At 49.4% G+C, this 115,343-nt stretch carries 112 protein-coding genes, 1 pseudogene and 1 riboswitch (2 of these 114 cut by a window edge); of the genes and pseudogenes, 55 read left to right on the top strand and 58 right to left on the bottom strand.

Features of this window, described 5'->3' with window-relative positions; translation table 11 throughout:
* The 5 genes from CRN96_RS07365 to CRN96_RS07345 all read left to right on the top strand — a co-directional run.
* Positions 1 to 1,177, top strand: partial view of an ABC transporter substrate-binding protein gene (locus CRN96_RS07365; protein ID WP_097041042.1) — the 3' portion only. It extends 152 nt beyond the left edge of the window; the window shows 1,177 of its 1,329 coding nt (coding positions 153-1,329); the start codon falls outside the window, past its left edge; the stop codon is at positions 1,175 to 1,177.
* 8 nt (positions 1,178 to 1,185) lie between these two features.
* On the top strand, positions 1,186 to 2,073 hold the full coding sequence (locus tag CRN96_RS07360) for a carbohydrate ABC transporter permease (protein WP_097040683.1): 888 nt from the start codon (positions 1,186 to 1,188) through the stop codon (positions 2,071 to 2,073).
* Positions 2,074 to 2,093: 20 nt separating this feature from the next.
* The gene (locus CRN96_RS07355) at positions 2,094 to 2,918 is read left to right on the top strand and encodes a carbohydrate ABC transporter permease (RefSeq protein ID WP_245844585.1); all 825 of its coding nucleotides are present in this window, start codon (positions 2,094 to 2,096) and stop codon (positions 2,916 to 2,918) included.
* Between the two features lie 104 nt (positions 2,919 to 3,022).
* On the top strand, positions 3,023 to 3,505 hold the full coding sequence (locus CRN96_RS07350; RefSeq protein WP_097040679.1) for a CHAP domain-containing protein: 483 nt from the start codon (positions 3,023 to 3,025) through the stop codon (positions 3,503 to 3,505).
* Between the two features lie 31 nt (positions 3,506 to 3,536).
* Entirely contained in the window at positions 3,537 to 4,157 is a 621-nt protein-coding gene (locus tag CRN96_RS07345; RefSeq protein WP_342745139.1) for an FMN-binding negative transcriptional regulator, read from the top strand.
* A 288-nt stretch (positions 4,158 to 4,445) separates the two neighbouring features.
* Here CRN96_RS07345 and CRN96_RS07340 read toward each other — a convergent pair whose 3' ends face one another.
* The 5 genes from CRN96_RS07340 to CRN96_RS07320 all read right to left on the bottom strand — a co-directional run bounded on the left by CRN96_RS07340 (position 4,446) and on the right by CRN96_RS07320 (position 8,964).
* Complete coding sequence (locus CRN96_RS07340) at positions 4,446 to 5,114, bottom strand: hypothetical protein (protein WP_143544300.1); 669 nt, start codon at positions 5,112 to 5,114, stop codon at positions 4,446 to 4,448.
* Entirely contained in the window at positions 5,101 to 5,997 is an 897-nt protein-coding gene (locus tag CRN96_RS07335) for an ATP-binding cassette domain-containing protein (RefSeq protein ID WP_245844584.1), read from the bottom strand. Before CRN96_RS07335 ends, CRN96_RS07340 begins: the two co-directional genes overlap by 14 nt.
* Positions 5,984 to 6,367: a GntR family transcriptional regulator gene (locus CRN96_RS07330; protein ID WP_097040673.1), complete on the bottom strand. Its 384-nt coding sequence runs from the start codon at positions 6,365 to 6,367 to the stop codon at positions 5,984 to 5,986. The genes CRN96_RS07335 and CRN96_RS07330 overlap by 14 nt, the downstream gene beginning before the upstream one ends.
* A 123-nt stretch (positions 6,368 to 6,490) precedes the next feature.
* Complete coding sequence (locus CRN96_RS07325; protein ID WP_097040671.1) at positions 6,491 to 8,011, bottom strand: ABC transporter permease/substrate-binding protein; 1,521 nt, start codon at positions 8,009 to 8,011, stop codon at positions 6,491 to 6,493.
* Positions 8,008 to 8,964, bottom strand: coding sequence for an ABC transporter ATP-binding protein (locus tag CRN96_RS07320; RefSeq protein ID WP_097040669.1), 957 nt, complete (start codon positions 8,962 to 8,964; stop codon positions 8,008 to 8,010). The genes CRN96_RS07325 and CRN96_RS07320 overlap by 4 nt, the downstream gene beginning before the upstream one ends.
* 281 nt (positions 8,965 to 9,245) lie before the next feature.
* Between CRN96_RS07320 and fdhF the strand changes: the two genes are divergently transcribed.
* The 3 genes from fdhF to CRN96_RS07305 all read left to right on the top strand — a co-directional run bounded on the left by fdhF (position 9,246) and on the right by CRN96_RS07305 (position 13,724).
* Positions 9,246 to 12,209: a formate dehydrogenase subunit alpha gene (fdhF, locus tag CRN96_RS07315; RefSeq protein WP_097040667.1), complete on the top strand. Its 2,964-nt coding sequence runs from the start codon at positions 9,246 to 9,248 to the stop codon at positions 12,207 to 12,209.
* A complete protein-coding gene (locus CRN96_RS07310; RefSeq protein ID WP_097040665.1) occupies positions 12,209 to 12,883 on the top strand; it encodes a helical membrane plugin domain-containing protein in 675 nt (224 codons plus the stop codon). Before fdhF ends, CRN96_RS07310 begins: the two co-directional genes overlap by 1 nt.
* Before the next feature lie 133 nt (positions 12,884 to 13,016).
* On the top strand, positions 13,017 to 13,724 hold the full coding sequence (locus tag CRN96_RS07305; protein ID WP_097040663.1) for a ferredoxin reductase domain-containing protein: 708 nt from the start codon (positions 13,017 to 13,019) through the stop codon (positions 13,722 to 13,724).
* A gap of 471 nt (positions 13,725 to 14,195) precedes the next feature.
* Here CRN96_RS07305 and CRN96_RS07300 read toward each other — a convergent pair whose 3' ends face one another.
* The 4 genes from CRN96_RS07300 to CRN96_RS07285 all read right to left on the bottom strand — a co-directional run bounded on the left by CRN96_RS07300 (position 14,196) and on the right by CRN96_RS07285 (position 18,977).
* Positions 14,196 to 15,197, bottom strand: a complete 1,002-nt coding sequence (locus CRN96_RS07300; RefSeq protein WP_097040661.1) for an FUSC family protein — start codon at positions 15,195 to 15,197, stop codon at positions 14,196 to 14,198.
* A 111-nt stretch (positions 15,198 to 15,308) separates the two neighbouring features.
* Positions 15,309 to 16,049 carry an SDR family NAD(P)-dependent oxidoreductase gene (locus CRN96_RS07295; RefSeq protein ID WP_097040659.1) on the bottom strand — a complete coding sequence of 247 codons (741 nt, stop codon included), beginning with the start codon at positions 16,047 to 16,049 and terminating at the stop codon, positions 15,309 to 15,311.
* 44 nt (positions 16,050 to 16,093) lie between these two features.
* The gene (locus CRN96_RS07290) at positions 16,094 to 18,121 is read right to left on the bottom strand and encodes a heavy metal translocating P-type ATPase (RefSeq protein ID WP_097040658.1); all 2,028 of its coding nucleotides are present in this window, start codon (positions 18,119 to 18,121) and stop codon (positions 16,094 to 16,096) included.
* Positions 18,122 to 18,251: 130 nt separating this feature from the next.
* Positions 18,252 to 18,977, bottom strand: coding sequence for a type 1 glutamine amidotransferase (locus tag CRN96_RS07285; protein ID WP_097040656.1), 726 nt, complete (start codon positions 18,975 to 18,977; stop codon positions 18,252 to 18,254).
* A 276-nt stretch (positions 18,978 to 19,253) separates the two neighbouring features.
* Between CRN96_RS07285 and CRN96_RS07280 the strand changes: the two genes are divergently transcribed.
* Positions 19,254 to 21,035 carry an SLC13 family permease gene (locus CRN96_RS07280; protein ID WP_097040654.1) on the top strand — a complete coding sequence of 594 codons (1,782 nt, stop codon included), beginning with the start codon at positions 19,254 to 19,256 and terminating at the stop codon, positions 21,033 to 21,035.
* 27 nt (positions 21,036 to 21,062) lie between these two features.
* Here CRN96_RS07280 and arsC read toward each other — a convergent pair whose 3' ends face one another.
* The 3 genes from arsC to CRN96_RS07265 are packed head-to-tail and all read right to left on the bottom strand — an operon-like array spanning position 21,063 to position 23,083.
* A complete protein-coding gene (arsC, locus tag CRN96_RS07275) occupies positions 21,063 to 21,461 on the bottom strand; it encodes an arsenate reductase (thioredoxin) (RefSeq protein ID WP_097040652.1) in 399 nt (132 codons plus the stop codon).
* A gap of 15 nt (positions 21,462 to 21,476) precedes the next feature.
* Entirely contained in the window at positions 21,477 to 22,766 is a 1,290-nt protein-coding gene (gene arsB / locus CRN96_RS07270) for an arsenite efflux transporter membrane subunit ArsB (protein ID WP_097040651.1), read from the bottom strand.
* Positions 22,763 to 23,083, bottom strand: a complete 321-nt coding sequence (locus CRN96_RS07265) for an ArsR/SmtB family transcription factor (RefSeq protein WP_097040648.1) — start codon at positions 23,081 to 23,083, stop codon at positions 22,763 to 22,765. Before CRN96_RS07265 ends, arsB begins: the two co-directional genes overlap by 4 nt.
* 136 nt (positions 23,084 to 23,219) lie before the next feature.
* Between CRN96_RS07265 and CRN96_RS07260 the strand changes: the two genes are divergently transcribed.
* Positions 23,220 to 23,885 carry a type 1 glutamine amidotransferase domain-containing protein gene (locus CRN96_RS07260; RefSeq protein ID WP_097040647.1) on the top strand — a complete coding sequence of 222 codons (666 nt, stop codon included), beginning with the start codon at positions 23,220 to 23,222 and terminating at the stop codon, positions 23,883 to 23,885.
* Positions 23,886 to 24,006: 121 nt separating this feature from the next.
* Here the strand turns inward: CRN96_RS07260 and CRN96_RS07255 are convergent, their stop codons facing one another.
* On the bottom strand, positions 24,007 to 25,350 hold the full coding sequence (locus CRN96_RS07255; protein WP_097040645.1) for a M20/M25/M40 family metallo-hydrolase: 1,344 nt from the start codon (positions 25,348 to 25,350) through the stop codon (positions 24,007 to 24,009).
* Between the two features lie 119 nt (positions 25,351 to 25,469).
* Entirely contained in the window at positions 25,470 to 26,804 is a 1,335-nt protein-coding gene (gene glnA / locus CRN96_RS07250; protein ID WP_097040642.1) for a type I glutamate--ammonia ligase, read from the bottom strand.
* Positions 26,805 to 27,096: 292 nt separating this feature from the next.
* On the opposite strand from glnA, the gene CRN96_RS07245 reads away from it, so the two are divergent.
* Positions 27,097 to 28,110, top strand: coding sequence for a YeiH family protein (locus CRN96_RS07245; RefSeq protein WP_097040640.1), 1,014 nt, complete (start codon positions 27,097 to 27,099; stop codon positions 28,108 to 28,110).
* A gap of 282 nt (positions 28,111 to 28,392) precedes the next feature.
* Here CRN96_RS07245 and CRN96_RS07240 read toward each other — a convergent pair whose 3' ends face one another.
* From CRN96_RS07240 to CRN96_RS07205, 8 genes are all read right to left on the bottom strand, one after another.
* The gene (locus CRN96_RS07240) at positions 28,393 to 29,160 is read right to left on the bottom strand and encodes a putative hydro-lyase (protein ID WP_097040638.1); all 768 of its coding nucleotides are present in this window, start codon (positions 29,158 to 29,160) and stop codon (positions 28,393 to 28,395) included.
* 18 nt (positions 29,161 to 29,178) lie between these two features.
* Positions 29,179 to 30,393 carry an NRAMP family divalent metal transporter gene (locus tag CRN96_RS07235; protein ID WP_097040636.1) on the bottom strand — a complete coding sequence of 405 codons (1,215 nt, stop codon included), beginning with the start codon at positions 30,391 to 30,393 and terminating at the stop codon, positions 29,179 to 29,181.
* 30 nt (positions 30,394 to 30,423) lie between these two features.
* A complete protein-coding gene (locus CRN96_RS07230) occupies positions 30,424 to 31,182 on the bottom strand; it encodes a LamB/YcsF family protein (protein ID WP_097040634.1) in 759 nt (252 codons plus the stop codon).
* 10 nt (positions 31,183 to 31,192) lie between these two features.
* Positions 31,193 to 32,542 carry an acetyl-CoA carboxylase biotin carboxylase subunit gene (locus CRN96_RS07225; RefSeq protein WP_097040632.1) on the bottom strand — a complete coding sequence of 450 codons (1,350 nt, stop codon included), beginning with the start codon at positions 32,540 to 32,542 and terminating at the stop codon, positions 31,193 to 31,195.
* A 1-nt stretch (position 32,543) separates the two neighbouring features.
* A complete protein-coding gene (locus CRN96_RS07220; protein ID WP_097040630.1) occupies positions 32,544 to 32,978 on the bottom strand; it encodes an acetyl-CoA carboxylase biotin carboxyl carrier protein in 435 nt (144 codons plus the stop codon).
* Positions 32,979 to 32,982: 4 nt separating this feature from the next.
* Complete coding sequence (locus tag CRN96_RS07215; protein WP_097040628.1) at positions 32,983 to 33,972, bottom strand: 5-oxoprolinase subunit C family protein; 990 nt, start codon at positions 33,970 to 33,972, stop codon at positions 32,983 to 32,985.
* Complete coding sequence (gene pxpB / locus CRN96_RS07210) at positions 33,969 to 34,688, bottom strand: 5-oxoprolinase subunit PxpB (protein WP_097040626.1); 720 nt, start codon at positions 34,686 to 34,688, stop codon at positions 33,969 to 33,971. The genes CRN96_RS07215 and pxpB overlap by 4 nt, the downstream gene beginning before the upstream one ends.
* 97 nt (positions 34,689 to 34,785) lie before the next feature.
* Positions 34,786 to 35,706 (bottom strand): arsenic resistance protein, encoded by a 921-nt coding sequence (locus CRN96_RS07205; protein WP_097040624.1) that lies wholly within the window; start codon positions 35,704 to 35,706, stop codon positions 34,786 to 34,788.
* Between the two features lie 118 nt (positions 35,707 to 35,824).
* Between CRN96_RS07205 and CRN96_RS07200 the strand changes: the two genes are divergently transcribed.
* Together CRN96_RS07200 and CRN96_RS07195 are read left to right on the top strand one after the other, a co-directional pair.
* Complete coding sequence (locus tag CRN96_RS07200; RefSeq protein WP_097040623.1) at positions 35,825 to 36,490, top strand: pseudouridine synthase; 666 nt, start codon at positions 35,825 to 35,827, stop codon at positions 36,488 to 36,490.
* Positions 36,491 to 36,579: 89 nt separating this feature from the next.
* A complete protein-coding gene (locus CRN96_RS07195) occupies positions 36,580 to 37,257 on the top strand; it encodes an RluA family pseudouridine synthase (RefSeq protein ID WP_097040621.1) in 678 nt (225 codons plus the stop codon).
* A 12-nt stretch (positions 37,258 to 37,269) separates the two neighbouring features.
* Here the strand turns inward: CRN96_RS07195 and CRN96_RS07190 are convergent, their stop codons facing one another.
* Positions 37,270 to 38,175 (bottom strand): DMT family transporter, encoded by a 906-nt coding sequence (locus CRN96_RS07190; protein ID WP_097041038.1) that lies wholly within the window; start codon positions 38,173 to 38,175, stop codon positions 37,270 to 37,272.
* A gap of 8 nt (positions 38,176 to 38,183) precedes the next feature.
* The gene (locus CRN96_RS07185; protein WP_097040618.1) at positions 38,184 to 38,660 is read right to left on the bottom strand and encodes a nucleoside deaminase; all 477 of its coding nucleotides are present in this window, start codon (positions 38,658 to 38,660) and stop codon (positions 38,184 to 38,186) included.
* A 388-nt stretch (positions 38,661 to 39,048) separates the two neighbouring features.
* Here CRN96_RS07185 and CRN96_RS07180 point away from each other — a divergent pair, with 388 nt between their 5' ends.
* The 12 genes from CRN96_RS07180 to CRN96_RS07125 all read left to right on the top strand — a co-directional run bounded on the left by CRN96_RS07180 (position 39,049) and on the right by CRN96_RS07125 (position 52,042).
* Positions 39,049 to 40,401, top strand: coding sequence for an MmgE/PrpD family protein (locus CRN96_RS07180; RefSeq protein ID WP_097040617.1), 1,353 nt, complete (start codon positions 39,049 to 39,051; stop codon positions 40,399 to 40,401).
* 50 nt (positions 40,402 to 40,451) lie between these two features.
* Complete coding sequence (locus CRN96_RS07175) at positions 40,452 to 41,099, top strand: GntR family transcriptional regulator (protein ID WP_245844583.1); 648 nt, start codon at positions 40,452 to 40,454, stop codon at positions 41,097 to 41,099.
* Between the two features lie 110 nt (positions 41,100 to 41,209).
* Positions 41,210 to 42,052 (top strand): HpcH/HpaI aldolase/citrate lyase family protein, encoded by an 843-nt coding sequence (locus CRN96_RS07170; RefSeq protein ID WP_097040614.1) that lies wholly within the window; start codon positions 41,210 to 41,212, stop codon positions 42,050 to 42,052.
* Positions 42,053 to 42,079: 27 nt separating this feature from the next.
* The gene (locus CRN96_RS07165) at positions 42,080 to 43,228 is read left to right on the top strand and encodes a CaiB/BaiF CoA transferase family protein (protein WP_097040612.1); all 1,149 of its coding nucleotides are present in this window, start codon (positions 42,080 to 42,082) and stop codon (positions 43,226 to 43,228) included.
* A 25-nt stretch (positions 43,229 to 43,253) separates the two neighbouring features.
* Positions 43,254 to 43,775, top strand: coding sequence for a MaoC family dehydratase (locus CRN96_RS07160; protein WP_097040610.1), 522 nt, complete (start codon positions 43,254 to 43,256; stop codon positions 43,773 to 43,775).
* A 16-nt stretch (positions 43,776 to 43,791) separates the two neighbouring features.
* Positions 43,792 to 44,634 (top strand): fumarate hydratase, encoded by an 843-nt coding sequence (locus tag CRN96_RS07155; protein ID WP_097040608.1) that lies wholly within the window; start codon positions 43,792 to 43,794, stop codon positions 44,632 to 44,634.
* Between the two features lie 10 nt (positions 44,635 to 44,644).
* The gene (locus tag CRN96_RS07150; RefSeq protein WP_097040606.1) at positions 44,645 to 45,199 is read left to right on the top strand and encodes a Fe-S-containing hydro-lyase; all 555 of its coding nucleotides are present in this window, start codon (positions 44,645 to 44,647) and stop codon (positions 45,197 to 45,199) included.
* A gap of 32 nt (positions 45,200 to 45,231) precedes the next feature.
* Entirely contained in the window at positions 45,232 to 46,428 is a 1,197-nt protein-coding gene (locus CRN96_RS07145) for an acyl-CoA dehydrogenase family protein (RefSeq protein WP_097040604.1), read from the top strand.
* Positions 46,429 to 46,461: 33 nt separating this feature from the next.
* Positions 46,462 to 47,523: a TAXI family TRAP transporter solute-binding subunit gene (locus CRN96_RS07140; protein WP_097040601.1), complete on the top strand. Its 1,062-nt coding sequence runs from the start codon at positions 46,462 to 46,464 to the stop codon at positions 47,521 to 47,523.
* A gap of 84 nt (positions 47,524 to 47,607) precedes the next feature.
* Positions 47,608 to 49,680, top strand: coding sequence for a TRAP transporter permease (locus CRN96_RS07135; protein ID WP_245844582.1), 2,073 nt, complete (start codon positions 47,608 to 47,610; stop codon positions 49,678 to 49,680).
* A 72-nt stretch (positions 49,681 to 49,752) separates the two neighbouring features.
* Positions 49,753 to 51,177, top strand: coding sequence for an SLC13 family permease (locus CRN96_RS07130; protein ID WP_097040599.1), 1,425 nt, complete (start codon positions 49,753 to 49,755; stop codon positions 51,175 to 51,177).
* Positions 51,178 to 51,262: 85 nt separating this feature from the next.
* Positions 51,263 to 52,042, top strand: coding sequence for an IclR family transcriptional regulator domain-containing protein (locus tag CRN96_RS07125; RefSeq protein ID WP_097040597.1), 780 nt, complete (start codon positions 51,263 to 51,265; stop codon positions 52,040 to 52,042).
* Positions 52,043 to 52,083: 41 nt separating this feature from the next.
* Here the strand turns inward: CRN96_RS07125 and CRN96_RS07120 are convergent, their stop codons facing one another.
* From CRN96_RS07120 to CRN96_RS07090, 7 genes are all read right to left on the bottom strand, one after another.
* Complete coding sequence (locus CRN96_RS07120) at positions 52,084 to 53,286, bottom strand: thiolase family protein (RefSeq protein ID WP_097040595.1); 1,203 nt, start codon at positions 53,284 to 53,286, stop codon at positions 52,084 to 52,086.
* Positions 53,283 to 53,933, bottom strand: a complete 651-nt coding sequence (locus CRN96_RS07115) for a 3-oxoacid CoA-transferase subunit B (RefSeq protein WP_097040592.1) — start codon at positions 53,931 to 53,933, stop codon at positions 53,283 to 53,285. The genes CRN96_RS07120 and CRN96_RS07115 overlap by 4 nt, the downstream gene beginning before the upstream one ends.
* Positions 53,930 to 54,616, bottom strand: coding sequence for a CoA transferase subunit A (locus CRN96_RS07110; protein ID WP_097041033.1), 687 nt, complete (start codon positions 54,614 to 54,616; stop codon positions 53,930 to 53,932). Before CRN96_RS07110 ends, CRN96_RS07115 begins: the two co-directional genes overlap by 4 nt.
* Positions 54,617 to 54,622: 6 nt before the next feature.
* Positions 54,623 to 55,414 carry an alpha/beta fold hydrolase gene (locus tag CRN96_RS07105; protein WP_179647146.1) on the bottom strand — a complete coding sequence of 264 codons (792 nt, stop codon included), beginning with the start codon at positions 55,412 to 55,414 and terminating at the stop codon, positions 54,623 to 54,625.
* Positions 55,415 to 55,468: 54 nt separating this feature from the next.
* Positions 55,469 to 55,936 (bottom strand): DUF3237 domain-containing protein, encoded by a 468-nt coding sequence (locus CRN96_RS07100; RefSeq protein ID WP_097040587.1) that lies wholly within the window; start codon positions 55,934 to 55,936, stop codon positions 55,469 to 55,471.
* A 63-nt stretch (positions 55,937 to 55,999) separates the two neighbouring features.
* The gene (locus CRN96_RS07095) at positions 56,000 to 56,794 is read right to left on the bottom strand and encodes a dioxygenase family protein (protein ID WP_097040585.1); all 795 of its coding nucleotides are present in this window, start codon (positions 56,792 to 56,794) and stop codon (positions 56,000 to 56,002) included.
* Between the two features lie 59 nt (positions 56,795 to 56,853).
* Complete coding sequence (locus CRN96_RS07090; protein ID WP_245844581.1) at positions 56,854 to 57,975, bottom strand: muconate/chloromuconate family cycloisomerase; 1,122 nt, start codon at positions 57,973 to 57,975, stop codon at positions 56,854 to 56,856.
* Positions 57,976 to 58,334: 359 nt separating this feature from the next.
* On the opposite strand from CRN96_RS07090, the gene CRN96_RS07085 reads away from it, so the two are divergent.
* The 3 genes from CRN96_RS07085 (at position 58,335) to CRN96_RS07075 (ending at position 62,989) form a co-directional block, all read left to right on the top strand.
* A complete protein-coding gene (locus tag CRN96_RS07085) occupies positions 58,335 to 59,687 on the top strand; it encodes an alanine/glycine:cation symporter family protein (protein WP_097040583.1) in 1,353 nt (450 codons plus the stop codon).
* A 212-nt stretch (positions 59,688 to 59,899) separates the two neighbouring features.
* A complete protein-coding gene (locus CRN96_RS07080; protein WP_097040581.1) occupies positions 59,900 to 60,955 on the top strand; it encodes a TAXI family TRAP transporter solute-binding subunit in 1,056 nt (351 codons plus the stop codon).
* Between the two features lie 63 nt (positions 60,956 to 61,018).
* Complete coding sequence (locus tag CRN96_RS07075) at positions 61,019 to 62,989, top strand: TRAP transporter permease (protein ID WP_097040579.1); 1,971 nt, start codon at positions 61,019 to 61,021, stop codon at positions 62,987 to 62,989.
* Between the two features lie 78 nt (positions 62,990 to 63,067).
* Here CRN96_RS07075 and hisIE read toward each other — a convergent pair whose 3' ends face one another.
* The 9 genes from hisIE to CRN96_RS07030 are packed head-to-tail and all read right to left on the bottom strand — an operon-like array spanning position 63,068 to position 69,921.
* Entirely contained in the window at positions 63,068 to 63,691 is a 624-nt protein-coding gene (gene hisIE / locus CRN96_RS07070) for a bifunctional phosphoribosyl-AMP cyclohydrolase/phosphoribosyl-ATP diphosphatase HisIE (protein WP_179647145.1), read from the bottom strand.
* Positions 63,688 to 64,452 (bottom strand): imidazole glycerol phosphate synthase subunit HisF, encoded by a 765-nt coding sequence (hisF, locus tag CRN96_RS07065; protein WP_097040575.1) that lies wholly within the window; start codon positions 64,450 to 64,452, stop codon positions 63,688 to 63,690. Before hisF ends, hisIE begins: the two co-directional genes overlap by 4 nt.
* Complete coding sequence (gene hisA / locus CRN96_RS07060; protein WP_097040573.1) at positions 64,449 to 65,150, bottom strand: 1-(5-phosphoribosyl)-5-[(5-phosphoribosylamino)methylideneamino]imidazole-4-carboxamide isomerase; 702 nt, start codon at positions 65,148 to 65,150, stop codon at positions 64,449 to 64,451. The genes hisF and hisA overlap by 4 nt, the downstream gene beginning before the upstream one ends.
* Positions 65,147 to 65,725, bottom strand: coding sequence for an imidazole glycerol phosphate synthase subunit HisH (hisH, locus tag CRN96_RS07055; RefSeq protein WP_097040571.1), 579 nt, complete (start codon positions 65,723 to 65,725; stop codon positions 65,147 to 65,149). The genes hisA and hisH overlap by 4 nt, the downstream gene beginning before the upstream one ends.
* Complete coding sequence (gene hisB / locus CRN96_RS07050; RefSeq protein WP_097040569.1) at positions 65,722 to 66,300, bottom strand: imidazoleglycerol-phosphate dehydratase HisB; 579 nt, start codon at positions 66,298 to 66,300, stop codon at positions 65,722 to 65,724. Before hisB ends, hisH begins: the two co-directional genes overlap by 4 nt.
* Positions 66,293 to 67,279 (bottom strand): pyridoxal phosphate-dependent aminotransferase, encoded by a 987-nt coding sequence (locus CRN96_RS07045; RefSeq protein WP_097040567.1) that lies wholly within the window; start codon positions 67,277 to 67,279, stop codon positions 66,293 to 66,295. Before CRN96_RS07045 ends, hisB begins: the two co-directional genes overlap by 8 nt.
* 4 nt (positions 67,280 to 67,283) lie before the next feature.
* Positions 67,284 to 68,519 (bottom strand): histidinol dehydrogenase, encoded by a 1,236-nt coding sequence (hisD, locus tag CRN96_RS07040; protein ID WP_097040565.1) that lies wholly within the window; start codon positions 68,517 to 68,519, stop codon positions 67,284 to 67,286.
* Positions 68,519 to 69,121, bottom strand: coding sequence for an ATP phosphoribosyltransferase (gene hisG / locus CRN96_RS07035; protein WP_097040564.1), 603 nt, complete (start codon positions 69,119 to 69,121; stop codon positions 68,519 to 68,521). The genes hisD and hisG overlap by 1 nt, the downstream gene beginning before the upstream one ends.
* Positions 69,118 to 69,921, bottom strand: coding sequence for an ATP phosphoribosyltransferase regulatory subunit (locus CRN96_RS07030; RefSeq protein ID WP_097040562.1), 804 nt, complete (start codon positions 69,919 to 69,921; stop codon positions 69,118 to 69,120). Before CRN96_RS07030 ends, hisG begins: the two co-directional genes overlap by 4 nt.
* A gap of 161 nt (positions 69,922 to 70,082) precedes the next feature.
* On the opposite strand from CRN96_RS07030, the gene CRN96_RS07025 reads away from it, so the two are divergent.
* Together CRN96_RS07025 and CRN96_RS07020 are read left to right on the top strand one after the other, a co-directional pair.
* Complete coding sequence (locus CRN96_RS07025; RefSeq protein WP_097040560.1) at positions 70,083 to 70,370, top strand: YerC/YecD family TrpR-related protein; 288 nt, start codon at positions 70,083 to 70,085, stop codon at positions 70,368 to 70,370.
* A 73-nt stretch (positions 70,371 to 70,443) separates the two neighbouring features.
* On the top strand, positions 70,444 to 70,713 hold the full coding sequence (locus tag CRN96_RS07020) for a 4a-hydroxytetrahydrobiopterin dehydratase (RefSeq protein WP_097040559.1): 270 nt from the start codon (positions 70,444 to 70,446) through the stop codon (positions 70,711 to 70,713).
* A gap of 267 nt (positions 70,714 to 70,980) precedes the next feature.
* Here the strand turns inward: CRN96_RS07020 and CRN96_RS07015 are convergent, their stop codons facing one another.
* Together CRN96_RS07015 and CRN96_RS07010 are read right to left on the bottom strand one after the other, a co-directional pair.
* On the bottom strand, positions 70,981 to 72,153 hold the full coding sequence (locus CRN96_RS07015; RefSeq protein ID WP_097040557.1) for a M24 family metallopeptidase: 1,173 nt from the start codon (positions 72,151 to 72,153) through the stop codon (positions 70,981 to 70,983).
* Entirely contained in the window at positions 72,131 to 73,363 is a 1,233-nt protein-coding gene (locus CRN96_RS07010; protein WP_097040555.1) for a cystathionine gamma-synthase family protein, read from the bottom strand. Before CRN96_RS07010 ends, CRN96_RS07015 begins: the two co-directional genes overlap by 23 nt.
* Before the next feature lie 314 nt (positions 73,364 to 73,677).
* Between CRN96_RS07010 and CRN96_RS07005 the strand changes: the two are divergent.
* From CRN96_RS07005 to CRN96_RS06990, 4 genes and pseudogenes are all read left to right on the top strand, one after another.
* Positions 73,678 to 74,763: pseudogene (locus CRN96_RS07005) on the top strand (IS30 family transposase).
* A gap of 189 nt (positions 74,764 to 74,952) precedes the next feature.
* Positions 74,953 to 76,884: a fructose-1,6-bisphosphatase gene (locus tag CRN96_RS07000; RefSeq protein WP_425442531.1), complete on the top strand. Its 1,932-nt coding sequence runs from the start codon at positions 74,953 to 74,955 to the stop codon at positions 76,882 to 76,884.
* A 14-nt stretch (positions 76,885 to 76,898) separates the two neighbouring features.
* Positions 76,899 to 77,252 carry a DUF2200 domain-containing protein gene (locus tag CRN96_RS06995; protein WP_097040551.1) on the top strand — a complete coding sequence of 118 codons (354 nt, stop codon included), beginning with the start codon at positions 76,899 to 76,901 and terminating at the stop codon, positions 77,250 to 77,252.
* A gap of 69 nt (positions 77,253 to 77,321) precedes the next feature.
* Positions 77,322 to 78,809, top strand: a complete 1,488-nt coding sequence (locus CRN96_RS06990) for an NAD(P)H-hydrate dehydratase (RefSeq protein WP_097040549.1) — start codon at positions 77,322 to 77,324, stop codon at positions 78,807 to 78,809.
* Positions 78,810 to 79,042: 233 nt separating this feature from the next.
* Here CRN96_RS06990 and CRN96_RS06985 read toward each other — a convergent pair whose 3' ends face one another.
* Positions 79,043 to 79,834, bottom strand: a complete 792-nt coding sequence (locus tag CRN96_RS06985) for a CHAD domain-containing protein (RefSeq protein ID WP_097040548.1) — start codon at positions 79,832 to 79,834, stop codon at positions 79,043 to 79,045.
* Between the two features lie 151 nt (positions 79,835 to 79,985).
* A complete protein-coding gene (locus CRN96_RS06980) occupies positions 79,986 to 82,250 on the bottom strand; it encodes an ATP-binding cassette domain-containing protein (protein ID WP_097040546.1) in 2,265 nt (754 codons plus the stop codon).
* 123 nt (positions 82,251 to 82,373) lie between these two features.
* Here CRN96_RS06980 and CRN96_RS06975 point away from each other — a divergent pair, with 123 nt between their 5' ends.
* From CRN96_RS06975 to CRN96_RS06935, 9 genes are all read left to right on the top strand, one after another.
* On the top strand, positions 82,374 to 82,955 hold the full coding sequence (locus CRN96_RS06975; RefSeq protein ID WP_097040544.1) for a protein-L-isoaspartate(D-aspartate) O-methyltransferase: 582 nt from the start codon (positions 82,374 to 82,376) through the stop codon (positions 82,953 to 82,955).
* Positions 82,956 to 83,148: 193 nt separating this feature from the next.
* Positions 83,149 to 84,297, top strand: coding sequence for a hypothetical protein (locus CRN96_RS06970; RefSeq protein ID WP_097040542.1), 1,149 nt, complete (start codon positions 83,149 to 83,151; stop codon positions 84,295 to 84,297).
* Positions 84,298 to 84,314: 17 nt separating this feature from the next.
* The gene (locus CRN96_RS06965) at positions 84,315 to 85,541 is read left to right on the top strand and encodes a metal-dependent hydrolase family protein (RefSeq protein WP_097040540.1); all 1,227 of its coding nucleotides are present in this window, start codon (positions 84,315 to 84,317) and stop codon (positions 85,539 to 85,541) included.
* 182 nt (positions 85,542 to 85,723) lie between these two features.
* Positions 85,724 to 86,401 carry a DUF421 domain-containing protein gene (locus CRN96_RS06960; RefSeq protein ID WP_097040538.1) on the top strand — a complete coding sequence of 226 codons (678 nt, stop codon included), beginning with the start codon at positions 85,724 to 85,726 and terminating at the stop codon, positions 86,399 to 86,401.
* 111 nt (positions 86,402 to 86,512) lie between these two features.
* On the top strand, positions 86,513 to 87,694 hold the full coding sequence (locus tag CRN96_RS06955) for a diaminopropionate ammonia-lyase (RefSeq protein ID WP_179647143.1): 1,182 nt from the start codon (positions 86,513 to 86,515) through the stop codon (positions 87,692 to 87,694).
* A 14-nt stretch (positions 87,695 to 87,708) separates the two neighbouring features.
* Positions 87,709 to 88,821, top strand: a complete 1,113-nt coding sequence (locus tag CRN96_RS06950; protein ID WP_097040534.1) for a glycosyltransferase family 2 protein — start codon at positions 87,709 to 87,711, stop codon at positions 88,819 to 88,821.
* A gap of 82 nt (positions 88,822 to 88,903) precedes the next feature.
* Positions 88,904 to 88,947, top strand: a riboswitch (PreQ1 riboswitch).
* On the top strand, positions 88,947 to 89,411 hold the full coding sequence (locus CRN96_RS06945; protein WP_245844578.1) for a QueT transporter family protein: 465 nt from the start codon (positions 88,947 to 88,949) through the stop codon (positions 89,409 to 89,411). Its footprint overlaps the riboswitch before it by 1 nt.
* Positions 89,412 to 89,509: 98 nt before the next feature.
* The gene (locus CRN96_RS06940) at positions 89,510 to 89,983 is read left to right on the top strand and encodes a SprT-like domain-containing protein (protein WP_097040532.1); all 474 of its coding nucleotides are present in this window, start codon (positions 89,510 to 89,512) and stop codon (positions 89,981 to 89,983) included.
* 19 nt (positions 89,984 to 90,002) lie between these two features.
* On the top strand, positions 90,003 to 90,647 hold the full coding sequence (locus CRN96_RS06935; RefSeq protein WP_179647142.1) for a class I SAM-dependent methyltransferase: 645 nt from the start codon (positions 90,003 to 90,005) through the stop codon (positions 90,645 to 90,647).
* Between the two features lie 29 nt (positions 90,648 to 90,676).
* Here the strand turns inward: CRN96_RS06935 and CRN96_RS06930 are convergent, their stop codons facing one another.
* Entirely contained in the window at positions 90,677 to 90,952 is a 276-nt protein-coding gene (locus CRN96_RS06930; RefSeq protein ID WP_097040528.1) for a hypothetical protein, read from the bottom strand.
* Positions 90,953 to 91,155: 203 nt separating this feature from the next.
* Between CRN96_RS06930 and solA the strand changes: the two genes are divergently transcribed.
* Both solA and CRN96_RS06920 read left to right on the top strand, forming a co-directional pair.
* Entirely contained in the window at positions 91,156 to 92,349 is a 1,194-nt protein-coding gene (gene solA, locus CRN96_RS06925) for an N-methyl-L-tryptophan oxidase (RefSeq protein ID WP_342745141.1), read from the top strand.
* Between the two features lie 71 nt (positions 92,350 to 92,420).
* Complete coding sequence (locus tag CRN96_RS06920) at positions 92,421 to 93,368, top strand: ornithine cyclodeaminase family protein (protein ID WP_097040524.1); 948 nt, start codon at positions 92,421 to 92,423, stop codon at positions 93,366 to 93,368.
* 260 nt (positions 93,369 to 93,628) lie between these two features.
* Here the strand turns inward: CRN96_RS06920 and CRN96_RS06915 are convergent, their stop codons facing one another.
* The 3 genes from CRN96_RS06915 to CRN96_RS06905 form a co-directional block, all read right to left on the bottom strand.
* The gene (locus CRN96_RS06915; protein ID WP_097040522.1) at positions 93,629 to 94,372 is read right to left on the bottom strand and encodes a TspO/MBR family protein; all 744 of its coding nucleotides are present in this window, start codon (positions 94,370 to 94,372) and stop codon (positions 93,629 to 93,631) included.
* A 58-nt stretch (positions 94,373 to 94,430) separates the two neighbouring features.
* Positions 94,431 to 95,279, bottom strand: a complete 849-nt coding sequence (locus tag CRN96_RS06910) for an SDR family oxidoreductase (RefSeq protein ID WP_097040520.1) — start codon at positions 95,277 to 95,279, stop codon at positions 94,431 to 94,433.
* A 112-nt stretch (positions 95,280 to 95,391) separates the two neighbouring features.
* Positions 95,392 to 96,264, bottom strand: coding sequence for a LysR family transcriptional regulator (locus CRN96_RS06905; protein ID WP_097040518.1), 873 nt, complete (start codon positions 96,262 to 96,264; stop codon positions 95,392 to 95,394).
* Between the two features lie 94 nt (positions 96,265 to 96,358).
* On the opposite strand from CRN96_RS06905, the gene CRN96_RS06900 reads away from it, so the two are divergent.
* On the top strand, positions 96,359 to 96,997 hold the full coding sequence (locus tag CRN96_RS06900; protein ID WP_097040516.1) for an HD domain-containing protein: 639 nt from the start codon (positions 96,359 to 96,361) through the stop codon (positions 96,995 to 96,997).
* A gap of 51 nt (positions 96,998 to 97,048) precedes the next feature.
* Here the strand turns inward: CRN96_RS06900 and CRN96_RS06895 are convergent, their stop codons facing one another.
* Genes CRN96_RS06895 through fni form a run of 4 tightly spaced genes read right to left on the bottom strand, consistent with a single transcriptional unit; the run spans position 97,049 to position 102,008 of the window.
* Positions 97,049 to 98,536, bottom strand: coding sequence for a phytoene desaturase family protein (locus tag CRN96_RS06895; protein WP_097040514.1), 1,488 nt, complete (start codon positions 98,534 to 98,536; stop codon positions 97,049 to 97,051).
* Positions 98,537 to 98,549: 13 nt separating this feature from the next.
* Complete coding sequence (locus CRN96_RS06890) at positions 98,550 to 99,431, bottom strand: phytoene/squalene synthase family protein (RefSeq protein WP_097040512.1); 882 nt, start codon at positions 99,429 to 99,431, stop codon at positions 98,550 to 98,552.
* 4 nt (positions 99,432 to 99,435) lie between these two features.
* Entirely contained in the window at positions 99,436 to 100,944 is a 1,509-nt protein-coding gene (locus CRN96_RS06885; protein WP_097040509.1) for a phytoene desaturase family protein, read from the bottom strand.
* Positions 100,944 to 102,008 (bottom strand): type 2 isopentenyl-diphosphate Delta-isomerase, encoded by a 1,065-nt coding sequence (gene fni, locus CRN96_RS06880; protein ID WP_097040508.1) that lies wholly within the window; start codon positions 102,006 to 102,008, stop codon positions 100,944 to 100,946. Before fni ends, CRN96_RS06885 begins: the two co-directional genes overlap by 1 nt.
* Before the next feature lie 192 nt (positions 102,009 to 102,200).
* Between fni and CRN96_RS06875 the strand changes: the two genes are divergently transcribed.
* Entirely contained in the window at positions 102,201 to 102,653 is a 453-nt protein-coding gene (locus CRN96_RS06875; RefSeq protein ID WP_097041027.1) for a MarR family winged helix-turn-helix transcriptional regulator, read from the top strand.
* A 57-nt stretch (positions 102,654 to 102,710) separates the two neighbouring features.
* Here CRN96_RS06875 and CRN96_RS06870 read toward each other — a convergent pair whose 3' ends face one another.
* A complete protein-coding gene (locus CRN96_RS06870; protein ID WP_097040506.1) occupies positions 102,711 to 103,202 on the bottom strand; it encodes a dihydrofolate reductase in 492 nt (163 codons plus the stop codon).
* A 132-nt stretch (positions 103,203 to 103,334) separates the two neighbouring features.
* Positions 103,335 to 103,754: a pyridoxamine 5'-phosphate oxidase family protein gene (locus tag CRN96_RS06865; RefSeq protein ID WP_097040503.1), complete on the bottom strand. Its 420-nt coding sequence runs from the start codon at positions 103,752 to 103,754 to the stop codon at positions 103,335 to 103,337.
* Positions 103,755 to 104,360: 606 nt separating this feature from the next.
* On the opposite strand from CRN96_RS06865, the gene CRN96_RS13495 reads away from it, so the two are divergent.
* From CRN96_RS13495 to CRN96_RS06850, 3 genes are all read left to right on the top strand, one after another.
* Positions 104,361 to 104,756: a DUF3021 family protein gene (locus CRN96_RS13495; protein ID WP_097040501.1), complete on the top strand. Its 396-nt coding sequence runs from the start codon at positions 104,361 to 104,363 to the stop codon at positions 104,754 to 104,756.
* A gap of 35 nt (positions 104,757 to 104,791) precedes the next feature.
* The gene (locus CRN96_RS06855) at positions 104,792 to 105,484 is read left to right on the top strand and encodes a phosphatase PAP2 family protein (protein WP_097040500.1); all 693 of its coding nucleotides are present in this window, start codon (positions 104,792 to 104,794) and stop codon (positions 105,482 to 105,484) included.
* A gap of 93 nt (positions 105,485 to 105,577) precedes the next feature.
* Positions 105,578 to 106,363 carry an SDR family NAD(P)-dependent oxidoreductase gene (locus CRN96_RS06850; protein ID WP_097040497.1) on the top strand — a complete coding sequence of 262 codons (786 nt, stop codon included), beginning with the start codon at positions 105,578 to 105,580 and terminating at the stop codon, positions 106,361 to 106,363.
* A gap of 68 nt (positions 106,364 to 106,431) precedes the next feature.
* Here the strand turns inward: CRN96_RS06850 and CRN96_RS06845 are convergent, their stop codons facing one another.
* The 3 genes from CRN96_RS06845 to CRN96_RS06835 all read right to left on the bottom strand — a co-directional run bounded on the left by CRN96_RS06845 (position 106,432) and on the right by CRN96_RS06835 (position 109,248).
* Positions 106,432 to 107,583: an NADH-dependent flavin oxidoreductase gene (locus CRN96_RS06845; protein ID WP_097040495.1), complete on the bottom strand. Its 1,152-nt coding sequence runs from the start codon at positions 107,581 to 107,583 to the stop codon at positions 106,432 to 106,434.
* Positions 107,584 to 107,618: 35 nt separating this feature from the next.
* Positions 107,619 to 108,368: an IclR family transcriptional regulator gene (locus CRN96_RS06840; RefSeq protein WP_097040493.1), complete on the bottom strand. Its 750-nt coding sequence runs from the start codon at positions 108,366 to 108,368 to the stop codon at positions 107,619 to 107,621.
* A gap of 145 nt (positions 108,369 to 108,513) precedes the next feature.
* Positions 108,514 to 109,248 carry a glucose 1-dehydrogenase gene (locus CRN96_RS06835; protein ID WP_097040491.1) on the bottom strand — a complete coding sequence of 245 codons (735 nt, stop codon included), beginning with the start codon at positions 109,246 to 109,248 and terminating at the stop codon, positions 108,514 to 108,516.
* A 120-nt stretch (positions 109,249 to 109,368) separates the two neighbouring features.
* On the opposite strand from CRN96_RS06835, the gene CRN96_RS06830 reads away from it, so the two are divergent.
* Positions 109,369 to 109,995 carry a TetR/AcrR family transcriptional regulator gene (locus CRN96_RS06830; protein ID WP_097040489.1) on the top strand — a complete coding sequence of 209 codons (627 nt, stop codon included), beginning with the start codon at positions 109,369 to 109,371 and terminating at the stop codon, positions 109,993 to 109,995.
* A gap of 91 nt (positions 109,996 to 110,086) precedes the next feature.
* Here CRN96_RS06830 and CRN96_RS06825 read toward each other — a convergent pair whose 3' ends face one another.
* Positions 110,087 to 111,253, bottom strand: a complete 1,167-nt coding sequence (locus CRN96_RS06825; RefSeq protein WP_097040487.1) for a DUF1722 domain-containing protein — start codon at positions 111,251 to 111,253, stop codon at positions 110,087 to 110,089.
* Positions 111,254 to 111,436: 183 nt separating this feature from the next.
* Between CRN96_RS06825 and CRN96_RS06820 the strand changes: the two genes are divergently transcribed.
* From CRN96_RS06820 to CRN96_RS06805, 4 genes are all read left to right on the top strand, one after another.
* Entirely contained in the window at positions 111,437 to 111,667 is a 231-nt protein-coding gene (locus tag CRN96_RS06820) for a hypothetical protein (protein WP_097040485.1), read from the top strand.
* 2 nt (positions 111,668 to 111,669) lie between these two features.
* A complete protein-coding gene (locus CRN96_RS06815) occupies positions 111,670 to 113,181 on the top strand; it encodes a sodium:solute symporter family protein (RefSeq protein WP_245844576.1) in 1,512 nt (503 codons plus the stop codon).
* Between the two features lie 165 nt (positions 113,182 to 113,346).
* On the top strand, positions 113,347 to 114,348 hold the full coding sequence (locus tag CRN96_RS06810) for an MsnO8 family LLM class oxidoreductase (protein ID WP_097040483.1): 1,002 nt from the start codon (positions 113,347 to 113,349) through the stop codon (positions 114,346 to 114,348).
* Positions 114,345 to 115,343 carry the 5' portion of an LLM class flavin-dependent oxidoreductase gene (locus tag CRN96_RS06805; RefSeq protein WP_097040481.1) on the top strand. Its footprint extends 327 nt past the window's final position, so 999 of the gene's 1,326 nt are visible here — the first part of the coding sequence; it begins with the start codon at positions 114,345 to 114,347; its stop codon lies beyond the right edge, outside the window. The genes CRN96_RS06810 and CRN96_RS06805 overlap by 4 nt, the downstream gene beginning before the upstream one ends.

Here is a 115,343-nt window from a genome sequence, read left to right as displayed (position 1 = left end):
TTTCTGGGGCTCCGAACAGCGCAGACCGGTCATCGACCAGATCATTACAGACTTCAATGAATCCCAGGATGAAATTGAAGTGCGGCATACTTACACCCCGTGGGGGGACATCTGGACCAAAAACCTGGCGGCAATTGCTGCAGGAGATCCGCCTGACGTCATCATCAATGACATCATGACGGTCAAGCTGCGTGCAGAGGAAGGACAGATCGAACCCATCACTGAATACGTCGATGAAGAAGTCACCGGCCGTTTTTACGATCAGATGATGGATGCATCGACCCATGAAGATGAAGTTTATGCTTTACCTTTCAACACGGACACCCAGATCCTCTTCTATAATAAAGATCTCTTCGAGGAAGCTGGACTGGATCCGGAACAGCCGCCCGAGACATGGGAAGAGCTGGATGAATATGCCGGGCAGTTGGATGTACAAGAAGGGGACACTTATGAGCGCATTGGCTTCTATCCTCTGATCGGGGCGGGGACGGATGTCTGGATACTGAATGCCCTCGGTGAGAATTACTTGCAGGAAGACGGGGAAGTACTGGTGGATACAGAACCTGTACACGAAGCTTTCAACTGGATCCTCGACTCCCAGGAAAAATACGGACAGAGTCAAATCACAAGCGTCAACTCCCAGTTTGAAAATGCTCAACAGGACCCTTTCATGGCGGGAGATGTGGCAATGATGGTACAGAACGCCAACTACTATGTCCAGCTGCGTGACTTTACTGAAGATCTGAATTTCGGAGTCGCCCCGATTCCTGAACGTGAACCGGGCAACGGGAACACTTCCTGGGGCGGAGGATTCGTGGCTGAAGTCCCTATGGGTGCGAGCAACCCCGAAGCATCCTATGAATTCATCGAGTATCTGACCAACTACGATGCTCAGCTGTACTGGGCTGAACAAAACTTTGACCTGGTCGCCCATGAAGAAGCCGGTGTCAGTGCCACCGAAAGTGGAGAATTCACAGATGCCGGACGTGAAGTTTATACGCAGATGATTGAGAATATGGACAATACGCTGCTGACACCGCAGCCTGTCATCGCACCGGATTATGCGGGGACCGCCAATCCGATCTTTGAATCCATAGTGAGCGGCAACACTGATGTGGAAAGTGGTTTGGAAAATGCCCAGTCGGAACTGGAGCAGCTGGTTGAAGATAACCGGTAGGCCGTCCTATGAATAGAAAGAAGGAAAACTTATTCGGGTATATCTTCATTTCCCCCTGGATAATCGGGTTCCTGGCGCTCACCCTGGGCCCGCTTCTGTTCTCGCTGTACGGCAGCTTTACAAATTATAATGTTGTCTCCCGGATGGATTTCGTCGGCCTGGATAATTATCAGGAACTCTTTACAAACGATAATCTGTTCTGGGTATCGCTGTATAACACTTTTTACTTTGTCATATTCTCAGTGCCGCTGACGACGATTCTCGCCATACTGATTTCGACGATGATGAACCAGAATATTCCGGGCATGAGGGTCTTCAGGACGATTTACTACCTGCCGGCCATCCTGTCCGGGGTGGGGGTCTACCTGCTTTGGATGCAGCTTCTGGATCCATCGACAGGGCTGGTCAACCAGTTCCTGGCCCTGTTCGGCATAGATGGACCGAACTGGCTTTTCGATCCCGACTGGGCAAAGCCTTCACTGATCTTCATGAAACTGTGGAGTGCCGGAGGCAGCATGCTGCTTTATCTTGCCGCCATGCAGGGTATACCCAAAACCTTCTATGAAGCGGCACAGATTGATGGTGCTACAAGGGTGCAGATGTTCTTTAAGATTACATTACCGATGGTGTCACCGATCATTTTCTTTGATATCGTCACAAGTACGATCGGCTCCTTCCAGATTTTCCAGGAAGCTTATGTGATGAGTGCGGATAATGCCGGTGCACCGGAGAACTCGTTACTGTTCTTTAACTTATATATGTGGATCAGGGCGTTCAATCTCTTTGATATGGGTTATGCCATGGCAATGTCATGGATACTCTTTGTCATCGTCCTGCTGCTCACTCTTCTCAACTTCTGGTTGTCCAAGAGATGGGTCCACTATGAAGGAGATTGAATATGTACAACACTAAGAAGATGAAATTTTGGAAATCTGTCAATCTCGTCCTTTTGCTCGTCGGCGCCCTTTTCATGATTGCACCCCTCTTCTGGATGGTCTCGATATCTTTGAAATCATTGGAGGAGATATACCAGGGTGGCTTTAATTTCATTCCTGAAAATATACAGTTTTCAAACTATGCAGCAGTTTTTGAAATCATTCCGTTCTTCACTTATTTTGTAAACACTTCGATGATTACTGTACTTGTCGTGCTGGGTAATGTATTCGTCAATGCATTCATCGCTTACGGTTTTGCCAAAATCCAGTTCAAGGGGCGTGAGACACTATTCATCATCGTCCTCTCCACCATGATGCTGCCGGGGTTCATCACTTTGATCCCCCAGTATGTAATCTATGCGAACCTTGGACTGGTGAATACGTATTATCCTTTGGTGCTGCCTGCGTTTCTTGGAAGTGCGTTCAACATCTTCCTGCTGCGCCAGTTCTTCAAAGGTGTGCCCAACAGTATGATTGAAGCGGCTAAAATGGAAGGGGCAAACCATTTCTATATATTCTTCAAGATTGCACTCCCGATGGTCAAACCTGCACTGTTCACCGTGGCGATATTCTCATTCAACGGTGTATGGAATGACTTCCTCGGCCCGCTGCTGTACTTGAACGATGAATCGCTTTATACGCTGCAACTCGGTCTGCAGGTGTTCAAGGAGCAGAGCTCCACGCAGTGGCATTACCTGATGGCCGGGTCACTGATGGTTTTATTCCCTGTCATAGTACTGTTCTTCATATTCCAGAAGTACTTCATCACAGGTTCCAATATACTCGGACAGACGGAAGAAAAATAAACTGCAGCCCGCGGGCTGCAGTTTTTTGCCTGTTCATGCCGCTGAATGGAAATTGCCCAGTGAATATGATATAAACGGATTAATATTGTATGAACGGGTGAAATATGAAGAGATTAATATTTACATTGGTTGTCCTTCTGATGATCGGCGGTGTTTATTATGCCGACCGGCAGTCCGAAGAAGGATTGTGGGAAGATATCAAATATGTGGTTCTGCCCGACCCCATGGCAAGCAACACGTATGATGAAGGTGAGTGCACTTATCATGTTTTCGAACTTGTGAAGGGCGATGCCAACATGATTGAGAAAAGCTGGGGTGATGCCGAGCACTGGGCAAAGCGCGCGGAAGCGGACGGCTATACAGTGGACCGGGTTCCTGAAGAAGGCGCCATCTTACAGACTTCAAGAGGGGAGATAGGACACGTCGCCTATGTCACATCTGTCACTGAGGATTCCATTGAAATCAGTGAAATGAATTATTACGAGCCTTACGAAGTCACCGAAAGAACGGTAGAAGCGGAAAACATCAACGATTATCATTATATCCACCCCAAAGAGAACCCGCGCCCGAAAGATACTGTAAGCTGATCCGGCATGACGCATAAAATGAGATGGAGGCATGGATGAATTGTATATCCCAAAACACTTTAAAGTGGAAGATATAGAAGAAATAAAATCTTTCATCAACCAGCACGACTTTGGAACGATCATCACAATGGAAGACGGGAGACCTTTGGCCACCCATACTCCTATGATTCTGACTGAGGAAGACGGGGAGTGGACGATCACAGGACATATCTCGAAAGGCAATGCACAGTGGAAGACCTTCGAAGATCATGAAAATACGCTGATCATCTTCAAAGGCCCGGACGCCTACATCTCTTCCACATGGTATGAGGATGAAAACGTACCGACCTGGAATTACCAGTCGGTCCACCTCTACGGCCATTGCAGGCAGATGACCGAGACTGAGATGGAAGCCGATCTCATCAAGCTCCTCGATAAATACGAAGGTCACAATCCTGACGGGGCGACCTGGAACAATTTGTCCGAAGATACGCGTAAACAGATCAAGGGCATCGTTGGATTCAAAGTGAAGGTCGAAGAAGTTCAGGCCGCATACAAGATGAGCCAGAACAGGAAAGAAGACGATTACCAAAGCATCATCCATGAGCTGGGCGAACGCGATGAACTGATGGATGAGGAGATTTCCCGGGAAATGAAGCGGATCCGCCGTTAATGAATTGAAGAGCACACGAGTCTGATGTGAGATGCATAGCCATAGTTTTGTGATTCGTATATCTCTTAATAAGTGAGGGGGTTTATACGTTTCGAGGAGCTCAAATCGCATTAATCCCGATAAATCAACGACTTATACGATTACACGGCCTCAAATCGCATTACTCCCAGGAAATCGAGGACTTATACGAATATGCACCCTCAAATCGCATTACTCCCGGTAAATCAACAACTTATACGATTCAGAAAGCAGGAGGAGCCTTTTAGCTCCCCCTGCTTCTTTGAATCATCATATTTTTATCGCGATATCTTTGATGAAGTAACGGTTTACTATGATGAGGACGATGATTACTGCAATCACCGTTATAAGGATGCCCGCACCTTCTGCCAACCCGAGAGCATTGACCAGAAATGGGTCGAGAGCTTCGGAAAGGAAATTACATACGACAGTGATGACGATGGCCAGTGCCCCGAACCATCCATTCTTATAGAATCCGATGCCGATCAGTGACCCGGCTAAATATGCCAGATATACCTGCAACGCCACAGTGATCAAATTCATCACCGGATGCATATCCAGGTTATGCTGTATATTTTCCGTGCCCACAAATGGCAGGAGTCCGATGATCAAGCCGAGTACGATCATCGTAATCGTCAGTGCCACCGACATCATCGCACCGGAATAGATGTTTGCCTTATGAAACTGTTTTCTGGTCACTCCCAGTCCGATGGCCCATTTTATAAAGCCACCTCCGATGATGATTCCCATCACCAGCATGAATATCCTGTTTGAGTTGAGGCCTACCGACATATAGGAGAGGTTATCCAATTCCCCGGACCCGAATATTAGGAAAATCCCTATATAAATCACCGTAAATATTGGTATATACCAGAGTGCACCAATCAGACTGATGTACGACAAGTCCATTGTTCCATTTTTAACTCTATTGTTGTTCATGAGTGTGCTCCTTCCCGGATCTGTCTTCAGTCATGTTTATAAACAGATCCTGCATCCTCATCACCGAGTAGGTGAGGTTCATTTCTTCCATCAATGATGCATCCTCATCCGAGAGCCTGCCCAATATCGCAGCCGCTTTCGTCGGTCCGAGTGTCCTGGCTTTGACGACCCGCTTATCTTTTGAATACGCATCAATATCGGATGCATTTCCCGTCACCTGATAACCCCGCTCCAAAAATTCATCCACCGGTTCATCGACAAGCACTTTGCCGTGATGGATGATGATGACTTCATCAAACAGGTAGTCCATTTCAGAGACGATATGCGTCGACAGGACGATGATCCTGTTCTCCCTGTTTTTTGCGTTGAGCACCTGGCTGTAGAATTTTTCCCTGGAAGGTGCGTCCATGCCGTTCGTCACTTCGTCGAACAGTACGACCGGTGACATCGTCGCAAGTCCCAGGGACGCATCCACTGCAGCCTGCTGTCCCCTTGAGAGCTCCATCATCTGCTTTTTCAGATTGATATTGTATTCATCAAGGAGGGAGAGGGCATAATCGGTGTCAAAAGAAGATTTATATCTCTTAGATAACTTCAGGTAATCCTCAACCGTCGTCGATTCCTCACTGTAATCCTCCTGATGCAGAAAATCGACAAGGGGCATGATGTCCTCATTTTCATATGGATTTTCACCCGCCACGGTCAAAGTGCCGCTCGTCACTTTACGGTATGTGGCAATCAGCGAGAGCAGTGTCGTTTTGCCTGCACCGTTCCTGCCAAGAAGCCCGTAGATTTTCCCCGGCTCGAAAGTCAGATTGACATCCTGTAAAATGACTTCTTTCCTTATCCTCAAATCGACATCCCTGAATTCAACGTTCACCATTTCCATCCTCCTTTACCTCTTCAATCAGCTGATCCAAATCTTTTTCCGTCAGTCCGAGTTTCATCATTTCTTCTATCATCGGTTTGACGTACTCACCTTTGAACTTCTGTTTACGCTCCGTCAGCAGTGTATTTCTTGCATCTTCCGCCACAAACATGCCGACACCTCTCTTCTTATAAATTACGCCCTGGTCCACAAGCTGGTTGACCCCCTTCGCCACAGTCAGATGATTCACTTTGAAGAACTCGACCATTTCATTCGTTGAAGGGATCTTATCGTGATCATCCAATGTTTCATCAATGATCTGGTCGCTGATCCAATCTTTGATCTGTTCAAAAATCGGCTTCCTCTCATTCAATTTTCCATTCAAATCGGCCCCTCCTCACCACTACTATATACTTCTATATATAACTATATAACCATATATGTAATTTGTAAACCTTTATTTATAAAAAAATAAAAAACCTTCAATCAAGAAGGTTTTTTATCAAAATCACTCACTGATGAGTCCTGCTTCCAGCAGATAAGTTTCCGCCACTTCATAAGGATCTGCATCTTCGACGCTCACCTGGTAGTTCATCTGCTGCATCTCTTCATCGGTGATCTGTCCTCCCAGCCTGTTGAGCGGTTCTATGATTTCCGGATGTTCTTCCAAGAATGAAATCTTGAACATCGGGGCACCATTATAAGGCGGGAATACATTTTCATCATCTTCGAGTATGACCATCCCGAACTGTTCAAGCTCTGCATCCGTCGAGTAGGCATCGAGCAGGTCGATATCCCCTGACTCGATCGCCTGGTATCTGAGAGCCGGTTCCATCGTGCTGACATCGCCGAACTCAAGCCCGTACACTTCCTGGATGGCAGGGTAGCCGTCTTCTTCCCGGTCGTTGAACTCAAGCGTGAAGCCTGCACTGATTTCATCTTCTATAGCCTGCAGATCGCTGATTGTTTCAAGTCCGTGTTCTTCTGCAAATTCCTCTTTGACTGCGAGCGTATACGTATTATTGAAAGCCATCGGCTCAAGCAGTGTCATATCGTACTCCTCTTCGAGGCTCGTCCTGGCCTGTTCGTACACTTCCTCCTCCTCACGTGACTCGAGTTCTTCCCGGGTGATCTCTCCAAGCACCGTCCCGGTGAACTCCAGATAACCGTCGATATCATCAGACTGCAGTGCACTGAATACAAAAGTGGTTCTGCCTAAGCCGTCTTCCACATCAACGATGTGATCCGTCTCTTCCTCTATCAGGATTTTGTACATGTTCGTGATGATGGAAGGTTCCACACCGAGCTTACCTGCCACTGTGATGCTGTCTCCGCGTCCTGCAAGGAGCGGGGCTACAGCGATCAGCAGCAGCACGAGAAGGATCGAGCCGAGCGTGATGAGCATTTTTTTATAGGACAGTCTCTGCAGTATACGGAGCAATATATCAAAGAATATCGCAAGCAGGGCTGCCGGAATCGCCCCGATGATGATGAGCGACGCATTATTCCTGTCGATGCCGAGCAGTATCAAATCACCCAGTCCGCCGGCACCGATCAAGGCTGCAAGTGTCGCCGTCCCGATGATGAGCACCATCGCCGTCCTCACCCCGGCCATGATGATCGGCATCGCAAGAGGAAGCTCCACTTTAAAGAGGCGTCTCGCAGGTTTCATGCCGATCCCTTTCGCCGCTTCGACCAGGGAGTCATCGACTTCATCGATGCCTGTGTAAGTATTTCTGAGTATCGGCAGCAAAGCGTATATTACCAGGGCGATGATTGCAGGCAGTGTGCCGATGCCGAACAGCGGTATCATGAGCCCGAGCAGTGCAAGTGATGGTATCGTCTGCATCACTGCTGCGATATTGATCACCACTTCAGAAATTTTTTTGGTCTTTGTCAGCAATATGCCGAGCGGTATACCGATCACCGCTGCGATCAGTAATGCTATAAAAGAGAGCTGTATATGTTCTACGAAAGCGGCAAACAGGTCACCTCTCCTGGAATCCAGTGTCGAAAGCAGATGATTCATCGCACATCACCACTTTCATTTTTGGATAGATACTTGAACAGGTCCTGCCGGCTGAGCGGTTTAGGCCCATCTTCACCGGCGACGATGACCGTGTCATGAGTGCTGAAATATTTGAACAGGGTATTGATGTCCGTCTCCTGAACCACTTCAGGTGAGTCAGATGCAGGAACTTCATACAATGCCGGTAAGTTTTTCACGATATCCCCGGCAGTCGCCTGCTTCATCAAGTAACCGTCGACATCCCCGATGAAATCACGCACGAAATCATTTTTGGGACTGGTCAGGAATTCTTCCGGTGTCCCGATCTGCTCCACGCGCCCTTTATTGAGGAGGCAGATCCGGTCCCCCATTTTCAAAGCCTCTTGTATGTCATGGGTGACGAAAACCACTGTCTTTTTGATCTTCTTCTGCAGTTCAATCAGATCATCCTGAAGGCTTTCACGACTGATTGGATCCAGGGCGCTGAAAGGCTCATCCATCAGTATGACCGGCGGATCCGCAGCAAGTGCCCGCAGCACGCCGATGCGCTGCTTCTGGCCTCCAGAGAGTTCGCCCGGCAGACGGTTGCGGAATTTCCCAGGTTCAAGGTCCACCATTTCCAACAGTTCGTCGATGCGCGCATCGATCTCTTTATTTTTCCAGCCTTTCATTTCCGGCACCTGTGCAATATTTTCCTTGATCGTCATATGTGGAAACAGTGCAATCTGCTGGAGTACATAACCGATGTCCCAGCGCATTTCATAAAGCGGGAACTCACTGATCGGCTGCTCTTTGAAATATATGTAGCCCTCAGTGAGTGGTATGAGCCGGTTGATCATCTTAAGTGTGGTCGTCTTCCCGCATCCTGACGGACCGATGATCACAAAGAATTCTCCCTCTTCCACTTTGAAATTGACGTCCTCCACGGCGTAATCTTCCCCGTACTTTTTTGAGACATTTTTAAATTCAATCACTGTCCATCCCCTCCATCCACTTCTTTTAACTTAATCATTCTCTTAAAACCGGGCTTTCAAACAGCATCTACTCCGACTATACCGGATAAGAGAAGGTCATACCATAACCCACTGCCATGTCATTTATCTTAATTTTGGGATTAATTTAAAAGTTTACAGGGATTTCCCTCTTTTGGCCACATATTTTTTTCTGATACAATTATTCAAATAATCAAAATATGTTTCATATTACATCTATGGGGGAAGATGCATATCAAACTGTATGAAAGGGGTTTAATATTATGGCACAAGTCGGAACAGATACAGTGGAGATCACGTTGAACGGCATGGATGTCACTGCACCCAAACAGGCGAGCCTGCTGAAGTATCTTGAATCCAAAGATATCGACATACCCAGCTTATGTTACCATCCGAGTCTCGGCGCAATCGAAACGTGTGATACATGTATAGTGAAGGTCAACGGAGAGTTTGTACGTTCATGTTCAACGGAATTGAAAAACGGTGATGTTGTTGAAACTTACGGAAGTGAAGTGCACGAAGCCCAGCTGATCGCAATGGACCGGGTGATGGGCAACCATGAACTCTATTGTACGGTGTGTGACTTTAATAACGGCAACTGTGAGATACATAATACAGTCAAAGAAATGCGTATAGATCATCAGGAGTCGCCACACAGCCCGAAAGGCCATGAAATTCAGAGGAATGCTTTCTACCGCTACGATCCGGATCAGTGCATACTGTGTGGGCGCTGCGTTGAAGCATGCCAGGATCTGCAGGTCAATGAGACATTGCTGATCGACTGGACGCTTGAACGGCCGAAAGTCATCTGGGATCACGGCACGACAATCGATGAATCTTCATGCGTCAACTGCGGGCACTGTTCAACGGTATGTCCTTGCAATGCGATGATGGAAGTCGGAATGGAAGGGGAAGCCGGTTACCTGACGGGCCTCCTGAAGGATTCCTTCAGACCGGCCGTCAATGTCACCAAAGAAGTTGAAACAGGCTACAATTCCCTCATGGTCGTATCTGATGTGGAAGCTGAGATGCGGGAGGACCGCATCGAGAAGACCAAGACGGTATGTACCTACTGCGGTGTCGGATGTTCATTCGATGTATGGACGAAGGGCCGCGAGATATTGAAAGTCGAACCGCGGGAAGAGGCGCCTGCAAACGGCATCTCCACCTGTGTGAAGGGTAAATTCGGCTGGGATTTCGTCAACAGCGAAGAAAGGCTGACCAAACCCCTGATCCGGAAAGGCGACAGCTTCGTCGAATCGACATGGGAAGAGGCTCTGGACCTGATAGAGTCCAAGTTCAAAGATAAAATCAAGGAGAAAGGTCCGGATAAGCTCGCATTCATATCGTCATCAAAATGTACGAATGAAGAATCATATCTGATGCAGAAACTGGCCCGCAGCGTCGTCGGTACCAACAACATCGACAACTGTTCAAGATACTGCCAGTCCCCTGCGACGATGGGACTGTGGAGGACGGTCGGGCACGGCGGCGACTCGGGAAGCATCACGGATATTGCACAGTCTGAACTGGTGATTTCCATCGGCTCTAACACCGCAGAATCCCATCCGGTGCTTGCAACACGCGTGAAACGTGCCCAGAAGCTGCATGGACAGAAAGTGATCGTCAGCGATTTGCGCAGAAACGAACTGGCGGCAAGAGCCGACCTTTTCGTCCAGCCTAATCCGAGTACAGACCTGATTTGGCTGTCCGGCGTGACCAAATATATCATCGACCAGGGCTGGCATGATGAAAGATTCATCACAGAGCACGTCAATGATTTTGATGAATACTACAAGACAATTGAAAAATACACTTTGGACTACACTTCGGAAATGACCGGCATGTCCAAAGATGAACTGATTGAAATTGCAGAATCCATCCATAAGGCAAAAACGACATGTATCTTATGGGCGATGGGTGTGACACAGAAACAGGGCGGCAGTGATACGAGCACGGCAATTTCCAACCTGCTGCTCGCAACAGGAAACTACATGAAGCCGGGCGCAGGTGCATATCCGCTCCGCGGGCACAACAACGTCCAGGGCGCAAGTGACTTCGGCAGCATGCCGGACCGCTTCCCAGGTTATGAATTCGTGACCGATGACGAAGTGAGGGCCCGCTATGAAAAAGGATGGGGCACTGAGCTGCCGAAAGTACCGGGACTGAACAACCATGAAATGGTCGATTACATCCATGACGGCAACCTGGATATGCTCTACTTGAAAGGCGAGGAAATGGGCATCGTCGACTCGAACATCAACTATGTACAGGCAGCCTTTGAAAAGCTTGAATTCTTCGTCGTCCAGGATATCTTCTTCTCGAAAACATGTGAGTTTGCAGATGTCGTACTGCCCGCGAGCCCAAGCTTTGAGAAAGACGGCACTTTCGTTAATACGGAGCGCAGATTCCAGCGACTGTACCAGGTTTTTGAACCGCTTGAAGGCAGCAAGCCGGACTGGCAGATCATAATGGAAGTCGCCAATCGCCTCGGCGCAGGTTGGAATTATGAACACCCGGCCGAAATCATGGACGAGGCGGCATCACTCGCACCGCTGTTCGCAGGTGTCAGCTACGACCGCCTGGAAGGTTACGACAGCCTTCAGTGGCCGGTGAACGCCGACGGTACGGACACACCTTTACTGTTCACGGAAGGGTTCCCGTTCCCTGACGGCAAAGCACGGTTCTATCCGGTTGAATGGACCGAGCCTGTGGAGTTCGGCGAGGAATATGACATTCATGTCAACAACGGCCGCCTGCTCGAACATTTCCACGAAGGCAATATGACTTACAAATCTGAAGGCATCACGATGAAGACTCCGGAAGTGTTCCTTGAAGTGTCGCATGAGCTGGCCGAGGAACGCGGCATTGAAGACGGTTCATTCGTGCGTCTGACTTCACCTTACGGCAGCGTCAAAGTTAAGGCGCTCGTAACCGACCGTGTATACGGCAAACAGGTCTATCTGCCGATGAACGATTCGGGGGAAGGTGCAATCAACAAACTCACAAGCTCCTATGCAGATAAAGATACGGATACACCGGCGTATAAAGAGGCTTCAGCGAAGCTTGAAGTGCTCGGGGAGAAGGGCACGAGTCCACTGCCTAAAATCAACCACAGATACGGCAATCCACAGCCGCAGATCGGTGTCGGCGTCGAACAGAAATGGGCACGCGAGGACTACATCTTCCCTGGTGATCTGGTCAAAGAAAGAAGGTCGAAAAAATAATGGCGAAACAGACGAAAGTCATACACAAGATGAAAATCGACCCTGAAGTGCAGCACCAGCGTGATTTAAAGGAACTTGAAAACCTGCTCGTCGAAAACCGCGAGCTGCTTGAGAAACTCTTTGATATTTTAAATAAGCTTGAAGATCATGAAGTGTTGAATATGGTGAAGGGCGGACTCGCTGAAAGTGATGATATACTCTACAGGATACTGACCGCAGTCGAGTCGACCAGTGCCAGCAAATCCATCAAAAATGCTTTGCTGATGACCCAGCTGCTCGGCAGGATCAACATGTCTGAGCTCGAACCCGTCATATTGAAGCTGAACAACAGTGTGGAGATTGCTTCGGAATATGAATACAGGAACAGGGGCAAAGGCTGGTTCGGCCTCGTCAAAACAATTAGAGATCCCCAGTTCATTGAAGGTATCAATGTCCTCACCCAGTTCGTGAAAGGATTTGGGGAGAATGCGGACGATCTCAAGAAGAAGTTCAAAGTGGAGGACTCCATTTCCACGATGAGCGACAAAGCCGAGGGTTATGAGTTGGCCAAAGATGACTCGAAAGTCGATAACAAAAAGTCGGGATCATTCAAGAAGACCGCCGCAATCGCAGCAGGGACAGGTGTCCTTAGTGTTGCCGCGATCGCAGTTCCGGCTTTATTCTCAAAAAAATGAAGAGTATGAAAGACCATGGGCCGGCGGTCCATGGTCTTTCATTGTCATTACAGGACGGATTAATTGAGAATCGTTATCAGTTGGTGTATATTAGTGGATAATGAATATATTATTGACTGGGAGCATGAGATAAATGAAAATCTATTGGACGAAAATTGCTGATGTGATAGAAGAAACCCCGGAAACGAAGACGTATATACTGGAATGCCCTGAAGATTTCACATGGGAAGAAGGTGCCCACACCCACCTCGCACTGGAAGGGTTCAATGCTGGAGAACGGCCGAACAGGCATTTGATCCGTCATATGTCGATATGTACACTGCCGGGTGAAAAAGCCATCGGCATCACCACAAGGATCAGACCCCAGCGCTCTGAATTCAAGCAGCGTCTGAATGACCTGCCGATCGGCAGTCAAGTGGCTTTATTCAAGACACATTCCAACGTGCCGCTGAGAAGGGAAGAGAGACCTGTGTACCTGCTGTCATCAGGTGTCGGACTTGCGACTTTCAGGCCGCTTGTGCTGGATTTCTTCGATAATCCGGATAAAGTAACGAAAGTCCATTCAGTGAACATCGACTCTTCCAGGAATTATTTATATCCCGACCTCTTCGTGCCCGACGAGACGAAGCGGTTCCTATCTGAATTCCTCGACAACCGGATGGAGTACTATGACAGGGTCAGAAGACTCGCTGAAGATGAAGAAGGCCTGTTCTACATCGTCGGCAGTGATGAATTCCTCTCCGAAAATATCAGGATCCTCTGCAAAGCCGGGATAACGCCGGAGCAGATCATGCTTGATAAACATCCGGACAGGAAGCGGGCAATGATCGAATACTGTTAAAGAAAAGCCGTATCAGCTTAAGAAGAGCTGAGACGGCTTTTTTATGCTGCAACTTGCGCTTCTACGTCTGTATTTCGTGACCTCCGGCGCTGTTCAAGCTGAACCTTGCGATTCTACGTCTGGATTTCGCAACCTCCGGTGCTGTTCAGGCTGAACCTTGCGATTCTACGCCCAGATTCCGCAACCTTCGGCACTCTTCAGGCTGAACCTTGCGATTCTGCACCCGGATTTCGCAACTCCCAGCACTATTCAAGCTGAACCTTGCGATTCTGCACCCGGATTTCGCAACTCCCAGCACTATTCAAGCTGAACCTTACGATTCTGCACCCGGATTTCGCAACATCCGGCGCTGTTCAGGCTGAAACTTGTGATTTTACGCCCGGATTTCGCAACTTCCGGCGCTGTTCAGGCTGAAACTTGCGATTTTACGCCCGGATTTCGCAACTTCCGGCACTCTTCAGGTCAACCGGCCTACACAGAGGCCTCCTTTTTATTCGTAACTTCAGTCGTCCTGTCATGGTTGATCAACGTCCTGAATAGGATAATGATCTCATTGAGCACATGGGCTTTGAATATCTCATCCTCATCAAGTTCCAGTATACATTCATGCAGTTCTTCAAGTACGGGGTGTTCGATATCCATCCCGGACATGTCCTCTTTGATCAGGGGAAGGACTTTCTCCATCACTTCCTGCTCTTTTGGACTGAATTTCATTTTCAAATTGCGGGGGATATATATCAGGTTGCCGACATAGGTCAAATAGATTTTGATAAATTGGAGTTCTTTGCGGATGTCATTCAAGTGCCTCATACCTTCTTCATTCGAACGGTGATAGCTGTACTCATCGTGCTGGTACTGGAGCAGCTGCTCAGCTTCCGCCATGGTCTTCTGTATCTCCTTATATTTCTTATCCGATTTTGCGGATTGGAGCTTCCCGTCGGTCAATTCTTCCACGCGTTTGTGGAACAGCTGCTGGATGTCCTTTTTCGATGTCGTGGCGAGTCCCTTTATCCTGTCGATATATTCGGGCGGCAGGATGAGGTAGTTGATCACCGTACTTGTCGTGAGTCCGATCGTGGTCGTCGCAAGTCTTGTGAGGAAATGATATGCATACTCGTCCTGGATGGAGGGGATCATTGCGACAGCTGTAATCGCTGCGACCAGTACGCCGTCGTAAAGTTTCAGCCGGTATGTAATCCATATGGTCAGGGTGGCGGCAAGCGCATAGGTCAGAGCCGTCTCACCAAAGAAATAAAGGGACATCACGGCAATGAACGCACCGATCACTGATGCCGGAAATCGTACATAAGCTTTTTTCAAAGAGGCTTTGGCAGTCGGCTCGATTGTGACTATCGCTGTAATCACGGCGAATATGGGTGACAGGTTGAGCCACATGCATATCAAAGCGGTGATGAATGTCGAAATGCCTGTCTTGATGATCCTTTCGCCGAATATTTTTTTAAATGAAAACATTATACCGACTTCTTTCTATGTAATCTTCTGATGATTATACCAAATATTCCGCCTTTAATGAATTTCGACAAAAAAGACCGGGCAGAAGCCCGGTCATGTGCAGTACATAAATTATTGTGCAGTGACGCCGCCGTCAACGATGAGGCTGCTGCCTGTCATGAAGCTTGAATCATCGGATGCAAGGAAGAGGGCGGCTTTCGCCATTTCTTCAGATTCTCCCAGGCGCTTCATCGGAGTCATTTCCCTCAACGGCTCTTTCTGCTCTTCAGGTATGATCGGTGTATCTATGAAGCCCGGGCATAATGCATTGACACGGATGTTCTCCGCTGCATATTCGATGCCGAGTGATCTCGTCAAGTTCACAACGCCGCCTTTTGCCGCGTTATATGCAGCCGATCCCGCTGCACCGATCCATCCATACATTGAGGCCGTGTTGACGATGACACCGCCGTTCTCCTGCTCGCGCATCTGCTTGATTGCGTTCTGCGCAAATAGGAATACACCGTCAAGGTCGACGTTGACCGTCTTGCGGTATTCTTCATAAGTCACTTCGTGCGTCGGCTTCGATGCACCGATTCCGGCATTGTTGAACAATACATCCACCCGGCCGAATTTCTCGATCGTTTTTGCGAAAACATTTTTTGCATCTTCTTCGCTTGTCACATCAGCCTGGACGAATATCGCTTCGTAGCCTTTTCCTTCCAATTCAGACACGACTTCCTGGCCTTTCGACTCATCAAGGTCGACAAGTACCAGTTTGGCGCCTTCCTCTGCAAAAAGCTCGGCGGAAGCTTTGCCGATGCCTGAAATCCCGCCGGTGATCACTGTAACTTTATCCTGTAACTTTGCCATGAAATCTCTCCTTATGACTTTATTGTTTTCTCACATTCATCTTATCATGTCTCAGGTTCCATCCGGCCGGAAACGCTCACATCCCCCACGCCCTCACCGTGGATGCGGTCTTTGTAATTCAACAGTCTGAGGCCGTTCAGTATCACGAGGATCGTTGACCCTTCATGTCCAAGTACGCCGATCGGCAGGTTGATGACCTGGAGGATGTTTGCAAAAATCAAGAGTATTACGACGGACAGGGCAAAGACGATGTTGAAGACGATGATATTCTTCATCTTCCTCGACAGCCCGAGCGCAAAAGGTATCTGCTTCAAGTCATCCTGGACCAGCACGACATCCGCCGTCTCCATTGCGATATCGGTGCCGCTGCCCATTGCGAAGCCCACATCGGCAAGTGCGAGGGCGGGCGCATCATTGATGCCGTCGCCGACCATACCGACCGTGCCGTATTTTTCACGCAGCTCTTCGAGCCGTTCCGTCTTTTCATCAGGCATATGGTTCGCATGCACTTCTTTAATGCCCACCTTCGCAGCGATATGTTCAGCCGTTCGCAGGTTGTCGCCGCTGACCATGATGGTCTGGATTCCCATATTGTTCAACCGTTCGATTGCCATCCGGCTTTCCGGCTTAAGCCGATCTTCCAGTGAGTAGTAGGCAAGGACTTCTTCATTCCTTGAGACGAATATTACGGTGTTGCCCTGTTCTTCGAGCATTTCGGTCTTATTTGAAATGGCTGCACTGAGGCCGGCGTTTTCAGTCGCATATGTCCTCTTGCCGATTTTCCATACGTCACCATTGTGCGTGACTGCAAATCCTTTACCCGTAATATCGGCAATATCATCCACTTCTATCTTCTGCGTCTCTTCAAGATACCTCAGGATTGCACTTGCAATGGGATGTGTAGAGCCGAATTCAGCAGCTTTCACCACTTCATCCACCATGTTCCTCACATCTTCATTCACATAGGCGGCATCAACGACTTCAGGTTTCCCGACCGTCAGCGTCCCGGTCTTATCAAAAATGATCGCTTTCAGCTGATTGACGTTATCGATGGCCTGGCCGCCCTTGAACACCATGCCTTTTTTGGCGGCCCTGCTGATCGCGGAAAGTGTCGCAGGAGCCGCACTCGCGACAAGCGCACATGGGGAAGCGACCGTGAGGAGCACCATCCCCCTGTAGAATGACTCTTCCATCGACCAGCCGAGGAAAATGTAGACAGCCAGGATGAAGAGCGGCACACCGAGCAGTACCGCTTTGACGTAAGTATCCTCGATTCCCTCGATGAAACCCGCGGTCCTGGAAGGCTTGGACTGGGCTTCGTCCACAAGCCGGACGATCTTGGAGAATAAAGTATCCTCATCCTCGGCAGCCACCTCAATATCAATCAGCTCTCCCTCATTGATGGTGCCGCCGATCACTTCTGTGCCTCTGGCCTTCTCAACAGGCACGGATTCCCCGGTCACGCTCGCTTCGTTTATCACTCCGAAGTCCGCGGTCAGTGTACCGTCGATCGGTATCGTCGCCCCGCGGGGGACCTGGAGAATATCTCCTATTTTCAATTCTTTTGTCGGTACCACATCGATTCCCCCATCCGCATTGTATCTGCGGGCTTCCTCCGGGGTCAGATTCATCAGTTCGGATATTGCATTACGGCTTCTTTCCCGTGCCATGGCCTCCAGAGATCCGGCAAGGGAGAATATGAATATCAATAATGCAGCTTCCATCCAATAGCCGATCAAAGAGGCTCCGACAGCAGCAAGTATCATCAAGACGTCGACATTCAGATGCTTATCACGGAACAGCTCTATCAGTCCTGATTTCGCACTGTAGTACCCGCCGATCAGAAAGGCAAAGATGAAGGTGAGAGAAGCGGCAGTCTCCATATTGTTCCACGTGAAAATCAAGCCCAGGATGATTAAAATGCCGCTGAAGACCGTGTTCGTAAGTTCCCTGTGATTATTGGCCCACTTGAAAATATTGATTATGATCCCGCCTTTTATAAATGATGGCCATTCCCGATTCACTTCAAGCGTACCATATTTTTGTAATTTTATACCGGCTCTTTTTGACATTTTGAGCAATTCTGAATTATTGTATCTTGTGGATTCAAAAATCGGGCCCCTCCCCCCCGCTGATCGTCTTCTTTAAGACCAATAAAAAAAGCTGGATCCTCTCCGGAATCCAGCTCTTCTTCATTTTATATTAAACCTCATGTGCCTCGGGCACAGGCTGCTTGATCACAGCCTTGTAGTTTTCCATCAGGCTGTAGAGATACTCGCGTCCATCTTCAAATTTTTCATCATTGATGATTTGTTTTTCGGTCTGGACGAGCACTTCTTCATCCGGCTCATAAATCTGGTCCTTGGCTAAAAATTCTTCAATGCCCACCGGGGTGATTTCCGGGTGGAACTGCACTGCCAGGATATTGTCATTCACAACGAAGCCCTGGTTGTTGCAGTTTTGATTGTAATATACCTTTTCAGCACGCTCCGGAATGGAGAAGAAATCCTGATGGTGCTGGAAGAGGCGGATCTCCTCCGGCAGTCCTTTCAGCAACGGATGCTGTCTGGCTTCTTCCACCTCATATATGGTATGCCAGCCGATCTCCATATGTGCCATCCGCCGGACCTCGCCGCCGAGTGCCGTCGATAAAATTTGAGCACCCAAACAGATTGCCAGGATGCTCTGATTCTCATCAACAAGTTTCCTCAACCACTCTGCCTCTTCGGCTACAAAAGGGTAGTTATCAATTTCATATGCCGTCTGGCGTCCGCCCAGTACAACGAGCAGATCGAATGTTTCATCCACCGGCAGCGGTTCACCTTCATAAATTTTGGCAGTCTTCACTTCATAATCATTTTCATTTGCCCAGTCTTGGATATAACCCAGCGGTAAAAGCGGGTCATGCTGAATCACTTGTATGATCATTTAAATGCCTCCTTCTCTAATAGAACTCCTCCTTGAAAATAGCTCGAAATCATTTGATTCACGCTTGGTACGACACACTATAGTATAAATAGTAACCCCCGTCAATCGAATGAATCGGCTTCACCGCCTAAAAATCCACATATATAACTCATTAACTATTATGCCAGCTGTTAAACACTTAAAATGGATTCTGATTATTTTGAATAAAGATACTAGACGCCTGAATTCTGTGCTAAAATGTTCATATCAATCCATACTCATAAAGGGGGCGGATCCATGACTCTGGAAATGGTCTTTGTGGCCGCTATGATTGTGCTCATGCTTATCTCACTTCTCTTTGAAGTTGCAAGGGCGGATTTCCTTGTTTTTTTATTTCTTGTGATTTTCCTGCTCAGTGGTGTGATAACCACCGAACAGGCATTGAGCGGGTTTTCCAATGAGGGGATGCTGACTGTATTGCTGCTGTTCATCGTTGCAGGCGCGATACAAAAACACGGGATCATAGAGAATTTCATCTACAGGATACTCGGGGAGACCAAGTCGATGCGCGGCTCCATGGTGAAGCTGCTGCCGCCCATTTCACTTGTTTCAGCGTTCTTGAACAATACACCGATCGTCGTCACGCTGACACCGATACTCCGGAACTGGGCAAGGAACAATGGTTACGCCCCCTCCAAAGTATTGATCCCATTATCATATGCCACGATCCTGGGCGGTACGATCACACTGATTGGTACATCCACGAACCTGATTGTACACGGTCTCTTGATCAATGCAGGAGTGGAGGGCTTCTCATTCTTCACTTTGAGCGTCGTCGGCCTGCCCATAGCTATTGTCGGCCTAATTTACATTCTGACCATCGGATATAAACTATTGCCGGATAATTTAGGCGCGGAGGATACGATCAGGAAAGAAGCGAAGGAATTTCTGGCCGAGGCGAGGATCCAGGACAGTTTTGAACATATCGATGAGACGATCCTCACCGCCTCCAGAAACTCTTTTGAAGGTGTTTATATTATTGAAATCATCAGGGAAGATGGCGGGAGGGTGGAACCGGTTGGAGCCTCGACATACATCCGTAAAGGTGACCATATCATCTTCTCCGCTTCCCTCAACAGGATAGCGATCATTGAAAAGCTTAAGGGCATATCACTTGAAACCGGAACGGATAAAAGTCTTGATGTCCTGCAAAATGAAAACCATCATCTGGTGGAAGCGGTGATTTCACATAACTCGAGCCTGGTCGGCAAAACGATCAGGGACTCGGAGTTCAGATCCACACATGATGCGGGAGTCATTGCCGTCCACCGCAACAATCAGCGCATCAACAGCCGGGTCGGTGACATCATATTGAAGCCCGGGGACACCCTGCTGCTGCTCGCCGACGATGAATTCGTCCAACGCCATCAGCACTCCCAGGACTTTTATGTCGTATATACCGTCAATCCGCCGGAACAGCTTAAGCAGAATAACCTGAAAGGATTTTTGGCACTCGGACTTTTACTGGTCATGATCCTGTCGGTGACTTTAGGATTCCTGTCGATGTTCGAGGCCATGCTGATTGCGGTCATACTGCTCGTGGTCACACGCCTGATCAATTGGCGGGAGATACTCAATTACATTCAATTCGACGTCCTTCTATTGATTGCGAGCGCCTTCGCCATCGGGGCGGCAATGACCGCCTCAGGGCTCGCCCAATTCCTTGCGGAGAACATGCTGGCAATCGCACAGCCGCTCGGCATCATAGGCGTTGTTTTCATCATTTATATCGCTACAAACATATTCACAGAGCTCATCACCAACAGCGCCGCTGCAGTCTTGATGTTCCCGATCGCTTTTGAGATGGCGGACCAGCTCAATGTCGACTATATGGGCTTCATCGTGACGATTGCCGTCGCCGCTTCATGCAGTTTCATCACACCGATCGGTTACCAGACGAACCTGATCGTCTACGGGCCCGGTGGTTACAAATTCAGTGACTATATCAAAATCGGGGCGCCGCTCGTCCTGCTCACCATGGTCACGACATCCATCATCGTCTACATCGTCTGGTTTTAATGATCTGCAGCAAAAAAGGACTTTCTTTTAGAAAGTCCTTTTATATTCCCTGATCCTCCCGCCAATTTCATCCCGGACCCTCTGGAATTCCGTCCAGTCCCTGCCTGCCGGGTCATCGAACGGCCAGTGTTCTTTATTCACACCTTCAGGGATCACCGGGCAGTTGTCATCAGCGTCGCTGCACAATGTCACCACCAGATCCGAGCGCCTTAAAATGTCATTGTCTATCAGATCCGAAGTCTGGGTGGAGATGTCGATGCCCACTTCAGCCATCGCCTCGACCGCTTTCGGGTTCACCCCGTGCGTCTCTATCCCCGCGGAATAGACTTCAAAGTCCTCACCGAGTGTTTCCTTCCCCCAGCCTTCCGCCATCTGCGAGCGGCATGAATTGCCGGTACATATGAAATAAATCACTTTTTTATCCAATTACAGCACCTCCATTTAGATTAAGAGCAGCGTCAGGTAAAGTCCGAGCAATGTGAATATGAGTACAGGTATCGTGATGACGATGCCCACTTTGAAATAAACACCCCAGGGGATCTTCATGCCTTTCTGCGACAGCACATGCAGCCACAGGAGCGTCGCAAGTGATCCGATCGGTGTGATCTTCGGACCGAGATCCGCACCGACGATATTTGCATAGATCAATCCTTCTTTCATTATGCCGTCGACACCCGACTGTTCAATAGCGATGGCATCAATCATCACCGTCGGCATATTGTTCATGATGGATGAAAGGATCGCCGCTATGAAGCCCATTCCCATCACTGCAGCAAATAATCCCTGACCGGCCACATAAACCAGTACGTCAGCGAGGAGATCCGTGATCCCTGCATTCCTCAAACCGAAGACGACGATATACATGCCGAGTGAAAAGATGACGATATTCCACGGGGCACCTTTGATGACCGCTGTTGTATTCACCGCCTGCGATTTTCTTGCCAGGAGTAAAAAGACGATCGCGATTGCGCCTGCAATGAATGATACAGGCACCGCCACGAACTCACTCGCCAGATAGCCGGCAAGGAGTACCCCGAGAATCACCCAGGATATTCTGAACAGTTTCAAATCCTTGATCGCTTCAGACGGCTCTGCAAGCTGCCCTCCATCAAATTTCCTCGGTATGGAATTCCTGAAGTATATGAGCAGGACGATGATGCTTGCAGTGAGTGAGAAGATGTTCGGTATGAACATCCTGCTCAAATATTCCAGAAACCCGATGTCAAAGAAGTCCGCGGAGACGATGTTGACCAGGTTGCTCACGATCAAAGGCAGTGAAGTCGTATCCGCTATGAACCCGCTTGCCAGCACAAAGGGGAAGACCACCTTCTCCTCGAACTTCAGATTACGCACCATCGCGAGGACGATCGGGGTCAGGATCAGGGCAGCACCGTCATTGGCAAAGAACGCAGCAACCAGCGCCCCGAGTAAAGATATGTATACGAACATTTTAATGCCGTTGCCTTTGCTCGCCTTCACCATATGCCTGGCAGACCATTCAAAAAAGCCGATTTCATCGAGTATCAGTGAAATGATGATGACCGCGACAAATGTCAGCGTCGCATTCCATACGATGTCCGCAACTTCAATGACATCACTGAATGACACGACCCCGGTAATGATGGCAAGGACAGCACCGACTGTCGCCGTGATGCCGATGTCGAGCCCCCTCGGCTGCCAGATGATGAATATCAATGTGACGATGAATATCAGTACTGCAAGTATCGTCATGATGCACACTCACCTTTTTTCATGCTTCTGCACACACATTCCGTATTATCCTGTGCAATCAGGCCGAGGTAATCACCGGCCACCTTCAGCGTTTCACTGTTCAGTTCATACATCTTTTTATTGCCGTCTTTCCTGTAGGTGATCAGCTCATTATCAAACAGCACTTTCATATGATGGCTCAATGTCGGCTGCGAAAAATCGAAGTGCTCAAGCAGGTCGCATGCGCACAACTCCCCGCATGATAATAAGTCCAGTATTTCCAGACGATTTTCATCCGCAATCACTTTCAATATATTGCTCAATTCTTTATAAGTCATAGTGCCTCTCCTCCTAAGATAGATTAACATCTATATAGATAACCGTCTATATATTTTTCGGTGAAAAACAGATTTAATTGAAGATTATTACCACACGCTTTAGGGTAGATTAATGAAAAGGAGAGTGGTTATCAATATGAGTAAATCTGTACTTATAGTGGTTACTAGCCATGATACAATCGCAGGAGACAAGGACAAGCCGACAGGTTTATGGCTGTCCGAAGCAGCAGAGCCTTACATCGCTTTTCAGGGTGCCGGATTCAAAGTCGATATCGCTTCGACTAAAGGCGGCAGCGTCCCCATAGATCCGAATTCTGTCGACGATAACAGTGCACCGAGATTCAGTGAAGTGACGAGACTGCTTCAAAATACTGAGCGCATCAAAGATGTAGTTTATGAAAGATACGATGCAATATTCTTTGCAGGCGGACACGGGGCGATGTTCGACTTCCCGGGTGACCCGGATATACAGAACATCATCGCATATTACAAGGATGACGGCAGGATCATCAGCGCGGTGTGCCACGGCCCCGCGGCATTCGCCGATGCAAAGACGAAAGACGGTAAGTTCCTTGTGGACGGCATCAAGATTACAGGATTCACGAACGAAGAGGAAGAAGCGATGAATCTGACTGAAGAAATGCCGTTCTTATTGCAATCCAAACTGGCCTCGAATGGCGCCGGATTCGTCGAAGGCGCCCCGATGGAGGAAAATGTGGTCACAAGCGCGAATTTCGTGACCGGACAGAATCCCGCTTCAGCCCAGGGTGTTGCGGAAGCAGTGATCAATAGATTGAAGTAGGTTGAAGAAAGGGAGCATGGATGAATCCATGCTCCCTTTTTTATTGATTTTAATATGGGATGCAGCAATTCGGGCCGGGCGATGGACTGTTAAAATATCAGCCAACCGGTCCCACACTTCCTTACAACTCATTCAATGCATCAATCGCCATGCATGTGCTTGCGATACCGTTATAAAAGTTTTCAACAACGAGATTTTCATTCGGTGAATGGTTCGCCTCATCGGCATTGGCATACGGAACGACGACGGACGGGGCACCGAGGATCTTCGTCCAAACGGCATCCGGCAGGCTGCCGCCCATGCTTGGCTGGATATATGCCTTCTTCCCGAACCCTTTTTCAACCGCCCGGCGCAAAGGTTCTATGTACGGATGCTCCGCCGATGTCCGTGATGGGTGCATCATGCCGATGCGTTTCATCCTCACACCGGGTGCATGTTTTTCAACGTGCGCCTCCAGCAGTTCATATATCCTCTCCGGATTCTGATCCATGACGAGCCGCATATCCAATTTCAGTTTCGCAGTCGACGGGATGATCGTCTTCGCACCTTCGCCCCCGTAACCGCTCACCAATCCTGATATGTTCAAAACGGGTTCAAAGCAGAGTTTTTGGTAATATTCCTCCTTCGTCATTTCCAGGGAATCATCCCCGATTTCTTTCCTGATTTCCTCAAGATCGAAAGGCAGCTGCATCAGCAGCTCCTTTTCAAGGTCGGTCGGCGGCTTCACTTCATCATAAAAGCCGTCGATCAAAACCCGCCCATCCGCATCTTTCATCGTACCGAGCAGATGCACAAGTTCCCACACAGGATTGCGGGCGATGTTCCCTTTATTCCCGGAATGGTTGTCGAAGGCCGAACCCTCAGCGTTCAACTCCACATACAGCATGCCCCGCACACCAAGCAAAATGTAGGGATGCCCATTCGAGAGCATCGGTCCGTCCGAGGTGTAGACGAGGTCGGCCTTCAGCTTATCTTTATGTTTGTGAATAAAAGGCTCGAGGTTCCTGCTGCCGACCTCTTCCTCACCTTCGATGATGAATTTGATGTTGATCGGCGTATTGCCATGGGCTTCCATATATGTCCTGAAGGCAAGAATCTGCGCCATGAACTGCCCCTTATTGTCCCCGACGCCGCGGGCATAGATCCTCCCGTCACGGATCACCGGTTCAAACGGCTCCGAATCCCATTCTTCCACAGGATCCGGCGGCTGGACATCATAATGGCCGTAGATGAGCAAGGTCATGGCGTCTTCCGAAACGATATGTTCACCGTAAACGACCGGATGATGCGCGCCCTTAATGATCTCCACGTGGCCGACCCCCGCTTCCGACATCTTTTCCGCCACCAGTTCCGCGCACTCTTCAATTCCTTCGTTTTCAGCACTGATGCTTTTCTGCCTGATGACTTCAAAAAGTGATTCAAGATAATTCTCCCTGTTACGCTCGATGATTGATTTGTAATCCATGATATCCCCCTGATGAATAAACGTTATCTTATATCCCATACTAACATTTCCCTTAATGATGGAATATCAGAAAACAAAAAAGCAAACCTACATTCATGCAGGCTTGCTTTTCCTTTTCTCTAGTAGTTCCCCAAATACTCTTCAATTTCCCAATTGGTGACCTGAGCACTGTAGTCTTTCCATTCAAACGTCTTATTTTCGACGAAGTGGTCATATATGTGTTCACCAAGAGCGTCTTTGATCACTTCATCCTCCCTCAGTGCTTTCAATGCCGTATACAATGTGGTCGGGAGGTCTTCCACATCTTCAGCCTGACGTTCTTTCTGTGTCATTTCATAAATATTTTCATTGACCGGGGTGGTTAAATCCTTCTTCTGCCTGATGCCGTCGAGGCCTGCACCCAAAATCACTGCGGTCGCAAGATAAGGGTTTGCGGATGGGTCGAGGGACCTCACTTCAGCCCGTGTGCCCGCTCCGCGGCTTGACGGTATCCTTAAGAGCGGTGTCCGGTTGCGTCCGCTCCAGGCGATATACCTTGGCGCTTCGAATCCGGACGCGAGCCTCTTATAGGAGTTGACCAACGGGTTGCAGATTGCTGTATATCCCCTGGCATGATCCAGCAGTCCGGCCATGAAGCATCTCATCTCTTCGCTCAGGCCGAAGTCATCATTTTTATCATAGAATACATTTTCCCCGTCCCGGAATAAAGAGACATTGTAATGCATGCCGCTGCCCGGCTGTTTATATAAGGGTTTCGGCATGAATGTCGCATGCAGGTCATACTGCCTTGCGATCGTCTTCGCCACCAGCTTGAACGTCTGCAGGGCATCGCTCGCCTGGAGTGCATCCATATATTTGAAGCTGATTTCATGCTGACCGGGACCGACTTCATGGTGGCTCATTTCCACTTCAAATCCCATCTTATCAAGGGCCCTTGTAATCTCTCTTCTGCACCGGCCGCTCGTATCCGTGATGTCCAGGTCGAAATAACCGCTGTAATCATTCGGTTCGGTCGTGTAATCACGGTTTTTGTCCAATTTGAAGAAGAAGAATTCCGGCTCCGGACCAAGATGCATCTTATCATAGCCCATCTCTTCCATTTCCTTGATCATCCTCTTAAGATTGGATCTCGGGTCCCCTTCAAAAGGTTCACCGTCGATACCGTAGATGTCACAGATCAGACGCGCAGTCTTATCGATGCCGTCGGTCCATGGAAGGACCACCCACGTATCCAGATCCGGCTTCAAATACATGTCGGATTCCTCCACCCGCACAAAGCCTTCAATAGAAGAGCCGTCGAACATGATTTCACCGTCCATCGCCTTCTCCAGCTGGCTGACCGGCAGCTCCAGATTTTTTATGGCGCCCAACACATCCGTGAATTGCAGGCGGACGTACTGGATACCTTCCTCTTCAACACTTTTAAGAATATCCTCTCGTGAATATTCACCCATTGCGTCAAACACGCTCCTTAAAGTTCTTTTTATGAATACACATCATTTGAACAATACATATCCTTATAATTCAATATAACCTCGGTACAAACATTTAAACGTATATTCCAACATTATAGGGAAAATAAAAGATTAAATCATTTAAAACCGTGCCTTCAGTCAGATGAAATCCCAATTGCCGCAAAAGCCGCCTACGGGGATTTTTCCGGCCGGATTAAGGGCAGGCGCCCATCTGATGTGGTAAAATATAAAAATCTGCATCAATAAATATCAATCAGACGGGGGTGAAAATATGAATGGTTCAGAAAACGGGTTGAGCCCGGGATTAAAATGGGTTATCGGAATTGGCATCACATTCATCATGGCCATTGCCGGATATATTTTAGCCTTGATTCCGGGTTTCTCCCTTATAGGACCTCTCGGCAGTGCCATCATCGTCGCAATCGTCTACCGTCAGATTTTCGGGTTTCCTTATGCTTTCAACAGCGGCATCACTTTTTCATCGAAAAAACTGCTCCGCGTGGCCATCATACTCTACGGCCTGCGTCTGAACATCAACATCATCCTTGGTGAAGGTCTTGAGTTCCTGATCAAAGATACGATCATCATCGCATTTGCCGTCCTCGGAATGATCGCTCTCGCCCATTTATTCAAAGCCGATTTCAAACTCTCCCTGCTGCTCGGGGTGGGGACGGGCGTGTGCGGCGCAGCAGCCATCGCGGCAGTCGCGCCCATCATAAAAGCGAAGGACGAGGACACCGGCATCAGTGTCGGCATCATAGCGCTCATCGGCACGATTTTCTCGATCGGTTACATATTCATGCGCCCGATGCTCGACATTTCCAATACGGATTACGGCGCATGGGCAGGCATGAGCCTGCATGAACTGGCCCATGTGGCACTTGCTGCGGCGCCTGCTGGGAATAATGCACTCGCGATTGCACTGCTTGCCAAACTCGGCCGCGTCCTGCTCCTGATCCCGTTATGTTTCATCATCATCTATTTCGTAAGGCGTCATCAGAAAAAATCAGCACCGGACGGTGTCACTGTCCAGTTCCCATGGTTCCTGCTCGGGTTCATTTTGATGAGTATCATCAACACATACATAATCGGACCGGTGATCTTCATTCCTGAAGCGGTGATTGAAAATGTCTATGACTTGTCGACCTTCCTGCTGACGATGGCGATGGTCGGCCTCGGACTGAATGTGAGCCTGAAGGATCTGCGCACCAAGGCCTTCAGGCCGCTCATGGCGATGATCATCGTCTCCGTCGCTTTATCCGCACTCGCTTTTCTGATGATTTAATGATTTAAAGAGTGGCGCCTGCTTTGCAGGTGCCACATTTTTTGTATTCAGCGGCTTTTATCACCGGCCCGTCATTAATCCGATCACAGCCTGCGATTTCAGCCCTTCAGATCGGATTGTGGATCGAATTCCGATTTGGGGACCGATTATGGAAGCTTCAGATCGGTTAAGACGTCCATTTCCGATTTGCATTGCGATTTCAGCCGCTTCAGATCGTTTTCCGGATCAAATTCCGATCTCCACTCCGATTCTGCTTCCGTCAAATCGGAATGCCAATAAAAATCACGCCTTATACTCTTCATTGTTGATGTCCGTGATGAACATATGGCCCGGCAGGTGGGTGATCATGATGTCAGGCTTTGCATTCAACGCCACATTCTGCGGCGTCACCCCGCATGCCCAGAAGACGGGCACTTCATCTTCTGCGATATCGATGGCATCCCCGTAATCCGGATCCTCCATATTCGCGATGCCGATCTCCCCCGGGTTTCCCACATGCACAGGACCGCCGTGCATATCCGGGAACTGTTCCGTGATTGCGATGACATCATCGACATGTTCTTTTTTGAACGGCCGCATCGACACAACCGCCCGGCCATGGAACGCCCCGGCCGGTTCTGCAGGAATATCCGTTTTATACATCGCCACATTCCTGCCTTCCCTGATATGCTTGATGTCGATGCCGCTGTCCATGATCGCCTGTTCGAATGTGAAGCTGCAGCCGATCAGAAATGTCACGAAATCATCCTGCCAGTATGACTTCACCTCATCGACCGTCTCGATCAGATCCCCATACCGGTATATATTATATTTCGGCACATCCGTCCTGATATCCGAGCCCTTGGCATGGAGACTTTCATAGCGCCCGTCTTCAAGCACTTCCAGGATGGGCACCGCTTTTTTGTTCCTCATGGCGAACAGCAGGAAGTCGAAGGCGTATTTCCTGGGTAATACGACCAGGTTCGCCTGGACTTTATCCCCGGCTATGCCGGAAGTCGTACCCTGATGTTCACCGTTTCTGATACGTTCACGGATTTTTGATGCATCCATTTGATCACCTCATTTTAATTAACCTGTCCAAAGCTCTGCCAGACCGCCGAGGGACATGACACCGATGATCGCTGTTGCGAGCACCGCGATGACACCCCATATGATCATCCACATTGGATGATGGTAGTCGCCGACGATCTTCTTCCTCCTTGATGCCAGCAGCACGGCACCGAGCGAGAGCGGAAGGATCAGCCCGTTGAAGGCACCCGCCAGGATCAGCAGCGTGACTGGCCGCCCGATGAAGGTGAAGACCAGTGTGGAAAATACGATGAATATGACGATGACAGTGTTATTATGCTTGTCAAAAAAATCGTGGAAAGACCTTAGAAATGAAGCACTTGTGTACGCCGCACCGATTACGGAAGACAATGCCGCTGCGAGTAGTACAAGACCGAACACCTGCATGCCGATATCCCCGAGAGCAAACTGGAACACCGATGCCGGCGGGTTTTCCTCACTCAAGACCGCACCCTGCGAGAGTACACCGAGCACAGCAAGGAATAAAAGGACCCTCATGACGCCGGTCGTCAATATACCGTAGTTCGCCGCATGGCTGACGAATCTGATGTTTTCCTTACCTGTCATGCCCGCTTCAATCAATCTGTGCGCACCGGCGAAAGTGATATAGCCGCCGACCGTGCCGCCGACGATCGTCACGATCGGTATGAACATCGCAAGCGGCTCTTCAGGCACGAACGTCCTGTATACTGCTTCGCCGTACGGCGGACTCGACTGGATCATGACATAAGCCGTTATGATGATCATCAGCGCACCGAGTATCTGCGTCACGACATCCATGACGGTCCGGCCGTTCTTCACCAGGAAGATGAAGATCGCGAATGCACCGGCGATTGCTGCGCCAATGCGTGCATCCCAGCCAAAAATGGCATTGAAGCCGAGGCCCGCACCTGCAACATTTCCGATGTTGAAGGCAAGGCCCCCGAGCACGATGAAGAACGCGACCACGTAACCGAGGCCCGGTGCCACTTCGTTTGCAACTTCCTGACCGCGCTTGCCCGAAACACTGAGCACCCTCCATATATTCAACTGGGCGCCGATATCAATGATGATTGAAATGACGATCGCAAATGCGAAGCTTGCGAGAAACTGCTCGGTGAAAACCGTCGTCTGCGTCAGGAATGCCGGCCCGATCGCGGAAGTCGCCATAAGGAATATCGAACCGAACAGCAGCCTCCGCTGGGCGAGCGTGATTTTTGGTTTTTCTTTATCCATGCTTTTCTCCCCCTTGTTTTGAAAAGACAATTACATCGTTTCTATGGTAATGTCATTCTCCTCGAAAGCATTACGGATTTCCCTGATGAAATCGAGCGCATTCTCACCATCCCCGTGGACACAGATGCTGTCCGCCTGAATATCAATCATATTGTCATTGATGCTCTCAACCTTATTCTCCTTGATCATCTTCACGACACGTGCAACCGCTTCGTCCGTATCCGTGATCATCGCACCTTCCTTCCGCCTTGAGACGAGTGTGCCGTCATCTTCATACGCACGGTCTGCAAAAACTTCATGCCTGACTTCAAGACCCGCTTCCATCCCCGCCTTGACCAGGTTCTGGTTGCTGAGCCCCATCAGCTTCAGTTTCGGATCATACTCCTTAACCGCCTCAGCAATCGTCACTGCCAGATCATAATCCTGAAAAGTCGCGTTATACAGCGCTCCGTGGGGTTTGACATGGTTCATCTTCAAACCGTAAGTTTTTGCGATGCCTTCCAGTGCCCCGATCTGATAAAGCATGATGGCGCGCACTTCTTCCGCCGTCATATCCATGTAACGCCTGCCGAATCCCATCATGTCCGGGAATCCCGGGTGGGCACCGAGACCGGTGCTGCCGCTTTCCTTGATCATCTCAACCGTTTTGATCATCACGCTCGGATCACTCGCATGAAATCCGCACGCGACATTCGCAGATGATATCAAAGGAATGATCGATTCATCATTCCCGATCGTATAGTTGCCGTAGCTTTCCCCGAGGTCTGCGTTCAAATCCACTTTATACATGACCATCCTCCTAGTCTTCAATGATTTCATTACGCGTCAAAAACTTGATGTCCACCACATTGTCAATATAATCCGGATGCTGCATGAGGTAATACTGGAAGTCGAGGTTCGTCTTGAGGGGACCGATGACCGTCTCTTCGAGCACATGGGTCATTTTATTGATCGCCTCTGCCCTGTCGTCTCCGCTCACGATCACTTTTGCGATCATGGAGTCGTAATTCGGCGGAATATGATAGCCCGGATATACTGCCGTATCGACACGGACGTTCCGTCCGAGCCCAAAATGAAGTGTATCCACCGGTCCGGGGGAGGGCATGAAGTTCTTCTCCGGATCTTCAGCATTGATGCGCGTCTCGATCGCAAAGCCGGTGATCGCGATATCTTCCTGTGTCACATTCAATTCGTTGAATAAAGCCACTTCCACCTGGAGGCGGACGATGTCGACCCCCGTAATCGTTTCCGTGACGGTGTGCTCCACCTGGATGCGGGTATTCATCTCTATGAAATGAAATGCATCCTCTTCCTCCACATAAAGGTATTCGACGGTGCCGGCGCCGCCGTACTCGAGTTTTGCTATCGCATCCCGCGTCGTTTTCGTGATGTATTTGCGTGATTCCTCAGAGAGTATCTGTGCTGGGGCTTCTTCAATCAGCTTCTGGTTATTCCGTTGGATCGAGCAGTCCCTTTCGTAGAGGTGCACGGCATCACCTTTGCCGTCGCCGACGACCTGCACTTCGATATGCCTTGCTTTCGGTATATAGCGCTCCACGTAGATCCTGTCATCATCAAATGCATTTTTCGCTTCTTTCTTCGCTTCCTTGAAGCTTTTCTCAAGCGATGACTCATCATGGACGAAACGCATGCCTTTCCCGCCGCCCCCGGAAACCGCCTTGATGACGACGGGGTAATCGATTGTCTCGATGACTTCCTTCACCTCATCAAGCGTCTCCACCGGGCCGTCGCTCCCGGGTATGACTGGCACTCCCGCTTCTTTCATCGTCGAACGTGCTTCAGCCTTATCACCCATCTTCTGCATCATTTCAGAAGTCGGACCGATGAAGATGATGTCCTGTTCCTCACAGCGCCTCGCGAACTCCGGCGTTTCCGAGAGGAAGCCGTACCCCGGATGGATTGCATCCGCACCGCTGATTCCCGCGGCGGCGAGTATGCTGTCTATGTTCAAATAACTCTCACTGCTCTTCGCAGGGCCGATGCAGTATGCCTCATCCGCGAGCGCCGCATGGAGGCTGTCCTTATCTGCAGTGGAGTAGACGGCGACGCTCGCTATGCCCAGCTCCTTCAAAGTCCTGATGATCCTCACGGCGATTTCACCGCGGTTTGCAATCAACACCTTCTTCATGTCATTCACCCTCTTTGCGAAGTGTCATCAGCACCTGGTCGAATTCGACGGCATCGCCATTTTCGACGAGTATTTCTTCAATCACGCCCGAGTGGTCGGTGGTGACATCGTTGAACACTTTCATCGCTTCTATGATGCCGATCTGGTCGCCGGCCTCCACACTGTCCCCGGCATTCACGAAATTCTCATCGGAACCTTCCTCCTTCTGGAGATAAAAGGTGCCGACCTGGGGTGCCTTGATTTCCGTGAGGCCGGAAGCGGATGATGCCTCTTCAGCAGCGCCCCCGTCTTCCCGGCCTGCTGCGGGCGGTGCGCCGGACTGGATGACTTCACTTTTCTCGATATGAATCTTCACATCGCCTTCTTCGACTTTGAGCTTCGTCAGTTCCTCTTCCTTGAACAGTTTTACAAGCTCCTTGATTTTATCGATATCCATATTCTCATACTCCCATCAGCTTCGTTATTTTTAAAGCGGTGCGCCGTCTGACCGAAGTGAAGTCGGTGAGGGGCTCGAAATATTCATCTGACCCGATGCGCTCCAGTTCTTTTTTATATTCTTCTGCTGCCTCGTCCACATCGATTTCCTTGAAGATGATTTTCTCCCCCGGCGGCTTCTGCACCAGTTTCGGAATATCCGCCAGTGCAACGGTCGCAATGCGTGCATACCCGCCGGCCGTCTGCCGGTCGTTCAAAAGGATGATCGGCTGTCCGTTTTTGGGTACCTGGATGCTGCCGAGCTGCGTCGGCTCGCTGAGCACATCATGCCCGTCCTCTGCGGCAAGCTCCGGTCCGCTGAGCCGGAAACCCATCCGGTCGCTGTCCTTCGTGATCTCATATTCGGAATTGAAGAGCTGGTCCCGGGCATCATCCCCGAAGCGCCCATACTGCTGGCCCGGGATGATGCGGATGACGTCATCTTCTTCGAAAGGCTTTATCTTCTTCATATCATTTTGGAACTCACCACCAACTGTCCGGAGGACATCGCCCGCTTTCAGCGTGCGCCCTTTGAAGCCGCCGATGGCGCTCCTCGTATGCGTGGAGCGGCTGCCGAGCACTTCCGGCACATCAAACCCGCCCGCAGCGCCGAGGTAGATTCTTGCACCACTCTGGCATTTACCGATCTTAAGCATCTCGCCCCGCATGATACGGATGGGCATCCCGCTGCCGTAAGATACATCATCCACCATGATTTCCGCTTCGGCGCCGGCTGTTGCGATGACCGTCTCCTTCAGGACTTCAAGCGTCGCCCCGTAGAGCGTCATTTCCAGCACTGCCGCATTTTCATCATTCCCGAGCAGTTTATTGACCAGTTTATGCGCCCTGTAGTCCATCGCCCCGGAAGGGGAGAAGCCGTATGCCTGATAACCGGTCCGCCCGGCATCCTGCACTGTGGAAAACAGCCCCGGATCCACTACTTTGAAAGTCATCATTCCGCCTCCCTCCTTGTGATATTGACCTCGTATTCACCATCTGCCACCTGCTGTTCAATCGCTTTGTACTCATCTTCATCAATCGGCTTGAAAATGATCCGGTCGCCGGCTTCATAGAGGATGCTCGGCTCCCGCCCTTCATCGAATAAAGGGACCGGTGTGCGGCCGAGCAGGTTCCACCCGCCGGGCGATGTGAAAGGATACATGCCGGTCTGCTTGCCGCCGATCCCGACGGATCCTGCCGGAATGCTCGTCCGCGGATTATCCAGGCGCGCCTTGAACAGTTTTTCATCCAGTCCCCCGAGGTAGGGGAAGCCCGGCATGAAACCGAGCATATACACCAGATATTCGGTGCCGCTGTGCATTTCGATGACTTCCTCAGGCGACAGCCCGTCCTCTTTGAACCTTTCGAGATCCGGTCCGAACGCCCCGCCGTAGCATACCGGGATTTCGATGAGCTTATATTCGAAAGGCTGGCCTTCCAGAGCTTCCAAATCGATTTCCTTAAACAATGCCTCGAGTTCTTCACCCCGGACCTTGAATATATCGAAGTAGATGATCAGGCTGGTATACGAGATGACGATTTCCGTGACGCCTTCGATTCCGCGGCTTTCAAGTTCATTTTTCAGGTTAACAAGCGTTTTATTGACCATCTCGCTGATCTCGTCCCCGATGTAGACGGTGACGGCGTTTTCAGAGTACCTTTTTATATCCATAGTATCCCCACCTTTTAAACATCATATTTTGATAATTTCATTTTATCATATTATTCAGTCTAGTCGGCAGGGTCCCGGGAATGAAAAATAACCGGACTCATGTCCGGTTATCCTTAAACGTCATTATTTTGGCTGTGAGGGCGAGTACGGGGATTTCGATGAGCGGCCCGATGATGAGGGCGAGCGTGATGACGGGCATATCATCGAACACCACCACCGCAATCGCCAGTGCCAGCGGTGAGTTCCTTGCCATCGTCGTCATGACGAGGCTTACCGTATCGCGGTAGTTGAATCTGAATATCCTTGCAGCAAAGTTCCCGATGAAGAAATTGATGAGGAAAAAGAGGAGGATCGGGATCAGAATCAACTGCAGCACATCCAGATTGCCGAAGAGGATATCCCTTTCAGATGCAAATATTGAAAACACCGCAAGACTTAAGACAACCGGGTTCAGCGAAGACAGCCGTTGCAGGTATTGCCCGGGAAATATCAGCTTCACCGCCATCGCAACGGTGAGCGGGATGACGAGTGTCAGGATCATCGAGAATATGACATCCGGGGAGACCCATTCGAATACGCCGAAAAATAAATAGATGTAGACAGGCAGTAAAATGATCTGCAGTATGAAGTTCACCGGCAGGATCGTGGTGGAGAGCGCAGTGTTCCCCCGGGCAAGGTTCGTGAATATGATGTACCAGTCCGTGCACGGTGTGACCAGCAGCATGAAAAGCCCCAGCCAGAGGACGGGGTGGTCGGATAAAAACATATTACCGAGCACATAGGCGAGCACCGGGGTCCATAGGAAATTGATCCCAAGTGAAATGAAGTTGAATTTATAATTTTTCACCGATGCCGGGATATCCCTGAACGGGACATCGAGGAAAATCAGGAATAAAAGCAGCATCAGCAGCGGTACAACCAAGACCGACGCGATATCCGCCGTCGGTCCGTGCTGTCCCGCGAACAGTCCAAGAACCATCATGATCAGTATGAGTATGGGTGATAAACGGTCCAGCATTCTTATTCATCCTTAAATATTTGATGGTGATTCACGTCTCCCATGTTAGATTAAGCACAAAATGGGGAATTGATTTAATATTGATATAAAAGAAGTGAAGAGTAAAGGAGACTGCATTATGGATATCAACGTTTTATACGAAGACGAACATCTGCTGGTCATTGAGAAACCCGCCATCATCCCTTCATATAAAAGGGGTGATGAAGGTGAGGAATTGATGAGGTCGATTAAAGAGTATAATCAGGACGGTGCGGAGGTGTACCCCGAGTCCGACGAAATCCTGGACACACCGATCGGCGGTGCCGCCGTTTTCGCCAAGACTGCCGAGGCCGCCTCACTGTTTTCAAGTGACGGTGAAAAAAGCAAAGTCGGAAGGCATTACAGGGCAATCGTGCGTGGACAGATGCCTAAAAAGGCGGACACCCTGACCAACCACCTCGTCCAGAATGAAGAGAATAATTTATACATCATCACCGACGGGGAGGAGGCAGACGCGGTGAAAAGCGTCCTCCATTATGAAGTCATCGACCGCGATGAGGAGAACGACCTGACATTGATGGACATCCAGATGGACAAAGGTTATTCATCCCTCATCAGGGTCCAGCTTGCCAATCTCGGCAATACAATCCACGGTGATACGGACCACGGCCAGCACTATAATAAAATAGGCCAGCCGGTCGCACTCTGGTCCCATTCGGTCACTTTCAAGCATCCTGAAAAGGATGAGACCGTGACTGCTGAATCCACGCCGCCAAGCGAGAAGCCCTGGAATCATTTTTATTAAAAGCGGAGGAACTCCCTTTTCATCTTCCATATAAACCGTTTGATGGTATAATCGGATGTTATTGATGATGTAAAGAAGGAGAATCACCCGTGAATATTAATGTATTATATGAGGATAATCACCTGCTGATAGTGGAGAAGCCCGTCAATATCCCGGTGCAGGAAGATTCTTCAGGCGATCATGACCTTTTGAACATGTTGAAGGAGTATATAAAGAGAAATGAAAACAAGCCCGGGAATGTTTATCTCGGGCTTGTTCACCGTCTGGACCGCCCGGTCGGCGGGGCGATCGTCTTCGCCAAAACTTCCAAAGCCGCATCCAGATTATCCGATCAGCTGAGACGGAATAAAATCATAAGGAAATATAAAGCCGTCGTACGCGGCAGGATGCAGGCCCCTGAAAAGACGCTGACCGACCATCTGCTGAAGGACCGGAAGAAAAACCAGGTCAGTGTCGTAAAGGCAGGCGTAAAAGATGCCAAAAAAGCCATCCTGCACTATAAGCTCGTGGGCCGCGACGAAAGCAGTGACTTAAGCCTGCTTGAGATCGAACTCGAGACCGGCCGCTCCCACCAGATCCGGGTGCAGCTGGCCAATGCCGGAAATGTGCTCTTCGGTGACCAGAAATACGGCCGGGGACGCAACAAGGCAGGCCAGCAAATCGCATTGTGGGCACACATCCTTGAAGTCAAGCATCCCACAAAAGATGAGATGATATCCGTGGAATGTCCGCCGCCGGATGCGCACCCGTGGAACATTTTCCTTTAAGCAACGTCCCGATCATTCATCCTGTTTCTTCAGGGAGAGCAAAGTGATCAGCACCAGTATCAAAAACATGCCGACGAGCTGCCAGCTTTGAAACACCACGTTCATCACGATGACGCTGGCAACGATTGCTGCGAGCGGTTCTATGGTGCCGAACAAAGTCGTCTCCTTAGCCGAGATATATTCGAGGCTTTTAATAAAGAACCAGAAGGCGATCGCCGTGCCGGCAAAGATTCCGAAAAGCAGGACGGCGATGGTCGCCATATCCATCCTCCCGGCCCCGACCTCCCATACAGGATGGATAAAGTTCATCACACCGCCGGCAATGATCATCGCCCATCCCACGACGAGCACCGAAGGGAAGCGGCGGAGCAGGGCGCCTGCATAAATCGTGTAAAAAGCGAGCGAGAATCCGGAAATCACTCCCCACACCACAGCAGGCAGCGGCACGGACAGGTTTTCAAACGACCCGTTCGTCAGCAGCAGGAAAGTGCCCGTAAGTGTCAAAAATATCGCCAGCGCATCAAATGCGTTCACGCGTTCCTGCCCCTTAATCAAATACCATATGATGATGTAGACAGGCGCAAGGTACTGGAGCAGTGTCGCGATTGCTGCATTGCCGTAGTCAATTGACGCCATATAGGAATACTGGACGAGCAGCATGCCGAATATGCTGAAGATGATGAGCCGCATGACGGTCGACTTCTCCCTGAAAATGCTGAAGACGGGAATATCCTTCGACATGAAGCGGTGCACCGCCACTAAAAATATCCCGCTCGCAAGCAGCCTTGCGGTGACGTACCAATCGATGTCTATACCTTTATTCGTGAAGAGCCAGTCCGAGGCCACACCCCCGACACCCCAGAAGAATGCCCCCGTCACTGCAAGTATGATGCCTTTCTGCCTATTGGTCAGAATCATTTCCCGGCTCATCTGCCGTGATATTCATACTGCAGTTTTTTCACTTCTCCGGATAATTCAGGCTCCGGTCCATCGACCTGCACATCCCTCAACACTTCCGTGATGGCCAGGCCTCTCAGCATGCCGTCTTCAATCCCCATATCCTTCTTCCATTCTTTCAGCTGTTCACCGGAACTCGCGTAGACGATCCGGCCGAGCCCCGCAAGACCGTGGGCCGAGGCACACATCGAACAGTGCTCCCCCGATGTGTAGACGACAGCGTCTCTCCTGTCTTCTTCCGGCAGATGGGCGATAGCCCATTTTGCGATTTCAAATTCGGGGTGCCGGGTGTTGTCCCCATCCGCATCCCGGTTGTGATCTTCGAATAAAACCTCCCCGTCCTTTGAAACGAGCACCGAGCCGAAAGGCGAGTTCCCTTTTTCCAGTGCCTCCCGGGCAAGTTCCACACACCTTCTTAAGTATCTTCTGTCTTTTTCAGTGATCATTGATATCCCCCTTACACAGTTTAGTCATACTATACCAAATTTGAGATGGACACCTCATCACCTTTATCTGCCATTCGACGTGGCCATAATCCGAGCAATATCCAGTTTTGAGGTTATTTGCTCGTTTTACAAGGGACTAATCCGAGCATAACCCGATTTCGAGCCCACTTGCTCGTTTTTTACAGTGATAATCCGAGCATAGCCCGGTTTTGAAGTGACTTGCTCGTTTTACAAGGGTCTACTCCGAGCATCATCCGATTTCAGAGCCACTTGCTCGTTTCACGGGAGGTGGCATCAGCTCTTAATTCACAGATTCTTCTGAAATCGTTTGCCTTTGGCTATTGTATCCAATATAATAGGGGCAACAATCATAAGGAGGTTGGATGTAGTGTCTTTAAGTAAACAACTGGCTGAATATGTCGTCTCGTTGAAGTATGACGATATCCCTGAAGACGTGGTGGAATTTACGAAACTGTGCATATTGGATTATTTCAGCTCCGCAATCGCCGGGAAAGATATGCCGCCGATCCAGAAGATCGAGGAAATGGTCGAAGTGCTTGGAGGAAATGAACAGGCCTCCCTGATCAACGGCGGAAAATCCTCCGTGGCGAACGCTGCATTATTGAACGGTGCCTCAAGCCACATCGTCGAACAGGATGATATCCATAAAAGTTCAATCATCCATGCTGCCACCGTCGTCATACCTGCAGCCCTTGCAGTTGCTGAATGGAAGAAGCTCGACGGAAAAGATTTGATCACAGCGGTCGTTGCGGGATATGAAGTGTGTTTCCGGATCGGTGAGGCCGTTTCCCCGTCGCATTACTACTATTGGCATAATACGGCGACCTGCGGAACTTTCGGTTCGGCTGCAGCAGTCGCAAAACTATTGGATCTTTCTGTGGAACAGATTGTCCATGCACTCGGCAGTGCCGGCACCCAGGCTGCAGGCTTATGGGAGTTCATCGAAGATGGTGCCATGTCGAAGCAGCTCCATCCCGGAAAAGCTGCCATGAACGGTGTGATTGCTGCCATGCTTGCAGAAAAGGATTTCACCGGTGCATCAAAAATCCTGGAGGGCAGGCGCGGTTTCTTCGAAGCCATGAGCTATGAGTATGATGCATCAAAAATCACCGCAGGTCTCGGCAGTGAATTCAAGATCATGGAGAATTCTTTCAAGATCCATGCATCATGCAGGCATACACATCATGCAATGGACCTCGTATCGGACCTCGCAAAGCAGCAGGACCTGGATCCCGATGCCGTGGACAAAATCGAAGTCGGCACCTATCAGGTCGCCATCAACATCACCGATGACGAGGACCCGCAGACGATCTATCAGGGCAAATTCAGCCTGCAGTACTGCACGGCGCTTGCGCTCGTCAAACAGAGCGGCAGCCTCGACACTTTCACCGAAGAAAACCTTTGGGATGAAACCGTCAGGGAATTGATGCAGAAAGTCGAAGTGTACGTCGATGATGATGTTGATGCTGCATATCCGGAAAAATGGGGCGCCAACGTCAAAGTCCATCTGACAAACGGGGAAACGGTCGAATTGTCCACCGAATATCCAAAAGGAGACCCTGAAAATAATGTCTCCCCGGATGAACTGTATGACAAGTTCATGGTGCTCGCCAAGGGCATTGATGAGAGCCGGGCGGAAGAGGTGGCTGAAAACATCATGACCCTTGAAGATATCAGCGACTTGAGCATGCTTTTCCCTCATAATATGGCGGTGAAGTAGTATAATGCCCATAGATCTTTTGTATATGAGCAGAGTAAAGGATGATTAGCATGAAATTGAAGAGTGTTACAAGGGAAGTACTCCCTAACTCGGTAACGACCATATTGAGGCAGGCAATCTTAAAAGGAGACCTGAAGCCGGAAGAAAGGCTCGTCCAGGCGGATATTGCCGAACAGCTGGGTGTCAGCAGGATGCCTGTCAGGGAAGCTCTGAAAACTTTGGAGCTTGAAGGGCTGGTGACCCTGGAGCCGCATAAGGGGGCGATCGTGAATTCTTTGACGATCGAAGACATCGATGAAATATACGAACTGCGCACGATACTCGAGCCTTTCACTCTCGAGCGCAGCATACCGAACCTCGGATCTGAGGATTTGACCGAGCTTGAGAGCCTCCATGAGACGATGCTTGAAACGACGGAGATCGAAACTTATGTGGACTTGAACAACCGGTTTCATAATCTCTCGCTGTCAGGGTCGAAGAGCAAGAGGCTCCACGGACTGATGGCCAGAGTTTCACACGGCATCGCAAAGGACACACCTTATGTCATCCCGGATCAGATTGAGAAATCAAATGAGGAACACGCGAGAATCCTGAGTGCAATCAAAGCGAATGATATAGAAGATGCATGTGCGGAATATGCTTCTCATATCAAGAGGACCCACGAAGACTTGATTCCACTTTTGAACCTTGATAAGTAAAAATTATATAAATTCTAAAAATTCTGTTTACAAACAAACGGAATTCTTTTACACTGAGATTGTATCCAATCTACAATATCCTGAATTGAGAAGGGTTTAGGTGAAGATATATGGACAAAAGCTGGTTTTTCATACCGGGCAGCAAAGATAAATTCCTGGCCAAGTCAACAGAGCTGAAGGCCGATATCATCATATTCGACCTGGAAGACAGTGTGGTCCAGGCAGAGAAGGCGGCAGCCAGGGAAAAAATCAGGCCATGGTTGAACAACCCCGATATCCATTCAAAAAAGTATGTGAGAGTGAACGAAGTTCACAGCATTTATTTCATTGATGATGTGAGGGAACTGGCCGGTGAGGACTTGGATGGCATCATCCTGCCGAAGGCCGCTGAATCCGATGATATAAAAATATTGGATTATCTGCTCACCACATTTGAAAAACAAAATAATTTGAAGACAAATGATATTAAAATCGTACCTTTGATAGAAACCGGCAAAGGCATGATGAATGCCATGGAGATCGCTTCATCATCACCAAGGGTGGAAGCGATGGCATTCGGTGCCGAAGATTATATGCTCGATGTCAGCATACCGGGTGACGGCAATCAGGCACTACTTCATGCACGGTCGACACTTGTTGCTGCATCGAGTGCTGCAGGCATCAGCCAGCCGGTCGATTCCGTGTTCACCGACTTTAAAGACGCGGAAGGCTTGAGGGAAGCATCCGCTGTAAGCCGGGCGCTCGGTTTCCAGGGCCGTCTCGTCATCCACCCGAAACAGATCGAGGCAGTCAACGAAGTCTATGCGCCGACACCATCGGAAGTCGAAGAAGCTGAAAAGATCATCGATGCCTTTGAATCCTCTTCAAATGATGGTGAAGGTGCCATCGAAGTGGAAGGTAAGATGATCGACCCGCCTGTTTACGAGCGGGCAAAAAATTTATTAAAAATGTAAGCGGTTTATTTATATAGGAGGAATTCAATGTTACCACTGGAAGGTGTTACAGTCGTCTCTTTGGAACAGGCCATCGCCGTCCCTTTTGCGACACGGCAGCTCGCAGATCTCGGTGCGAGGGTGATCAAAGTTGAAAGGCCGGGCGTCGGGGATTTTGCGAGAGGTTATGACACGACGGTCAACGGCATGTCGAGCCATTTCGTATGGACGAACCGTTCCAAGGAATCCATCACTTTAAATCTTAAAGACGAAGATGATAAGGAAGTCCTTTCCAAACTGCTTGAAAAGGCGGATGTATTCGTACAAAACCTGGCGCCCGGTGCGATTGAACGCATGGGTTTCGTGCCTGAGGAAATGGTTGAAAAACATCCGGAATTGATCGTCTGCAGTTTATCAGGCTACGGCAAGGGCGGTCCCTATGAACAGAAGAAGGCCTACGATCTGCTGGTCCAGTGCGAAGCCGGCCTCGTATCGGTCACAGGCACTGAAGACGAACCGTCCAAAGCAGGTATATCCATTGCGGATATCGCTGCAGGAATGTATGCATATACAGGCATACTCACCGCGCTGATGAACCGCATGAAGACCGGCAGAGGCACAGTGCTTGAAGTCTCAATGCTCGAAGCGCTCGGTGAGTGGATGGGCTACCCGGCATATTACGCACAATACGGCGGCAAGGAACCCGACCGCACAGGCGCGAGCCATTCCACCATCTACCCTTACGGGCCGTTTGAGTGCGGTGACGGCAAAACCGTCTTCATCGGACTTCAGAATGAAAGGGAATGGGCACAATTCTGCAGGGAAGTGCTGAATGATGAATCACTCGCTCAGGATGACCGCTTCAATGCGAATTACCTGCGTTCCGAAAACAGGAAAGAGCTCAAGGCCATCATAGAAGAAGCATTTTCAGAACTGACCTCGGATGTCGTGATCGAGAGGGTCGAGGAAGCTAAAATCGCGAATGCCAGATTGAATACCATGAAAGATTTCTTCAATCATCCACAACTGAAGGCAAGAGACCGCTGGAGGGAGATCGGCACACCGGGAGGCAATATCGCATCACTGCTCCCGCCGGTGACTTCAAAGGACTTCGACCCTGTGATGAAGGATGTACCGGCCCTCGGCGAACATACAGAGAAGATACTTGAAGAATTGGGCGTATCATCGAAACCTTAAATCAAAACAATCAGGAGGCATTTCAATGAGTGTACAGGAAGGCTGGACAGGCCGTTACTATGAAGATTTCAAGGAAGGGGACATCTACCCGCATCCGCTGGGGAGAACGGTGACGAAAACCGACAATATATACATGACACTTTTGACGCAGAACACAAACCCGATCCACTTTGATGATTACTACTCGGAAAAGACGGAGTTCGGCAAGCCGCTCGTCGATTCGACATTCACGCTTGCCCTGGTCACGGGCCAGTCCGTCACCGACATTTCACAAAATGCCATGGCGAACCTCGGCTGGGACAACATCAAGCTTCCCAAACCGGTATTTGAAGGGGATACGATTTATTCATATTCGGAAGTGACCGGGCTGCGCGAATCAAAATCCCGGCCGAATGTCGGCATCGTCAATGTAAAGACATACGGTTACAACCAGCGCGCGGAGGTGGTCATCTCCTTCGACAGGACGATGATGGTCTATAAGAAGTCACATGCACCGAACCAGCAGAACGAATTACTGGAAGAAGTGCTCAAACAGCAAAAACAGTAATGATGGAGGCAGGTTTATGAAAGTGATCCAGTATACGGAAATCGTCGATGAAGTTTCGAGGATCTGCCAGGAAGCGAACTTCGACCTCGGTGAAGACGTCGTCAACGCCTTTAAGGAATCCGTGAAAACCGAAACTTCCGCAGCAGGCAAAAGCATCCTGAATCAGCTGATCGAGAATGCGGACATCGCCACTTCAAACCGCGTGCCGATGTGCCAGGATACAGGAGTATCCGTGTTCCTCGTAAAACTCGGCCAGGACTGCCATATCACCGGCGGCAGACTTGAGGATGCAATCAATGAAGGCGTGAGGAAAGGCTATGATGAGGGGTATTTGAGGTATTCGATCGTGGATGATCCGATTACACGCAAGAACACCGGTGACAATACACCGGCAGTCATCCATATCGAACTGGTCGAAGGCGACACCCTCGACGTCCAGATGTCCGCCAAAGGCGGCGGGGCGGAAAATATGAGCGCGATGAAGATGCTCACGCCCTCGGCAGGATTGGACGGGGTGAAGGATTTCATCATGACGACGGTTAAGGAAGCCGGGCCGAATGCATGCCCGCCGCTGGTCGTCGGGATAGGCATCGGCGGCAACTTTGAAGTGGCCCCTTATCTTGCGAAAAAGTCGTTGTTCAGGCCTGTAGGCGAAAGGCATCCGGATGAGGACATCGCGGCGCTCGAAATGGAACTGCATGAAGCCGTCAACCAGCTCGGCATCGGCCCGCAGGGGCTCGGCGGTGACACCACCGCACTGGACATCAAAGTGGAGACCGCCCCCTGCCATATTGCAGCCCTTCCTGTTGCAGTCAACTTGAACTGCCACGCAAGCCGGCACAAACATTTCGTCATTTAAGGAGGTCCTTATGTCCGAGAAACGCATCAGAGTACCTTTTGAACCCGGTGCTGCCGAAAGCCTGAAGAGCGGCGACACGGTCCTGCTCTCCGGTACGATCTATACGGCAAGGGATGCAGCACATAAACGCATGACCGAACAGCTGGAAAACGGTGAGGAACTGCCGGTCGACCTGGAGGGCCAGGTGATATATTACGTCGGCCCGACACCGGCGAGGCCGGGCGAAGTCATCGGTTCTGCGGGACCGACGACGAGCAGCCGGATGGATGCCTATACACCGGCGCTCCTCTCACACGGTCTGAAAGGGATGATCGGGAAAGGTTACCGCAACCGGGATGTCATCGATGCCATTCAGGAGAACAATGCGGTGTATATGGTGGCAATCGGCGGGACCGGTGCACTGCTCGCCCGGAAGATCACCGCTTCAACCCTGGTCGCTTACGAGGATCTCGGCACCGAAGCCATCCGCAGACTGGAGGTCGAGGATTTTCCCTGCATCGTGATCAATGACAGTGCAGGAAATGATTTTTATGAAAGTTCACAGCAGTCTTTCAGCAACGATTGACTAATATGAATATCAGGAGGAATTTGATAACGATGAGCGATTTATTACAATCGGAAACAATCACACTCAGTGAGGAAGAACGTCTGCAGCTGCGCAAGGAAGTCCGGGAGCTGTGCGAGAAATTCGGCAATGAATACTGGAGAGAACTGGACCCGGACAGGAAATACCCGCAGGAATTCGTCGATGCACTGACTGAAGCAGGGTATTTATCGGTGCTGATCCCGAAAGAATATGGCGGCAAGGGCTACGGCCTGACGGAGGCGACCATCATCCTGGAGGAGATACATAGGGCGGGTGGCCATGCGGCGGCCTGCCATGCACAGATGTATACGATGGGGTCTCTTCTGAGGCATGGGAGCAGGGAACAGAAGGAGAAATACTTACCCGGCATCGCAAGCGGTGAAATCCGGATGCAGGCTTTCTCCATAACGGAACCCGAAGCAGGTTCGAACACCACGGCGATCGAGACTTTTGCCGAGAAGACGGATGACGGCTATGTCATCAACGGCCATAAGAACTGGACAAGCCGCATCAAGCAGTCGGATCTCCTCCTTCTCCTGGCCAGAACCACACCGCTTGAGGAAGTTGATAAGAAATCAAGGGGGATGACTTTATTCCTGGTGGATCTCAGGGAAATCAGGCAGAATCAGCCGAATGCACTGGAAGTCGAATCAGTCAGGACGATGTTCAACTACGCCACCAATAAAATCTGGTATAAAAACATGAAAGTGCCTGAAGACAGTGTCATAGGCGAAGTCGGCAGCGGCTTCAAATATGTCCTGGACGGCATGAATGCCGAAAGGATACTCCTTGCTTCTGAAAGCATCGGTGACGGCTACTTCTTCATCGACCATGCGGTCGAGTATGCGAGTGAAAGGGAAGTCTTCAACAGGAAGATCGGACAGAACCAGGGTGTCCAGTTCCCGATCGCAAGGGCCTACGCCTCCATCAAGGCTGCCGATGCCTTAAGATATAAAGCTGCAGAGAAATTCGACACCGGCGAAAATTGCGGCGAGGAAGCCAACACCGCCAAGCTGATCTCCAGCGAGGCAAGCTGGGAAGCGGCGAACGTCGCCATGAACACGTACGGTGGGAACGGCTTCGTCGATCAGTATGACATCGAACGCAAGTTCAGGGAAACAAGGATGTACCAGGTCGCACCTGTGAATAATAATATGATTCTTTCGTACATCGGACAGCATGTACTCGGCATGCCTAGATCATACTAGGTACATGCAAATAAAAACAAAGGGGAGTTAAATATGAAAAAGTTTTGGTTATTGCTCAGCACGATGATTATTGCGGTCGTTCTGGCAGCCTGCGGCAACGGAGGTACGGACGAAGGCACGGAAGGCAACGGTGAAGGCGAAGCGGAAGCTGATTTTGAAGAGAACGACTATCCATCTACTGTAACCGTCGGCACAGCTTCGCAGGGCGGTACTTATTACATCTGGGGCGGCGGCCTCTCAACATTGCTTGAGGAACACCTCGACATTTCTTCAAACATTGAAGTGACAGGCGGTCCGGTGCATAACATCCAATTGCTGGATGCAGATGACGTTCAGCTCGGGATGGTCACTGAAGGCCCGCTGTATGAAGGTTACACGGGCGAAGGTGAATGGGCGGAGCAGGAATATAATGATATCCGCGTAATTTTCCCGATGTATGATACACCATTCAACTGGTTCTCATTGTCCTCAACAGGTGCTGAAAACCTCGAAGACCACGAAGGCGAACGCGTTGGAATCGGTCCTGCAGGCGGCACACCGGGCACTTACAACCCGATAATCTATGATATCCTCGGCATCGAAACAGGTGACCAGGTCGCTGCCGGTGCAAGTGACATGGTTTCACAGATGCTTGACGGCCAGCTGGATCACATCGGCTTCTCTGCAGGTCTTCCGATTTCAGCGGTTGTAGAAGCTGAAACACAGGCGGACATCAACATTTACGGCCTGACAGAAGAGCAGCGTACAACAGTGATGGAAGAACTGCCATACTTCCAGGAATTCACCATCCCGGGCGGTACTTATGATTCAATGGACGAAGATATTGAAACCGTTTCCCAGTTCAACTACGGTGTAGTTCAAAAAGAGGCGAACTCTGATTTCGTCTATGACCTTGTGAAAGCGTACCATGAAAACATCGATCAGATGATCGACACCCATAACTCGGCTTCAGAGGCGGAAGATCCTGAAGTCATCACAAATAACACAGATTATCCGATGCATCCGGGAGCCATCCGCTACTATGAGGAAATCGGCGTAGAACTTGCTGATGAAGTTTATCCTGAAGAGTGGAGCGACGAGGAAGACAGTGAATAGTACCATTTTTATATGCTGACTCTGTTCATTGATACAGCCGGTTGACACCGGCTGTATTAATGCAGGGATGAGGGGGGAAAGCGCTTGAACAGAAATACTCATGATGATGACAGAAAAAAAGTGGATGGCAATAAAGGCCACAGACCGGAAGATCAGCCTGACTATAAGGATGAACTTTCCATTGAATCAGAACTGGATGAAGAAGGTAAACTGGATACGGAAATTGTTGAAGATGCGCTGGAAAAGTCTGAGGACACCAGGAATCTTTCAGGATGGAAAAGATACCTCTTCATGGGGATTGCCGTTTTCGGCGCCCTTTATCACTTGTATATCCTGAATTTCAACCCTATAGACCCCTGGGTGTTCAGAAGCACACATATCGTGTTCGGCACGGTACTGACCCTGATGTTCTATAAGGGATGGAAGACGGAGTCCAATCGTATTCCTATAGTGGACTGGATACTGATAGCAGCTGCAATATTCATCGGATACTACATAGCGGAAAATCTGACGACGCTGGTATTCCGTTTTGGGGTCACACCGACCACACTGGATGTCATTGTAGCGACAGTGGGTGTACTGCTGGTTTTGGAGATCACGAGAAGGACAAGCGGATGGACACTGCCGATACTTGCAGGTGTATTCATCGCGTATTCCTTCCTGGGGCCTTATATGCCAGGCATCTTCAATCACAACGGGTATTCCTTTGAAAGGTTCATCACTTACATTTATGGTCTTGACGGGGTGTTCGGGGTGACGACGGATGTATCCTCCAGATACATCATCCTCTTCATCATATTCGGGGCATTCCTCCAAATGTCCGGTGTGGGCCAGTACTTCATTGATGTGGCCTTCAGGCTGGCAGGATGGATGCGCGGCGGCCCGGCCAAAGTCGCCATATTCGCTTCTGCCCTGATGGGTTCGATCAACGGCACTTCGGCAGGGAACGTCGTTGCCACCGGGTCGTTGACCATACCATTGATGAAGAAGACCGGCTACCGGCCGCGGTTCGCCGCTGCCACGGAAGCGACCGCATCGACAGGCGGGCAGCTGCTGCCGCCGATCATGGGTGCAGGTGCCTTCCTCATGGCGGAAATCACCGGCATACCATATTCCGAAATCATCATTGCAGCAATCATACCGGCACTGTTATACTTCGTCTCCGTTTATTTCATGGTCGATTTCCAGGCTTTGAAGGAAGACTTGAGAGGCGTGCCGCGCCATCTGCTGCCCAACATCAAAGATCTGGTAAAGAAGGTATACCTCTTCATCCCGATCATCGTACTGGTCTACCTTCTGGTGGCCGGATATAGTATAGTGTTCGCCGGTACAGCCGGCATCATCCTGTGTTTCGTCTTGAGTCTTTTCACCAAAGAGACGCGCATGGGACTCATGAAAGTGCTTGAAGCGCTGGAACTGGGTATGAAAAATGCATTGCAGCTCATCGCAATCGTCGCGACTGCCGGCATCATCGTCGGGGTCATCGCCCTGACCGGTGTGGGGCAGAGATTCAGCACAATGCTCTTGACGATCGCAGATAACAATCTGCTGATCGCCCTGATTTTTGCGATGCTGTTATCCATCCTTCTCGGCATGGGGATGCCGACGACGGCCGCATATGCGGTGGCGGCGTCTGTAGTTGCCCCGGGCCTTGTCAGGATGGGGATGGAGCCGCTTCTTGCGCACATGTTCGTATTCTACTATGCTGTCCTGTCGGCCATCACGCCGCCTGTTGCGCTCGCGGCATTTGCCGCAGCCGGGATCACCGGCACCGATCCGATGAAGACCGCCGTGGAAGCGTTCAAAATCGGCCTGGCTGCATTCATAGTCCCTTTCATGATGTTCTACAGCCCGGAGCTTCTGCTCCTGAGTGACGACACACTTGCAATCGTCCTTGCGGTCATTACCGCATTGGTCGGTGTTTATTTCCTGGCAGCAGCAGTGCAGGGGTGGTTCTTCAAGAAAAGGACCGCATGGTATACGAGGATCCTTCTGCTTGGCATCGCCCTCCTGCTGATGATGGCGGACCTCACGACCGACGGGATCGCCATTGGGCTCATCATCGCTGCGGCACTGATCCAAAGGTTCGTAAATAAGGATCAGCCGCACCAAAAAGAGCTTTCAGCCAATAACGGGGATAATTTCAATACAACTTGATGCGTTTAGGGAAATACAGCATATTAATGCTGTATTTCTTTACATATTCATACACTAATGGAGTGGGGCCATATGACAAATAAAGAGAAGCATACACCCGGCCTGCGCCGGGTCATCATATTTGCAGCGGCGACCGTCTTGTTCATCGCGGTGCTGATCCTGCTCCCGGAAGGGGTCGGCTGGTCTGAGCGGGCCACTATTTCAATCATGCTCTACGGCCTGATACTGTGGGCTTTCGCACCGATCCCGATCGGCCTCACCTCGATGATGGTGCTCGTGCTGCTGATGCTCCTCAGACCGGTTGAAATCGAGACTGTACTGAGCGGCTTTGCTTCCCCTGCAGTTTTTCTGATCATCGGCGGCATGATGATCGCAATCGGGGTGAACCACACCAACCTGATCAGAAGGATGACATACTCCCTCCTCGCGACAATGGGGTCCAGTGCAAAGGGCATCTACATCGGGGTGGGCCTGCTCAATCAGATCCAGGCGTTCTTCATCCCAGCCACCGCCGTCAGGGCTTCACTGATGATGCCTGTGCTTGACGGCATCATCAAGGAGGCGGACATAAAGAAGGAATCGAATTTCAATAAACTGCTCTACATCAGTACGGCATTCGGCATCAGCATCAGCGGGGTGGCCGTGCTCACCGCGGCGATCGGCAACATATTGACGATCGAGCTGCTGAGGCTGTATGCGGGTGTGTCGATTTCCTATCTTGAATGGTTCATATATACTGCACCGATCTGGATTGTGCTGGTGGTCGTCATCATGTTCATCCTCTGGAAGATGTATACGCCTGAAGAAGAATCGTTCCATGCACTTCAACAGGAAATGAAGAAGAAGAATGAAGAAATCGGCAGGCTCGGCAGTGATGAGATAAAGTGCATACTCATACTGGCACTCACCATCCTCATCTGGCTGACCGAATCATGGCACGGCTATCATCCGACTTTCGGTGCCCTGTTTGCTGTTGTGCTCATGGCTCTGCCCATCGTGGGTTTCATTGAATGGCAGAAGATGCTTAAGATCAATTTCGGCATCGTCCTCTTGATTGGTGCGACGTTATCCCTCGGCTATTCGCTGATAGAATCCGGGGCGATCGACCTGCTCGAATGGCTCGTCTCCCCGCAAATCATCGTGGAAGTCTTCAGCAATCCATGGCTCGCAATCCCGATAACGGTGATCGTTTCCCATATATATCATCTCGGGGTCACCAACGTATCGACAGCGGTCATCACGCTGCTCCCGGTGCTGATCAGCCTGTCCGTACAGTCGGGACAGGATCCCGTCGTCATTTCCGTCCTGTCCGCCATCACACTGCTGCTCGGCTTCATACTGGTCGTCGAGACGATGCCGAATGTCGTGGTCCACAGCACAGGGAGAGTGGAGCAGCAGGACTTCCTGCTGCCCGGCCTGGTCTCCACCGTGGCGAGCATCATCATAATTACGGGGGTGGCATATCTCTACTGGCCGTTGATCGGTTTTTGGCCGTGACGGATAGATATCGGAAGCGCCCATAAGTCAGCCATGTTATAATATTAGTACAGACTTCTAATTATCGTACAAATGGGGAATTATTATGACTCAAGAAATTAATCGTGCCGATCACCTCCAGACACTCGAAAAAGGGCTTAAAGTGATCGAAGCATTCGACGGGCGTGACCATTTGACCATTTCGACGGCAGCGGCCCTCACTGATATTTCCAGGCCGACCGCACGACGCGTACTGATCACGCTGGTCAATCTGGGGTATGCACAGATGCTGGACAACCGTTTTTATTTAACACCTAAAGTACTGTCACTCGGTTATTCATATATGACGGCAAGGGACAGCTGGGAGATCACGACGACCCTCCTCCGTGAACTTTCGAAGAAGACCAATGAATCAAGCTCCATCGCCAAATTGGTCGGGGAGGAGATCGTCTATATCGGCCGTGTCCCTGCCAATAAGATCATGAAGATCTCCCTGAATATCGGGACACATCTGCCTGCATATGCCACCTCAATGGGGAAGCTGCTGCTTGCCCAAAAAAGCGGGGAAGAATTGTCCGAGTACTTTGCTACAGCTGACTTGAAGCCACTCACGCCTTATACGGTGTATAAGGAAGCCGATTTGAGGAAAGAATTCGAGGAAATCCGCAGAAGGGGCTGGGCAATCAGTGAAGACCAGCTCGAAATCGGGCTGATGTCCATCGCGGCACCGATCCGCAATATGCGCGGGGAGATCATTGCGGCCATCAACTGCTCGACCAACTCATCACAGACTACACGCGAGGAAGTTGAAGAGACCTACCTGGAACCACTCCTGGAAACAGCCGACCTGATCAGCCGCAATACTGAAATAGAACTGCCATTTTAACCAGCAAAAAGCTGATCGGAAACCCGATCAGCTTTTTTAATTTACTCTATATTATCCACCATCAATGAAATACCCTGGCCGACACCGATGCACATTGTCGCAAGACCCGTTTTTGTGCCTCTCTGCTTCATTTCATATATCAGATCGGTCAGTATTCGGGCACCGCTTGCACCGAGCGGGTGCCCGAAGCTGATGGCCCCGCCGTTGACGTTCACTATTTCCCTGTCGATGCCGAGCTGGTTGATGCACTCGATGGACTGGGACGCGAATGCTTCATTCAGTTCGACAAGTCCGATGTCAGAAATCGTGCGCCCCGTCTTTTCGAGCAGCTTTTTAGTCGAATCGATGGGACCGAGCCCCATCACTGCAGGTTCCACCCCTGCCGTTGCAGAGAATGTATATTTGACCAATGGTGTAAGTCCCATCTCCTCCGCCTTTTCCCTGCTCATGACAAGAAGTGCACTGGCGCCGTCATTCACACCGGATGCGTTGCCTGCAGTCACTGTGCCGTCGGGGAAGATGGAACGCAGCTGTGAGAGTTTTTCGAGCGTCGTTTCAGGTCTTGGATGCTCATCCTTGTCAACGATCGTTTCATTCCCTTTACGGTCGGTGATCGTTACAGGCACCATCTGTTCCCTGAAACGGTCCGCTTCCACAGCAGCTTTGGCACGCTGCTGGCTTTCATAGGCGAACTCATCCTGCTCTTCCCTTGTTATGCCGTATCTTTTTGCGACGTTTTCAGCAGTCTGCGGCATGGAATCAATACCATGTTCACTTTCTATCTTCGGATTTGGAAACCTCCATCCTATCGTCGTATCGACGAGCTCCATATTGCCCCTGGGGAATTCCTTCTCAGGCTTCAGCATGACGAAAGGTGCCCTTGACATGCTTTCAGTCCCGCCCGCAATTGCGATATCGATCTCGCCTGTGATGATCGACCGGGCCGCCATCGAAACAGCATCAAGACTTGATCCGCACAACCTGTTCACTGTCGTTCCCGACACGCTCTCGGGGAGGTCGGCGATCAGCGCCGACATGCGTGCAACGTTCCTGTTCTCTTCACCAGCGCCGTTCGCATTACCGAATATCACTTCGTCGATTTGATTGACATCGAGGCCCGGGTTCCTTTCAACGAGCGCTTTTATGACGATGGCGCCCAGATCATCGGGCCTCACCGACTTCAGTGCACCTTTGTACCTTCCTATCGGTGTTCTCACTGCATCCACTATTACAACTTCCGTCATTGTCCGACACTCCTCTTCAGTGCTTCCGACACTGTATAATCCGCTTCTGTTTTTTCTGCGACCTCTTCCAATGTTGTCTCGCCCATCAATTCGATCAGTTCGAATCCATCGCCTTTCCTTTCAAAAACTGCAAGGTCTGTGATGATCATATCCACCGGCCTTGTCGAAGTGATCGGGAAGGTGCACTCTTTTAAGAATTTCGGGGAGCCGTCCTTTGCAGTATGGTTCGTTGTGATGATGACCTTTTTCGCCCCGACGAGCAGATCCATCGCGCCGCCGACACCGATGATGTCCTTGCCAGGGATCGCCCAGTTCGCAACACGCCCTGATTCATCCACCTGAAGCACACCGAGTATCGCAACGTCGACATGGGCACCGCGGATCATCCCAAAAGAGTCGGCACTGTGGAAATAACTTGCACCCACCGCTTCACCGACCGGCTGTTTGCCGGCATTGACGATATTCGGATCGATGTCTTCCTCTGCTACAGAAGTGACGCCAAGCAGGCCGTTCTCTGTATGCAGGTAGTACTTTTCCTTATCCAGGTAATTTGCAACGAGGGTAGGGATGCCGATGCCGAGGTTGATCACCGAATACTCATCAAGCGCTTCGGCGGCACGCTCTGCTATCATATCTTTTACACTCATTTCTGAACCACACCTTCCTTGGTCAAAATTTGCTCTGCCAATACGATTTTATCGACATATATGTGCTGGGTCGCAATCTCTTCCGGATTCAATTCGCCAACTTCAACAATCTCATCCACTTCCGCCACTACATACTTCCCGGCAGTCGCCATCATCGGATTGAAATTCCTGGCGGTCTTGTAATATACGAGGTTGCCGAGCTTGTCCGCCTTATGTGCACGCACTAAGGAAACATCGGATTTTAAAGCTTTTTCGAATACATATTCCTCACCGTCGATGTCTTTGGTCTCCTTGCCCTCGGCGAGATCGGTGCCGACACTCGTCTTCGTGAAGAAGCCGCCGATGCCTGCACCGCCTGCCCGTATCGCTTCACCAAGTGTACCCTGCGGCAGCAGCTGGAGTTCCAGTTTCCCCGCGTTGTACCATTTGGCGACTTCCCTGTTACTTGTAAAATAGGAACCGACCGCTTTTTTCAATTTACCCTGGTCCAGTAATATACCGAGGCCCTTTCCTGCTTCGCCGACGTTATTACTCACGACTGTCAGTTCTTTGACATCGATCTTTGTCAGTTCATCTATCAAAGATAGAGGTGCACCGATCAGACCGAACCCGCCGACCATCAGTGTGTCGCCATCCTTGACCGGTTGAAGAGCAGATTTTATATCAGTGATTTTCGATTTCATCTTCATTTACTCCTCATCTAAAAATTTTTCTATTTTCTCGTTCAAATCTTCCTGTTTGTTGAACACTATTTCGTAATGATTGATATGTTTCACCGTTGAATCTATATCTTTAATGGTTGCAAGCATCTTATCATAGCCTTCCCTGCTGAACAGCGCCGTATCATCTTTGATCGGGCCGGTGCATATAATGAGGTATGCAGGCACCTGGACTTTTTTGTATGCCTCCTCATAAGGGAAGTCATAAAAGCTTTCAAAATCCTGCTTGGTCAGGCCGTAATCGGACTTATGGGTCACTTTGCCTTCTGCCTGCGTGATTTCATGGTCGATCACCCGGTCCATGACTTCGCTCCATTCAACCCCCATTGCACCGTATGAATGTTTCATCATCTCCAAATATTCATCCCTGGATTCAAATGTTTTCTCAAGTCTCCCCAGTGACGGCAGTACAAGTCCGCTCGTGTTTTCATCCGCTTCACCGCCGCCGTCCAGGAGGACGACCTTTTTGACTTTCGAACTCCGGCCTGCGACATCTATGGCAATGTATCCGCCCATGGAATAGCCTGCCAGTATGACATTGTCATAACCGAGCGACTCCATCATCTCCAAAAGATCCTCACTGTGCTGGCTGATATCCGTGGGATCCTTCTGCTTCGTACTGTCACCGCGGCCGCTCAAATCATAGCTAAGCGTATTGTATTTATCTTTAAAATGGTTTTGAAAATGGTGCATCTGCAGATAATTGCCGGTCAGACCATGTATAAAGATCAATAGAACATCGCTCTCCGGATGTTCTGTCATATTGATATTCATTGATTTATCCCCAATGGAGATCTGCTTCATGATTTCCCACTCCTATTCGACTGTATAAATGGAATAACTGACGCCTTCCGGCATACGGATGCCGTTCGAGACGAATATTCTGTTATTCAGCCAGTGATATTTCTCGCTTCCGGTTTCAAACACAGGGTTCGTCCTGAAGTAGTATTCATCCGGGTCGACCTCTTCTCCCTGGTCGAGCCGGTTCAGCACGGAACGGTCGCCGGTCCTGATTCCTCTGTATGTCATCAGGATGATTTCCCCATCATCCGTCTCCAGTGTGATCCGTACATCCTGGATGATTGTGCCGTCTTCACGCACCGTGATCCAGTCATCCCCGCCGGGAAGGACTTCAGCGTTGAAATATTTACCTTCGAACTTACCTCCGGTCACCTGTATGATCCTCCGGTTGCCGACCGGTGTCTTCTTCGGCAGGTGCGGTTTTGCTACGGATAACTCCATATGGCCCAGCAATGATAATTTTGGTTCCGGTAATTCCCTCACGATTCATTCCTCCAATGATTGGTTCAAATATGAAACGGGCATGTCTCCATGCCCGGGTTTTAATCAATTTTCTTTGCGAAGTACGAATTCCAGATGTGATTCTTTATAGTCGCCTTTGTCCACAGGGTCTGTAATGAGTTCATCGCGCACACCTTGTGCGACGTCTGTTTCCATCCACTCATCACCTTCGAAGAATACCTGGGTGATCAAAGTCTCATGACCTTCCGATTTGAACATGATATGAAGATGCGCAGGCCTCATCGGATGCTGGTCCATGTAACCGAGGAATTCGCCCGTCGGTCCCTGGTCTGGAATGGAATATGGCACAGGAATGAACGTCTTCACCGTGAATCTTCCTTCGTCGTCCGTGATGAAGCGTCCACGCAGGTTGAAGTCCGGTGCATCTGAGTCGAAGTTCGAGTATTTGGCTGATGCATCGTTCTGCCAGAAATCGACTTCAGCGTTCTTCAGGATTTCGCCGTCGACGTTCTTCACAGTACCACTGAAATAGAATAATTCTCCTTCTTCATCTTCACGCTGCGTCAGTTCAACAACGCCGTTTTCATCCGGCTCAAGGAACGGTGCATTTTCGACATAATACGGTCCAAGCAGGGAAGGCTGGGTGCCCGGAAGTTCGGTGTACATCGCCTGCAGTACATGTGTCTCCAAAAATACATCCGCATATAATGGGAGTTCTCCTGATCGGCCCAGACGATCGGCCCAGTTTACGAAGTTCGTATATTCCTCATGGTTCAATTTCGCTTCTTCGAAAAATTCCTGCATATGCTTGATGAAAAGATCGAACACCTCTTCAACACGCTCATTTTTAGTTGTCGGTAATTGATGGTTTACAGTCATATTCCACACTCCATTTAAAATTTTTATATATCTGCCGCAATGCGGTCAGTTATTATTGATCATCGTCTCTTATAATGTTCCAGCTTCTCGTAATCCAATGTGTTTCCAAAACCGATATCATCCGGTATTTGTATCTCGAAGTTTTCCACTTTGATATCTTCCAGAGTCAGCTTGTCCTTATATAGAAGCGGACCGAAGATTTCTGTTCCGAACTTGAATTCGGATATCGTTGAGTACACGCTTGCAGCAATGGCGTTGCCCACAGTCGATTCAATCATGGTTCCCCCGTAGAGTCCGAATCCCGCCGCCTCGGCAATACCGGCAATCTTCTTTGTTTCAAGGATGCCGCCGTGTTTCGCCGGCTTCAACGCGACTGCGTCTCCTGCTCTTTCTTTGATGATTCGATATGTATCATGTAAAGACGTCGCTGCTTCATCCGCCAGTATGGAAACACCAAACCTCTCAGTGAGTCTTTTCATGCCTTCATAATTCCATGTCGGCAGCGGCTGCTCGATCATTGAGACACCCATCTCTTCCAGCGCCCTGATCTGCTTAAGGGCGGTATATTCATCCCAGGCCTGGTTGATGTCCACAGTAACCCTGGACTCGTCCCCGACAGCTTTGATGATTTCACCCACATGTCTGACATTCGCATCAGGATCGCCATGACCGATCTTCAACTTGAAAATATTATGCCTTTTAGCATGCAGCATCTCCTTCGCCTCTTCGATATCCTGGCCTGTATCTCCACTTGCCAGGGTCCAGGCGAGCGGGAGTGAGTCATGGATTTTACCGCCGAAGAGTTTATAGGCCGGGATTTCACGCTGTTTGGCAGCTAAATCAATCAATGCCGTCTCAACGAGTGACTTCGCAAAAAGATTGCCCCGCACATGCTTTGCCACCGTCGTCATGATTTTATTGAACTGGATGGGGGTCTGATCAATCAGATGAGGCGTGATGTACTTATCCACATTCGCCTTGATGGCTTCAACAGTACTGTCGCCATACGAAGCGCCCCCGATCGTTGCGACCTCCGATACGCCGGTCCTGCCCGACTTATCCTTGATGATCGCAATTACAATCGCCTGTGTCGTGATCGTCGTCATCGCGAGCTGGTGCGGCCTGATCACCGGAAGATCCACAATATAAGTATCGACCTTATCGATGAAGATGTTATCCACTTCAAGCACCTCCTTGTACGATATTCGTACTAAGATATGTTATTCGAACACAATTCCAGTATATTCTCTTGTGAAAGCGTTGTCAATGAATTATTTGAAAATTTTTATAATGAAAATTTACTCTTTATTTGATATGTCTCGAATATGAAATTTATGTATCAAACTGATTCATATGAATTAGACGGTGTAAAGTTTCTCCAACTCGCCATGAAAATTCTTTAGATTTATTCATGAAACTAATTTACAAATAGTATCTTAATACACTAATGGATCTGTTTTTATTGTTTTCATAATATTGACATTATTTTATCGGTAATATATTTTTGAGTAGATACATAATAAAGGGGAGGTATTATATTATGGGAGAGTGGTTTGCAGATATTACGGCCGAGCTCAGCGGTTTTGTCTGGGGACTCCCACTGATCATCTTTTTAGTGGGTACAGGTTTATTTTTGACCATCAGGCTTTCTTTTTTCTCTTTCCGCATGCTGCCGCATTCTTTGAAGATGCTGTTTACAAAGCAGGATGACAAAAGTGAAGGAGATATTTCACATTTCCAGGCGGTTATGACGGCGCTTGCTGCAACCGTCGGTACGGGGAACGTGGTCGGTGTGGCCACCGCGGTGGTTATCGGCGGACCGGGTGCAGTATTCTGGATGTGGATGACGGCACTGGTCGGTATGGCAACCAAGTATGCTGAAGGTATACTTGGTGTCAAATACAGACAGGTGAACTCGAAAGGGGAGATGTCCGGCGGACCGATGTACTATCTGGAACACGGTCTCGGACAGAAATGGCTTGGTGTACTCTTTGCATTCTTCGCAGTATTCGCAGCAATTTTTGGCATTGGTAATATGATTCAGGCAAATGCCGCCTCGGGTGTTGCGCTTGATGTATTCAATGTGCCGACATGGCTTACAGGTGTAATCATGGCAGCCCTTATCGGACTTGTACTGCTGGGCGGCATCAGGAGCATCGGCCGGACAGCCGGTGTACTCGTACCATTCATGATCGTCTTCTATCTGGTGGCTGGTCTTGCCATCATGGTTTTGAATCTGGATCTCATTCCTGCGGCAGTCGGACTGATCTTCACAGATGCCTTTACAGGCAACGCTGTCGCCGGCGGGGCACTCGGCACCGTCATACGTATGGGTGTCGCGCGCGGTCTTTTCTCAAACGAAGCTGGTCTTGGAACAGGCGGTATCGCGGCAGCTGCTGCGAGAACCGACGTTCCTGCACGCCAGGCACTGATTTCAATGACACAGGTCTTTATCGATACCATCATCGTGTGTTCGATTACAGGTATCACGCTTGTTATGGCTGATATGTATACTTCAGGCACGGAAGGTGCAGCATTGACCGCACAGTCATTTGAACTGTTCCTGCCTGGCTTAGGTAACTATGTAGTCGCCATCACTTTGCTGACATTCATCTTCTCGACAATCCTCGGATGGGGATACTTCGGGGAAAAATGTTTCACCTACCTTGTCGGTTCCAGACTTACAATGGTATACAGGGTCATCTTCGTACTTGCAATCATTCCAGGTGCAACGATGTCTCTTGAAACCGTATGGAACCTTGGCGATATCTTCAACGCACTGATGGCAGTGCCGAACTTGATCGGGCTGATTGCCTTGTCAGGTGTCGTTGCTGCTGAAACAAAAATCTTCATAGATATAAGGAAGAGAGAAAAAGAGCAGGGGATAGGATAGGAGTATTTAAACAGACTGTCTGTAACGAGTGGAAATCTCAAAGATTTCCACTCGTTATTTTTATTTCCTTAAGAATAACATCGTCAATACCACCTGACGGTTTGAATTTTCAAAAAAGTTCTTGACAACGCTTTCATATATAAAGTATTATAAAGCACATGATGTACGTATAAAATAACTATGTACGATTAACGTACAAGGAGGGACTAATTATGAAGAAACATTTATTGTTGATATTTACTTTAGCTTTCGTTCTGGTATTAGGCGCATGTAATGGAAATAACGAAGAAGAAGCTGGTGATGCTTCAAGCGAGGCAGAGGCAGAAACAGGTGAAGATACAGGTATTGAAAGTGAGAGCAGCGCCGCTGAAAGTGCAGAGATGCCGGCTGACATTGGTTTTGCTTCAGCAACTGTAGGCGGTTTTTGGAACACCTTATCCGGCGCAATGAGTGAAGATTTGCAGACAGTATTTCCAGAATCTTCAACTACAATAGTAGAAGGTGGATCCATTTCCAATATGATGGGTATGGATGAAGGAACATATGTAATCGGTTTCGCCAATGCTCCAAACGTAACGGAAGCTTATGAAGGCGCCGGAGATTTCCCGCACCCTGTTGAAGATGTCAGCTTACTTGCCACTTTATATCCCAACAGTTTACATATCGTAGTGAGAGAAGACTCAGACATCCATAGTGTCGAAGATCTGGCTGGTAAAACGGTCAGCCCTGGAATTAGCGGTTACAGTGCAGAAATTACATTCCAGGAAGTACTTGACGGATATGGCATGAGCTATGATGATTTGGGTGGAATAGAATATACTGGTACTTCTGAAGCGGGAGATCTGCTCAGGGACAATCATATTGATGCTATTGTGAGCCTGTTGGCCGCACCTGTGTCCACGGTACAGGAATTGGATACGACATTGGGTGTGAGACTGATTCCTGTAGATGAGGAAGTTGTCGAAAGCCTGATGGAGTCAAACCCTGGTTACCTCGATTACTCCATCAGCCAGGATGTTTATCCGAACATCGAAGAAGATGTTCCGACAATAGCAGCATACACTGTCCTGATGGCAAGTGAAGAACATGTTGATGAAGATGCAGCTTACGAAATAACAAAAATGATATTTGAAAACAAAGAGAAGTACGCCACCTTATCATCAGTATTGGATGATCTTGACGAAGAATTCTCAGTGGAAAATGCAACAAGTGAATTTCATCCCGGTGCAAAAAGATATTATGAAGAACAAGGCTTAGAATTAAACTAACACTTTTATGAGAACACAATAATTGAATTATTGTGTTCTCATTAATATTAAGGAGGTTCCACTATGACTAAAAGTGATGCTGAAAAACTTGCTGAATTGGAACAACAGCAAAAGCTCGGTGAAGAAGAAGAAGGACTGTTGAATGAAAAAAACAGGGATTTAAGAGGACTAATTGGAAGTATTGTCACCATCATTGCTGTGGCCATGTCTGTCTTTCATCTCTATACAGCAATGTTTGGAGTCTTTGAGTCAATCATTCAAAGGGGGACCCACCTGGGCTTTGCCTTATTGTTATCATTTGCCATATATAAGCCGTCAAAAAAGATACAGCAATCCAGAATCCCCTGGTACGACATACTTGCTATGATATTGGTTGTTATCTCTTTCTCCTATTACAGCTTAAACGGAACTGAGATATCATCGAGATTTTCCTATGTTATGCCCCTGACCACCTGGGAGCTCATTGTAGGTGTTATCAGTCTTGTTCTTGTTCTCGAGGCCACAAGACGTGTAGTCGGGAATGCTTTAGTTATTATAATGATTGCTTTTCTGCTGTATGGTTTTTACGGCCACTTGCTGCCAGGTGCCCTTTCGCATAGGGAATTCAATCTGATGTGGATCATGGATCATTTGTTCTACACCACCACAGGGGTATTCAGTACACCACTCGGTGTATCGGCCACTTTTATCTTCTTATTTATTTTATTTGGTAAGTTTCTTGAAATTTCCGGGGCGGGTCAATTTTTTATAAACTTATCTCTAGCTGCAATGGGGAAATATCGCGGCGGACCTGCTAAAACAGCAATTATTGGAAGCTCGATATTAGGCACAATTTCAGGTAGTGCAGTTGCCAATACAGTCACTACAGGTGCATTCACCATCCCTTTGATGAAAAAAACAGGTTATAAAAAAGATTTTGCAGGGGGCGTTGAAGCTGTGGCTTCCACCGGTGGACAAATCGTTCCGCCTATAATGGGTGCAGCTGCTTTCATCATTGCTTCATATCTCGGCATACCTTATATCGAAATAGTTTATGCCGCAATAATTCCTGCTTTACTTTATTATATATGTCTCTATGTGCAAGTTGACTTAAGGGCCAAACGCAATAATTTGAAAGGGCTGAAAAAAGAAGAACTCCCTAACCTTTGGGCTGTATTGAAAATGGGATTCCTTTTCTTTGTACCCCTCTTTGTCATCATTTATATGCTGGTCTCCGGCTTCTCTCCAATGAGGGCAGGTTTATTCGCCATATTGGCCACCATAGTCATTGCAATGTTGAAAGGTGCAACAAGGTTTTCATTTAAGCAATTCGTGCAGGCGCTCGATTTAGGGGCCAGGGCATCTTTGGAGACGGCCGTCGCCTGTGCTGCAGCCGGTGTTATCATTGGTATAATCGGCTTGACAGGCATCGGATTGAAATTCAGTGGGATCATCCTTGATATCGCAGGTGGCAGCCTGTTGGTGACTTTACTTCTTACGATGGTCGTCTCAATCATTTTGGGAATGGGCTTACCTACTGTCGCAGCATATATCGTTCAGGTTCCATTGACGATTCCAGCATTGATTGAACTGGGAGTAGAACCGATAGCAGCTCATTTATTCATATTCTATTTTGCGATCATCTCGAATATTACACCACCGGTTGCATTGGCAGCATTTGCAGCAGCTGGGATTGCCGGCTCGGAGCCCATGAAAACAGGCTTAACTGCGATTCGGCTGGGGATTGCTGCATTCATCGTGCCTTACATGTTCATCTATGGTCCTGAGTTATTACTGATCGGGGGTACAGTCGACATAATACTTGCTGTAATTACAGCAGTCATCGGCATCATGGGTATTGGTGCAGCTACTGAAGGCTGGTTATTGAAAAAGGTCACCATATTCGAAAGGATTTTATTGATTGCGGGGTCACTATGTATGGTCCATCCAAACTTTGTGACTGATTTGGCCGGCCTGGTAATATTAGTAAGCGTTTATCTCATACAAAAGGTGAGCCTTGCTAAAAATCCTGAGCTGAAAAATAATCTCAGTTGATGTGTGATCTTTGAGAGCTAAATTGATTTAAATATATTTGAAAGAGCAGCCGGGCAAAATTGCCCGGCTGCTTATTTTTCACCATTCTTCTATATCTTCCCGCACTTTATATGACAGGATCTCTCCATGACGCTCTTTCAGGTTGTCTTCGACTTCCTTTAAAGACACACCCTGGTGCTGAAGCATGACGAAGAGGTGGTACATCAGGTCACTCGTTTCATCGATGATCTCTTTTTTATCATCATTTTTTGCACCGATGACGATCTCCGTCATTTCCTCACCGCATTTTTTGAGTATCTTATCCAGTCCTTCATCGGTCAGATATTTGGTGTATGAGCCTTCCTCAGGATGCTGGATTTTATTTTCAACGATTTTTTCAAGGCTCTGCAGTGTGAAATGGTCGTCGCCGAAGCAGCTCTGTGTACCCAGGTGGCATGTCGGTCCATGGGGTTCGACCTGGATGAGCAGTGCATCGTCATCGCAGTCGAGGGCCATGTCCTTCACCACTTGGATATGTCCACTCGTTTCTCCTTTTTTCCATAAGCGTCCTTTGCTTCTGGAGTAGAACCACACGACTTTCTCTTCAACAGTCTTCTCATAGGCTTCTTCATTCATGAAGCCGTTCATCAGCACCTGCCCGGTCCGCCAGTCCTGGAGTATGACGGAAAGCAGGCCGCCTCCCTTATCGAAATCGGGTCTCATGACAATCTCACCTCGATTCCTTCCTGGTCAAGCGTCTCTTTAAGGTCGTTGATGCCGACTTCCTGGTTGTGGAAAATGGATGCGGCAAGTCCTGCGGAAATATCCGTTTCCTTGAAGAGTTCAACGAAATGGTTGATATTCCCCGCGCCGCCGCTTGCGATGATCGGGATGTCGACGAGTCCGACTGCTTCTTTCAAGAATTTGATATCGAACCCTTCTTTTACACCGTCATGGTCCATGCTTGTGATCAGCAGTTCCCCGGCGCCGAGGTCCGCCGTCCGCTTCACCCAGTCGAAAGCTTTGATGTCCGTACTTTTACTGCCGCCGTGCGTGTGGACATAGTAATCCCCGCGCGCTTCGTCGTATTTCACGTCGATCGCAACACAGATGCACTGGCTGCCGAAGGTGTCCGCCGCTTCCCTGATGAGGTCGGGGTTGTTGATCGCCGCCGAGTTGATGCTGACTTTGTCCGCACCGGCGTTCAGAAGCTGGCGTATATCATTGACGCTTTTGATGCCGCCGCCGATGGTCAGCGGTATGAACAGTTCCTTTGCGGTTTCACGTATCACATCGAGCATGAGGTCATGTCCGTCCTGTGTCTTCGATATATCAAGGAACACCAGCTCATCCGCATTTTCGGCATTGTAGCGTTTGGCGAGTTCGACCGGGCTGCCGACATCCCGGAGGCCCACGAAGTTCACACCTTTGACGACGCGCCCGTCTTTTACATCGAGGCACGGTATGATCCTTTTCTTAATCATTTGATCCCCTCCCAGAACGCATCGTTATGGCTCGCTTTTCCGACGATCGCATTTTCAATGCCCACGGATTCTAGTCTTTCGAGGTCCGCCTTATCACGGACGCCGCCGCTTGCGATGACGGTATGCCTTGTCAGGTCATTGATCCTCTTCGTATTTTCAAAGTTCGGCCCCTGGTTCATGCCGTCCTTGTTGATGTCCGTATAGATGATGCCTGCAAGCGCGAGGTCCTCCACCTGTTCAAGGTAGTCATCAATCGTGATGTTGCTGTTCTCGGTCCAGCCATTGACGTATATATCATTTTCCTTCGCATCCACTCCGACGAAGACCCTGTCTGGATAACGGTCGACGACGTCCTTCAGCCATTCGTTATCCATGATCGCCCGTGTACCGAGTATGAAGTAGTCGATGCCGATTTCATCATAAATTTCGATAGTTTCCATGTTCCTTAAGCCGCCGCCGATCTGCAGCGGCCGGTCGGTCAGGCTTTTCAGCTTTTTGATGATTGTGGTCTCCAGCGCATTCTGCTTCAATGCGCCCATCAGATCCACGATATGGATCCTTGCAACCTGTTCAAAAGTCGAATAAAACTGCACCGCTTCTTCCGGTGTCCGCTTCATCGCCGTCTTCTGTTCATAGTCGCCCTGGGTGAGGCGCACGTTCTGACCGTCTATAATATCCACTGCCGGGATAATGTTCATAGAAATCCTCCTTTGATTGCCGTTCTTAATATATCGAGACCCGCCTCGCCCGATTTCTCGGGGTGGAACTGGATGCCGATGATGCTGCCGTGCTGTGCCACGGCCGGTATGTCGATGCCGTATTCAGCTGTTGCGATGATGTCCGGCGATCCGGTGACCATGAAGCTGTGTATGAAATAAACATCTTTTTGATCGAGCGGGGCGGATTTACTGTCCAAAGTGTTCCAGCCTAGGTGCGGCACGGGATGGCCCGCATCGATCCGCTCCACGGTGCCTCTCAAAAGTCCGAGCCCTCCCGCGTCACCTTCTGTGCTGTGTTCAAACAGCAGCTGCATGCCGAGGCAGATGCCGATCATGGGCTTCTCCCGTGCAAGTGTGATCAGATCTTCCTTGATGCCGAGCCTTTCGATCGTCTTCATCGCTTCACCGAAGTGGCCGACGCCGGGCAGGATGATTGTATCGCAGGACATGAGATCTTCTTTCCTGCTGGATAATATATAATCTTCATCGAATTTTTCCAGGGCATTTTTGATGTTTTGGATATTTCCCAGGGAATAATCGACGATGCCTATCATTCAATGACACCCTTTGAAGAAGGGACGCCTGAAGCACTTTCCTGCAGTGCCGCTTTCAAACTGCGGGCGAAAGCTTTGAATATCGCCTCGATTTCATGGTGCGTATTGCCGCCTTTAAGCAGGTCTACATGAAGTGTCATGCGGCTGTTCATGCTGACGGCATTGAAGAATTCCATCACGAGCTCCGTATCAAAACCGCCGACTGTTTCCCGTGAAAACTCTGCCTGGAAATTCATATGCGGCCGGCCGGATAAATCAAGGACGACGCGTGCCAGTGATTCATCCATCGGTATATACGTCGTGCCGTATCTCTGGTAAGAAGCTTTATCGACATAGAGCTCCCTGATCAGCTGGCCGATGATGATGCCGACATCTTCGACGGTATGGTGGTCGTCCACTTCGATGTCACCATCCGCTTCAATCTGGAAATACAACTCGGAATGGAAAGAGAGCAGGGTCAGCATATGATCGAAGAAACCGACTTTTGTTGAAATTTTGGATTCCTTGAAGGATCTCTCATCATCCAATACGACTTTTACTTTTGTTTCTTTTGTGTTCCGTTCTTTTTCATACATGTTGTTTGCTCCATTCTGTAATTAATTCATTCAGACGGTCGTAGTCTTCATGTTTGATGATGGAATATCTGACGACGTCCTTCAGTGATTCATCGTTGTACATCCTGCATCTGTAGCCGTTCTCCATCAGGTGGCTGCCGAGCGCCACTGCATTCTCCCCGTATGTGAAGACGAAGTTCGTATAGGATTCCACGACATTTACTATACCGCTGACTTTATTGAAGGCCGCTTCGAGCATTTCCTTCGATTTCTTCTGATAATTGATGAAATCGGCAAGCTGCGCTTTATCTTCAAAGATTTTGGATGCCATATTCAGTGACAGTGAATTGACGGGGTAGGGGTGGTTGATGCGCGTCACTTTCCTGAAGGTTTCCCCTTCCGCAATCACGATGCCGACCCGGAGGCCTGCCACACCGTACATCTTGCTCAAAGTCCGGATGATCAGGACGTGCTCACCCTGCGGCTTATCAAAATCCGGACCGAACTCTGCATACGCTTCATCGATGATGAGATAGCCGCCTGCGCGCTTCATCGCCGCCGACAGCTTTTCAAGCGCCTCATATGTAAAGAGCTGGCCTGTCGGATTGTGCGGCATGGATATCAGGAATAAGGAAGGCTTCTCCTCATCTATCCTGTGGACGACCTCATCAAAATCAAAACGGTAATCCGCATCGCATGGCACCGTAGTGAACTTTGCATCGATCTGTTCTGCGTATTCCTTATACATCACAAAATCCGGGGCGACGGTCATGACGCCGTTCTTTCCGAGGGTCATGATCGCCTTCTGGATCCACTCATCCGAGCCGTTCGCGACTTCGATAGTGTCCGGGCTTATATTGTAATGGTCCGCATACAACTGTTTGAAGCGGTCGATCTCCGCACTTGGATACTCATTAATTTTTGTGTTGGATATTACCTCCATCATCGCTGCTTCCGACAATGGTGAAATTGGACTCGTATTCCTGTCCATGATGATCATGAAATCACTCCGTTCTTATTTTCAATGACTGATAATGTGCATCAAGTGCTTCCCGTTTCGCCACGGTCATCGCAGGTCCTGCGATTTCACCGAACGTCTCCTTCTCAAGCGAAATCACCGCATGGCTCGTCAGGAAATCGTTGACGTTCAACCCGTGGCTGAAACGTCCTGTGCGGTCCGTCGGGAGGACGTGTGAAGGTCCTGCCGCATAATCTCCGATCGCTTCAGGTGAATGGGGACCTTCAAAAACCGCCCCTGCGTATTTGATGTTCCGGATGATCATGCCGGAATCCTTATGCTGCACGGAAACATGCTCCGGTGCGATGTAATTGACGAGGTCGATCAGTGCCTCCCTTGAATCCACAACCGCAAAATGGTTGTTTTCAACGGACGCCCTGATGATTTCTGCACGTGGCTGCGCATCCATCATTTCAGTGATCCTGCTTTCAATACGGTCGATGATTCCGGCGTCTTCGCTGAGCAGGAAAGTGCGCGCGTTCGCATCATGCTCCGCCTGTGCAAAGATGTCGTAGACGATTGAATCGACATCCACCTCTTCATCGACATAGAGGAGGATCTCGCTCGGTCCGGCAATCATATCGATGCCGGTCTGTCCGAAGAGCAGCCTTTTGGCAAGCGCCACATAATAGTTGCCCGGCCCGACGATTTTATCGACCTTCGGTATCGTCTCGGTGCCGTAGGCGAGGGCGGCGACGGCCTGTGCACCGCCGACCGTGTAGACGTTTTCCACACCGCATAAGTAAAGGGCTGCAAAAGTGATGTTGTTGTCTTCAAACGTCGGTGTCACCACATGGATTTCATCCACCCCTGCTGCAAGTGCCGGCACGACCGTCATCAGGACGCTTGAAGGGTAGAGCGCCCGGCCGCCGGGCACATAGACCCCGACTTTCTCGATCGGATGGTAGACGTATTTGAATTCCCCGTCGTCCTGATCGGAATATTTTATCGTCGCCTGGTAGTCTTCAATCCGCTTTTTGATCAATTCAAGTGCCTGCTTCTCTTCATCCGGCAGCGACTCGAAACTTTTCTTAAGGTTTTCGGCGGACACTTTGAAGTCATTCAGAGCGATGCCATCAAACCGTTCCGTGTAGTCTTTCAGCGCCTGGTCTTTATTCCGCTTCACATCTTCTATGATTTTGATGACGTCGGCCATACCCTCAAAACTCTGATCCTGGACATATTTCTCTTCAAACACTTTCCTGAATTCCAAAGCATCCATCAGAACACCCCGATTTCCGTTAAAAATTTATAAATTTCGTCTTCTTTCGTATAGAAGGTCCTTTTATTGGCGATCAGGCGTGCATGGATCTCGAGGATCTTCTCATACTCAATCAGGCCGTTATCCTTCAACGTGTTCCCTGTCTGGACGATGTCGACGATGCCGTCGGTCAGCCCGAGCAGCGGTGCCAGCTCGACGGAACCGTTGAGATGTACGAGTGAGACATCCATCTTCTTTTCCCGGAAATATTTCGAGGCGACATTCGTATACTTCGTGGCGATTGTCCTGAGCTCCCCCTGATCGGGGAGGCCGGCCACGGAGAAATGGCAGTCTCCGAAAGGAAGCTGGGAGACGTTCAGTATATTGAAAGTGTCCTCTTCTATGATATCAGAGCCCACTATGCCGATATCCGCCACGCCGCTTTCAACGTAGGTCGGCACGTCGGGCCCTTTTGCGAAGATGAACTTCACATTATCGACGATCGTGTAGAGTGAGCGGGTATCTTCCGACAATGGTTCGATGTACTGCTGTAAATCATTATCTTCCAGATACGCCGTGAAATCTTTATATAACCTGCCTTTGGTCAACGCTACAGTAATCATAACAAACCTCCATTCGAAAGATTCACAGCGATGCCGAATGCACTGCTGTTGTATTCGCCGCCGCTGATCAACGGATAATCATGGTTCAAAAACACCTGAAAATAAAAACCGTTGTAGTAGGACTGCGGTGAGCGGAACGAAAGATCGAGGATGAATTTCATATTGTATTCCGCGAGATGACTCCTCAAATGATTGATGAAATCAAGTTCCTCACTGTTTTGGAATTCATCGTTGATGATATCGATCTGATCACTCACTTTTGCCGTCATCAGCACCGTGAGCGGGTGATCCTCACCCAGCTTTTTTCTGATCTCGGATATATTCTTCTCATAGATCAGGTCTTTTATGGAGAGGTCCAGGTCGTATTTCTCAACATAAAGGTCAAGGAGTTTGTCATTGTTCACGACGACGGCCCTGAAATTGTCGGGCGTTTTATTTTTGAAGAATGACAGATGCATATCGATGCTCTTTAAAATCTCCGGCTCCTCCGGACCGTACAGTTCAACCCCGGCCTGATAAAAAGTTTCATAGCTTCTCACGACCGGGCCGAAATATCCGAACATGCGGTGGCTGAGATGGAAATTTTCATTGTAGTTCAAAAGGGAACGCGTCCAGTCGCTCCGGATCGACATCAGCTGTTCATTTCTTTCAAAAATGATCGTTGACGGGTGATGCTCTTTATCTTCAATATAAAAAGGTTCCACCATATTCATATCCACAAGGTGGTAACCTTCACGGTCAAGCAGCTCTGTATAATCCTGTGCGAGCTTCAAGCGGTTGATGATCAATGTGTTCTCCATATCCAATCTCCTTTAACACTTTAGCGTAGTGAAGAATAACTAATAAATCTGATAGTAACAAAGATAATCCGAAGATGCAAGGATTCCATGAAAAATAGTTTAACGCTTTAATTCGCTAAAGTAATTTGATAGAATGATTTTATTAAATGGAGGGAACCTTTATGCAAATAGATAATATCAGAGGTCAGGAGCTCGACGACCTGTTCGAAGGTATTTTAAAGCTCGAAAACCTCGATGACTGTTACCATTTCTTTGACGACCTGTGTACAACGAATGAACTGATCGCCCTCAAGCAGAGATTCCAGGTCGCCAAAATGATCAAAGAAGGCCAGACATACCAAAAAGTCCAGGACAAGACCGGTGCATCCAGTGCGACCGTATCCCGCGTGAAACGCTGCCTCGACTACGGCAGCGACGGCTACCACAGGGTCATCGACCGGCTCGACTGATTTTCCTGAACGTGTTTAACTGATCGGCACAAAAGGTAAAGTGGAATAAGTATTCTATGGAGGTGACCGATTCATGAGTGACGTAAAAGAACAGGCCGGAAAATTGGACGGCTGGGAACTCGACGGTGAAAAGCTGAAGAAAACCTACAGATTTGATAAATACCTCGACGGAATCCAATTCGTGAGTAAACTCGGCGTCTATGCCGAAAGTGTACAGCACCATCCCGACATTTCAATCAACCATACGAACGTAACAATCACCTGGACGACATTCTCGAAGAAGGAACTGACTGAAAAGGATGTCGCCGGAGCCAAGGCAGCGGATAATGTATTGAAAGCTTAAAAAGAAGAGGAGCAGGATCCGTATTGAATCCTGCTCCTTTTGTGTTGGCGATCATCTTGGGGTTTTCCGGGGAGTTGCTCGTTTTTTCGCATTGGAATACGAGCATATCCCGCTTTTCAGGCGACTTGCTCGTTTTAACGCCTCTTAATACGAGCATACATCAGATTTCAGCCGACTTGCTCGTTTTAACGCCTCTTAATACGAACATGAATCAGATTTCAGGCGACTTGCTCGCTCCCGGAATAAAAATCACAGCCCAGCCGGCCTTCATTCAACTTCTTTTTCATAAATCTCACGGTTGAATGAGGTCAGTCTTTCAATCCCTGTCTCAGTCACCAAAATCGATTCGGTGATTGAGACGCCGAAGTCTTCATACCACATGCCGGGCATGAAATGGAATACCATATTCGGCTCGAGTATCGAGTTATCATTTTTACGGAAACTGATGGTGTGCTCGCCCCAGTCGGGCGGGTAGCTCAGGCCGATCGAGTAGCCGACCCTGGATTCCTTCTCATAGCCGTATTTCGCAATGACATTCGTCCATACGCTGCTCACCTCGGCAGCTGTATGGCCGGGCTTAATGAAAGCGAGCGTTTCCTCGATGCCTTCAAGCACGACTTTGCCGACATCCAGGACCCGGTCTTCGGCTTTTCCGAGCGATACCGTCCGTGCCATCGGGACGTTATACCGACGATATGCCCCGGCGATTTCAATCGTCACCAGATCACCTTTCTTATAACGCTGATCGGTCCATGTCAAATGGGGGCTGCCGGTCTGTTCGCCTGTCGGCAGCATCGGCACGATGGATGGATAATCCCCGCCGAATGTATCGCTGCCGTATATCTGGGCGTTATAAATTGCTGCAGCCACATCATTCTCCCGAACCCCGACATCGATCCTGTCATATGCTGCCTGCATCGCCTGTTCCACGATATAGGCCGCTTTCCGCATATAGCTGATCTCCTTGTCACTCTTGATCAGCCGCACCCAGCCGACGAGCCTGCCCGTGTCTTTCAGCTCCGCTTCGGGCAGGCCGATCAACATGCGTTCATGGCATTTGCCGGTATAATAAAAAGCATCAAGCTCCACACCGATCTTACGGTCACCCTTGCCTTTTTCGAGCAATAATTCCGCAATGAAGTCGAATGGATGCTTGATGGAGGATTGTACATAATCATCCGGATAGTGCAGGATGTTTTCCGGCTTCATCCATGTCGTCAGCTCCGCACCTTTGGCATCCATCCCCCGGCCGATCCACAGCGGTTCTTTTTCATCGATGAAGACGATGACCGCCTGATGGACATAGAAACTCCATGCGTTATAACCGGTGATATAACACATATTTGAAGGGTTCGAGAGCACCAGCACTTCCACACCATGCTGCAGCATACCCTGTTTTGTCCTGTTGAGCCTTGTTTTATATTCTTTCCTGGAGAACATCGCCTGTCCCCTCTCTCTTATAAGATTGATTTTCCAGAATGCCCAGCGCATTCTCCATATCCGCGATCAAATCTTCATGATCCTCGATTCCCGCCGAATACCTTACAAGGCTCGAAGGTATGCCGAGTGCCTTCAGTTCCGCTTCGGTCGATTCCACATGGCTTGTCGTGTTGGCAGGGCCGACGGTCGTCTCCACCGCGCCGAGGTTTGCTGCCCGGTTGGCAAACTGCAGTCTTGGCAGCACCTGTCTCACGGCATCCTGTCCGCCTTTCAGTGAAAAGCTGAAGATCGCCCCGTAACCCCGCATCTGTTCTGCCGCAATATCATGGTGGGGATGGGTCTTGAGTCCGGGATAGAATAAATCCTCCACCGCCGGATGGCCCGACAAATATTCAACGAGTCTGCCGGCATTCTCCGTCTGCTTACGTACCCTTAAGTCAAGCGTCTTCATGCCACGGAGCAGCAGGTAGGCCGCATGCGGATCGAGTGTTGCACCGTTGATCTCCCTGTAATGGAAGACTTCCCCGACGAGCTCAGCGTTTCCGCACAGCACGCCGCCAAGCGCATCGGCATGTCCGCCCAAAAACTTGGTTGCACTGTGGATGACGAGGTCTGCCCCGAGTTCAAGCGGATTCTGCAGTATCGGTGTCGCAAAAGTGTTATCCACGACCACGAGTGCACCCGCTTCATGTGCCGCTTCGGCAATCCTTTTGATATCGATGATCTTCACCGTCGGATTCGTCGGGGATTCCAGATGCACGAGCCTGCATCCCTTCCCGATCTCTTCTTCCAGCGCTTCGTGATCATCCGTGTCGCACAACACCGCTTCGATGTTCATATGCGGCAGGAAGTCACTGAACAGCCTGTTCGTCCCGCCGTATGAATCTTTGATGCTCACCACACGGTCGCCCGGTTTTAAGAATGTGTAGAACGTGCCGCTGATTGCAGCCATGCCCGTCGCAAAACTTGTCGCCGCTTCCGCACCTTCAAGAGCCGCCACCTTCTCCTCGAATGCGGCGACCGTCGGGTTCGTATTCCTCGAATAGATATGGCCTTCAGCTTCCCCAGTCGATACTTTGTACCAATGTTCAAGATCTTCATAATCATAGGCGACACTGTTGACCACCGGCACCTGTGAAGCGCCATGTGCCCTGTAATTTTTCTCCCCTGCCCAGACTGTTTCGGTTGCACGGTTCACCCGCTGTTTCATAAAACCACTCCCCCTTTTGTAAACGCTTACAAAATTATTCCGCTTATGCCTCCGTATGTTTTGAAAGGCAGCTTTCCCCCTTTCCCTCACTATACCATCTATGGAATAATTATAAAATAAAAGAATTATTACACCCAATATTTATTTTCATTCATTCTGCCGGGAGGTCTTTATTTTTCTTAAGATGTGATTTATATAAAGACGAAATGGTGGATTTTATAATGAACTTAGCCACCTCTGATACAAAAAACGCCATGTGAATTTCATGTTATATTGAAGGTTAACCACAACACTCAATAAAGGAATGAAATCACATGACGCAACTTCATGATACCACTGAATCCATCAAAGGAAAACATCTGACCAAAGCGGAACGGGTCCAAATTAAGATTTTAAAGCAGGAGAATTACTCCAACCGTGACATTGCGGCGCGTTTAGGACGTGCACCCCAGACCATCAATAACGAAATCAAACGCGGAACCGTCCGACAAATCCGCCGTCAGAAACAGAATGGAAAAACATATGATTATGAGTATCATGTCTATGATCCAGACTACGCTCAGACGCGTTATGAAACCCACCGCCTTCACTCTGGCCGGCGGCCAAAATAGAGCCGATCCAATACATTTGTCGACTGGGCAGATACACAGATGCTGGACCACCACTGGTCGCCCGATGCCGTCATTGGTGCTGCGAAACAAAGGGATGTGTGCCCTGCTGAACTGATACCATGTACGACGACACTGTACAACTGGATTGACCGGCAGATCATGCGCACAAAGAACATCCATCTATCGGAGAAGCTCAGCCGCAACACAAAATCAAAAACACGCAAGGACCGCGAACATAAACGTGATCTGGGACCGTCCATCGCTGAACGGCCAGAAGGTGTCGAATCCCGGGAGACATTCGGTCACTGGGAAATCGACACCGTCATCGGTTCAAAACACAAGGATGATGCGGTGCTGCTGACATTGGTGGAGCGACAGACCCGTTTTGAAGTGCTTTTGAAAATTAAAGGCAAGGACGCTCAACCTGTCACAGAGGCAATCGAACGACTCGTTGAACGCGCCGGTGATCACATGCCATCGTTATTCAAGACCATCACATCGGATAATGGCTCTGAATTCAGTGCACTCCATGACACCTTGAAGCATGTGACAGACGTCTACTTTGCCCGGCCGTTCGCTTCATATGAACGCGGGACCAGCGAGAACCAGCATAAGCTCATTCGCCGGTTCATCCCGAAAGGCCAGTCGATTTCATCAATCAGTGACCGACAGGTCCAGCGCATTCAACGATGGATGAATGACTATCCCCGTAAAATCCTGGGATACCGGACACCGCATGAGCGTTTTGTCCAGGCAATGCAACATACACAACCGGCACATAGCGCCTAGTGTAAATGTTTCTCCTCCCCCTCGGGGGAGGAAGAGCCCAGCCATCAGAGGGCTTTCACAAACCCTGGATTAGGGTCATACCCTAGTGGCTAACTTAAACTTGAAATTCGCGATAAAGACGAAATCTAGTATAATGATAAGTAATATTAAATAGGGGTGTCTGTTATGGTTGAGACTTATGATGCAGATCTGAAGGCGAAATATCTGGATCTGCTTTCCACAAAATATGATAATGAAGAAAAAGTGGCCACCGAAATTATGAACCTTGAATCGATACTTCACCTGCCGAAGGGTACGGAGCACTTCGTCAGTGACCTGCACGGTGAATATCAGGCTTTCCAGCATGTCTTAAGGAGCGGGTCGGGGAATGTCAGGCAGAAGATCGCGGCATTGTTCGAAGATTCACTGACGGAGGAGGAGATCAGCGGCTTTGCGGCATTGATCTACTATCCCGAGGAAAAGCTCCAGCTGATCAAAAATGAATTCGAATCGAAAGAGGCATTGGATGAATGGTACATTTCGACCATCCACAATATGATCGACCTGGTCGCATTTTCCTCCACCAAGTACACGCGTTCCAAATTGAGGAAGGCGCTGCCGGAACAGTTCGTCTTCATCATCGAGGAGCTGCTTTACAAAACGGATGAGGATGCCAACAAGAAGACATACTACGAAAAACTCGTCGGCCAGATCATCTCACTCGGCCAGGCGGATAAGCTGATCGTCGGCCTGTCCTATTCGATACAGCGTCTGATCGTCAACCACCTTCATGTCGTCGGGGACATTTATGACCGCGGGCCGGAGCCTGAGAAGATCATGGATACGCTGATCGACTACCACTCCCTAGATATCCAGTGGGGGAACCATGATGTATTGTGGATCGGTGCATATGCAGGTTCGAAAGTGTGCCTTGCGAACATTTTACGAATATGCGCAAGATACGACAATCTGAACATCATCGAGGACGCCTACGGCATCAACCTCCGGCCGCTCGTGAACCTTGCAGAGAAATATTATGATGACAACCCGGCCTTCCACCCTAAGATGACTTCGGGCGAGGAACTGACGGAGCTCGAGAAACTGCAGATCACCAAAATCCACCAGGCCATCGCGATCATCCAATTCAAGCTCGAGGCACCGATCATCAAGCGCCGTCCTTTCTTTGAAATGGAGGAGCGTCTCGTCCTTGAAAAAGTCGACTATGATAAAAATGAACTGACGGTCTACGGCAATACTTACAAGCTTGAGAACACATGCTTCCAGACCGTGGATCGGAATGATCCGACGAAGCTCCTTCCAGAAGAGGAGGAAGTCATCAATAAACTGCTCCTGTCAATCCAGCAGTCGGAGAAACTGAAGCGGCATATGAACTTCCTGATGAAGAAGGGCAGCCTTTATTTGAAATACAACGGCAACCTGCTGATTCACGGATGCATACCGGTCGACGAGAACGGTGATATGGAATCGATGGAGATTGAAGGCGAGGTATACAAAGGCAGGGAATTGCTCGACAAGTTCGAGGAATATCTCCGCCAGTCTTTCGCACACAAGGAAAACACCGATGACCTTGCGACCGATTTGGTTTGGTATTTATGGACAGGGAAATACTCATCACTGTTCGGCAAGCGTGCGATGACGACTTTTGAGAGGTATTTCATAAAGGATAAAGCTTCCCATAAAGAGGAGAAGAACCCTTACTACCATTTAAGGGAAGACGTCAACATGTGCCGCAAGATGCTTGAGGAATTCGACCTCGACCCGGATCAGGGGCGGATCATCAACGGCCATACCCCGGTGAAGGAAATCGACGGGGAAGACCCGATCAAGGCGAACGGCAAGATGATCGTCATCGACGGCGGATTCTCGAAAGCCTATCAGAAGACGACCGGCATCGCAGGCTATACACTGCTCTATAATTCATACGGTATGCAGCTCGTCGCACACCAGCACTTCAACTCTAAGGAAAAAGTGCTGATGGACGGCGCGGATGCCCTGTCCGTAAGGCGGGTCGTGGATGAGGAACTTGAGAGGAAACTGGTCCGCGACACCAATATCGGTGCAAAACTGAAAGAAGAGATCAAGTCACTCAAAGAACTGCTTGCATACAGATATATTGACTAATGGAGGGATGAACGATGGCCGGCCATAAAATTTATGAGATGCCATTTTCAAGCGTCTACCCGCACTACATCAACAAAGCGGAGCGTAAAGGCCGCACGAAGGCGGAAGTCGATGAAATCATCCGCTGGCTGACGGGGTATACCGAAGAAGGCCTTGATCGGCAGCTGGCAGAGAAAACCGACTTCCGGACCTTCTTCGATGAGGCGCCGGAAATGAATCCCGGCCGGAATCTGATCAAAGGCGTCATCTGCGGTGTCAGGGTCGAGGAAATCGAGGAGCCGCTGATGCAGGAGATCCGCTATATGGATAAGCTGATCGACGAACTCGCCAAAGGCAAAAAGATGGATAAGATATTGAGACAGGCATAATAGAACCCCCGGGGGATCATCCGTGATGACCCGGGGGATTTATTTTATACTGGGGATGGAGGTGCATTTATGAAAGTCGTTACAGGAGAAGAGATGAAGGCAGTTGACCAGTATGCGATTGAAAAGATCGGTGTCTCCGGCACGATACTGATGGAGAACGCCGGACGCGTCGCTGCGAAGAACATCATGAAAAATTTCCGCAGGCAGAAGGTATGTGTACTCATCGGCAGCGGGAACAACGGCGGTGACGGTTTTGTGATCGCAAAAGTGCTTAAGGAAAACGGGTATGAAGTGGAAGCCTGCGTCATCCCTGAAACAGATAAGATCAAGGGTGATGCTGGATACCATATGAACATCTATCTCAATTCGGGCTTCAGTTTCAGGCAGTACGATAAGGAAATCGTAAAAAGTGCTGATATCATCGTCGATACGATGCTCGGCACCGGGATTACGGGGGAAATCCGTCCGCCTTATAAAGATATCTTCCAGGAACTGAATGCGATGGATAACTTCATCATATCAATTGATCTGCCGAGCGGGGTGCCGGCGGATGAATCCCCGGTGCCGGAATATGCATTGAAGGCTGACCATACACTGATCATCGGCCTGCCGAAGCTGAGCTATTACACTTATCCGGCGCGGGAGTATTACGGCGATGCGAAATTGATCCATATAGGACTGCCGCAGAAGGCGATCGATGAAACCGTCCGGTCCAAAAGAAATGTCTGGACGCGTAAGGATACCGGAAACCACTGGCCCGTGAGGGAAGACGAGTCACATAAGGGGTCGCACGGGAAAGTCGGCATCATTGCAGGCAGTGCCAATATGCCGGGTGCGGCTGTCCTCACAACGGCCGCTGCCGTAAGAAGCGGGGCCGGGCTGACCCAGTTGAACACGCATAAGGATATTTTCGGGACTGTGGTGAATCATATCCCGGAAGCGACACTTTTTAACCGCGAAGATGATTTGGAAGCATTCATTGAAGGGAAAGACGTCATCGCCATCGGTCCGGGCCTCGGTGTAAATGATGAGACGAAGCGCACCGTGGAGTATCTGTTGAATCGATTCGAAGGGCCTCTGGTGATTGATGCCGACGGCCTTACGGGGCTGCAGGACTTGAAAAGCAACATCCGGGAGAGGAAGCATCCGACTGTCATCTCACCCCACCCCGGTGAAATGGCCCGCCTCGTTGAGTCATCCCCGGGAAAAGTGAATAGGAAACGGTTTGAAATTTCCCGGGAAATCGCAGTGGAATACGGCATTTATGTAATATTGAAAGGGCCGAATACTCTGGTTGCGACACCGGAGGGAGAGACCTTCATCAACGATACCGGCAACGCAGGGCTTGCGAAGGGCGGAAGCGGTGATGTACTGACCGGGATGCTTGCTGCATTCCTCGCCCGTTACGAAAATCCGCAGCATGCCATCTCCAGTGCGGTCTTCATGCACGGATTTACAGCCGAGCATCTATTGGAGAAGGGCGCCGGCATAGAAACCATCACGGCATCCGACATTATCGATGACCTTCAAGGTACGTTTGCTGTGATGAGTGGTTGAGTTCTGATTTGGACGCTGATTTCTGAGTTCTCAAATCGGTTTCGGAGGCAAAATCCGAGCTGCGCCCCGGTTTTCACGCCTTCAAATCGGATTTATCATCCATTTCCGATTTGCACCCTGATTTCAGCGCCATAAGATCGGTTTCAGATCCAAAATCCGATCTGCGCTGCGATTTCCGCCCCTTCAAATCGGAAATAAAAAATCTCTGCACAGTCCATACCGTGCAGAGATTTTTATTTGCCTTGTTCGAGGTCTCTGATTTTCAGGAATACATTCCTGACCTCTTCATTATCCGCAGCATCCGCATATTCTTTGAGCATCGCCGCATTCACCCGGTGGTCGGTGATTTCCCCGAATTCATCCTGTATCTTTTTGGCTTCTTTGCTGATCTTCTTATGCTCAATACCGGTGAGCTTGCCAAGATACCTGGCCCCGAACCTCAGCTTTTTTGCATCCTTCCTCACTTCGTGGACATGTTCATAATCTTTCAGGTCTGTGTCTGCATAACCGGCGGCCAGCTTCTCATATTTCTTCTCCAGCCGGTCATGGATGAATGACTTCAAGTCCTTCTCATCCCTGTACTTCTGTTTGAATTCCAGATTTTCAATCCTCTTCCTGATATCTTCGATTTCACTCTCAATATCCTTCTTCTCAACATCCAAAAGCGCCGTCTCCATCTTTTTAAAGCGCTCATCATTCAAATAAAAGAACATCTCCCGAAAGTGTTCACTCATATCGGGCTCCCGTTTCGCAGTACCCGCACACAATCCGGTCAGCACATCAATCTCCCGCAGATCACTGATCACCAGGGCGATGTCCCTCAGTTCACCGTTCAATTTTTCGTAGTCTTTCTTGTACATCGCCTTCTTCAGGATATTTAAAATCCCCCTGAGTTTGCGGCAGTCCACCCTCAGTTTATGGACGGTCTCTTCCTGGAAAGGGTTGTTCATGAAGTCTTTATATGACTGCCTGACTTTCCCGGCACGCTTGATCAAAATCTCCTGGACATCAGTCATTTTCATCATCCCTTATAAGTTCCATATTTTTAAACTTATACCCGGTTCAGTAGAGACGTTAACGTTTCAAGGGCGTTATTCAGCATGTCCATGAAATCCTCAAAAGCCCATCGTACCAGGACATACGCGCTTATAACACTATGCGTTATAAAACATGGCATCATTCTCCATCGCTGACATAACGCCTCAAATGCTTCGCCGTCACCGATTCTTCCACTTCCAATAAACCCTTCGGCCGTCCGGTATACAGGACTCTGCCGCCGGCTTTCCCGGCACCGGGTCCGATGTCGATCAGCCAGTCTGCGTGTGTCATCATCGTCAGGTTATGCTCTACGATGAGGACCGTGTTGCCCGCTTCAATCAGTTTTTCAAAGCAGTTCAGAAGTGTCGGTATGTCCCTTTCATGAAGGCCGGTCGTCGGTTCGTCGAAGACATAGATCATGCCGGATGCTTCGCTGTCGAGATGCGAGCTGAGCTTCAGCCGCTGCATCTCTCCGCCGGACAGCGTGTCCAGCGACTGGCCGAGCGTCATATACTGCAGGCCCGTCTGTTCAAGATGAAGCAGCCGCTCCCTGACTGTCTGATTCTCCTTGAAGAGGCTGATTGCTTCTTCAACGGTCAATGCCAGTATATCTGCAATCGAATACCCTTCGACTTTTGCTTCAAGCACTTCCGGACGGTACCTGCTGCCCCCACACACTTCGCACACCTGGCTCATGTCCGCCATGAAAGCGAGTTCGGTCTTGATGATGCCTTTGCCGCTGCATTCCGGGCATGCACCTTCCGAGTTATAGCTGAACATGCTTTTTTTAAGTCCGGTCTTCCTGCTGAAAAATGTGCGTATATCATCAAATACATCCATATAAGTCAAAAGGTTCGAGCGGTTGGAGGCCTGGATACTTTTCTGATCGATGAAAATGACCTCTTCCCGGGATTTCAGACCTTCTTTGAGCAGGGTGCTCTTGCCGGATCCCGCCACACCTGTAACTACCGTCATCATTCCGGCCGGTATATCGACGCTGACATTTTCCAGGTTGTTCCTCGTGATATTTTTAAGATGGATGAAGTCATTTATTTCCCTCTCCTTCTTATCCAGCGTATGCACAGTCCGCATCGCCTCCCCGGTCGGTGTCGCAGAGTCAAGCAGTGCCTCATATGTGCCGGTGAATGTGATCTCCCCGCCGGCTTTGCCGGCGCCGGGTCCGATATCGATCACGTGGTCTGCGATCTTGATCACGTCCGGATCGTGTTCCACGACCAGGACGGTGTTGCCCTTATCACGGATGGAGGTGATGATGTCGTTGATCTTGTCGATATCTTCGGGATGCAGCCCGATGCTCGGTTCATCGATGATATAGACGAGGTCGGTCAGGGGACTGTTCAGATGCCGGATGAGCTTGATTCTCTGGGACTCCCCGCCGGACAGTGTCGGCGTCTCGCGGTTCAGCGTCAAATAATTCAGTCCGACATGCTTCAGCGCCTTCAATTGCTTGAGCAGCGGCTCTATGATGTATTTTGCCTTCTCATCTTCCAGCGATTCGAGGAAGGGGATCGCATCCTCGATTGTGAGTGAGGTGAAGTCTGCGATGTTGAAGCCGTCAATCCTGCAGGACAGCACTTTTTCATTGAGCCTCTGTCCATCACATACCGGGCATTTCCTCGAAGTCACCACCCGTTCCACATCTGAAAAGAAACGCTTTTTCTCAAAGTTGTCGTTCAATAAAAAAGACCGTCTGAAACGGTGGATCAGCCCTTCGAATTTGGCGGTCCTGGGCCAGTTTTCCGGAGGATTCTTCAACCGCCTCGGTTTCGTGTAAAGGAAAGTGTCCATCTCTTCTTCCGTATAGTCTTTCAGCTTCTTATCGTTATCAAATAAGCCGCTGTACAAGTAACGTTTTCCGCGCCAGCTGTCGGGGCGGAACGACGGGAATTTGATCGCATCCTCATTCAATGATCTGTCGAAATCCAGCAGCTCATCAAGATCGATATCTTCCACATAGCCGAGCCCCTGGCACCTTTCGCACATGCCCGCCGGATTATTGAACGAAAACACCGGGGAATAACCGACGAATGGCTCACCGATACGGGACCACAGCAGGCGGACGGATGCATATATATCCGATATCGTCCCGACGGTGGAGCGGGAGTTGCCTCCGAGCCGCTTCTGATTGATCACCATGGCCACCGGCAGATTCAAAATCTGGTCCACTTCAGGCTTTTCGTACTGCGTCAGCTGGTTCTGCACATAGGTCGAATACGTTTCATTCAGCAGGCGTTCGGACTCTGCAGCCACCGTGTTGAAGACGAGTGATGATTTACCGGAACCGGACCGGCCGGTGAACACCGTCAATTTGTGTTTCGGGATGTCCACGCTGATATTTTTCAAGTTGTTCTGATTTGCACCTTTAATATGTATATGATCCATTACTCTCACCCCGTATAAAAATTTGCTTCGTCTCTATATATTAACCTCAAAATCCAAAATCAAACCCGCTGATGAGGGTATAAGGGTTATAGCACATCAAACAACCATTAAGGGGTGACGGATATGAGATACAGCGATGAAGAGATCAGGAAGTATTTCATGCAGCTCGATCGCAGCCGCTTCATCGATGAGCAGAAGGAGCTTGCTGTCCTCGACCGGCCGCTTCCCATCGGCCACGGCCAGACGATCTCGCAGCCTTCCCTTGTCCTCACGATGACATTGAAGCTTGAGCTGGATTCAGAGGATAAAGTCCTCGAGATAGGGACGGGTTCCGGGTTCCAGACGGCGCTGCTCTCAAAATTTTCGCACGCTGTGTACACTGTGGAGCGTATCAGGGCGCTTCATGAGCGTGCCAGGGAAAGACTCACGGATCTGGGATATCGGAACATTCATTTCCATTACGGCGATGGCCATGAGGGATGGGAGGAACATGCACCTTATGACAAGATCATGGTCACGGCAGCAGCTGAAGAAATGCCGGAAAATCTGATCAAACAGCTCGCACCGGGCGGCAGGATGATCATCCCGGTCGGCAGCTTCTTCGGACAGGAATTGAAACTAATCGAGAAGGACGATAAAGGCAGGATCAGTGAGTCCACCATTGAACATGTCATGTTCGTAAAGTTCAAGAAGGATGTGGAATGAGGGGGTGAATCCCGGTAAAATTTTACACTGAAGAAAGTTATTTACTGGGGTTCATTTACATACAGGTATACAGTATACAATGGAGACGTTTTCTTTCATTGAAAACTCATTTTTTTCAGAATTTAACTATTATTCTTTTACCTTTGGCTGTATAATGCACTCATTAAATAGAAAACATTTAGGAGTGCTGTATATGTGGGAAGAACCAATTATTGCGACGGTGGGTATATTCGCCCTGCTTGCCCTGGGTGAATACATCTCTGTCCTGTCACGCGCACGGATTCCGACATTGATGACTGCGATGCTCGGTTTCCTGATTTTTACATGGATTGGTGTGTTTCCGGAAAACATACTTGAATTGTCCACGCTTCCGGCCCTCGGTGCAATCCTGATCGGCCCGCTGATCGTCCATATGGGAACACTCATGCGTTTTGATATACTGAAGTCACAGTGGAAGGCGGTCGTCATTGCACTTTCGGGTCTCGTCGGTTCACTCACTTTAGTACTGACCCTGATCACGCTGATGTTTGACTTCCCGACCGCTGCAAGTGGTGTGGGGCCTTTATCCGGCGGCATCGTCGCACTGCTCATCACGAATGAACGGCTGACCGAGCTCGGGCTCAGCACTTTGGTCGTCGTCCCCGTGCTGGTGTACGCCTTCCAGGGCGTTGTCGGCATGCCTGTCTCAACATTTTTCATGAAGCGTTATGGACATTTGTTCATGACCGGACAGGTCAATGTGAAAGATACGGCGAAGATTTCCCTGGAAGAAAAACCTGTAAAATATAAATTCATGCAGAATAATATCATTAAACTGTTTTTCGTCTTTGTTCTGGCTGCAGTCGGTGTTTACCTCGGGGATGTCACAGGAGTGCATTATACGATTTTCTGTCTGGTCCTCGGCATACTCGCGCTGAACTTCGGTTTCTTCCCGAAAAGTGTGCTTGAATCAGCGAACTCGTTCAGCTTTATGATGGTTGCTTTGATTTTCGTCATCATCGGCACGATGGCGGATGTCACGCCACAGGATGTCATCAACAATATACCGAGTGTCCTTGCGATCCTTGCAATCGGTACTTTCGGCATACTTGCCGGCGGATATATCGCCTCAAGAATCGTCGGCTGGCATCCATATAAAGGCATGCCCGTCGCCTTGACCGCACTGCTCGGTTTCCCGGCGGACTATATCATCTGCGAGGAAGTGGCGCGCAGTGAAACGGATAACCCCGAGGATGAAAGTAAATTGTTCCAGGAACTTGTGACCCCGATGCTGATCGGCGGTTTCGTGACAGTGACCGTGGCTTCGATTTTCATAGCGAGCATCGTGATGAACTTAATTTAACTTAAAGGAGAATGAACATGAGTAAGTTATTGGTGAAAAACATCAACCTGATTGACGGTACAGGCTCGGATAATATCGTCAACACGAATATATTGATTGAAGACGGCAGATTCAAATCCCTGAATGCGGACACTTCTGCCGGTGATGCCGAAGTGATCGACGGTGGAGGATATTACATGCTTCCCGGTATGATCGATACACATGTCCATATGATGTTTGAGCTGAAGCCGCTCGAGCAGCGCCTCACCACACCTTTTTCATATAATTTCTATGAAGCGGCAAAACACTTGAACACAGTCCTGAATGCAGGCATCACGACGGTGCGTGATGCGCTCGGAAGCGACCTCGGACTGAAGAAGGCGATAGATGACGGCCTGGTCGACGGACCGAGGATGCAGATCAGCGTCAACGCCCTGACCATCACGGGCGGACACGGCGACGGCTACAATTATTCAGGGATCGTTGCAGATATGCTGCAGCCGCATCCCGGTATGCCTTCAGGCGTATGCGACGGTGTGGAGGAAGTGAGGAAGAAGACCCGTGAAATGCTGAGGGCGGGCGCGGACGTCATAAAGGTCCACGCCACGGGCGGGGTATCCAGCCCGACCGACCACCCCAAATTCACACAGTTCTCCCTCGAGGAACTGAAGGTGATTGTGGAAGAGGCGCAGTTCAGGAACGGCGTGAAAGTGATGGCCCACGCCCAGGGGCTTGAAGGCATCAGGCAGTGTGTCGAGGCGGGTATCCACTCGATAGAGCACGGCATCTACCTGGATGATGAGATCTGTGAAAGGATGAAGGACCAGGGCACCTACCTTGTGCCGACGCTTCTGGCACCTGTCTCCGTGCTTGAATTCGCCGATGAACTCGGCATGGCGCAGACATCCATCGACAAGTCCAAAGAAGTCATTGAAATCCATAAGGAGAGCTTCACAAGAGCTTACAAAGCCGGCGTGAAAATCGCGATGGGCACCGATGCAGGGGTATTCAAGCACGGCACCAACCTACGGGAACTTGAGCTGATGGTGGAGTGCGGCATGACACCGATGGATGCAATCGTCGCTTCCACTCAGACCGCCGCAGAATGTATGGGCTACACCGATCTCGGACTGATCAAAGAAGATTATATCGCGGACTTCATATTGACCGAAGAGAATCCGCTCGAAAATATCGGCATACTGAAAGACAATGATGCAATCAAAGTCGTCGCAAAAGACGGTAAAGTGTTCAAAAACATGATTTAGGCAGGACCTGCGAAGCCGGGATGTAATTTTATTACATCCCGGCTTTTTTATATGCTGCCGCTGTAAAAACGTCAAAAAAGTTATTTTCTCAAAGAAGTGGGTATGTATGATTATTGAATGGATCTTTCCATTTGAGGCTGAAAATTTTTTTCACTTAAACAATCTATACAGGAGTGACGGAAATGGAAGATATAATGTCTTATTTTGTGAAATTGACCTCAGGGCTGATCGGTGTCATGATCATACTCAGGTTGCTCGGCCCTAAGGAAATGGCTCAGATCACGCCACTTGATTTTGTATATGCCCTGATTCTCGGAAGCATCGTTGAGGAGTCCCTCTATGAGACGGATACACCTTTCTACCATATGCTGCTCATGCTTGCGTACTGGGCATTGCTGATTTACGTGATTGAAAGGTTCGCCATGAAGAATGAACGCTTCAGAAGACTGACGAAAGGCAGCTCCCAGCTGCTGATCAATGACGGGGAAATCGATAAAAAAGTGTTGGATCGGAACAATATGGATGTTGATGAAGTCAGAGAATTATTGAGGATGCAAGGTGTATTCTCCCTGCGCGAAGTAAAGCATGCAATCATGGAAACAAGCGGCATGCTCTCCATCATCAAACACGCGGACGAAGAGCCACCGTCACGCCACCAGGTCCTGGAAGACTACAAGGAAAATTCGATATCCTACTTATTCATCGACGGCGGGGAAGTCGAACACAGGTCGCTTCAGGCTGCAGGGTATGATGAAGACTGGCTGAAAAACACCATCAGAGAAGAGACCGACAAAGATGTCAAAGACATTTTCCTCGCGGAATGGAACGAGAATGAAGGGTTTTTCATACAAGCAAAATGACAGGGATGCCCTGTCATTTTTATTTTTCTTTGAAGATGTCTGCGCCAATGGCTTAACACCGAGGCATTTTAGGTTATGATGGTGATAAAGGGTGTCTCAGGAGGATGGATTATGAAATGGATTCAGAATAAATTCAAGAGTACAGCTGATGCTGAAAATTACAACGGGGATTTTTCACTGCAGGAGATCCAGGGTGCAGCACATTTCCACGCGTCCATGCCGCAATATGAACCAACCCCGCTGCACGAGCTGAAAAATGGGGCACAGTCACTTGGCCTCGGGGCTTTATTCGTCAAAGATGAATCGGCAAGATTCGGTTTGAATGCGTTCAAAGGGCTCGGTGCTTCCTACGCCATGGCGCAGCACTTCGCCGGAAAAATGGTGCGGGACGGCCAAAGCCTTTCTTTCACCGATCTGCTCGACGCAGCCGACAGTTACCCGGTGGAGACTTTCGCCACGGCAACGGAAGGCAACCACGGCAAAGGTGTCGCATGGGGTGCTCATATCTTCGGACAAAAAGGGAAGGTCTTCCTCCCGGACGGCGCTGCCAAAATCCGCGTGCAGGCAGTCACCGACCTCGGTGCAGAAGCGATCGTCACGGATATGAACTATGATGATACCGTGCAATATGCGGCTCAGGAGGCGGCGAAAAACGGCTGGATCCTGATGCAGGATACCGCTTGGGAAGGCTATACGGAAATACCAGTCGATATCATGAAGGGCTATACGACGATCATTTCTGAAATCAGGGCACAGCTTGGCCAAAACTCACTGGAGGGAATTTCCCACGTCGTCCTGCAGGCGGGGGTCGGGTCATTCGCCGGTGCTATGGCGGCTGCATTATACAATCTCACCGGCGGCCGTCCGCCTACGATCATCATAGTGGAGCCGGCGGCTGCAGATCCGCTTTACCGTTCCGCCGGGACTGAGACCGGCGATCCGGTCAGGGTCTACGGCGATATGGATACGACGATGGCGGGACTTTCATGTGGTGCGCCGAGCCCGGTTGGATGGAATATACTGAAAGCGACTGCCGACTGCTTCGTCTCCTGCGGTGATGCGGTGAGCGACAGAGGCATGCGATTGTACGGCAAACCCGACGGCGGAGACCCGGCGGTCACTTCAGGCGCATCCGGCGCCCTGCCGCTCGGCTTCCTTGCCGAAGTGATGACGGATGAGCGCTTTTCAGAGCTAAAAGAAGATCTCGGCCTGGATGAATCTTCAAAAGTGCTCCTGATCAATACCGAGGGGGACACCGATCCCGTTCACTATAAAAAAGTGATGAAAGCATAAGGGGAGGGGCCAAAATGATCATACCCATCATCTTCATCATTTGGATCATCATCACCTTCATCTGCGGCACCCTTTTCTTCAAAGAGAGGAATCGGTTGATCAAGAGGTCTTCCAAAGCGGGGAACTGCGCCGTCAGCATCATCATCCCCGCGAGGAATGAAGCCGACAATCTGCCAGTGCTGCTGGAGAGCATCAAAAAACAGAAGAATGTCCGCACTGAAGTCATCGTCGCGGACGACGGCTCAACGGACCGGACAGCTGAAATCGCAAGAAACCTCGGCGCGAAAGTGATTGAAGTGCCCGAAACGGAACTGCCGGGGAAATATTTTGCGTGCTTCACGGGCAGCCGGCATGCAGCCAGCCACCTGCTCCTATTCATGGATGCCGACACTTTCTTTACAGATGAATATTCACTCGCCGATTTATGCCGTCAATACGAGAGCCACCCTGAAAAGGGGCTGGTGTCCGTCCAGCCGTTCCATGAAACCGGAAAAAAGCACGAGACTTTCTCTGCCGTCTTCAATTTGATGACCGTCGCAGGCATCAATATATTCTCGGCCTTCAAAGACAGATATGAAGCCGGCACGGTCTTCGGACCGGTGATGCTGACGGATAAAGACGACTATCATAAAACCGGCGGCCATATGACGGCAAAAGGCTCCATCATCGAAGGCACCGCCATCTATGAAGCGTACAGGGCACAGGACATCCCCATACACCACCTGCTCGGAAAAAATACGGTGCACGTCAGGATGTACAGCGGGGGATGCCGCTCGATGGTGGACGGCTGGAAGAAGCATATCTCCATCGGGTCGGAGAATACGGGCGGCGCTGTAATGGCATCCATCATGATATGGCTGTCATCGGGACTCGTATTCCCCGTCTTCCTTTTGTATGCCATCATATTCGATACATACATGCTCGCCCCGGCATTATTACTGTATCTGCTCGGTTGCATCCAATTCCATCAGTTATGCCGGCCGGTGATCAATGTCGGCAGGGCCGGGAGTGCATTTTATCCGTTATATCAGTACTTTTTCTTCTTCGTATATACTCTCTCGCTCTATCAGACGAGGATCAAAAAGACCGTTGAATGGAAGGACCGCAACATCGAGTATAAAAAGTAGAATTTATCATTTTTCTGTCACCGGAGAACCGCCCCCCCGGATGATGAATCTGCTATAATGGCATGGCAGTTTGTAAAAGTTCCATCCACAGGTTCGCAAACTCCCTGTATAAAAAACTAAGGAGAATGATGATCATCAAAAATAAAATACTCGTTTACAATGCGGTGCTTGCCGCTGTTTATGTTGCACTGACCGTGATCAATCCAATTGGTACGATGGCGATACAGCTCAGGATCAGCGAGATGCTTGCCGTCATACCGTTCTTCAACCGCCGGTTCATACCCGGCATGATCCTCGGTCTCGCCATAGCTAACTTCTTTTCACCGCTCGGCTTGATCGACGTCGCAACAGGTGTAGGTATCGCGGCAATCTCGTATACCATCAGCTACTTCATTAAAAATATCTGGGTCAATGCGGTACAGTACAGTGTGCTTTGCGGCATATTCGTCGGACTGATGCTGCTTACGGTCGCCGGTGTGCCATTCTGGTTCAGCTTCGTCACCATAACCATTTCTACACTGATCACGACTTTCCTCGGCACTTTCCTGTTTTCCAAGATTGGTGACAGAGTGCTGCCCAGCTTAAAATAAATGATATTTCCCGGGTGATGAATGATATTTATCTCACCCGGGATTTTATTTCCATTGAATGGGATATTTGAAATTATATATGATCGAGAGTGATTGCCTTGAATGAAATTGAACTGAAATGCTGTGCAGAGAAATTTCTACACAGCAATTTCAACCTGGAGCTTGAAATACCCATCCGCATATCAAAACGCATGAAATCGAAGCTCGGCGTCTTCATCGTCAAATATCGCGGAGATGAAGTCACCGGCAGCGAAATCGTCATTTCCGAGAGCTTCATCACAAATAATGAAAAGCCCGCCGTACTTGATGTCCTGTATCATGAGTGCGTACATTATGCCCTGTATAAGACCGGGCAGCCCTACAGGGACTCAGACTCAACATTCATCCGCACATTGGGACGGCTCGGCATTTCCAGGACCCGGAGCTACAAATACAGGGGTGAGTCTTTTTTATATGAATGCAGGAAATGCAGATACAGCTTCAGTAAAAATATGAAGGGTTACGAGAAGCGCTACAGATGCCGCAGCTGCCGCGGCAGATTCATTTACAGAGGAATTGTGCAGCATCAATAACAGAATGGGGGACATTGACATGAATCATTTATGCAGGATTTGCGGGTCGGACACGGCCATGCTGTACGGCCCGAAAGAAACCTTCCTCCACTGTCCGGAATGCGAGTATATTTCGCGGAACGAAAGTGGAAAGCTCTCCCTGGATGACGAAAAGGAGGTATATGACCTCCACCGCAACTCAATAGACGACCCGCATTATGTCGACTTTTTCTACAAGTTTTTAAATGATGCCGTCTTCCCATATGACCCTGCAGGGAAAAACGGGCTCGATTTCGGCAGCGGCCCCTCCCCCGTGCTTGCCGGACTTTTGGAACGCCACCGGTACCATATGGATATACATGATAAATTCTACGCTCCGGAGAAGATTTATGAGGATAAGAAGTATGATCTCATCACAGCGACCGAAGTGGTGGAGCATATGGCAGACCCCGTCCATCACTTCAGGCTATTTGCCAGGCTCTTGAAAGCGGACGGCATACTTGCTGTCATGACCCTGTTCCATCAAAACGACCCTGAACATTTCAAGCAGTGGCATTATATGCGTGACCCGACGCATGTTTCATTTTACACCACGAAAACGCTTGAATATATTGCCGATGCCTCCGGACTGGAAATCATCCATACAAACAATGTCAGGTACACGACATTCAAATTGAAAGATTAAAAAAAGAGCAGGGACTCTGTCCCCGCTCTTCATCCGTTCTGTGCTTTTTTACGCGAAGCTTCCCTCAATTCGTAATAGTACAGGACACTCGTCATCGCGCCTTCGTCCACCATATTCGAATCCCTCAAATCTTCCGGTCTGCCGAGATTTTTGATGTATGGGTCATCCGTCCATTTACCAACCTGGCTGACTGCCATCTCCATACCCTTATCGATGCCTTTCTTCACTTTCTCGGTATTGGCACTCACATAAAGGGCACCTGCCGTTACACCTGCTGCCGTGATCAATTTAGTCTTCTTGCCCATCGGAAGTCCACCTCCTCTCCATAATGGAATTCTCTGTGCGTCCCGTGCTTACCTTCATTATCTCATGAATTGCACTGTTTACAAAAAATTCAGTATTATATTACTCTTTATTGAAAACGATTTCTTGCTTTTGTGATTAATTGCTTTATATTCGTGGTAGAGAGTGGAAAAAGCGGCATAAAAATTCTTTCTGCCGCTGATTAATCATTAGGAGTGATCTTATCACCAACAAACATTATGACGTGGTTATCGTAGGCGCAGGTGCAATGGGAATGTCTTCAGGTTATTATTTATCTGAAAAGGGTTTGAAAGTATTGATGATAGATGCATATGATCCACCGCATGACAATGGCAGTCACGGCGGGGACACCCGCCTGATCCGGCACGCGGTGGGCGAGGGGCTTCACTATATACCGCTTGCCCTGCGTTCCCAGGAGATGTGGAATGAACTCCAGAATCATTCAGAAGATGAAATCTTCAGGGAAACCGGCATCCTCAACTTCGGTTACAAGGGGTCGGAGTTCCTTGGAAACACAATAGAAGGTGCACGGGAATACGGCCTGGAAATCGAGACCCTCACACAGGAGGAGATCCTGGAACGCTGGCCGGATATGCAGGGTGAAGACCTGGACATCGGTTATTATGAGGAAAAGGGCGGCGTCATCATGGGTGGGAATGCCATCCGGACATATCGAAGGCTCGCACTTCAAAATGGTGCCGAACTGTTGATTGACACCCCTGTAAAAAGCATTCATCCGGAAGATGATAAAGTGACTGTACAGACGGAACATGACACTTTCACGGGAGATCAACTCATCCTCTCTGCCGGCGGATGGACCGGCACGTTCTTAAAAGACCTCGGGCTGGATTTGAAACTGCAGCCTTCAAGGCGCACAATCGCCTGGTTCGAAGCGGATGAGTCACTTTACAGTTCCGATAATTTCCCGGGCTTCATTGGAAGGTCCAGAAAAGGTGCATACTATGGTTTTCCAAGCATCGACGGGACCGGAGTCAAAATCGGGCGTTTCAACGGTGACCCCGAGGATGACGATGAACCCGAAAATATGGACAAAACCTTCGGTGCCTTTGAGAAAGATGAAGGGCACTTAAGGGATTTCCTAGATGAATATATGAAAGAGGCGAACGGCAAGCTCAACAGGGGCGTGACATGCATCTTCTCCAATACACCGGATGAAGACTTCATCATCGACCGGCACCCTGAACATGAAAATATCTTTATAGCCGGCGGTTTCTCCGGCCACGGTTTCAAATACGTGCCGGTGATTGGTGAGATCTTCACCCAGCTCATCACTGAAGGCAAAACCGAACATGATATCTCCGAGTTCTCAGTCACAAGGGATATACTGTATGAGAAAAAACATTCAGCCAAGCTGTAAATTCACAGCATCCTCCTCCGTGGTACAATAAAGGGAATATGGAAAATGTTTTTTGAAAAGGAGAATGGACCATGCATTTCTTAACGGATGGAGAGATTCAGGAAGCTTACAGGATTCATCATGCGATTGAAGACGTGAAGATGATCCTGGATGATTACAGGAATGGCAGGCTGGTGGAGGCAAACAGGATCGTCCTGCCCGCAAGCGATCATTCCTCCATGCTGTATATGCCGTGCATCAGCACAGAGCAGAAAGTCTCAATCATCAAGACGGTGTCGATTTTTCCGGAAAACGCCGATTTGCCGACGACCCAGGGCAATATCCTTGTAACGAATCTGAATGACGGCAAACATATCGCTTCCCTCGAAGCTTCTTATTTGACGAGATTACGCACCGGGGCGATGACCGCCATTGCGACAGATAAACTCGCGAGGAAAGATGCCCGCGTGCTCGGTGTGATCGGCACCGGCAGGATGGCCTTCGAACAGGTTCTCGGCGTACTTGAAGTCCGCGACATCAAGAAGATGATTTTATTCAACAGGACACGGAGCAAAGCCGAAACGTTCAAACAGGATTTGCAGGATTTCGGAATCGAGATTCCGATGGAAATTGCGGATGACGTCAACCGGTTGGTTGAAGAAAGTGACATCCTGAACTGTGCCACCCAGTCGAAAACACCTGTTTTTGACGGTGATGCCTTGAAAGACGGCACCCATATCAACGGGGTCGGTTCATTCACACCCGAAATGATCGAGATGGATATGGAAACCATCAAACAAGCCGGCCAGATTTATCTTGATGATATGGATGGTGCCAAGGAAGAAGCGGGCGAAATCATCAAGGCAGTGGAAGCAGGCATCATCTCGTGGGATGATATCGACGGCAGCCTCGCAGATATTTTCGATGCGGAATTCCTCAGGCAGTCGGATGAGGAAATCACCCTCTACAAATGTGTCGGTGCCGGTTATTTCGACCTTGCAGTGGCGAACGGCGTGATGAAAGTCAAAAACTTACGGTAAGCCCGACTTCAGGCAAAATAAAACATCGAATCAATCCATATGATGGTTGATTCGATGTTTTTTTATTTGATGCTGGTGAAATTCGGAATCTGCGGCGGCCTCGGAATCGTATAAGTCTCCTCAAAATCGGAAGTTATGCGATATTCGCCTACATAATCGTATAAGTCGCTCCAAAATAAGAACTTATACGATATCAGATGAATCGTAACATAGAGCTCCCCAACTGATAAGGTACATTCATAACCATATGCACCAGAACTTTAAACCTTCAATGCTCTCGCTTTCTGAACGATGATCATAATCGCTATAATCGCAAGTGCGATGCCCACGATCAGCAATGTGATGTTAAGTCCGATCGATACGTCGCCGCTTTCTGCGTATATACCGATCAGAGGCCATATCAGCACAAGCGGATAGACCCAGTCCTTGAAGAATATCGCGATCGTAATGCCGATGATGCCTGCTATAATCACCAGCAGGATGGTCCATGTCAGTTCGCCCATCCCTAAAATGGTGTCGATATCGAGGTTTGTGACCCATGTGAAGATGTTGACTATGGTCGCCAGCGTCACCCAGGCAAAGTATATCGCAAACGGAAATCTGTCGAACCAGTTATGATTGGTTTCGCTGATCGATGAATATATTTCAGCAAGAGTATACAACATTCCCGCAATCACGATGACGGAAGCAAAAAGCCATTCCTGTGTGAAGACGAAAATCCATAAGCCATTCAATATAAAGTTGGCGATCGGCCAGAATTTCAACCGTTCTGTAATATATGATCTATCCTTTTTGGAAAAGAACAAATATATGATCCATATGAAAATCAGGGTGTAGATCAACCCCCAAATCGAAAAGGCAAAGCCTGCAGGCTGGATGATGGTCTCATTCTGATTGGCCGTCCCGCCGACATCCGAGCCCATCTGCCCTGCGGTATAGTTGGCAACAACCATAAGGACGAAGAAGACAAAGTATGCCAGGACCCATTTTCTATGCGTTGTCATGTGCTCACTCCTATTGTGAAAATTGGAAGCGGGGCGGGTGCCCCGCTAACTTTATATATTATTCCGCTTTCGTTCCGGGCTCTATATCATATGATTTCTGCACTGTTTCATGCCTTTCGCCGAGCGCTTCATCCGTCTTCTTATCCCATAGCTCCGATCTCATATCCTTGATCATGGAAATCATGCTTTCCGGGATGACGTTTCGGTAATTTTTCGTTTCGCCGAGTATCACTTTCACCGACGGTTCAATCACTTCTTCCGGGTCATACTGTTCCATCGGGAACGCCAGGTTTTCGTAATCGAACACCGTTTCATCGACTTCCTGCCAGTTTTTCCATGTTTCAAATTCCCGGTCGTTGAATCCGGTCAAATAAGGCCCCGGATTGATTGTCGCAACTTCGATATTGAACTCCTGGAGTTCCTGGCTGAGCGCCTCGGCAAATGCTTCAAGCGCATGTTTAGATCCGTTGTAAGGTCCGGATAACGGTGTGGAGACGAGCCCTGAAATCGACGACACAAAGACGATCCTGCCTTGTTTCTTCTCGATCATCTTCCGTGCGAATCCTTTCGTCAAAAGTATCGGGCCGAATGTATTCACCTCGAATTGATGACGGAGGTTGTCTTCCGGTATGTCGACAAGAGAGCCGCCTTCTTTGACTGCTGCGTTGTTGACGAGTACATCGACGTCCCACGTCCATGCTTTCTGCCGGTCCTTTTCACTGGTCACGTCCAGCTTCTCGATTTTCATTTCAAGTCCGCGGTCTTTGGCTTCTTTTTCCAGGGCAGAGACCTGCGACATTGCTTCCACACTTGCGATCACCGATTTTCCTTTTTCCGCAAGGCTGAATGCGATGCCTTTGCCGAAACCTGTTCCCGCACCTGTCACAAGGATTGTTCCTTCAGTCATTTCAAGTCCTCCTAAATAATTTGAACTTATTTTACATACAGTTCACGTTTACCCTTGATCAGCCATAAAAAAACAGTCTTCCACGACTTAATATGGAAAACTGTGTAATATTTCATTTCGCTATATTGAGTTTCTTCAGTTCCCGGAGAGTCATCCGGTGAAACGCATCTAGGAGGCCGTCCGGTTTCATCACTCCGTTATGGTGCATGACGACATTCCGCTTCAACTGCGGCTCCTCCACTTTCTTCACCTCCAGATTTTCTGAATCATAAAAAGACAGGGAGGTATCCGATACAAGGGAGATGCCCATACCATTGTTTACCATATTATAGACGACGGACAGGTCACTGAGTTCGATTGCCGGACTGATGTGCAACCCGTAATGGGCAGCCAGGTCATTGAATATGTGCCTGCATGAATAATTTTCGTTCATCAGCACCCACGGGTATCCTGAAAGTTCTTCCAGCCGTATCTCCCCGGCAGACTTTGAGGAGATGATATTGAAGCCATCTTCATATAAGAAAGTCATATTATTCTTCTTGTCCGTCGCGTCATAATCGAAATAAAGATCGAGCTCTCCTTTTTCAAGCATCGAAGATGAAAGGTCCAAAGTATAGAGGGCACACTGGACATCGGGGTGTTCTGTCTTGAAACGGATGAGCACATTGGATATGAGGTCCGTGAGCTCCCCCTGCATCACACCGATGCGCAGCATTTTCACAACCGAGTAGTCCCGCCTGATTTCATTGATTGTACCGTCCAGCTCTTCTTTCATGAACGATATTTTACGGAACAGCGATTCGCCGGCTGCAGTCAGCTTCACTTTCCTCGGGCTCCTGTAAAACAGCCTGATATGGAGCTCTTCTTCCAGCAGATTGATCTGCTGGCTCAAAGTCGGCTGCTTGATGCCGATTCTTTTTGCCGCTTCCGAGTAATTCTGTTCCCGGCCCAATATGAAAAAGTAATACAACCGTTTATATGACATTTTATTCTCTCCATTCCAGACAGACTATAGCACTATAGTTTGAAGACTGTCCATAACGTTTATAGTATGTAATATATAAGGAGCTGATACAAAGATGATAACAGAATTGGACAAAATCATAGTCCCGGATAGTAAGATTGTCACGGAAGCACAGGATCTCGTGCACGAGCACGGCAACGAACTGATTTGGAACCATTCGAACAGAGTCTATCTTTTCGGCGCAGTCAAAGGTGACCAGGACCAGGTGAAGTATGATCATGAACTATTATACATCAGTGCACTTTTCCATGACCTCGGTCTGACGAAGCAATACAGCAGTGATGATTTACGGTTCGAGGTGGACGGCGCCAATGCTGCAAGGCAGTTCCTCGAGACCCACAACATCACGCCGAGCCAGATGCAGCTTGTATGGGATGCCATCGCCCTCCACACGACACCTGGTGTTGCGGAGCATAAGGAAAGCGAAGTCGCACTCCTATTCCACGGCGTCGGCATGGACGTGATGGGGGACAACTTCGAACAGTTCTCCGAGGAGATCAGGAAAGCCGTCGTACAGAAGTTCCCGAGGAACAATTTCAAAAATGATATCATCGAAGCATTCTACAACGGCATCAAACATAAGCCGGAGACGACATTCGGCAATATGAAAGAGGATGTCATCAAACATTTCCAGCCGGATTATTCCAATCCGAACTTCTGCTCATGCATCATCAATTCCAAATGGGACAGCTGATGGAAATAAAGACCCGAGGGACCACAGACGGTCCTTCGGGTTTTTTAATCATCAATTTTCTCTTTCTGCAATCATCGCGCCGACCTGCTGGCCGCTCAATGTCACCATCGGCATGCCGCCTCCCGGGTTCACCGTGCCGCCTGCGAAGTAGAGGTTATCGATATGCACCGACTTTTTGGGATGCTTGAATCCTTTATTCTTCCTTCTGTCGGATAGAGTGCCGTATATTGCACCGTGATCGGAATTATAAAGGTTTTGGATGTCGTGGGGCGTGAGCATATATTCAGTTACGATCGACTGCCTCAAATCAGTGAGGCCCATGTTTTCAAGCTTGATCAGCACCCGTTCGCGGAATTTGAGGTAGTCTTCCTTCGTATATTCTTTATCCTGGATTGGCGGGATATGAGGTAGAACCTTCAAGTTTTCATGCCCCCGCCTTGCCTGGGAAGGGTCCGTCTTATTGCTGTTCACAAGGTAGATCGTCGGGTCTTGCGGCAGCACTTTGTCATCGAACACTTCCTTATAATTCCTCTTTGAGTCAGTGGAGAAGAAGAAGTTATGATGACTGAGCTGTGGATATTCCCTGTCCACCCCGAGATGGAGGACGAGCCCTGAACTCGCCGGCTCGAATCTGTTTTCAAGCTGCTTCATATTTTTGGGCTGGACATCAAGCACATGCCTGTAGAACGGGAGGACTTCCATGTTGGATACATAATAATCCGCCGCCGCTTCCGAGCCGTCTTCGAATATGATTTTCTCTATTTCACCGTTCTTTGTGATGGCCGTATTGACCGCCCGGTTCGTACAAATCTCGACGCCGATTTCTTCAGCCAGCCGTGCGATTCCGTGAGCAAGGTGGTGCAGGCCGCCTTTTACGTACCACACACCCTGTTCATGCTGCATATGTGCCATCATGTTGAGCACGGCAGGGGCATTGTAGGCACTCGATCCGACATACTTGATGAAGTAGCCGAGCATATCCCTCATATGTGGATTTTTGATCCGTCTGTCGATGCCCTGCTGCATCGTGGAAAAATAATCGAAGCCCCTGAGCGCGGAAACGGGCCCGTGGAATTTGATGACGGATTTTATGTCGTCCAGGCCTTTTTCGAAATAACCCGGGACGGTCACTCGGTCGATCCCGCGGGCATACTTCAGGAAGTTTTCATATTCCTTCATATCTCTTTTGGTGAGGGACGGATTTTCCTGCTTCATCTTTTCAAGATTGCCGTATAGATTGATGATTTCGCCGTCCGTGAAAAACGATTTCCACTGGTGCCGAAGTTCCTCAATCTCCACATAATCCGCCATCTCCCTGCCGCTTCTTTCGAACAGCCGCTCGAATATGTACGGCATGGTGAGGAGGGAAGGGCCGAGGTCGAAGCCGAACCCGTCCTGCTCATGCCGGTTCAGCTTGCCGCCGAGATGACCGTTCTTTTCATACAGCGTGACATCAAAACCATGCTGCTTGAGCGTGACCGCCGATGACAGGCCGCCCAGGCCGCCTCCGATGACAATTACTTTCTTTACCGGGGACATAATCTTCCTCCCATCAACGTTCAAGACTTTTCAAGTTCTCGTTCACTTGGTTTTTTATTTCCATTTTGCGCTTCATGGACACGAAGTTGCGCCTTTTGAAGCAATCATGACCATTGTTCCTCACTTCTGCCAGAATTTCACGGTAGACGGACAGTGAAAGCAGGAGGGGAACGCGTGCCTCTTTTTTATAATGGACGATTTCATCACGGAAACTGTCATAAAGCACCTCGGCCTCATCGGCAAGATGCTCCCAGACACTGATGAAAGCAGCATTCATTTCCCCATTTTTCAGCGCTTCATGTGAATATCCATATTGATCAAGCACCGACTTCGGAATGTAGACCCTCCCGTGTATATCGATGTCTTCACCGACGTCCCTCAGAATATTGGTGAGCTGCATCGCCACTCCGAGATTTTCAGCATTCAGCTGCCTCTCCTGTGAAGTATCATCGGAAAGGATGGGCAGGAGCAGCCTTCCGACGGAGCCGGCCACTTTCCGGCTGTATTCAAACAGCTCATCCAGATCCTCAGGCTGTTCGAAATGGACATCCGATGCCTGGCCCTCGATCTGGACATACAGCATCTCAAGATCCAGGTCATACCGGACCCTGACATCATCCAGCGCCCGCCACATCGGGGCATCCGGTACATCGCCGATGCAGAATCCGTTGAGCTCCCCCCTCAGCGCCTCAAGATTGGCGATCGCTTCTTCTTCACTGTCGGCTTCATCGATTGCATCATCCGCCATCCTGCAGAAGGCATAGACCGCATAGACTGCCCTCGCATCATCTTCAGGCAATGTTGAAAAAGCATAATAAAAGCTCTTGGAGTACTTTTTTATGACAGACTGACAAAACTTGTAATCATTGATCAGTGTGGGTTCTGGATTATTCATATTTTCAGCTCCTATATTCAGCTTCGTCTTTCAACAATTCGCCGACTGCGATCTTCGAGGACAGTAATACGATGGGTACCCCGGCACCCGGGTGGGTGCTGCTGCCTGTAAAGTAGAGGTTATCGCAGTGTGTCGCCTTGCTCTGCGGTCTCAGATGCACACTTTGGGTCAACGTCGGTCTGAGCCCGAAAGTCGCCCCGTTATAAGCATTGAACCGTTTCTCGAAATCAAGCGGTGTCGTCATCGTCTCGGTGACGATCTCTTCTTCAATATTGGCGAGGCCCGGCAGATGCTTCAACTTATCGATCATCTTCTTCCGGTACATCGCTGCGATCTCATCGGTCCACTCATACTTCATCGTCTTCAAATCCGAAATGGGCATGAGCACGTAGATGCCGTCTTTTCCTTCAGGTGCCATGGAAGGATCCTTTTTGGAAGCCATGTACATGTACATGGATGGGTCCTCTATGACTTCGCCATTGAAGATCTGTTCGATGTTCGTATCCAGATCTTCAGAGAAGACGAAATTGTGGATATTGTCGAGTTCCGGATATTTCTTATCCATGCCGAGGTACAATACAAAACATGAACACGAGTAATCCATTGCATCAATCTTTTTATTCGTGTACTTGCCTTTGTAGTCCGGTTCCTTGATCAGATTTTTCATCGCATAAGGGAAGTCCGCATTGCACATCACAAGGTCTGAATGCCTCAAACCGTCCTTGAGGAGGACACCTGTGGCTTTGCCATCCTCTATGACGATCTGCTCGACCTCGGACCCGTATTCGATTTTGCCGCCGAGCTCGAGGAACAGCCGCTCCATGGCTGAAGCCATGGTGTGCATCCCGCCTTTGATGAACCAGATTCCGTACAGGAACTCGATCATCGGGATGATGGTGTACAGGGACGGTCCTTTAGCCGGGGAGATGCCGATATAGAGTGTCTGGAAGCTGATCATCTGACGCATCCGCTTATCTTTAATATATTTTTTAAGCAGATTTTCAGCATTATTCAATGTCTTGAGCTTCAAGCCCTGCCTGATGACGGAAGGATTGTAGAAATCCTTCGAATCCCGGAAAGGACGCTGCAGGAAATGGTCCTTGGCGATGTTGAAGCGGTGGTATAAATCACTGATATACTTCAGGAAGCCTTCCGCATCCTCACTGCTGATCGACTCGAACATCTCGATGTTTTTGACGAGGTCATTGGAAACTTCATAATGCACTTTGCCTTCATCAAAATAACTGCTGTACATCGGATCGAGGCGCTCCATCGGTATGTAGTCATCCGGATCCCTTCCCGCTTCTTCAAAGACTTCCCTGTAAAGTTCCGGCATCATGACGATCGTCGGACCGAGATCGAACTGGTAACCGTCCATATCAATCCTGTTCATCTTGCCGCCGGGCAATTCATCTTTTTCTATAATTGTGACATCATACCCTTTATTCTGCAGACGTATGGCGCTTGCCAGGCCCGCAACACCCGCACCGATCACTGTGACTGTCTTTTTCATCAAATCTCCCTCTCATTCAAAACAAGCTGCCGCTGCGTCATCCATGATAACAGTTCCGGACCGAGGACAAGCGGGCTTTCCCTCACGTCCCCGACCGTCCGTGCATTGATCATCACAGCAATTCTTTTCATCTGATCATGGAAATCCTTTACATGATCAATTGTTTCTTCGATGCCTTCCTCTTCCACAGATTTCAAGAGTATCCGTGACATGCCCACGGACCGGGCACCGAGCGCGAGGCACTTCATTGCGTCCAGAGGTGTGATGATGCCGCCGCTCGCCATCACTGACATGTCCGACTGTAAGCTCTGGGATTCAAGCAGGGTGCGCACTGTGGAAATTCCCCAGTCACCGAGGTAAGCCATGTCCCGGCTTTTCCTCCGGGCATTTTCAATCCTTGCGAAGTTCGTGCCGCCTTTGCCGCTGATATCGACATGCCGTACACCAAGATCCTTCAGCGTCTGAAGACTTGCCCGGCTCATGCCGAAGCCGACTTCTTTGACGATGACCGGTACATCCACGTGTTTAAGGATGCGTTCTATATTCTGCCGCCAGCTTTTGAAATCCCGGTCCCCCTCCGGCATGATCAATTCCTGTGGGGCGTTGACGTGGATCTGCAACGCATCGGCCCGGATCATTTCAACCGCCTGCTGCGCGCCTTCCAAAGAAACATCCGCACCGACGTTCGCAAATATGAGCCCGTCGGGATTCGCTTCCCTGACCACCCGGTACGACCCGGCGAGTTCTGCGTGTTTGATTGCCGCATGCATGGAGCCCACTGCCATTGGAATACCTGCAGCTGCAGCGACGGCAGCAAGCTTTGCATTGATCGACTTCGTCCACTCACTGCCTCCCGTCATCGCATTGATATACAGGGGGATCGGAATATCGAAGCCTGCCATCGTGGTGGAAAGATCGACCTCATCCACGTTCAGATCGGGGAGGGAGTGATGTAAAAGAGTGATCATGTCGAAATCCGATACGGTATCGGAGGATTTCTGATGCATTGCATGTTTCACATGTTCATTTTTCCTTTGACTGCGCTGATGGATTTCTTTATTCATAAGGGAACTCCTCCACTGCAAAATTTATCGGGCATGCCGGTATCATAAACTAGTACTCTGCTGGATAATGAATTAAAATAGATGTATATAAGATATACCTTATATTACCAACAGATCTTTATTGATTTTAATTATAGAGACCTTTACCCCAAAGTCAATCGTGCAAGACTTAATTAGGAGGATTTAGTGATGATACCAGCTGAAAGTATTAAAATTGCAGATCAGCTTTGCTTCTCAGCATATAATCTCAGTCGCCTGTTTGCCAAATTTTATGAAAGTGCGCTGTCCAAATATAACCTCACATTCACCCAGTATCTGGTACTGTCCATTCTATGGGAGAGCGAAGAGACTGAAACACTCCATTCCATCGGAGAAAAGTTGAGTTTGGGCAGCAATACACTCACGCCCCTGCTCAGACGCCTTGAAGACACCGGCTGGGTGAGGCGGGAGAGGCTCGAATCCGACAGAAGGCAGCTGGCCGTCCACCTTACGGACAAGGCGGAGAAGGAGCGTCGTGCGGTATCGGAAGCGATTGCCGACTGCGTTGCCGACGACGTGGATCTGGAAGATTACAAAGCCGTCAAACATGTCCTCGAGATGCTCGAGATTTCCCTTGAGGATATGATCACGAAAAGCCGGCAGTGATATATCACGGCACCATCCAAAAAATCCGCACACCAAAAACGGTGTGCGGATTTTCGTTTACTTCCTTTTCCACAGCTCATACGTATGTGGATAACGGTTCTTCTCGTCGACCGGGCCCTCTTCGGATTTGACCACTTCAAAAGGCTCGTAATCAAAATCCTTCGGGAAATACGTGTCACCTTCGAAAGTATCATGGATCACGGTCCTGTAAAGCTCATCCACTTCGTCTTCAAACATTCTGAATAAAGACTCGCCGCCGATGATATACAGTCCCTTATCATTCTTCTTTTCCAGCTCCAGTATCTCTTCTTTCGAATGCACAACAACCGCACCCGGCGCCTCATAATCCTTCTGAGTCGTGAGGACGATGTTCTCACGTCCCGGCAAAGGCCGTCTCGGGATCGTCTCATACGTCTTCCTGCCCGTCACGATATCCCCCTGCATCGTCACCTTCTTGAAGAAGGCCACATCCGCCGGAAGCCGCCATGGCAGTTCATCACCTTTACCGATCAGTTTATTTTCATCTTCAGCCCAGACAAAAGCAAGCATCTAAATCTCTCCTTATCTCTAAAAGATGTTTATAGTCCCCTTTACCCGAAATTCTGCCGGTTAATTTAAATCCCGGCAGATTATGTACGATAAAAAGAAAGCGGGGGCGAACCCCGCCTTCAAAAACTTCTTTTAAAGAGAAAGCTGTACATCCTGGAACTCATCATCGTTCATGATCTTGATGGCGCTCGGGTTGATCTTCAGGGCCACCAGATGAGGGTTCTCCTGATTGTCGAAGAAATCTTTGTCCTCGTCCTCCCACAGCCAGTCGATCGTCTCCTGATCCCTGATGACCTCGATCTCGCCGTAATACTCCACGAACGCATGATTCTTTTCATCATGGAAACCGAGCAGTACGAAGCCTTGCGGATTTTCCTCTATCTCCTCGAATTTCGGTGATTCATCATTCGTCTTGGCGTACAATGTGATGCCGTCATTATAGAACCACATGTAACGCGCATTCGGAACATTGTCCTTTGCGGTCGATAATATGCCGATTTTTGAGTCATTCAATATTTCAGTGATGCGTTCTATCGCTTTTTCCTGTTCCATATATTTCACCTCTTGAGTTGATGTATTCATCTTATGTATACCACCCCCGGCGGGGCATCAATCATTTTAAAGTGGAATAAAGACCAGTGGGGCGGTGGGGGCTGCAGGGCTGGGCAGATGGACATCGGAGGCTGCGGACAGCAAGGCTGCTTCGCAACGTTGGCCCTTGAAGCGGAGAGAGTTGCGAAACCACGGCCTCGATCCGCAACGTTGAGCCCGAAGCCCGCAGAAGGTTGCGAAACCACGGCCTCCATCCGCAACGTTGACCCCGAAACCCGCATAGAGTTGCGAAACCACGGCCTCAATCCGCAACGTTGGCCCTAAAACCGACAAGAGGTTGCGAAACCACGGCCTCGATCCGCAACGTTGGCTCCGAAACCCGCAGAAGGTTGCGAAATCACCGCCTTAATCCGCAACGTTGGCTCCGAAACCCGCAGAAGGTTGCGTATCACAGCGCCCAAAATTCCCCGCATCATCAATCATAAGGGTCACCATCTGTGAGAATAAGTATTTATTTGAAAAAATTTGCTAAAAATAGGGTGCTTTTTCTTGACTTTTAAAGGTATAATGTAATAAAGATTCTAAATTCTTTAATTATTCAAAAAGGTGGTAGTTCATATTAATCTCTTTGTTCGCGGATTCTTCAGGGGAGCGGCACTTTTATCGATTTTTGTCCTGTTTTCGATATGGAGTCTTTTCATCGGCCCGGCTGATAGTGTGAGGATCTTCCTCTATTATGGGTTCATCGCTTTTTTTCTGGGATGCGGAAGTGCAATCTATCACATTTGCCGTTGGAGCCTTATAAAACGCGTCTTTGTCCATTACATAGCAACTCTGGTCACCGTATACCCGCTGCTGTTGATTATCACCTATGATCCCGTCATGTTCACCACCGATTTTGCCAACTCTTTCATCATATTCAATATAATCCAGGTGCTTGCCCCGTCCATCACCCATTCGCTTTCTGAAATCCTTACAATTTCCGGCAGTAAATATGTATAATATCTTATATGTAATTTGGTAAAAGGAGCAGGGCGATGATCAGAAATTTCATCATTACAGGAATCATTTTCTTACTGCTGTATGTCATCATCACCATCGGTGTCCTTACAGACCATGGATGGGTGCAGCATTTCGATTATACCCTCACGGCTTTGATCCAGGGACGGATGACTGAAGGGGGCGCCGGTTTTGTATCAGTTGCGACGGACATTGCGGGTTTTCCCGCCATGCTCATATTGACTGTGGCCGTCGTGTTGATACTGATGATCAAAAGGATGTATATCGCGGGACTGTGGTTCGGACTCACCGTCTATATATGCGCATCCTTCTTCATGGATACTATGAAAGCACTGATCGGCCGTGAACGCCCCGACCTGCTGGTCATCACGATGGAAACTTCACTGAGCTATCCGAGCGGCCATTCGATTGCTGCGGTGATCTTCTACGGCTTTCTTGGGGTCATACTGATCCTTGCAGTGAAAGCACCGTGGAAGAAAATCCTCATCGGCGCAGCGGCTCTCGCAATCGTCTTTTTCGTATTGGCATCAAGGGTGTACCTCGGCGTCCACTATCCGTCAGACACCATCGGGGGATTCACCTTCGGCATGGCGGGCATCTTCATTTCAATCAGCCTGTATCATATGGCGCTGCCCCGCCTTAAAAGATGGACGGAGAGTAAAAACTGGCGTGACCGGAGCCCGGATCTTCTGCATGAAAAACCACTTTGAAAATAAACCACAACCATCCGCGAGGAAAGATGTGGTTTATTCCGGTTTCCTTCAAGTATAATTGACAGGAGAATAATTTTAGGAGATGAAATGATGAGATTGAAAGACAAAGTTGCGATCGTCACCGGCGGCAGCCAGGGGATCGGCAGGGGAATCGTCAAAGTGTTTGCTGAAGAAGGTGCGAAAGTGGTCATTGCAGACATCAACAGCGAAACCGGCGAGCTGGCGGAGACGGAGTTCAAAAATGAAAATCTGCAGGTCGTCTTTCACAGGGCGGATGTCGGCGATGAGGATGACGTTAAGGATCTGATAAGATTCACTGCCGGGAAGTTCGGCGGGGTGGACATCCTCGTCAATAATGCTGCAGTCAATTACCGTAAATCAGTGCTCGAAACGTCACTGGAGGAGTGGAACAGTCTGATGAACGTGAATCTGACGGGTGCCTTCCTCGGCAGCAAATACGCAATCCCCGAAATGCAGAAGCGGGGCGGGGGATCGATCATCAACATCGTCTCCTGGCACGCAGAAACGACGATCACGAGACTTGCAGCGTATGCGACGGCGAAAGGCGGCCTGACTGCCCTGACGCGCCAGATGGCCCTCGATTACGGTAAAGATCAGATCCGGGTGAATGCCGTGGGGCCGAGCACGGTCGAGACGCCGATGCTTCAAAAGACATTCGACAACCTGGAAGATCCGGAGAAGGCGCTGGAGGAATCGCTCGCATTCAATCCGATGGGCCGCTTCGGCACGGTCGAGGATATCGCAAAAACATGCCTCTTCCTCGCTTCGGATGAGTCGTCATACATCAGCGGCCAGACAATCATGGTCGATGGCGGCCAGATCAACAAAGTATCGCGCCCACTCAGCTTTGATTGATGTCCCATAAAATAAAAGCCCCCGTGTTCAAAGTGATTCTGAACACGGGGGCTTCCGTTTAATGTTTTTTATTTTATGCTGTCCGCCGTCCGCTTGACAGGGAACCAGCCTTCCACTTCCATGATATGTTTCCATAACGGTGCCGGGATGACCGCTTTCGTACGGTCGTTTTCCGTCAAGTGATCTATAATCGTTTCTTCTTTGCCGTCACGGATCTTATCAACCCATTTCGGATCGACCACCAGTGCACGTCCCACCGCTGCAAAATCCATGCCGCCTTTTTCCAGCACAGCCGATGCATCGCGAGCAGTGAGGATGCTCCCCACGCCGATCACAGGCAGGCGTCCGTCCACATGTTCAGCGATCAATTCCGTACGTGACTTTTCGCTGTCCACACCACGCCTTGCCGGGGACCATGCATCAGTCGCCGCCATATGCAGGTAATCCAAAGATCCGGTTTCAATCAGGGCATCCAGAAATTCAAATGTCTCCTTCATCGTGATGCCCGGTGTCTCTGGCTCTTCAGGGGAAAAGCGGTAACCCACCATGAATGGTTTCACTGCATGTTCCGCAACAACCTTTTTGACCGTTTCAATCAATTTCAGTGCAAACAGATGTCTGTCCTGGAATTCATCCGTCCGTAAATTGGAGTGGGGCGAGACGAACTGCTGCAGCAGGTAACCTGTCGCACCGTGCAGTTCCACACCGTCAAAGCCCGCTTCGATCGATCTCCGTGTGGCCTCGGCGAAATCCTCTATGATGCCGTACACCTCTTCGGTTTCAAGTGCACGCGGCGTCTGATCGATGCTGTAGAAACCGCGGTCTGACAGAGGGACGACGGCGCTCGCGCTGACGGTCTCCCCGCCCGGAGTGAGATGCGGTACCGCAAGGCGTCCGCCGTGGTACAGCTGGACGATACCTTTTGCGCCGCCTTCATGTATCACGTCGGAAAGCTCCCTCAGACGGCCGATCGTCTCATCGCCCGCAATGCTCATCTGGCCTTCGAAGCCCTTGCCGTTGTCCGACACATAAGCGCATGCGGTGATGATGGTGCCGACGCCGTTCGCCCGCTCCTTATAATAGGCGAGTTCTTCATCCGATACGAAATCATTCTCATCCGCTGAAAATGTCGTCATCGGCGGCATCATTAAACGGTTCCTCACATGCACACCGCTTTTGAATGTAAAATCCTGAAATAAATTCTTGTATTCTCTACTCATTTTATATAATTCCTCTTTCATGATTGCTCATTATTTTATTTATCCAAAGCTTCGATTTCCCCGGTGACCGCTTTGCTGCCCTGATGTAATTTTGAAACGATTTCCCTCATGTTGCTTTTCGTGATGTCTTCCGGCGGGGCGGCCACGGCGAGCGCGGCAATCACTTCCCCGTTACGGTAGACCGGCACCGCAATGCACCGGACACCTATGGCAAGCTCCTCATCATCGAATGCATATCCATCCTCCCGGATCACTTTTAAATGATAGGAAAACAGCTGGGAATCCTGGAATGTGTTTTCAGTCTTCGGTTCAAGCTGCATCTTCTTCATCAGAGCCACTCTCTTAACCTCTTCGTAGTGGGCAAGTATGACCTTGCCTAGCGCCGTCTGATGGAGCCCGGTCCTGTTGCCGATTTCATCTTCGGCCTTCTCTGTAAAAGAGGCGTGCAGGACTTGTGACATGACGAGATCCGTGCCTTCCACTTTGCCGAGGTAAGTGCTCATCTGAAGGCTTTTTGCGATCTGATATATGGAATTCAATGATGTCCATTCCCTGATTGACTGCTTCTCGGACTTTTCCATGAAGTTATTCGGATCGAGGTAGTACTGCGTCTGGATTTTATAGATGTAACCCATGTCCTCCAGAGTCGTCAGCAGACGGAACGCAGTCGATTTGCTCAGGTTGAATGCCACCTGAACATCCCGCATGGTCGTGCCCGGTTTTTTCTTTATATGTTCCAGGACACGCAATCCTTTTTTTAATGTGGCCGAATGATTTTTCGTCATGGCTTCCACCTCGCTGTTATAGTATAGGATGCACCACCGATATCTTCAAAATGCATCCCTCTAGTTTCATTATATGAAACTTTAAACATGCCCGGCTATAAAATAAAGGCCACAGCATCAAAATGCCGTGACCTTCACTTTATATTTACATCGCCGTCATGCCGCCGTCGATGATGAATTCAGACCCTGTGGAATAACTTGCTTCATCCGAGGCGAGGAAGACGACCATGTTCGTGACTTCTTCAGCCTGGGCCATGCGCTGCATCGGAATCTGCTTCGCGAACTGCCTGATCTGCTCGACCGCATCGCCTTCAGACACCATCGGTGTTTCAATCACGCCCGGGTGGACAGAGTTGACCCTGATGCCAAGGGCACCCAGCTGGAGTGCCGCCGCTTTTGTCAGGCCCCTGACTGCAAATTTGGAATCTGTATAGCCCGGCGCACCGCCGACGATTCCGTTCATCGATGAGATGTTCACGATCGATCCGCCTTCGGCTTTCTGCATTGAAGGCAGTACAGCCTTGATGCCGAGGAATACGGAGACCTGGTTGATATCGATGATCTTTCTGTATTCTTCTTCCGTCATGTCAAAAATCGTTTTGCTCATGCTGATGCCGGCATTGTTGACCAGCACATTGACAGGGCCGAATGTGGATTCTGCAGTTTCAACGACCTGCTCCCAGCCGGACTGCTCAGTGACATCATGCTTGATGAAAACAGCATTCTCCCCGAGTTCTTCAGCAAGCTTTTGTCCCGCTTCCTCATTGATGTCCGTGAACACGACTTTCGCGCCTTCCTCTACAAAACGGCGGACATGCGCTTCCCCCATACCTCTTGCTCCACCTGTAACGATGGCCACTTTTTCTGATAATCTTGTCATGAATAAACCTCCCCGTAAAAATGATAGTCTAACTATCATCTTTATTATACCGTCCGAAAGAAAGATGCGCCATCATTTGACCCATGCATTATAATATATTTATGAATCGGAGGTGGCATTATGACAAAGCAGCAGAATAACAGGGAAAAAAAGAACCGTGCCATCATTGAAGCGGCGCTTGAACTCTTCACCCGGAACAGCTGGGACAGTGTCCAGATGCAGGATATCGCCGATGATGCCGGCATCGGGATCGCCACACTTTTCCGGTACTTTCCAAAGAAACATCTGATCATCGTGGCTGTGGCCGTTGAAATACTCACCGGTGAACTTGATTTCTTCCGTGATTTACATCGGCGCACTTTGCCCGGGATTGAAAAGATCGGAATGGTTTTCGATCATATGAACAAGTTCGGGGATGAAGTTTCCCTTAATCAGGCGAAGTTCATCGATATATTCGATGCGAACATCGGGGAAATTTCAGATTATGAGGTGACAGCCGCTGAATACTTCAAAATACGGAATGAAATCTCCGATATCGTCAGTGTACTGGTGACAGAAGGGCAGGCCGACGGTTCCCTGCCGGGAGGAAAATCCGTCACCCATGAAATCATGACGATGATCAACAACTACGGCTTATTTGCCAGGAAGCTTGCCTTGATGAAAAGCGTCCTCGAACTGGAGACCAATCCCGATGGGGATGCACAGCTTAAAATTCTCCGCGGTATATATATGGAGCGCCTGCGTTGAACACAGGTCATGGGCTTTCCTGATGCAAAAAGAAGTCCGGTCATGATGACCGGACTTCTTTCATATTTTATCAGACAGCTTCCGGCATGTCCTATGACCGTCCTCTTGTCTTCACCATGGTCGTGCGGAGTATATAAGGTTCTTTGTACTTTATAGCAAGGTCATGGATGAAGGTGTTGACCGCTTCGGGGTCCGGATGTTCCGAAAGTCTTGTGTAATGCGCCTTCTCGCTTTCATCCGCTTCGTCCTTGAAATGCCCCCACACGTGCTGCAGGTAGTTACGCAGGTGTTTCTCTTCATATTTTAAGGCATAGGCTTCATCAAGCAGCTCCCTGAAACGTGTGGCGGACATGTCTGTGCCTTTTTTGACCAGCTCACGGATTTCATCATAAATCCGCTGGCTTTTCGAAAGGACGAAATATTTCTCTTCCGCCCATACTTCCTCGAGCATCCTGAGGTCCTTCCCGTCCAGCAGTTTCTCCTCCATCCGGCGCAGGAAGGAGCGTTTATAGACGTAGTGGCGGAGCAGCGGCAGGTTCCCATTCGGAGGCATCCCTGGAGGTGCGTTCAGGACATCGAAATACTTCACTTCCTTCCCGGTCGAATGGGGATTGATGAGTATCGAACCGAGGTGGACCGCCGGCCCCGGATGGTAATCGATCAGATGCTCATCTTTTTCTGCATATATCTCAATCCGGTCATTTCCCGGGTGATAATCCAGCTTCATCTTATAGTGTTCCCCGCCGTAACTGTGCGCGGTGTAATACAGGTGATCCATATCCGTGCTTTTTGGCATCCATTTGAGGATCTTGCCGAGATCCCTGTATAGTCCCCCGGCCCTGAATATATCCATGAAACGGCCTGCGCTTTTATCCTCCAGATAAAAATGGATCCTGTAGAGCACATCCAGAGTCTCTGCAGCCGAATCGAACGGAAAGTAGGGGAAGTTGATGCCGATGATGTCGATCGGCCGGAGGGGATGGTTGAACCTCACCGAACACCCCTTTATATTGACCAGCCAGTCCGGCACTTTGTCGTTGGTCGCGGCGTTCGACAACCTCACGACCGCATTTTCCACCTCCCCGAAGATGTCTTTCCCAGCCTCATTCAGTTCCACGCGTGCTTTATGGTGCTCACCCTTGCCATGTGCTCTCCTCGATCCGGCATCATGCACATCAAATTTTTCAATGAGTTCAATGATGATATCCGCAGCAGTTTTCATGAACATCTTTCCTTTCATTGCGTTTACCTTATACATTCCCCCGAAATTCGGGAAGTAACCTGAATGGATGAAGGCTTCTCATGCATTTGAAAACGCATTCATTAATTTAAAATTCAGAAAGTATAGAAATTTCTGTTTGGAAATGTTAATGTATTCGGTAATTATGCTCACTGCCGGGCTTCAAGGCAGTCGGGAAATTTGAAATCAGGAGGAGAAGGAATGAAGGAACCCATCAAAAATAAGAAAATCTGGCTCGGCTTTCTGGTCATCTTCATCATGCTGAACCCATGGTACTTCCCGTCCGGGGGAGAGCCTGTGCTCATCTATGGCGTACCGCTCTGGGCAATCGTCATCATCATCATGAGCATCGTCTTATCGCTTTACATCACATACGTCATCCATTATCACTGGGATACTCTGGATGAGGAAGAAAACGGGGAGGAGAAGTAATCATGGAAATGGATTTGGCTTTTTCAGGAATGTCCGGCATCCTGATCATGCTGTTCTACGGACTGATCATGCTCGGCATCGGCGTCATTACATATTTGAGGAATAAAAACGTCCACAGCAGCATGGACGAATATTATCTGGGCGGACGCGGCCTGGGGACGATGGTGCTGTTCTTCACCTTCTTTGCCACCCAGTACAGCGGGAATACGGTGGTCGGTTATTCAGCGGAGGCGTACCGTGTCGGCTATGCGAACCTTGTGACCATACCGTTTTTCATCATGATCATCCTTGTCTATTTGAGCTTTGCACCGAGAATGTACAAACTCGGTAAAAAACATAATATAATCACGCCGGTAGACTGGCTGGAGATGAAATTCAAATCAAAGGCGGTTTCAATCCTTGCTGCAATCATCATGCTGTATGCACTGGCGAACTTCCTTCTCGAACAGTTCGTTGCAATCGGGCAGGGTGTCTCAGGACTTACAGGCGGCACTGTGCCTTATCAGGCCGGGGTGATATTCTTCATACTGATCATGATCGCCTACGGCTGGCTCGGCGGTATGCGTTCAGTCGCCTATACGGATACGATGCAGGGGGTCGCCCTTCTTGTGGGGGTCTTCATGCTGCTGATCGGGACCATCGTCTACTTCGGTGGAGTGCCCGCTGCCGGCGAGTATATGCGCACCTACTCCCCTGAAAATCTTGGAGTGCCGGAAGGCGGCGGCCTTGTCAGGTGGAGCAACTTCCTGATCCTTGTCGGAATCGGGGCGGCGGTCTACCCGAATGCCATACAGCGGATATTCTCCGCTAAGAACGAGCGTGCCTTGAAACGCTCGTTCACACAGATGGCATGGATGCCCTTTTTGACTGCAGGTGTCGTCTTCTTCATCGGCATCATGGCCTACACCGCCTATCCGGATCTTTCAGTCGAACAGTCGGAACAGCTTGTCGGCATCATGGCCAGTACAATCGCCAACCAGAACATCATCTTCTATATCGCGATGGTGCTTCTGTTCGGGGGCATCATTGCAGCAATCGTATCCACGGCGGATTCGGTGCTGCTGACATTCTCATCCATCATATCAAAGGACATTTACGGCAGATACATCAATCCGGAAGCATCCGATACGAAGAAGATACACATCGGTAAAATCATCGGTGTCATCGTCGTTGCGTTCCTGCTGCTCGTCGCATGGAACCCGCCCGGCACCCTGTATCAGATCTTCGTCCTTAAACTCGAAATATTGATCCAGGTCGCACCTGCAATCATCCTTGGACTGTATTGGGAACGCAGCCATGCGAAGTCCGTCTTCACTGGCATGCTGGTCGGTGCACTGGTTGCGGCAGCTTTCACCTTCCTCGGGCTCACCCCGCTTGGCATATTCAGCGGCATATGGGGTCTGATGATCAACGTTGCAATCTATGTCGGCGGCAGCTTCATATTCGGCAGAGTGCCGGCCGAAAAAACCGAAACATCTACAGTGGAAGGGAGCCCGGAATATACAAGAACATGACCAACAGCCATCATTTCCTGATCATCGGGATATGATGGCTTTTTTATTATCTCCATGCGGCAATTTTTCCGACTTTTCAATAAAAACCTTGATTCTTATTCATATCATGTTAGTATGGATTTAAATCATACTTGATGAGTATGTTATTAAGTGAGGGTGATTCATATGGAATTCAGTATATTAAACCAAAGTCCGATCCTTAAAGGACACACGGTCGGGGAGTCACTGCAGAATACGATCGAGCTTGCAGTCCTTGCAGAAAACCTGGGATACAAAAGGTTCTTCGTCTCGGAACACCATAACCTCGACACATTGATCGGTACGGCTCCGGAAGTGCTCGTTTCGCATCTTGCTGCACACACCCGGAAAATACATATCGGCGCAGGCGGCATCATGCTGTCCCACCATAATCCATTCCATGTCGCAGAACAGTTCCAGCTGATCAACCACCTTGCAGCGGGCAGGGTAGATCTCGGCATCGGCAAAGCGCCCGGCGGCACGCCGCTTGCCACAAAGGCGCTCCAGTGTGAACTGAAAGAGGACAGGGCCCCGTTCAATGACCGTTTCATTGAACTGAAAAAATATTTGAACAGCACACATGCCGATGCAGAAGAATTGAAGATCTCACCGGACACATCAAATCCCCCGGGGTTATTCCTTCTTGGCGGCAGTATAGAGTCGGCGCTGTTCGCAGCTGAAGAAAACGTCAATTATATGTTTGCACATTTCATCAATAACGACGTGGACCTTCTGGATGAAGCCGCCATGAACTATAAAAACAATGTCAGGCGCGGCAGGTTCATCGTTGCATTATCGGTCCTTGTGATTGAGGAGGAAGCGGACAGGCAGGCTGCCATCCGGGAAAACGAATACTATCAATTATCGTTCAAGGACGGCAGATCGCTCCGCGTCATCACAAAAGCCCAGGCGGAGAATTTTGTCAGGAATTCCGATGAAGAGATAGAAGTGACAAAGAAAAAGCCGAACATCATCATGGGCAGCGCCGGCGAGGTGCTGAAGCAGCTCTCAAAACTGAATGAAAATAATTATATCGATGAATTCATGTTCCATCTGCCGAGCACCGACGCGGACATCCGCACCCGTACAATCGAAGCTCTGGCACCTGTCAATACGATTCATAACAGAGAGAAAGCAGGGATTATATGACCAGTAAAAAAGTACAGTTCGGCGTCATGCTCCACGGGCCCGGCGGCCATATGAACGCATGGCGCAGTGCTGATGTACCGTCCGATGCCAGCACGAATTTCGAACATTACCTGAGTGTCACGAAACGAGCAGAAGATGCGGGATTCTCCTTCGTCTTCGTCGCCGACGGCCTCTACATCAATGAAAAATCCATACCTCATTTCCTGAGCCGTTTTGAGCCGCTGACGATACTCGCAGCACTCGCCCCGATGACCAGCAGGATCGGTCTGGTCGGCACGATCTCCACTTCATACAGCGAGCCTTTCACCATCGCAAGGCAGCTTGCTTCCATCGATAAGATCAGCGGGGGCCGTGCAGGGTGGAATGTCGTGACTTCCCCGCTGGAAGGCAGCGCGGATAACTTCAGCAAGGATAAACATCCCGATCACAGCCTACGGTATGACATCGCCGAGGAACACATCGAAGTCGTCCAGGGCCTGTGGGATTCATGGGAGGATGATGCCTTCGTACGTGATGCCGAAAACAACCGGTATTTCGATAAGGAGAAGATGCATGAACTGAACTATAAGGGTGAGTTCTTCCAGGTGAAGGGCCCGCTCAACATCGACCGTTCAGAGCAGGGGCAGCCGATCATTTTCCAGGCCGGCGCTTCGAAGAAAGGTTCTGCGTTTGCAGCAAAACATGCGGATGCCGTATTCACCAACGGCGGTACGCTGGAGCAGGCCAAAGAGGCATACAAAGACATGAAGCAAAAAGCAGTCGAAGCGGGCAGGGGCGCAGACGAAATCAAAGTCTTCCCGGTATTGTCGCCGATCATCGGAAAGTCCCGTGAAGAAGTCCGGGAAAGATATGAGGAGATAAAGAATCTCGTGACCGTGGAGGAGGCACTCGCTTACCTCGGCCGTTATTTCGACCATCATGACTTTACGCAGTACGATCTGGATGCCCCTTTCCCGGAACTTGGGGATGTCGGCAAAAACAGTTTCCAGTCGACC

Source organism: Salinicoccus kekensis (assembly GCF_900220995.1).
Lineage (GTDB): Bacteria > Bacillota > Bacilli > Staphylococcales > Salinicoccaceae > Lacicoccus > Lacicoccus kekensis.
This window is presented reverse-complemented; position numbering and strand designations above follow the sequence as displayed.

Coding starts and splice junctions, on each gene's coding strand:
- CRN96_RS07260 (WP_097040647.1), top strand. CDS start 23,220: ATGAGTAAATCTGTACTTATAGTGGTTACTAGCCATGATACAATCGCA.
- CRN96_RS07160 (WP_097040610.1), top strand. CDS start 43,254: ATGAGTGTACAGGAAGGCTGGACAGGCCGTTACTATGAAGATTTCAAG.
- CRN96_RS07190 (WP_097041038.1), bottom strand. CDS start 38,175: ATGATTCTGACCAATAGGCAGAAAGGCATCATACTTGCAGTGACGGGG.
- CRN96_RS07225 (WP_097040632.1), bottom strand. CDS start 32,542: ATGAAGAAGGTGTTGATTGCAAACCGCGGTGAAATCGCCGTGAGGATC.
- pxpB (WP_097040626.1), bottom strand. CDS start 34,688: ATGGATATAAAAAGGTACTCTGAAAACGCCGTCACCGTCTACATCGGG.
- CRN96_RS07130 (WP_097040599.1), top strand. CDS start 49,753: ATGACAAATAAAGAGAAGCATACACCCGGCCTGCGCCGGGTCATCATA.
- CRN96_RS06945 (WP_245844578.1), top strand. CDS start 88,947: ATGATGATCATCAAAAATAAAATACTCGTTTACAATGCGGTGCTTGCC.
- CRN96_RS07125 (WP_097040597.1), top strand. CDS start 51,263: ATGACTCAAGAAATTAATCGTGCCGATCACCTCCAGACACTCGAAAAA.
- CRN96_RS06910 (WP_097040520.1), bottom strand. CDS start 95,279: ATGACTGAAGGAACAATCCTTGTGACAGGTGCGGGAACAGGTTTCGGC.
- CRN96_RS07030 (WP_097040562.1), bottom strand. CDS start 69,921: ATGGAGAACACATTGATCATCAACCGCTTGAAGCTCGCACAGGATTAT.
- CRN96_RS06855 (WP_097040500.1), top strand. CDS start 104,792: ATGATCAGAAATTTCATCATTACAGGAATCATTTTCTTACTGCTGTAT.
- CRN96_RS07325 (WP_097040671.1), bottom strand. CDS start 8,011: ATGAATCATCTGCTTTCGACACTGGATTCCAGGAGAGGTGACCTGTTT.
- CRN96_RS06990 (WP_097040549.1), top strand. CDS start 77,322: ATGAAAGTCGTTACAGGAGAAGAGATGAAGGCAGTTGACCAGTATGCG.
- CRN96_RS07280 (WP_097040654.1), top strand. CDS start 19,254: ATGACTCTGGAAATGGTCTTTGTGGCCGCTATGATTGTGCTCATGCTT.
- CRN96_RS06950 (WP_097040534.1), top strand. CDS start 87,709: ATGATCATACCCATCATCTTCATCATTTGGATCATCATCACCTTCATC.
- CRN96_RS07115 (WP_097040592.1), bottom strand. CDS start 53,933: ATGAGTGTAAAAGATATGATAGCAGAGCGTGCCGCCGAAGCGCTTGAT.
- CRN96_RS07335 (WP_245844584.1), bottom strand. CDS start 5,997: ATGGTGAACGTTGAATTCAGGGATGTCGATTTGAGGATAAGGAAAGAA.
- CRN96_RS07340 (WP_143544300.1), bottom strand. CDS start 5,114: ATGAACAACAATAGAGTTAAAAATGGAACAATGGACTTGTCGTACATC.
- CRN96_RS06835 (WP_097040491.1), bottom strand. CDS start 109,248: ATGACAAGATTATCAGAAAAAGTGGCCATCGTTACAGGTGGAGCAAGA.
- CRN96_RS06905 (WP_097040518.1), bottom strand. CDS start 96,264: ATGTCATATAAACGGTTGTATTACTTTTTCATATTGGGCCGGGAACAG.
- CRN96_RS06920 (WP_097040524.1), top strand. CDS start 92,421: ATGCATTTCTTAACGGATGGAGAGATTCAGGAAGCTTACAGGATTCAT.
- CRN96_RS06820 (WP_097040485.1), top strand. CDS start 111,437: ATGAAGGAACCCATCAAAAATAAGAAAATCTGGCTCGGCTTTCTGGTC.
- CRN96_RS06965 (WP_097040540.1), top strand. CDS start 84,315: ATGAGTAAGTTATTGGTGAAAAACATCAACCTGATTGACGGTACAGGC.
- hisD (WP_097040565.1), bottom strand. CDS start 68,519: ATGGATGCTTTGGAATTCAGGAAAGTGTTTGAAGAGAAATATGTCCAG.
- CRN96_RS07165 (WP_097040612.1), top strand. CDS start 42,080: ATGTTACCACTGGAAGGTGTTACAGTCGTCTCTTTGGAACAGGCCATC.
- CRN96_RS06890 (WP_097040512.1), bottom strand. CDS start 99,431: ATGAATAATCCAGAACCCACACTGATCAATGATTACAAGTTTTGTCAG.
- hisG (WP_097040564.1), bottom strand. CDS start 69,121: ATGATTACTGTAGCGTTGACCAAAGGCAGGTTATATAAAGATTTCACG.
- CRN96_RS07085 (WP_097040583.1), top strand. CDS start 58,335: ATGGGAGAGTGGTTTGCAGATATTACGGCCGAGCTCAGCGGTTTTGTC.
- hisF (WP_097040575.1), bottom strand. CDS start 64,452: ATGATTAAGAAAAGGATCATACCGTGCCTCGATGTAAAAGACGGGCGC.
- hisB (WP_097040569.1), bottom strand. CDS start 66,300: ATGTATGAAAAAGAACGGAACACAAAAGAAACAAAAGTAAAAGTCGTA.
- CRN96_RS07265 (WP_097040648.1), bottom strand. CDS start 23,083: ATGACTTATAAAGAATTGAGCAATATATTGAAAGTGATTGCGGATGAA.
- CRN96_RS06870 (WP_097040506.1), bottom strand. CDS start 103,202: ATGCTTGCTTTTGTCTGGGCTGAAGATGAAAATAAACTGATCGGTAAA.
- CRN96_RS07285 (WP_097040656.1), bottom strand. CDS start 18,977: ATGATCATACAAGTGATTCAGCATGACCCGCTTTTACCGCTGGGTTAT.
- hisH (WP_097040571.1), bottom strand. CDS start 65,725: ATGATAGGCATCGTCGATTATTCCCTGGGAAATATCCAAAACATCAAA.
- CRN96_RS07230 (WP_097040634.1), bottom strand. CDS start 31,182: ATGTATAAAGTGGATTTGAACGCAGACCTCGGGGAAAGCTACGGCAAC.
- CRN96_RS07145 (WP_097040604.1), top strand. CDS start 45,232: ATGAGCGATTTATTACAATCGGAAACAATCACACTCAGTGAGGAAGAA.
- CRN96_RS07200 (WP_097040623.1), top strand. CDS start 35,825: ATGGATATCAACGTTTTATACGAAGACGAACATCTGCTGGTCATTGAG.
- CRN96_RS07105 (WP_179647146.1), bottom strand. CDS start 55,414: ATGACAGAACATCCGGAGAGCGATGTTCTATTGATCTTTATACATGGT.
- CRN96_RS07150 (WP_097040606.1), top strand. CDS start 44,645: ATGTCCGAGAAACGCATCAGAGTACCTTTTGAACCCGGTGCTGCCGAA.
- CRN96_RS06815 (WP_245844576.1), top strand. CDS start 111,670: ATGGAAATGGATTTGGCTTTTTCAGGAATGTCCGGCATCCTGATCATG.
- CRN96_RS06885 (WP_097040509.1), bottom strand. CDS start 100,944: ATGAAAAAGACAGTCACAGTGATCGGTGCGGGTGTTGCGGGCCTGGCA.
- CRN96_RS07020 (WP_097040559.1), top strand. CDS start 70,444: ATGAGTGACGTAAAAGAACAGGCCGGAAAATTGGACGGCTGGGAACTC.
- CRN96_RS06935 (WP_179647142.1), top strand. CDS start 90,003: ATGAATCATTTATGCAGGATTTGCGGGTCGGACACGGCCATGCTGTAC.
- CRN96_RS06930 (WP_097040528.1), bottom strand. CDS start 90,952: ATGGGCAAGAAGACTAAATTGATCACGGCAGCAGGTGTAACGGCAGGT.
- CRN96_RS07095 (WP_097040585.1), bottom strand. CDS start 56,794: ATGACTGTAAACCATCAATTACCGACAACTAAAAATGAGCGTGTTGAA.
- CRN96_RS07045 (WP_097040567.1), bottom strand. CDS start 67,279: ATGATCATCATGGACAGGAATACGAGTCCAATTTCACCATTGTCGGAA.
- CRN96_RS06845 (WP_097040495.1), bottom strand. CDS start 107,583: ATGAGTAGAGAATACAAGAATTTATTTCAGGATTTTACATTCAAAAGC.
- CRN96_RS07235 (WP_097040636.1), bottom strand. CDS start 30,393: ATGGATAAAGAAAAACCAAAAATCACGCTCGCCCAGCGGAGGCTGCTG.
- CRN96_RS07215 (WP_097040628.1), bottom strand. CDS start 33,972: ATGATGACTTTCAAAGTAGTGGATCCGGGGCTGTTTTCCACAGTGCAG.
- CRN96_RS07350 (WP_097040679.1), top strand. CDS start 3,023: ATGAAGAGATTAATATTTACATTGGTTGTCCTTCTGATGATCGGCGGT.
- CRN96_RS07075 (WP_097040579.1), top strand. CDS start 61,019: ATGACTAAAAGTGATGCTGAAAAACTTGCTGAATTGGAACAACAGCAA.
- CRN96_RS07110 (WP_097041033.1), bottom strand. CDS start 54,616: ATGAAATCGAAAATCACTGATATAAAATCTGCTCTTCAACCGGTCAAG.
- hisIE (WP_179647145.1), bottom strand. CDS start 63,691: ATGAGACCCGATTTCGATAAGGGAGGCGGCCTGCTTTCCGTCATACTC.
- CRN96_RS07175 (WP_245844583.1), top strand. CDS start 40,452: ATGAAATTGAAGAGTGTTACAAGGGAAGTACTCCCTAACTCGGTAACG.
- CRN96_RS07015 (WP_097040557.1), bottom strand. CDS start 72,153: ATGTTCTCCAGGAAAGAATATAAAACAAGGCTCAACAGGACAAAACAG.
- hisA (WP_097040573.1), bottom strand. CDS start 65,150: ATGAACATTATCCCGGCAGTGGATATTATAGACGGTCAGAACGTGCGC.
- CRN96_RS06980 (WP_097040546.1), bottom strand. CDS start 82,250: ATGGATCATATACATATTAAAGGTGCAAATCAGAACAACTTGAAAAAT.
- fni (WP_097040508.1), bottom strand. CDS start 102,008: ATGAATAAAGAAATCCATCAGCGCAGTCAAAGGAAAAATGAACATGTG.
- CRN96_RS07310 (WP_097040665.1), top strand. CDS start 12,209: ATGGCGAAACAGACGAAAGTCATACACAAGATGAAAATCGACCCTGAA.
- glnA (WP_097040642.1), bottom strand. CDS start 26,804: ATGGGTGAATATTCACGAGAGGATATTCTTAAAAGTGTTGAAGAGGAA.
- CRN96_RS07220 (WP_097040630.1), bottom strand. CDS start 32,978: ATGGATATCGATAAAATCAAGGAGCTTGTAAAACTGTTCAAGGAAGAG.
- CRN96_RS06895 (WP_097040514.1), bottom strand. CDS start 98,536: ATGTCCCCGGTAAAGAAAGTAATTGTCATCGGAGGCGGCCTGGGCGGC.
- CRN96_RS07155 (WP_097040608.1), top strand. CDS start 43,792: ATGAAAGTGATCCAGTATACGGAAATCGTCGATGAAGTTTCGAGGATC.
- CRN96_RS06810 (WP_097040483.1), top strand. CDS start 113,347: ATGGAATTCAGTATATTAAACCAAAGTCCGATCCTTAAAGGACACACG.
- CRN96_RS06865 (WP_097040503.1), bottom strand. CDS start 103,754: ATGGAACAGGAAAAAGCGATAGAACGCATCACTGAAATATTGAATGAC.
- CRN96_RS07205 (WP_097040624.1), bottom strand. CDS start 35,706: ATGCTGGACCGTTTATCACCCATACTCATACTGATCATGATGGTTCTT.
- CRN96_RS06825 (WP_097040487.1), bottom strand. CDS start 111,253: ATGTATAAGGTAAACGCAATGAAAGGAAAGATGTTCATGAAAACTGCT.
- CRN96_RS07305 (WP_097040663.1), top strand. CDS start 13,017: ATGAAAATCTATTGGACGAAAATTGCTGATGTGATAGAAGAAACCCCG.
- CRN96_RS07025 (WP_097040560.1), top strand. CDS start 70,083: ATGCAAATAGATAATATCAGAGGTCAGGAGCTCGACGACCTGTTCGAA.
- CRN96_RS06985 (WP_097040548.1), bottom strand. CDS start 79,834: ATGATGAAAATGACTGATGTCCAGGAGATTTTGATCAAGCGTGCCGGG.
- CRN96_RS06915 (WP_097040522.1), bottom strand. CDS start 94,372: ATGACAACGCATAGAAAATGGGTCCTGGCATACTTTGTCTTCTTCGTC.
- CRN96_RS07290 (WP_097040658.1), bottom strand. CDS start 18,121: ATGTCAAAAAGAGCCGGTATAAAATTACAAAAATATGGTACGCTTGAA.
- CRN96_RS07120 (WP_097040595.1), bottom strand. CDS start 53,286: ATGACGGAAGTTGTAATAGTGGATGCAGTGAGAACACCGATAGGAAGG.
- CRN96_RS07295 (WP_097040659.1), bottom strand. CDS start 16,049: ATGGCAAAGTTACAGGATAAAGTTACAGTGATCACCGGCGGGATTTCA.
- CRN96_RS07300 (WP_097040661.1), bottom strand. CDS start 15,197: ATGTTTTCATTTAAAAAAATATTCGGCGAAAGGATCATCAAGACAGGC.
- CRN96_RS07255 (WP_097040645.1), bottom strand. CDS start 25,350: ATGGATTACAAATCAATCATCGAGCGTAACAGGGAGAATTATCTTGAA.
- CRN96_RS07010 (WP_097040555.1), bottom strand. CDS start 73,363: ATGAAACAGCGGGTGAACCGTGCAACCGAAACAGTCTGGGCAGGGGAG.
- CRN96_RS06975 (WP_097040544.1), top strand. CDS start 82,374: ATGAGATACAGCGATGAAGAGATCAGGAAGTATTTCATGCAGCTCGAT.
- CRN96_RS07345 (WP_342745139.1), top strand. CDS start 3,537: ATGGATGAATTGTATATCCCAAAACACTTTAAAGTGGAAGATATAGAA.
- CRN96_RS07355 (WP_245844585.1), top strand. CDS start 2,094: ATGAAATTTTGGAAATCTGTCAATCTCGTCCTTTTGCTCGTCGGCGCC.
- fdhF (WP_097040667.1), top strand. CDS start 9,246: ATGGCACAAGTCGGAACAGATACAGTGGAGATCACGTTGAACGGCATG.
- CRN96_RS07170 (WP_097040614.1), top strand. CDS start 41,210: ATGGACAAAAGCTGGTTTTTCATACCGGGCAGCAAAGATAAATTCCTG.
- CRN96_RS06900 (WP_097040516.1), top strand. CDS start 96,359: ATGATAACAGAATTGGACAAAATCATAGTCCCGGATAGTAAGATTGTC.
- CRN96_RS07080 (WP_097040581.1), top strand. CDS start 59,900: ATGAAGAAACATTTATTGTTGATATTTACTTTAGCTTTCGTTCTGGTA.
- CRN96_RS06830 (WP_097040489.1), top strand. CDS start 109,369: ATGACAAAGCAGCAGAATAACAGGGAAAAAAAGAACCGTGCCATCATT.
- CRN96_RS06995 (WP_097040551.1), top strand. CDS start 76,899: ATGGCCGGCCATAAAATTTATGAGATGCCATTTTCAAGCGTCTACCCG.
- CRN96_RS07245 (WP_097040640.1), top strand. CDS start 27,097: ATGAATGGTTCAGAAAACGGGTTGAGCCCGGGATTAAAATGGGTTATC.
- CRN96_RS07240 (WP_097040638.1), bottom strand. CDS start 29,160: ATGGATGCATCAAAAATCCGTGAACGTATCAGAAACGGTGAACATCAG.
- CRN96_RS06850 (WP_097040497.1), top strand. CDS start 105,578: ATGAGATTGAAAGACAAAGTTGCGATCGTCACCGGCGGCAGCCAGGGG.
- CRN96_RS07185 (WP_097040618.1), bottom strand. CDS start 38,660: ATGATCACTGAAAAAGACAGAAGATACTTAAGAAGGTGTGTGGAACTT.
- CRN96_RS07360 (WP_097040683.1), top strand. CDS start 1,186: ATGAATAGAAAGAAGGAAAACTTATTCGGGTATATCTTCATTTCCCCC.
- CRN96_RS06840 (WP_097040493.1), bottom strand. CDS start 108,368: ATGACGAAAAATCATTCGGCCACATTAAAAAAAGGATTGCGTGTCCTG.
- arsB (WP_097040651.1), bottom strand. CDS start 22,766: ATGACGATACTTGCAGTACTGATATTCATCGTCACATTGATATTCATC.
- CRN96_RS07140 (WP_097040601.1), top strand. CDS start 46,462: ATGAAAAAGTTTTGGTTATTGCTCAGCACGATGATTATTGCGGTCGTT.
- CRN96_RS06960 (WP_097040538.1), top strand. CDS start 85,724: ATGGAAGATATAATGTCTTATTTTGTGAAATTGACCTCAGGGCTGATC.
- CRN96_RS06970 (WP_097040542.1), top strand. CDS start 83,149: ATGTGGGAAGAACCAATTATTGCGACGGTGGGTATATTCGCCCTGCTT.
- CRN96_RS06955 (WP_179647143.1), top strand. CDS start 86,513: ATGAAATGGATTCAGAATAAATTCAAGAGTACAGCTGATGCTGAAAAT.